Source organism: Streptomyces sp. NPDC093568 (assembly GCF_044764945.1).
In the GTDB taxonomy this organism is placed as follows: Bacteria; Actinomycetota; Actinomycetes; order Streptomycetales; family Streptomycetaceae; genus Streptomyces.
The window spans coordinates 126194-240994 of sequence record NZ_JBIWJD010000009.1; the positions used below are offsets into that span (position 1 = coordinate 126194).

Annotated in this window: 101 protein-coding genes, 1 tRNA gene and 1 pseudogene (1 of these 103 running past the window's edge); 60 read left to right on the forward strand and 43 right to left on the reverse strand. The window is 71.0% G+C overall.

Annotated elements, in window-relative coordinates:
• Positions 1-244, reverse strand: a pseudogene (locus ACIRD7_RS31900) (hypothetical protein); the annotation flags it as partial.
• Positions 245-718: 474 nt separating this feature from the next.
• Here ACIRD7_RS31900 and ACIRD7_RS31905 point away from each other — a divergent pair.
• The 11 genes from ACIRD7_RS31905 (at position 719) to ACIRD7_RS31955 (ending at position 14386) form a co-directional block, all read left to right on the forward strand.
• A complete protein-coding gene (locus ACIRD7_RS31905) occupies positions 719-1333 on the forward strand; it encodes a TetR family transcriptional regulator (protein WP_403459036.1) in 615 nt (204 codons plus the stop codon).
• Between the two features lie 129 nt (positions 1334-1462).
• Entirely contained in the window at positions 1463-3715 is a 2253-nt protein-coding gene (locus ACIRD7_RS31910; RefSeq protein ID WP_403459037.1) for a molybdopterin oxidoreductase family protein, read from the forward strand.
• 98 nt (positions 3716-3813) lie between these two features.
• Positions 3814-5265: a CitMHS family transporter gene (locus ACIRD7_RS31915; protein WP_403459379.1), complete on the forward strand. Its 1452-nt coding sequence runs from the start codon at positions 3814-3816 to the stop codon at positions 5263-5265.
• 49 nt (positions 5266-5314) lie between these two features.
• Complete coding sequence (locus ACIRD7_RS31920; protein WP_403459381.1) at positions 5315-6544, forward strand: MFS transporter; 1230 nt, start codon at positions 5315-5317, stop codon at positions 6542-6544.
• 99 nt (positions 6545-6643) lie between these two features.
• Entirely contained in the window at positions 6644-7255 is a 612-nt protein-coding gene (locus ACIRD7_RS31925; protein WP_403459038.1) for a hypothetical protein, read from the forward strand.
• Complete coding sequence (locus tag ACIRD7_RS31930; RefSeq protein ID WP_403459039.1) at positions 7245-8318, forward strand: class F sortase; 1074 nt, start codon at positions 7245-7247, stop codon at positions 8316-8318. Before ACIRD7_RS31925 ends, ACIRD7_RS31930 begins: the two co-directional genes overlap by 11 nt.
• A gap of 230 nt (positions 8319-8548) precedes the next feature.
• Positions 8549-9889, forward strand: a complete 1341-nt coding sequence (locus ACIRD7_RS31935) for an ABC transporter ATP-binding protein (RefSeq protein WP_403459040.1) — start codon at positions 8549-8551, stop codon at positions 9887-9889.
• Between the two features lie 30 nt (positions 9890-9919).
• A complete protein-coding gene (locus ACIRD7_RS31940) occupies positions 9920-10372 on the forward strand; it encodes a DUF3574 domain-containing protein (RefSeq protein ID WP_403459041.1) in 453 nt (150 codons plus the stop codon).
• 85 nt (positions 10373-10457) lie between these two features.
• Positions 10458-11846, forward strand: a complete 1389-nt coding sequence (locus ACIRD7_RS31945; RefSeq protein WP_403459042.1) for an aldehyde dehydrogenase family protein — start codon at positions 10458-10460, stop codon at positions 11844-11846.
• Positions 11847-11857: 11 nt separating this feature from the next.
• Entirely contained in the window at positions 11858-12937 is a 1080-nt protein-coding gene (locus ACIRD7_RS31950; RefSeq protein WP_403459043.1) for a Zn-dependent alcohol dehydrogenase, read from the forward strand.
• 126 nt (positions 12938-13063) lie between these two features.
• Positions 13064-14386 (forward strand): MFS transporter, encoded by a 1323-nt coding sequence (locus ACIRD7_RS31955; protein WP_403459044.1) that lies wholly within the window; start codon positions 13064-13066, stop codon positions 14384-14386.
• On the opposite strand, the gene ACIRD7_RS31960 is transcribed toward ACIRD7_RS31955, so the two are convergent.
• From ACIRD7_RS31960 to ACIRD7_RS31970, 3 genes are all read right to left on the reverse strand, one after another.
• On the reverse strand, positions 14378-15319 hold the full coding sequence (locus tag ACIRD7_RS31960) for a DMT family transporter (RefSeq protein WP_403459045.1): 942 nt from the start codon (positions 15317-15319) through the stop codon (positions 14378-14380). The genes ACIRD7_RS31955 and ACIRD7_RS31960 overlap by 9 nt on opposite strands.
• A gap of 181 nt (positions 15320-15500) precedes the next feature.
• Positions 15501-16211, reverse strand: a complete 711-nt coding sequence (locus ACIRD7_RS31965) for an ArsR/SmtB family transcription factor (protein ID WP_403459046.1) — start codon at positions 16209-16211, stop codon at positions 15501-15503.
• A gap of 46 nt (positions 16212-16257) precedes the next feature.
• Positions 16258-16896: a TetR/AcrR family transcriptional regulator gene (locus ACIRD7_RS31970; protein WP_403459047.1), complete on the reverse strand. Its 639-nt coding sequence runs from the start codon at positions 16894-16896 to the stop codon at positions 16258-16260.
• Between the two features lie 104 nt (positions 16897-17000).
• On the opposite strand from ACIRD7_RS31970, the gene ACIRD7_RS31975 reads away from it, so the two are divergent.
• The 3 genes from ACIRD7_RS31975 (at position 17001) to ACIRD7_RS31985 (ending at position 19186) form a co-directional block, all read left to right on the forward strand.
• Complete coding sequence (locus ACIRD7_RS31975) at positions 17001-18152, forward strand: acyl-CoA dehydrogenase family protein (protein ID WP_403459048.1); 1152 nt, start codon at positions 17001-17003, stop codon at positions 18150-18152.
• Between the two features lie 75 nt (positions 18153-18227).
• On the forward strand, positions 18228-18473 hold the full coding sequence (locus ACIRD7_RS31980) for a YiaA/YiaB family inner membrane protein (RefSeq protein WP_403459049.1): 246 nt from the start codon (positions 18228-18230) through the stop codon (positions 18471-18473).
• A gap of 89 nt (positions 18474-18562) precedes the next feature.
• Entirely contained in the window at positions 18563-19186 is a 624-nt protein-coding gene (locus tag ACIRD7_RS31985) for a TetR/AcrR family transcriptional regulator (RefSeq protein WP_403459050.1), read from the forward strand.
• 27 nt (positions 19187-19213) lie between these two features.
• Here ACIRD7_RS31985 and ACIRD7_RS31990 read toward each other — a convergent pair whose 3' ends face one another.
• Positions 19214-19675, reverse strand: coding sequence for a MaoC family dehydratase (locus ACIRD7_RS31990; RefSeq protein WP_403459052.1), 462 nt, complete (start codon positions 19673-19675; stop codon positions 19214-19216).
• 112 nt (positions 19676-19787) lie between these two features.
• Here ACIRD7_RS31990 and soxR point away from each other — a divergent pair, with 112 nt between their 5' ends.
• Positions 19788-20267 (forward strand): redox-sensitive transcriptional activator SoxR, encoded by a 480-nt coding sequence (gene soxR / locus ACIRD7_RS31995; protein ID WP_403459054.1) that lies wholly within the window; start codon positions 19788-19790, stop codon positions 20265-20267.
• 12 nt (positions 20268-20279) lie between these two features.
• On the opposite strand, the gene ACIRD7_RS32000 is transcribed toward soxR, so the two are convergent.
• The 3 genes from ACIRD7_RS32000 to ACIRD7_RS32010 all read right to left on the reverse strand — a co-directional run bounded on the left by ACIRD7_RS32000 (position 20280) and on the right by ACIRD7_RS32010 (position 22870).
• Positions 20280-21347: an RNA ligase (ATP) gene (locus tag ACIRD7_RS32000; protein ID WP_403459055.1), complete on the reverse strand. Its 1068-nt coding sequence runs from the start codon at positions 21345-21347 to the stop codon at positions 20280-20282.
• Positions 21348-21449: 102 nt separating this feature from the next.
• Positions 21450-22181 carry a 3-keto-5-aminohexanoate cleavage protein gene (locus ACIRD7_RS32005; protein WP_403459057.1) on the reverse strand — a complete coding sequence of 244 codons (732 nt, stop codon included), beginning with the start codon at positions 22179-22181 and terminating at the stop codon, positions 21450-21452.
• Between the two features lie 83 nt (positions 22182-22264).
• Complete coding sequence (locus tag ACIRD7_RS32010) at positions 22265-22870, reverse strand: hypothetical protein (RefSeq protein WP_403459059.1); 606 nt, start codon at positions 22868-22870, stop codon at positions 22265-22267.
• Positions 22871-23102: 232 nt separating this feature from the next.
• Here ACIRD7_RS32010 and ACIRD7_RS32015 point away from each other — a divergent pair, with 232 nt between their 5' ends.
• Positions 23103-25901 carry a penicillin acylase family protein gene (locus ACIRD7_RS32015; protein ID WP_403459060.1) on the forward strand — a complete coding sequence of 933 codons (2799 nt, stop codon included), beginning with the start codon at positions 23103-23105 and terminating at the stop codon, positions 25899-25901.
• 17 nt (positions 25902-25918) lie between these two features.
• Here the strand turns inward: ACIRD7_RS32015 and ACIRD7_RS32020 are convergent, their stop codons facing one another.
• A complete protein-coding gene (locus tag ACIRD7_RS32020) occupies positions 25919-27250 on the reverse strand; it encodes a serine-threonine protein kinase (protein ID WP_403459063.1) in 1332 nt (443 codons plus the stop codon).
• A gap of 96 nt (positions 27251-27346) precedes the next feature.
• A complete protein-coding gene (locus ACIRD7_RS32025; RefSeq protein ID WP_403459065.1) occupies positions 27347-28579 on the reverse strand; it encodes an exo-beta-N-acetylmuramidase NamZ domain-containing protein in 1233 nt (410 codons plus the stop codon).
• Between the two features lie 189 nt (positions 28580-28768).
• On the opposite strand from ACIRD7_RS32025, the gene ACIRD7_RS32030 reads away from it, so the two are divergent.
• From ACIRD7_RS32030 to ACIRD7_RS32040, 3 genes are read left to right on the forward strand one after another with little or no spacing between them, the layout of a single operon-like run.
• Entirely contained in the window at positions 28769-29542 is a 774-nt protein-coding gene (locus ACIRD7_RS32030) for an SDR family oxidoreductase (protein WP_403459068.1), read from the forward strand.
• Positions 29539-31203: a class I adenylate-forming enzyme family protein gene (locus tag ACIRD7_RS32035; protein WP_403459069.1), complete on the forward strand. Its 1665-nt coding sequence runs from the start codon at positions 29539-29541 to the stop codon at positions 31201-31203. The genes ACIRD7_RS32030 and ACIRD7_RS32035 overlap by 4 nt, the downstream gene beginning before the upstream one ends.
• A 55-nt stretch (positions 31204-31258) precedes the next feature.
• Positions 31259-31852 (forward strand): TetR/AcrR family transcriptional regulator, encoded by a 594-nt coding sequence (locus ACIRD7_RS32040; RefSeq protein WP_403459072.1) that lies wholly within the window; start codon positions 31259-31261, stop codon positions 31850-31852.
• A 160-nt stretch (positions 31853-32012) separates the two neighbouring features.
• On the opposite strand, the gene ACIRD7_RS32045 is transcribed toward ACIRD7_RS32040, so the two are convergent.
• From ACIRD7_RS32045 to ACIRD7_RS32055, 3 genes are all read right to left on the reverse strand, one after another.
• Positions 32013-33227, reverse strand: coding sequence for an acyl-CoA dehydrogenase (locus ACIRD7_RS32045; protein ID WP_403459074.1), 1215 nt, complete (start codon positions 33225-33227; stop codon positions 32013-32015).
• 6 nt (positions 33228-33233) lie between these two features.
• Positions 33234-34268, reverse strand: coding sequence for a phosphotransferase family protein (locus ACIRD7_RS32050; protein ID WP_403459076.1), 1035 nt, complete (start codon positions 34266-34268; stop codon positions 33234-33236).
• Positions 34269-34456: 188 nt separating this feature from the next.
• Positions 34457-34753: a hypothetical protein gene (locus tag ACIRD7_RS32055; protein ID WP_403459078.1), complete on the reverse strand. Its 297-nt coding sequence runs from the start codon at positions 34751-34753 to the stop codon at positions 34457-34459.
• A 112-nt stretch (positions 34754-34865) separates the two neighbouring features.
• Here ACIRD7_RS32055 and ACIRD7_RS32060 point away from each other — a divergent pair, with 112 nt between their 5' ends.
• Positions 34866-35843 (forward strand): NADP-dependent oxidoreductase, encoded by a 978-nt coding sequence (locus ACIRD7_RS32060; RefSeq protein ID WP_403459081.1) that lies wholly within the window; start codon positions 34866-34868, stop codon positions 35841-35843.
• 273 nt (positions 35844-36116) lie between these two features.
• Here the strand turns inward: ACIRD7_RS32060 and ACIRD7_RS32065 are convergent, their stop codons facing one another.
• The 4 genes from ACIRD7_RS32065 to ACIRD7_RS32080 are packed head-to-tail and all read right to left on the reverse strand — an operon-like array spanning position 36117 to position 38312.
• Entirely contained in the window at positions 36117-36446 is a 330-nt protein-coding gene (locus ACIRD7_RS32065; protein WP_403459084.1) for a DUF202 domain-containing protein, read from the reverse strand.
• Complete coding sequence (locus ACIRD7_RS32070; RefSeq protein WP_403459086.1) at positions 36443-36835, reverse strand: YidH family protein; 393 nt, start codon at positions 36833-36835, stop codon at positions 36443-36445. The genes ACIRD7_RS32065 and ACIRD7_RS32070 overlap by 4 nt, the downstream gene beginning before the upstream one ends.
• Positions 36836-36869: 34 nt before the next feature.
• A complete protein-coding gene (locus ACIRD7_RS32075) occupies positions 36870-37385 on the reverse strand; it encodes an NUDIX hydrolase (protein WP_403459088.1) in 516 nt (171 codons plus the stop codon).
• 30 nt (positions 37386-37415) lie between these two features.
• Positions 37416-38312 (reverse strand): DMT family transporter, encoded by an 897-nt coding sequence (locus ACIRD7_RS32080; protein WP_403459091.1) that lies wholly within the window; start codon positions 38310-38312, stop codon positions 37416-37418.
• A 304-nt stretch (positions 38313-38616) separates the two neighbouring features.
• On the opposite strand from ACIRD7_RS32080, the gene ACIRD7_RS32085 reads away from it, so the two are divergent.
• From ACIRD7_RS32085 to ACIRD7_RS32100, 4 genes are all read left to right on the forward strand, one after another.
• Positions 38617-39570, forward strand: coding sequence for a hypothetical protein (locus ACIRD7_RS32085; RefSeq protein WP_403459093.1), 954 nt, complete (start codon positions 38617-38619; stop codon positions 39568-39570).
• 67 nt (positions 39571-39637) lie between these two features.
• Positions 39638-41185, forward strand: coding sequence for an APC family permease (locus tag ACIRD7_RS32090; protein ID WP_403459095.1), 1548 nt, complete (start codon positions 39638-39640; stop codon positions 41183-41185).
• A 79-nt stretch (positions 41186-41264) separates the two neighbouring features.
• Positions 41265-42014 (forward strand): molybdopterin-dependent oxidoreductase, encoded by a 750-nt coding sequence (locus tag ACIRD7_RS32095; RefSeq protein ID WP_403459098.1) that lies wholly within the window; start codon positions 41265-41267, stop codon positions 42012-42014.
• On the forward strand, positions 41998-42621 hold the full coding sequence (locus tag ACIRD7_RS32100; protein WP_403459099.1) for a cytochrome b/b6 domain-containing protein: 624 nt from the start codon (positions 41998-42000) through the stop codon (positions 42619-42621). Before ACIRD7_RS32095 ends, ACIRD7_RS32100 begins: the two co-directional genes overlap by 17 nt.
• Here ACIRD7_RS32100 and ACIRD7_RS32105 read toward each other — a convergent pair.
• The 5 genes from ACIRD7_RS32105 to ACIRD7_RS32125 form a co-directional block, all read right to left on the reverse strand.
• Complete coding sequence (locus tag ACIRD7_RS32105; protein ID WP_403459100.1) at positions 42532-43728, reverse strand: hypothetical protein; 1197 nt, start codon at positions 43726-43728, stop codon at positions 42532-42534. The genes ACIRD7_RS32100 and ACIRD7_RS32105 overlap by 90 nt on opposite strands.
• A gap of 136 nt (positions 43729-43864) precedes the next feature.
• The gene (locus ACIRD7_RS32110; protein ID WP_403459101.1) at positions 43865-44890 is read right to left on the reverse strand and encodes an L-idonate 5-dehydrogenase; all 1026 of its coding nucleotides are present in this window, start codon (positions 44888-44890) and stop codon (positions 43865-43867) included.
• A 14-nt stretch (positions 44891-44904) separates the two neighbouring features.
• Positions 44905-45666, reverse strand: coding sequence for an SDR family oxidoreductase (locus ACIRD7_RS32115; RefSeq protein ID WP_403459104.1), 762 nt, complete (start codon positions 45664-45666; stop codon positions 44905-44907).
• Positions 45667-45703: 37 nt separating this feature from the next.
• Entirely contained in the window at positions 45704-47101 is a 1398-nt protein-coding gene (locus ACIRD7_RS32120) for a GntP family permease (RefSeq protein ID WP_403459105.1), read from the reverse strand.
• A gap of 87 nt (positions 47102-47188) precedes the next feature.
• Positions 47189-47707 (reverse strand): gluconokinase, encoded by a 519-nt coding sequence (locus ACIRD7_RS32125; RefSeq protein WP_403459107.1) that lies wholly within the window; start codon positions 47705-47707, stop codon positions 47189-47191.
• Between the two features lie 137 nt (positions 47708-47844).
• Between ACIRD7_RS32125 and ACIRD7_RS32130 the strand changes: the two genes are divergently transcribed.
• Positions 47845-48546: a FadR/GntR family transcriptional regulator gene (locus ACIRD7_RS32130; RefSeq protein ID WP_403459109.1), complete on the forward strand. Its 702-nt coding sequence runs from the start codon at positions 47845-47847 to the stop codon at positions 48544-48546.
• A gap of 7 nt (positions 48547-48553) precedes the next feature.
• On the opposite strand, the gene ACIRD7_RS32135 is transcribed toward ACIRD7_RS32130, so the two are convergent.
• From ACIRD7_RS32135 to ACIRD7_RS32150, 4 genes are all read right to left on the reverse strand, one after another.
• Complete coding sequence (locus ACIRD7_RS32135) at positions 48554-48961, reverse strand: YchJ family protein (protein WP_403459112.1); 408 nt, start codon at positions 48959-48961, stop codon at positions 48554-48556.
• Positions 48962-49231: 270 nt separating this feature from the next.
• Complete coding sequence (locus tag ACIRD7_RS32140) at positions 49232-50599, reverse strand: M1 family metallopeptidase (RefSeq protein ID WP_403459113.1); 1368 nt, start codon at positions 50597-50599, stop codon at positions 49232-49234.
• A gap of 77 nt (positions 50600-50676) precedes the next feature.
• Positions 50677-54531: a Pls/PosA family non-ribosomal peptide synthetase gene (locus ACIRD7_RS32145; protein WP_403459116.1), complete on the reverse strand. Its 3855-nt coding sequence runs from the start codon at positions 54529-54531 to the stop codon at positions 50677-50679.
• A 315-nt stretch (positions 54532-54846) separates the two neighbouring features.
• Positions 54847-54934, reverse strand: a tRNA-Leu gene (locus ACIRD7_RS32150).
• Between the two features lie 189 nt (positions 54935-55123).
• Here ACIRD7_RS32150 and ACIRD7_RS32155 point away from each other — a divergent pair.
• The 3 genes from ACIRD7_RS32155 (at position 55124) to ACIRD7_RS32165 (ending at position 57848) form a co-directional block, all read left to right on the forward strand.
• On the forward strand, positions 55124-56449 hold the full coding sequence (locus ACIRD7_RS32155; RefSeq protein ID WP_403459117.1) for a M20/M25/M40 family metallo-hydrolase: 1326 nt from the start codon (positions 55124-55126) through the stop codon (positions 56447-56449).
• Positions 56450-56606: 157 nt separating this feature from the next.
• Positions 56607-56840 carry a chaplin ChpH gene (chpH, locus tag ACIRD7_RS32160; RefSeq protein WP_030954008.1) on the forward strand — a complete coding sequence of 78 codons (234 nt, stop codon included), beginning with the start codon at positions 56607-56609 and terminating at the stop codon, positions 56838-56840.
• Between the two features lie 150 nt (positions 56841-56990).
• On the forward strand, positions 56991-57848 hold the full coding sequence (locus ACIRD7_RS32165) for a chaplin (RefSeq protein WP_403459120.1): 858 nt from the start codon (positions 56991-56993) through the stop codon (positions 57846-57848).
• Between the two features lie 109 nt (positions 57849-57957).
• Here ACIRD7_RS32165 and ACIRD7_RS32170 read toward each other — a convergent pair whose 3' ends face one another.
• Positions 57958-58146, reverse strand: a complete 189-nt coding sequence (locus ACIRD7_RS32170) for a DUF5703 family protein (RefSeq protein ID WP_005485166.1) — start codon at positions 58144-58146, stop codon at positions 57958-57960.
• Positions 58147-58193: 47 nt separating this feature from the next.
• On the opposite strand from ACIRD7_RS32170, the gene ACIRD7_RS32175 reads away from it, so the two are divergent.
• On the forward strand, positions 58194-58928 hold the full coding sequence (locus ACIRD7_RS32175) for a hypothetical protein (protein WP_403459123.1): 735 nt from the start codon (positions 58194-58196) through the stop codon (positions 58926-58928).
• Between the two features lie 134 nt (positions 58929-59062).
• Here ACIRD7_RS32175 and ACIRD7_RS32180 read toward each other — a convergent pair whose 3' ends face one another.
• Both ACIRD7_RS32180 and ACIRD7_RS32185 read right to left on the reverse strand, forming a co-directional pair.
• Positions 59063-61240: a helix-hairpin-helix domain-containing protein gene (locus tag ACIRD7_RS32180; protein WP_403459125.1), complete on the reverse strand. Its 2178-nt coding sequence runs from the start codon at positions 61238-61240 to the stop codon at positions 59063-59065.
• Positions 61237-62220, reverse strand: a complete 984-nt coding sequence (locus ACIRD7_RS32185; protein WP_403459126.1) for an aldo/keto reductase — start codon at positions 62218-62220, stop codon at positions 61237-61239. Before ACIRD7_RS32185 ends, ACIRD7_RS32180 begins: the two co-directional genes overlap by 4 nt.
• 185 nt (positions 62221-62405) lie before the next feature.
• On the opposite strand from ACIRD7_RS32185, the gene ACIRD7_RS32190 reads away from it, so the two are divergent.
• Together ACIRD7_RS32190 and ACIRD7_RS32195 are read left to right on the forward strand one after the other, a co-directional pair.
• Positions 62406-63461: an LLM class F420-dependent oxidoreductase gene (locus tag ACIRD7_RS32190; RefSeq protein ID WP_403459128.1), complete on the forward strand. Its 1056-nt coding sequence runs from the start codon at positions 62406-62408 to the stop codon at positions 63459-63461.
• Between the two features lie 237 nt (positions 63462-63698).
• Positions 63699-64487, forward strand: coding sequence for a ferritin-like domain-containing protein (locus ACIRD7_RS32195; RefSeq protein ID WP_403459129.1), 789 nt, complete (start codon positions 63699-63701; stop codon positions 64485-64487).
• 3 nt (positions 64488-64490) lie between these two features.
• Here ACIRD7_RS32195 and ACIRD7_RS32200 read toward each other — a convergent pair whose 3' ends face one another.
• Positions 64491-65489 carry a magnesium and cobalt transport protein CorA gene (locus ACIRD7_RS32200; RefSeq protein ID WP_403459131.1) on the reverse strand — a complete coding sequence of 333 codons (999 nt, stop codon included), beginning with the start codon at positions 65487-65489 and terminating at the stop codon, positions 64491-64493.
• 62 nt (positions 65490-65551) lie between these two features.
• On the opposite strand from ACIRD7_RS32200, the gene ACIRD7_RS32205 reads away from it, so the two are divergent.
• From ACIRD7_RS32205 to mshC, 4 genes are all read left to right on the forward strand, one after another.
• Entirely contained in the window at positions 65552-66238 is a 687-nt protein-coding gene (locus ACIRD7_RS32205; protein WP_403459132.1) for a histidine phosphatase family protein, read from the forward strand.
• 99 nt (positions 66239-66337) lie between these two features.
• Positions 66338-66928, forward strand: a complete 591-nt coding sequence (locus ACIRD7_RS32210; protein WP_403459133.1) for a DUF3090 domain-containing protein — start codon at positions 66338-66340, stop codon at positions 66926-66928.
• Positions 66892-67710 (forward strand): SCO1664 family protein, encoded by an 819-nt coding sequence (locus tag ACIRD7_RS32215; protein ID WP_403459134.1) that lies wholly within the window; start codon positions 66892-66894, stop codon positions 67708-67710. Before ACIRD7_RS32210 ends, ACIRD7_RS32215 begins: the two co-directional genes overlap by 37 nt.
• A gap of 95 nt (positions 67711-67805) precedes the next feature.
• Positions 67806-69035 carry a cysteine--1-D-myo-inosityl 2-amino-2-deoxy-alpha-D-glucopyranoside ligase gene (gene mshC / locus ACIRD7_RS32220; protein ID WP_403459135.1) on the forward strand — a complete coding sequence of 410 codons (1230 nt, stop codon included), beginning with the start codon at positions 67806-67808 and terminating at the stop codon, positions 69033-69035.
• Positions 69036-69093: 58 nt separating this feature from the next.
• On the opposite strand, the gene ACIRD7_RS32225 is transcribed toward mshC, so the two are convergent.
• Both ACIRD7_RS32225 and ACIRD7_RS32230 read right to left on the reverse strand, forming a co-directional pair.
• Positions 69094-69693, reverse strand: coding sequence for a hypothetical protein (locus ACIRD7_RS32225; protein WP_403459137.1), 600 nt, complete (start codon positions 69691-69693; stop codon positions 69094-69096).
• A gap of 35 nt (positions 69694-69728) precedes the next feature.
• Positions 69729-71453: a S8 family peptidase gene (locus ACIRD7_RS32230; RefSeq protein ID WP_403459138.1), complete on the reverse strand. Its 1725-nt coding sequence runs from the start codon at positions 71451-71453 to the stop codon at positions 69729-69731.
• A gap of 310 nt (positions 71454-71763) precedes the next feature.
• Between ACIRD7_RS32230 and ACIRD7_RS32235 the strand changes: the two genes are divergently transcribed.
• A complete protein-coding gene (locus tag ACIRD7_RS32235; RefSeq protein WP_403459140.1) occupies positions 71764-72738 on the forward strand; it encodes an SMP-30/gluconolactonase/LRE family protein in 975 nt (324 codons plus the stop codon).
• 74 nt (positions 72739-72812) lie between these two features.
• On the opposite strand, the gene ACIRD7_RS32240 is transcribed toward ACIRD7_RS32235, so the two are convergent.
• From ACIRD7_RS32240 to ACIRD7_RS32265, 6 genes are all read right to left on the reverse strand, one after another.
• Entirely contained in the window at positions 72813-73739 is a 927-nt protein-coding gene (locus tag ACIRD7_RS32240) for a PAC2 family protein (RefSeq protein WP_403459141.1), read from the reverse strand.
• 152 nt (positions 73740-73891) lie between these two features.
• Entirely contained in the window at positions 73892-74563 is a 672-nt protein-coding gene (locus ACIRD7_RS32245) for a FadR/GntR family transcriptional regulator (protein ID WP_403459143.1), read from the reverse strand.
• A 266-nt stretch (positions 74564-74829) separates the two neighbouring features.
• Positions 74830-76446, reverse strand: a complete 1617-nt coding sequence (locus ACIRD7_RS32250) for an FAD-dependent oxidoreductase (protein ID WP_403459144.1) — start codon at positions 76444-76446, stop codon at positions 74830-74832.
• A 48-nt stretch (positions 76447-76494) separates the two neighbouring features.
• Positions 76495-78036 carry a glycerol kinase GlpK gene (gene glpK, locus ACIRD7_RS32255; RefSeq protein ID WP_403459146.1) on the reverse strand — a complete coding sequence of 514 codons (1542 nt, stop codon included), beginning with the start codon at positions 78034-78036 and terminating at the stop codon, positions 76495-76497.
• Between the two features lie 97 nt (positions 78037-78133).
• Positions 78134-78928 carry an MIP/aquaporin family protein gene (locus tag ACIRD7_RS32260; RefSeq protein WP_403459148.1) on the reverse strand — a complete coding sequence of 265 codons (795 nt, stop codon included), beginning with the start codon at positions 78926-78928 and terminating at the stop codon, positions 78134-78136.
• Positions 78929-79271: 343 nt separating this feature from the next.
• Positions 79272-80036 (reverse strand): IclR family transcriptional regulator, encoded by a 765-nt coding sequence (locus ACIRD7_RS32265; protein ID WP_403459151.1) that lies wholly within the window; start codon positions 80034-80036, stop codon positions 79272-79274.
• Positions 80037-80330: 294 nt separating this feature from the next.
• Here ACIRD7_RS32265 and metH point away from each other — a divergent pair, with 294 nt between their 5' ends.
• From metH to ACIRD7_RS32285, 4 genes are all read left to right on the forward strand, one after another.
• Positions 80331-83849: a methionine synthase gene (gene metH, locus ACIRD7_RS32270; protein WP_403459153.1), complete on the forward strand. Its 3519-nt coding sequence runs from the start codon at positions 80331-80333 to the stop codon at positions 83847-83849.
• Positions 83850-83998: 149 nt separating this feature from the next.
• Entirely contained in the window at positions 83999-84694 is a 696-nt protein-coding gene (locus ACIRD7_RS32275; RefSeq protein ID WP_403459155.1) for an HAD family hydrolase, read from the forward strand.
• A 424-nt stretch (positions 84695-85118) separates the two neighbouring features.
• Positions 85119-86723: an ABC transporter substrate-binding protein gene (locus ACIRD7_RS32280; RefSeq protein WP_403459156.1), complete on the forward strand. Its 1605-nt coding sequence runs from the start codon at positions 85119-85121 to the stop codon at positions 86721-86723.
• 99 nt (positions 86724-86822) lie between these two features.
• A complete protein-coding gene (locus ACIRD7_RS32285; RefSeq protein ID WP_403459157.1) occupies positions 86823-88403 on the forward strand; it encodes an ABC transporter substrate-binding protein in 1581 nt (526 codons plus the stop codon).
• Positions 88404-88484: 81 nt separating this feature from the next.
• Here ACIRD7_RS32285 and ACIRD7_RS32290 read toward each other — a convergent pair whose 3' ends face one another.
• Together ACIRD7_RS32290 and ACIRD7_RS32295 are read right to left on the reverse strand one after the other, a co-directional pair.
• A complete protein-coding gene (locus ACIRD7_RS32290; protein ID WP_058926326.1) occupies positions 88485-89156 on the reverse strand; it encodes a response regulator transcription factor in 672 nt (223 codons plus the stop codon).
• Positions 89157-89170: 14 nt separating this feature from the next.
• Positions 89171-90268, reverse strand: coding sequence for a RecB family exonuclease (locus ACIRD7_RS32295; RefSeq protein WP_403459159.1), 1098 nt, complete (start codon positions 90266-90268; stop codon positions 89171-89173).
• A 176-nt stretch (positions 90269-90444) separates the two neighbouring features.
• Between ACIRD7_RS32295 and ACIRD7_RS32300 the strand changes: the two genes are divergently transcribed.
• The 3 genes from ACIRD7_RS32300 to ACIRD7_RS32310 all read left to right on the forward strand — a co-directional run bounded on the left by ACIRD7_RS32300 (position 90445) and on the right by ACIRD7_RS32310 (position 93819).
• Entirely contained in the window at positions 90445-91998 is a 1554-nt protein-coding gene (locus tag ACIRD7_RS32300; protein ID WP_403459160.1) for a site-2 protease family protein, read from the forward strand.
• Between the two features lie 64 nt (positions 91999-92062).
• Positions 92063-92965, forward strand: a complete 903-nt coding sequence (locus ACIRD7_RS32305; protein WP_403459161.1) for a tRNA (adenine-N1)-methyltransferase — start codon at positions 92063-92065, stop codon at positions 92963-92965.
• A gap of 275 nt (positions 92966-93240) precedes the next feature.
• Positions 93241-93819 carry a hypothetical protein gene (locus ACIRD7_RS32310; protein ID WP_403459162.1) on the forward strand — a complete coding sequence of 193 codons (579 nt, stop codon included), beginning with the start codon at positions 93241-93243 and terminating at the stop codon, positions 93817-93819.
• Between the two features lie 58 nt (positions 93820-93877).
• Here ACIRD7_RS32310 and ACIRD7_RS32315 read toward each other — a convergent pair whose 3' ends face one another.
• The gene (locus ACIRD7_RS32315) at positions 93878-94183 is read right to left on the reverse strand and encodes a ferredoxin (protein ID WP_403459163.1); all 306 of its coding nucleotides are present in this window, start codon (positions 94181-94183) and stop codon (positions 93878-93880) included.
• Between the two features lie 246 nt (positions 94184-94429).
• Between ACIRD7_RS32315 and arc the strand changes: the two genes are divergently transcribed.
• The 6 genes from arc to prcA all read left to right on the forward strand — a co-directional run bounded on the left by arc (position 94430) and on the right by prcA (position 100640).
• Entirely contained in the window at positions 94430-96196 is a 1767-nt protein-coding gene (arc, locus tag ACIRD7_RS32320; protein ID WP_403459164.1) for a proteasome ATPase, read from the forward strand.
• 235 nt (positions 96197-96431) lie between these two features.
• On the forward strand, positions 96432-97943 hold the full coding sequence (gene dop / locus ACIRD7_RS32325) for a depupylase/deamidase Dop (protein WP_403459165.1): 1512 nt from the start codon (positions 96432-96434) through the stop codon (positions 97941-97943).
• A gap of 198 nt (positions 97944-98141) precedes the next feature.
• Positions 98142-98360 carry a ubiquitin-like protein Pup gene (locus ACIRD7_RS32330; RefSeq protein WP_403459166.1) on the forward strand — a complete coding sequence of 73 codons (219 nt, stop codon included), beginning with the start codon at positions 98142-98144 and terminating at the stop codon, positions 98358-98360.
• A gap of 43 nt (positions 98361-98403) precedes the next feature.
• Positions 98404-99015, forward strand: a complete 612-nt coding sequence (locus ACIRD7_RS32335; RefSeq protein WP_403459167.1) for an endonuclease VII domain-containing protein — start codon at positions 98404-98406, stop codon at positions 99013-99015.
• Positions 98967-99812, forward strand: coding sequence for a proteasome subunit beta (prcB, locus tag ACIRD7_RS32340; protein ID WP_403459168.1), 846 nt, complete (start codon positions 98967-98969; stop codon positions 99810-99812). Before ACIRD7_RS32335 ends, prcB begins: the two co-directional genes overlap by 49 nt.
• 57 nt (positions 99813-99869) lie before the next feature.
• Positions 99870-100640 carry a proteasome subunit alpha gene (gene prcA, locus ACIRD7_RS32345; protein WP_403459170.1) on the forward strand — a complete coding sequence of 257 codons (771 nt, stop codon included), beginning with the start codon at positions 99870-99872 and terminating at the stop codon, positions 100638-100640.
• 75 nt (positions 100641-100715) lie between these two features.
• Here the strand turns inward: prcA and ACIRD7_RS32350 are convergent, their stop codons facing one another.
• Complete coding sequence (locus ACIRD7_RS32350) at positions 100716-101732, reverse strand: LacI family DNA-binding transcriptional regulator (protein WP_403459171.1); 1017 nt, start codon at positions 101730-101732, stop codon at positions 100716-100718.
• Positions 101733-101830: 98 nt separating this feature from the next.
• Here ACIRD7_RS32350 and ACIRD7_RS32355 point away from each other — a divergent pair, with 98 nt between their 5' ends.
• The 11 genes from ACIRD7_RS32355 to ACIRD7_RS32405 all read left to right on the forward strand — a co-directional run bounded on the left by ACIRD7_RS32355 (position 101831) and on the right by ACIRD7_RS32405 (position 113312).
• Entirely contained in the window at positions 101831-103090 is a 1260-nt protein-coding gene (locus ACIRD7_RS32355) for an MFS transporter (RefSeq protein WP_403459173.1), read from the forward strand.
• A gap of 9 nt (positions 103091-103099) precedes the next feature.
• Positions 103100-104461: a Pup--protein ligase gene (pafA, locus tag ACIRD7_RS32360; RefSeq protein ID WP_037859616.1), complete on the forward strand. Its 1362-nt coding sequence runs from the start codon at positions 103100-103102 to the stop codon at positions 104459-104461.
• A 156-nt stretch (positions 104462-104617) separates the two neighbouring features.
• Entirely contained in the window at positions 104618-105613 is a 996-nt protein-coding gene (locus ACIRD7_RS32365) for an FKBP-type peptidyl-prolyl cis-trans isomerase (RefSeq protein ID WP_403459176.1), read from the forward strand.
• Between the two features lie 64 nt (positions 105614-105677).
• Positions 105678-106049 (forward strand): FKBP-type peptidyl-prolyl cis-trans isomerase, encoded by a 372-nt coding sequence (locus ACIRD7_RS32370; protein WP_403459178.1) that lies wholly within the window; start codon positions 105678-105680, stop codon positions 106047-106049.
• A gap of 170 nt (positions 106050-106219) precedes the next feature.
• Complete coding sequence (locus tag ACIRD7_RS32375) at positions 106220-107173, forward strand: helix-turn-helix transcriptional regulator (RefSeq protein WP_403459180.1); 954 nt, start codon at positions 106220-106222, stop codon at positions 107171-107173.
• A 19-nt stretch (positions 107174-107192) separates the two neighbouring features.
• Positions 107193-108209, forward strand: coding sequence for a helix-turn-helix transcriptional regulator (locus tag ACIRD7_RS32380; RefSeq protein WP_403459182.1), 1017 nt, complete (start codon positions 107193-107195; stop codon positions 108207-108209).
• Between the two features lie 45 nt (positions 108210-108254).
• Entirely contained in the window at positions 108255-108545 is a 291-nt protein-coding gene (locus ACIRD7_RS32385; RefSeq protein ID WP_403459183.1) for a hypothetical protein, read from the forward strand.
• A 20-nt stretch (positions 108546-108565) separates the two neighbouring features.
• Positions 108566-108760, forward strand: a complete 195-nt coding sequence (locus tag ACIRD7_RS32390) for a hypothetical protein (RefSeq protein WP_128427945.1) — start codon at positions 108566-108568, stop codon at positions 108758-108760.
• A gap of 264 nt (positions 108761-109024) precedes the next feature.
• Positions 109025-109318 (forward strand): Sec-independent protein translocase subunit TatA, encoded by a 294-nt coding sequence (tatA, locus tag ACIRD7_RS32395; protein WP_403459184.1) that lies wholly within the window; start codon positions 109025-109027, stop codon positions 109316-109318.
• A 47-nt stretch (positions 109319-109365) separates the two neighbouring features.
• On the forward strand, positions 109366-110319 hold the full coding sequence (tatC, locus tag ACIRD7_RS32400; protein WP_403459185.1) for a twin-arginine translocase subunit TatC: 954 nt from the start codon (positions 109366-109368) through the stop codon (positions 110317-110319).
• 140 nt (positions 110320-110459) lie between these two features.
• A complete protein-coding gene (locus tag ACIRD7_RS32405) occupies positions 110460-113312 on the forward strand; it encodes a DEAD/DEAH box helicase (protein WP_403459382.1) in 2853 nt (950 codons plus the stop codon).
• Positions 113313-113382: 70 nt separating this feature from the next.
• Here the strand turns inward: ACIRD7_RS32405 and helR are convergent, their stop codons facing one another.
• On the reverse strand, positions 113383-114801 hold the 3' portion of the coding sequence (gene helR / locus ACIRD7_RS32410) for an RNA polymerase recycling motor ATPase HelR (RefSeq protein ID WP_403459186.1). 768 nt of this gene lie beyond the right edge of the window; the window shows 1419 of its 2187 coding nt (coding positions 769-2187); the start codon falls outside the window, past its right edge — the gene reads right to left on this strand; its stop codon occupies positions 113383-113385.

Consider the following 114801-nt stretch of genomic DNA (forward strand, 5'->3'; position numbering starts at 1 on the left):
TTGCTGCCGATGTCACGGCGTCGGGGGTGGAGACGGCGGCGGCCTCGACGGCGAGGGGGTCGGCTGGGGTGCTGGGTGCTGCGGGGGCCCGCGCCGGCGGGAGTGCTGCCGATGTCACGGCGTCGGGGGTGGAGACGGCGGCGGCCTCGACGGCGAGGGGGTCGGCTGGGGTGCTGGGTGCTGCGGGGGTCCGCGCCGCCGGGAGTGCTGCCGACGTCAGGGCGTCTAGTGCTGCCGACGTCAAGGCGTCTGGGGTGGAGGTGGCTGTCTCGACGCCACGGCGGTCGGCTGCGGCGCTGGGCGCTTCAGGGGTCCGCGCCGATGAGAGCCCTGCCGACGCCCCGGCTTCTGGGGCGGACTTGGCGGCGGCCTCGACGCCACGGCGGTCGGCTGCGGCGCTGACTGCTCCGGGTGCCCGCGCCGCCGACGTCACGGCGCCAGGAGCGGAGGCAGCCCCGGTGCGGACATCGGCACAATCGGCCGCGGCGCAGGCGACGGCACGACCGGCCGCGGCGCAGGCGACGGCACGACCGGCCGCGGCGCGGACAACGGCACGACCGGCCGCGGCGCAGACAACGGCACAATCGGCCCCCGCACAGACGACGGCACGACCGGCCGCGGCATCGACGCCGACACCGTCACCCGCCGCACTGAGCGCCCCGGTCACCCGCTCCCGTACAGAGGGCAAGGGTTCACCGGACCGAGCCGGAAAGGCATCATGAAGACCGTGCCCCATCCAGCAACGCTACGCAGGGCGCCCGTGCAGCGGCGCAGTGCCGAACGGCTCACCAGGATCCTCGACGCCTGTGCCGGCCTCCTCGACGAGGTCGGCTACGACGACCTGAGCACCCGGGCCGTCGCCCAGCGGGCCGGCGTGCCCATCGGGTCGGTCTACCGCTTCTTCGGCAACAAGCGGCAGATGGCCGACGCCCTCGCCCAGCGCAACCTCGAGCGCTACACCGCCCGCGTCACCGAGCGCCTCAAGGAGACCGGCGACGGGCGCTGGCCCGCGGCCATGGACGCCGTGCTCGACGAGTACATCGCGATGAAGCGCACCGCGCCGGGCTTCTCCCTCGTCGACTTCGGCAACCAGATCCCTGTCGGCACCCGCGGCGAGCCCAACCATCGCGTCGCCGACCGCCTGACCGACCTGCTCTCCGGCTACCTCGACCGCGAACCGGACGAGGACCTGCGCCGCACCTTCCTGGTCGCCGTCGAAACCGCCGACACCCTGGTCCACCTGGCCTTCCGGGTGGCACCCGAGGGTGACGAGCGGATCCTGGCGGAGGCGCGGGAGATGCTGCGGGCGTATCTGGCGCGGGTGCTGGACTGACCCGCTCCCGCCGCGGAGCGCCCGAATTCACGACTTCGTCCCCGAAGAGGGCTCCCCTCCATGCATACCGGTCGGTATGCTCGGGGCGGAATCAGCGCGCCGCCGTAGCCGCCATCCCTGGGAGGACCCGTGTCCCGCACCGCACTGCGCATCTGCCCCCTGTGCGAGGCCACCTGCGGCCTCACGCTCACCATCGAGGGGACCGAGGTCACCGGGGCCCGCGGGGACCGTGACGACGTCTTCAGCAAGGGGTTCATCTGCCCCAAGGGCGCCTCCTTCGGGGCCGTCGACGGGGACCCCGACCGGCTGCGTGCCCCGCTCGTACGCAAGGACGGCGAGCTGTGCGAGGCCACCTGGGAGGAGGCCTTCGACGCGGTCGCCGCCGGGATCCGCCCGGTCGTCGAGCGGTACGGACCGAACGCCGTGGGTCTCGTGCTGGGCAACCCCAACGTGCACACCGTGGCCGGCGCGCTCTATCCGCCGGTCCTGATCGCCGGCCTGCGCACCCGCAGCGTCTTCACCGCCTCCACGGTCGACCAGATGCCCAAGCACGTCTCCAGCGGACTGCTCTACGGCGACGCCCTCGCCATCCCCGTGCCCGACCTGGACCACACCGACCACCTCCTCCTCATCGGCGCCAACCCGCTGGAGTCCAACGGCAGCCTGTGCACCGCCCCCGACTTCCCCGGCAAGCTCAAGGCGCTCAAGGCCCGCGGCGGCACCCTCACCGTCATCGACCCCCGCCGCACCCGCACCGCCAAGCTCGCCGACCGGCACCTGGCGATCCGGCCCGGCACCGACGCGCTGCTGCTCGCCGCCATGGCGTCCGTGCTGTTCGAGGAAGACCTGGTCGCGCTCGGGGAGCTGACGCCACACGTCCAGGGCGTCGAGGAACTGCGCGCGGAGGTACGGGACTTCACCCCCGAGGCCGTGGCCGACGCCTGCGACATCGACGCCGGCACCATCCGTGCCCTGGCCCGCGAACTCGCCGCCGCACCCACCGCCGCCGTCTACGGCCGCATCGGCAGCTGCACCGTCCCGCACGGCACCCTGGCCAGCTGGCTCGTCGACATCCTGAACATCCTCACCGGCAACCTCGACCGCCCCGGCGGCGCCCTCTTCCCGCAGGCCGCCACCGACAAGACGCCCCGACCCGCAGGCCCCGGCCGCGGGTTCGCGCTGGGCCGCTGGCGCTCCCGGGTCAGCGGGCACCCCGAGGCCAAGGGCGAGCTGCCGCTGTCCGCGCTCGCCGAGGAGATCGACACCGCCACCGAGGAGGGCGAGCCGATCCGGGCTCTCGTCGCCATCGCCGCGAACCCCGTCCTGTCGGCACCCGACGGCGACCGGCTCGACAAGGCGCTCGGCTCGCTCGACTTCATGGTCAGCGTCGATCCGTACCTCAACGAGACCTCGCGCCACGCCGACGTCGTGCTGCCCCCGCCGCCGCCCTCGCAGAGCCCGCACCACGACTTCGCCTTCAACACCCTCGCCGTGCGCAACCAGGTCCGCTACAGCCGCGCCGCCGTCCCGCTGGAGCCCGGCCGCATGGCCGAGTCCGAGATCCTGGCCCGGCTGATCCTCGCCGCCACCGGCATGCACGGCGCCGACCCGGCCGCCGTCGACGCGATGATCATCGAACAGACCCTCGGCAAGGCCGTCACGGAGCCCCACTCGCCCGCGCACGGCCGCGACCCGAAGGAACTCGCCGCCCAGCTCACCGGCGAGAGCGGCCCCGAGCGACGGCTCGACATGATGCTGCGCCTCGGCCCCTACGGCGACGGCTTCGGCGTACGACCGGACGGGCTGACCCTGGAGAAGCTGCTGGCGCATCCGCACGGCATCGACCTCGGGCCGCTCGCCTCCCGCCTTCCCCAGCCGCTGAAGACGCCCAGCGGCAAGGTCGAGCTGCTGCCGGGGCCCATCGCCGGCGACCTGCCCCGACTGCGGGCGGCCCTGCGCGAGCGTCCCGACGGACTGGTCCTCGTCGGCCGGCGCCATCTGCGCTCCAACAACAGCTGGATGCACAACGTGCCCGCCCTCACCGGCGGTTCCAACCGCTGCACCGTGCACATCCACCCGCAGGACGCCGAGCGGCTCGGCGTACGGGACGGGGCCGTCGTACGCCTCAAGGGTGCCGGGGGAGAGGTGAGCGCCCCCGCGGAGGTCACCGACGCGGTGCGCCCGGGTGTGGTGAGCGTGCCGCACGGCTGGGGGCACGACCGCCCCGGCACCCGCCTCGGGCACGCCGCCACCGACCCGGGAGTCAACGTCAACCAGCTCCTCGACGGCAGCCTGCTCGACCCGCTGTCGGGCAACGCCGTCCTCAACGGAGTGCCCGTCGAAGTGACCCCGGTGTCCGAAAAGATCACGGCTCTGACCTGAGCAAAGCTCTGACCTGGAGTTTTGCGCTTATTGCTCGCATGTCAACGTCTTGTTAACGTCGCTTGACCGGACCTAACGTCGTCGCACCCCCGGCCCTCGTGGGATGTTCAAGGGCGAACGTTAGGTATCCACTCATGCTGACCATCCTCGGCTTCGCCATGATCGCGACCTTCCTGGTCCTGATCATGATGAAGAAGATGTCGCCGATCGCGGCGCTCGTACTGATTCCGGCACTGTTCTGCGTATTCGTCGGAAAGGGCGCCAAGCTCGGTGACTACGTCATCGAAGGCGTCACCAGCCTCGCCCCCACCGCGGCGATGCTCATGTTCGCGATCGTCTACTTCGGTGTGATGATCGATGTCGGCCTCTTCGACCCGATCGTTCGGGGAATCCTGAAGTTCTGCAAGGCCGACCCGATGAGGGTCGTCGTCGGCACGGCGATCCTCGCCGCGATCGTCTCCCTCGACGGTGACGGCTCGACCACCTTCATGATCACCGTCTCGGCGATGTACCCGCTGTACAAGCGCCTGAAGATGAGCCTGGTCGTGATGACCGGTGTCGCCGCGATGGCCAACGGCGTGATGAACACCCTGCCGTGGGGCGGCCCGACCGCCCGCGCCGCCACCGCGCTCAAGCTCGACGCCAGCGACATCTTCGTCCCGATGATCCCGGCCCTCGCCGTCGGCCTGCTGGCCGTCTTCGTCCTCTCGTACTTCCTCGGTCTGCGCGAGCGCAAGCGCCTCGGCGTGCTCACGCTGGACGAGGTCCTGGTCGAGGAGAAGGAGGCCGAGAGCGTCCTCGTGGGTGCCGCCGGCTCCGGTGGCTCCGGTACGGCCAAGTCCCCGGCGAGCACCGGCGGTTCGGGCTCCGGCACCGACGCGGAGGGCGACGCCGAGGACGACGAGCGCTTCCAGGCCCTCGACCCGAACCGGGCCACCCTGCGCCCCAAGCTGTACTGGTTCAACGCGCTGCTGACGGTCGCCCTGCTGACCGCCATGATCATGGAGTGGCTGCCGATCCCGGTGCTGTTCCTGCTGGGTGCCGCGCTCGTGCTGACCGTGAACTTCCCGCACATCCCCGACCAGAAGGCCCGGCTGGCCGCCCACGCCGACAACGTGCTCAACGTCTCCGGCATGGTCTTCGCCGCCGCCGTCTTCACCGGCGTCCTCCAGGGCACCGGCATGGTCGACCACATGGCCAAGTGGATGGTGGACGTCATCCCCGAGGGCATGGGCCCGCACATGGCCCTGGTCACCGGCCTGCTGAGCCTTCCGCTCACCTACTTCATGTCCAACGACGGTTTCTACTTCGGCGTCCTGCCGGTCCTCGCCGAAGCAGGCGCGGCGCACGGCGTCACCCCGCTGGAGATGGCCCGCGCCTCCTTGGTCGGACAGCCGCTGCACATGTCGAGCCCGCTCGTCCCCGCCGTGTACGTCCTCGTCGGCATGGCCAAGGTGGAGTTCGGCGACCACACCAGGTTCGTCGTGAAGTGGGCCGCGCTCACCTGCCTGGTCATTCTCGCGGCCGGAATGCTGTTCGGAATCATCTGACCGTCAAGCACCGCGAGCACCGCAAGTACCATTCCAGGAGGACCCGTTGATAGCGCCCGGTGGGAACCGCGGCTGGCTGCTCCGCCTCGTCATCGCCTTCAGCTTCGCGCAAGGGGCGGTGTCGATGGCCCGGCCCGCCGTCTCCTACCGGGCCCTCGCGCTGGGCGCGGACGAGCGGGCGATCGGTGTGATCGCGGGGGTGTACGCCCTGCTCCCGCTGTTCGTCGCCGTCCCGCTGGGCCGCCGTACCGACCACGGCCGCTGTGCGCCGCTGCTGCCCGCCGGTGTGGTCCTGATCTCCGGCGGCTGCGCGCTGAGCGGCATCGCGGACTCGCTGTGGACGATGGCGGTCTGGAGCGGGGTCATGGGCCTCGGTCACCTCTGCTTCGTCATCGGCGCCCAGTCGATCGTCGCCCGCCAGTCCGCGTCGCACGAACAGGACCGCAACTTCGGCCACTTCACCATCGGCGCCTCCCTCGGCCAGCTCGTCGGCCCGATCGCGGCGGGCGCGCTGATCGGCGGCCGGGACATGGCGGGCACCAGCGCGCTCGCCCTGCTGGTGGCGGGCGCGGGTGGCGCGGTCGCGCTCACCTCGCTGTGGCGCATAGAGAGCCGTACGACGGCCAAGTCCCGCAAGGAACAGGCCGGGCGGGTCCCCGTCCGGCGCATCCTGGGCGCCAGGGGCGTGCCCGCCGGCATCTTCATCAGCCTCGCCGTGCTGTCCGCGACCGACATCCTCACCGCTTATCTACCGGTGGTCGGCGAGCACCGGGGCATCGCGCCCTCGGTGATCGGCCTCCTGCTCAGCCTGCGCGCGGCGGCCACCATCGCGTGCCGGCTGGTGCTGACGCCCCTGTTGCGGATCCTCGGCCGCACCCTGCTGCTGACGGTGACCTGTCTGCTGGCCGCCCTGCTGTGCGCGGGCATCGCGCTGCCGGTGCCGGTGTGGGCCCTCGCCGTGATGCTGGCGGTGCTCGGCTTCTGCCTCGGCGTCGGCCAGCCGCTTTCCATGACGACCGTCGTGCAGGCGGCCCCCGAGGGCGCCCGCTCCACCGCCCTCGCCCTGCGGCTGACCGGCAACCGCCTCGGCCAGGTCGCCGCCCCGGCGTCGGCGGGCCTGATCGCGGGGCTCGCGGGGGTGGCGGCGCCGTTCGTGATGCTGGGCGCGCTGCTGCTCGTCTCGGCGGGGACGGCGCTGCGGGCACCGGGCGGACCGACGCGGGAAGTGGGCCGAAGGCGCGGGATGGCGGCGATCTTGCGTCGAAAGAGTGGTATCTGATGGGCCGTAAGGCCCTGCTTCCACGATTCGACGTGCATATGTGAAAGAGAGTCAGACGAAGAGCGATTTGTACGAAAATCGTCTGACTCGGAGGATCGCATGCCCACCACGTCTCTTCCTCGCCGCGCGGCACGCGTCGTCGCCGTCACGGCGCTGACCGCCGCGCTGACTCCGCTCTCCGGTATGCCGACGGCGGGGGCCGCTCCGATGGCCCCCGGCGACAACGGCACCCTCAAGATCCACACGGCGCCGTGGGACGGAGTGCGGCGCACGCCATACGGGGACGCGATCGACGAGCCGAGGGTCTGCCGGTTCTACCTCGACGCAGCCAACTTCGAGACCGTCGACGCGGTCACCTGGCGCATCGAGACCCAGCCGCCGGTGACGGGTGGTGCCACGCTCCGCGGGACCCTCAACCTCCTCAACGACACCGGCATCGGCCACACCGAGGACCTGAACCTGCCCGACGGCGAGTACCAGCTGTCCTGGTCGTTCGCGGGCATGACGGGCGCCGAGCGGCAGAAGCAGTTCACGGTCGACTGCCGGGCCTCGATGTCGACGCCCACCCCGCAGGGCGGTCCGCCCGCCGGTGGCGGCGGCATCGCGCGCGACGAGGCCTTCACCACCGTCGCCGGCGCCGGTGTCGTCGGTCTCGCCGCGGTGGGCGGGGTGATCTGGTTCCGGCTCCGTCGCCGTACGCATGGCGCGTAGAAGGCGCAGGCCCTGGTACCGCAGACGTGCCTTCCGGCTGGCGAGGACGGCCGTACTGACCGTCTCGCTGATCGTGGTCTGCGTCCGGTGCGACCACGACAGGCCCGGAGCCGGTACGACCGCTCCGGGTTCGGCCGAGGCCTCCGAGGTCCGAGCCGCCGACACCGGTTCCGGTGCCGGCGGGGAGGGCGCCATCCCCGGCGCCGACTCCCGCCCCGCCGCGGGCGGTTCGCCCGCCGACGCCGGTGCGGCATCACCCCAGCAGCCCGCCGGCAGCTCGGCCGCGGTACCTTCCGGCACCACGGCATATCCCGGTACCACGGCGTATCCCGGTACTACGGCGCCATCCGGTACCACTGCCTATCCCGGTACCACGGCGCCATCCGGCACCACGGCGTATCCCGGCACCACGGCATATCCCGGCACCACGGCGTATCCCGGTACCACGGCGCCATTCGGTACCCCGGCCCAGACCACGGTCCCGACGGGCGTCCCGACTCCGGCCCCGCCCCCGACCTCCTCCCCGCCCCTCCCCGCCCGCACCGCGACGGCCGGCAAGCGCCCCGGCGGCCCGCGCACCCTGCCCCGCTCCCGTGCCACCCGCCTCGTCATCCCCTACATCAGCGTCGACGCGCCGTTGATGGACCTGCACCTCGACAGCGAGCGGCGCCTGCCCGCGCCCCCGGCGTCCGAGCCCAACCTGGCCGGCTGGTACGCGGACGGACCCTCCCCGGGCGAGCAGGGCACGGCCATCGCGGTGGGCCACCTCGACACCGACACCGGCCCGGCCGTCTTCGGCGGGCTCGGCGAACTGAAGCGCGGCAAACGCGTCGAGATCCGGCGCGCGGACGGACGGACCGCCGTCTACGCGGTCGACAAGATCAAGACGTACGAGAAGGACAAGTTCCCCAACCGCGAGGTGTACGGCGCCCGGTCCCGCCCGGAGCTGCGGCTGATCACCTGCGGCGGCAACTACAACCGCAGGACCGGCTACACCGGCAACGTCGTCGTCTACGCCCATCTCGTCGCGACCAAGGAGCCGAAGCGCGTCGGCCGGCGCTGAATCCGATCGTCCGTTTGCCCGCATACCGGACCGTCGCGCCCGATCCCGCCCGTTCCCTTCCCCCGGCCGCACACATTCCGTTAACTTCCGTGACTCACACGCCCCGTACGACCCGCACGGAGCGTTCGACCGCGGAGCATCAGGGCCGTCCGGCACCAGCGCGAGCCGGAAGTGCGTACCGGCAGCCGGACGTGCCCTGGCGCCTGATTGAGCCCCCGGGGGCATCCGTCATGACACGCGCCATCTCCCTGCACGACGTCAGCAAGGCATACACGCGAGGCGTCCGCGTCGTGGACCGCTTCTCGCTGGACATCGAACCCGGCGAGTTCCTCGTCCTGCTCGGGCCGTCCGGCTGCGGCAAGTCCACCGTGCTCAGGATGATCGCCGGTCTGGAGGAGATCGACGAGGGCGAACTGCTGCTCGACGGGGAGGCGGCGGACGACATGCTGCCCGCCGATCGCCGGATGGCGATGGTCTTCCAGAACTTCGCCCTCTACCCGAGCATGACCAGCCGCGACAACATCGGCTTCCCGCTGCGCATCGAGTCCCCCGGCGCGGACCCGCGCCCGCGGGTGGACGCCACCGCCCGCATGCTCGGCATCGAGGACCTGCTCGACCGCTTTCCCGCGCAGCTGTCCGGCGGCGAACGCCAGCGCGTCGCCATGGGCCGGGCCATCGCCCGGCACCCCACCGCGTTCCTGATGGACGAGCCGCTGTCCAACCTCGACGCCAAACTCCGCAACCACCTGCGCGCCGAGATCAGCGGCCTCACCCGCAAGCTGGGCACCACCACGGTCTACGTCACCCATGACCAGGCCGAGGCGATGTCGCTCGGCGACCGGGTGGCCGTCATGCGCGGCGGCGTCCTCCAGCAGGTCGGCACCCCGCGCTCGGTCTACGCGCTGCCCCGCAACGTCTTCGTGGCCGCCTTCATCGGCATCCCGCGCATCAACCTGCTGCGCGGCGTCGTGCGCGCCCCGCTGGACGGCGCGATGACCATCAGCCTCGGCAAGCAGTACCTCCGGCTGCCCGAACCCCTGTGCCTGGACCACCAGTTGCTCCGGGTGCAGCAGGGGCGTGAGGTCATCGTGGGCCTGCGTTCGGAGGCCGTGCGCATCGCCAAGCCCGCCGAGGCGCGGCCCGGCGAGGCGCACATCACCGGGCTGGTCGAGCATGTGGAGTTCCAGGGTCACGAGGTCCTCGTCCACTTCAACACCGGCTCCCGGCCGGCCGTCGTACCGGACCTGGAGGCCCCGCGCCCGGTCCCCCCGGTCCGGCGCCGCCGCCGTGACACCGGCACGGTGCTGGACCGGCTCCGCGGCCGCGCGGCCGCCGCCCTGCGCGCCGGGCCCGTGCTGACGCTGGAGCACCCGGCCGACCCAGCTCCCGACGCCGCGCCGCCCGAGGGCCGCCTCCCCGGCGACCTCATCGTCCGCACCACGCCGGACATCGAACTCCGGCACGGCATGCAGGTCCCGCTCCTCGTCGACATCGCCCACCTGTTCGTCTTCGACCAGCACGGCGAACGCATGTGCCCGGCCCCGGCGCGGCTGCCCGACCTGGACGAATAAGGCCTGTCGGGAATAGGTAGCCATGCGGGCATGAATGTGCAACTCACCCGGACCAGGGTCGCTCTGTCGGTGGCCGGCCTGCTCCTCGCCGTCGGCGCGCCGACCGCGTACGCCACCCTCGAGGCCGGCCCCGGCCCGGCGTCGGCGCGCGGAGAGCCGTATGTCGAGACCCGGTTGCTCTTCGGCACCGCGCGCCCCGACGGCGGTCCGGCCGTCACCGACGAGCAGTTCATGGCGTTCGTCGACGAGGAGGTCACGCCGGACTTCCCGGACGGCCTGACCATCCAGGCCGGGCGCGGGCAGTGGCGGGACGCGAGCGGGGCGATCGAGAAGGAGCGGTCGTACGAGCTGATCCTGCTGTACCCCCCGGCCCGGGCGGGCGCCAGTGACCGCAGGATCGAGGGGATCCGCCGCGCCTACGAGAAGGCCTTCGGTCAGGAGGCGGTGGGGAGGGTGGACGACGGGGCGCGCGTCGACTTCTGATGTCATGGAGCGGTCTGGCGCCCTAAAACTAACGCCGCTAGTTTATGTGCCGGACGACCATGTGGCCCGCCCGGGAGGAAGCGTGATGAAGGCACACGACGGCTTGTACATCGACGGCGCCTGGCGCCCCGCCGACGGACGGGACGTCATCGAGGTGGTGAACCCGGCGGACGAGCAGGTCATCGGCCGGGTCCCGGCCGGCACCGCCGCCGATGTCGACACCGCCGTACGGGCCGCCCGCGCAGCCCTCCCCGGCTGGGCCGCGACCCCGCCCGCGGAACGGGCCGCGCGACTGGCCGCGCTGCGGGACGCCCTGGCGGCACGCAAGGACGAGATCGCCGAGACGGTCACCGCCGAGCTCGGCTCGCCGCCGAAGTTCTCCCAGTCGGTGCACGCGGGCGCGCCGATCGCGGTCGCGGGCACGTACGCCGAACTGGCGGCGACGTACGCCTTCGAGGAGAAGGTCGGCAACTCGACCGTGTACCTGGAGCCCATCGGCGTGGTGGGCGCGATCACGCCCTGGAACTACCCGCTCCACCAGATCGTCGCCAAGGTCGCCCCAGCGCTCGCGGCCGGCTGCACGGTGGTGCTGAAGCCCGCCGAGAACACCCCGCTGGTCGCCCAGCTCTTCGCCGAGGCGGTCGACGCGGCCGGTGTCCCCGCGGGCGTCTTCAACCTGGTCACCGGCCTCGGCCCGGTCGCCGGGCAGGCCCTCGCCGAACACCCGGGCGTCGACCTGGTCTCCTTCACCGGCTCCACCGCCGTCGGCCGGCGGATCGGCGCGGTGGCCGGCGCGGCGATCAAGAAGGTCGCGCTCGAGCTCGGCGGCAAGTCCGCCAACGTCATCCTGCCGAGCGCCGACCTGGCCACCGCGGTCAACGTCGGCGTCGCCAACGTCATGTCCAACTCCGGGCAGACGTGCAGCGCCTGGACCCGGATGCTGGTCCACCGCGACCAGTACGACGAGGCCGTGGAACTGGCCGCGGCCGCCGCCACGAAGTACGGCGAGCGGATCGGGCCGGTGGTGAGCGCCCAGCAGCAGGAGCGGGTGCTCGGCTACATCGAGAGGGGGGTGGCCGAAGGAGCGCGACTCGTCGCGGGCGGCACCGAGGCGCCGCGCGAGCGGGGCTACTTCGTCAGCCCGACCGTCTTCGCGGACGTGACCCCCGACATGGCCATCGCGCAGGAGGAGATCTTCGGCCCCGTCCTGTCCGTCCTCAGGTACGAGGACGAGGAGGACGCCCTGCGCATCGCCAACGGCACCGTCTACGGCCTCGCGGGCGCCGTCTGGGCCGGCGACGAGGCGGAGGCGGTCGCCTTCGCGCGCCGGATGGACACCGGGCAGGTCGACATCAACGGCGGCCGCTTCAACGTCAGCGCCCCCTTCGGGGGTTACAAGCAGTCGGGCGTCGGCCGCGAGCTCGGCACGCACGGCCTGGCCGAGTACCTCCAGACCAAGTCCCTGCAGTTCTGAGGAGCCCGCACATGGTTCGCGCCGCCGTCCTGCCCGCCATCGGTGCCCCCCTGGAGGTCACCGACATCGATCTGCCCGACCCCGGACCCGGCCGGGTCCGCGTCCGGCTCGCCGCCGCCGGCGTCTGCCACTCCGACCTGTCCCTGTCCAACGGCACCATGCGCGTCCCGGTTCCCGCGGTCCTGGGTCACGAGGGCGCGGGCACGGTGGTGGCCGTGGGGGAGGGGGTCACGCAGGTCGCGCCCGGCGACGGCGTGGTCCTCAACTGGGCGCCGTCCTGCGGAACTTGCCACGCCTGTGGGCTCGGCGAGGTGTGGCTGTGCGCCAACGCGCTGAACGGCGCCGCCGACGTCCACGCCCGTACCGCGGACGGCACCGACCTGCACCCCGGTCTGAACGTCGCCGCGTTCGCCGAGGAGACGGTCGTCCCGGTGGGCTGCCTGCTGCCGCTTCCGGCCGGCGTCCCGCTCACCGACGCCGCCCTGCTGGGCTGTGCCGTGCTCACCGGTTACGGCGCCGTGCACCACTCGGCACGGGTGCGGGAGGGGGAGAGCGTCGCCGTCTTCGGCGTCGGAGGCGTCGGCCTGGCCGCCCTCCAGTCGGCCCGGATCGCGGGCGCGGCGAAGATCGTCGCCGTCGACGTCTCCCCGGAGAAGGAGGAGCTCGCGCGCGCGGCGGGAGCCACCGACTACGTCGTCGCCTCCGAGAACACCGCCCGCGAGATCCGGGGCCTGACCGGCAAGCAGGGCGTGGACGTGTCCGTCGAGTGCGTCGGCCGGGCGACCACGATCCGCGCCGCCTGGGACGCCACCCGCCGCGGCGGCCGCACCACGGTCGTCGGCATCGGCGGCAAGGACCAGCAGGTCACCTTCAACGCCCTGGAGATCTTCCACTGGGGCCGCACCCTCTCCGGCTGCGTCTACGGCAACTCCGACCCGGCGCGGGACCTGCCGGTGCTGGCCGAGCACGTACGCGCCGGGCGCCTGGACCTGGGCGCTCTGGTGACGGAACGGATCGCGCTGGACGGAATCCCGGCGGCCTTCGAGAACATGATCGCGGGCAAGGGCGGCCGGGCCCTGGTGGTGTTCTGACCCCTCTGGTGTTGCCCGGGGCTCCCGATGCCCCGGGCAACCTTCGTGCACAACCGTTGACCCCATACCGGCCGGTCAGTATGTTCGCCGCCAACGTCCCCACCGCACCCATCGGAGCGTGCACGCATGGACATGGCCCCCTCCGCTCACCCCGCCACCACGACCGCCCTCCCCACGGTCAACCGGCGCCGCGTGGCCACAGCGGCGGCCCTCGCCTCGGCCGTCGAGTGGTACGACTACTTCGTCTTCGGCATCGCCGCCGCCCTGGTCCTCGGCGATCTGTACTTCCCGGCCGGCAGCCCCACCGCCGGAGTGCTCGCCGCCTTCGCCACCTTCGCCGTCGGATTCCTGGCCCGGCCCATCGGCGGCATCGTCGCGGGCCAGCTCGGCGACAAGCGGGGCCGCAAGCCCATGCTGGTCCTCGCGCTCACCCTCATGGGCATCGCCACCACCGGCATCGGCCTGCTCCCGACCTACGAGACGATCGGCGTCGCCGCCCCGATCCTGCTGGTCCTCTTCCGCGTGCTGCAGGGCATCGCGGTAGGCGCCCAGTGGGGCGGCGCGATGCTGATGGCCACCGAGTACGCCCCCGAGGGCAAGCGCGGCATCTACGGCAGCTTCGTCCAGCTCGGCGTCCCCATCGGCGTGGTGACCGCCAACACGGTGTTCCTGCTGGCCGGCGCGTTCACCACCGACTCCGAGTTCGCGGCCTGGGCCTGGCGGGTGCCGTTCCTGGTCGGCCTGTTCGTCCTCGTGCTCGCCTGGTACATCCACACCCGCGTCGAGGAGACCCCCGAATTCCGGGAGGCGGAGCGGAAGCTGGCCGAGAAGGAGAAGGGCGAGCAGTCCTCTCCGCTGCGCACGATCCTGCGCGACCACCTCGGCACGGTGCTCCTCGCCGGCGGCTCCTTCGCCGTGAACACGGCGACCTTCTACATCATCATCACCGGCGTGCTCGACTACACGACCCGCGAACTCGGCATGAAGAAGAGCGCCGTCCTCATGGTCTCGCTCTGCATCAGCCTCACCCAGCTGGTGCTGATCCCGGCCGCCGCCGCGCTCTCCGACAAGTTCGGCCGCATCCGGATCTACGCGATCGGCGCGGCCGGCATCGCGCTGTGGGCCGTACCGCTGTTCCTGCTGATCGACACCGGCTCGCTGCTGTGGCTGGCCGTCGGCACGTTCGTCGCCAGCTGCTTCCTGAGCATCATGTACGGCCCCCAGGCGGCCCTGTTCGCCGAGCTGTTCACGCCCGAGATGCGCTACACCGGCGCCTCCCTCGGCTACCAGATCGCGGCCGTGCTCGGCGGTGGCCTCGCGCCCTTCATCATGGTGCTGCTGCTTGAGGCCACGGGCACGTCGATGGCGGTCTCGGGCTACATCATCGGCCTGTCGGTGATCGCGCTGCTGTCCATCAAGGTCCTCGCGGACAGGGCGCGTTCACGCTGATTCGCGGGTCTGCTCGGGTTGTGGCACACCGGCCACGACCCGGGCGGCCCGGGCGCGGGACCGCGACACGGCGACCCCCGCCAGACACATCGCCCCGCCCACCAGCGTGAGCGGCCCCGGCACCTCGCCGAGCGCCAGCCAGGACATCAGTACGACCAGCGCGGGCACCGCGTAAGTGGTCGCGCCCATCCGGCTGGCCGTGGTACGGGCCAGGGCGTACGCCCAGGTCGTGAAGGCCAGTGCCAGTGAAAAGACGCCCAGGTAAGCCATGTTGAGCGTGGCCGAGAGCGAGGCGTCGGCCAGATCGCCGACCAGCTGCCCGGCGAACGGCAGACAGAGCACCGCGCCGACCAGGCAGCCGAACGTCGTCACCTGGAGCGCGCTCGCATGGCCGAGCGCCGGCTTCTGCGCCACGGCACCGCCCGCGTAGCCGATCGCGGCGAGCAGGCACAGCACCACGCCCAGCAGCGAGGAGCCACCCCCACCCGACATCGACAGCCCCACGGTCACCGCGCCCGCGAACGACACCGCCATCCCGGCCAGCAGCCGCGGCGGCATCGGATCGCCGAGCACCCGGGCGGCCAGCAGCGCCATCAGGATGGGCCCGATGTTCACCACGAGAGCCGCCGTACCGGCGTCCACCCGCTGCTCGCCCCAGTTCAGCACGACGCTGTAGAACCCGAACCAGAGCAGCCCCGATATCGCGATCCCGGGCCACGCCGCCCGCGGCGGCAGCCCTTCCCGCCGGACCAGACAGATGACCCCCAGCACCAGGGCACCGACGAGCAGCCGCCCCAGCGCCAGCGCGCCCGGCGAGTACTCGTCGCCCGCACTGCGGATCGACACAAAGGCGGAGGCCCACAGAACGACGGTGACGGTGGCGGCACCGGCGGCGAGCAGCTCCGTACGGCGGGCAGAGGAGACGTTCATCATGCTCCAGAGGCTAGAAAGGAAGACCGGCGAAGGCTGGCGGCTTTCGGACGAGGCGTGGATGCCGGTCCCGGTCAGGGCACCGCCGACCGCAACCCACCAGGGGCGCGGGGAACTGCGCGACAAACCCCCACACACCCGCACCCGGCACACAACACGGAGCACCACCCCCTCAGCCGCCGGGTCACCGCAACGCCCCTGCCTCGATGCCCAAGAGCTCCCCCAACGTCCGCGCCCCCGACGGAGTCACGCGTACGGCCCGCTCCGACCCGATCCGCACACACCACCCCGCCTCCAACGCATGCCGGCACAGAGCCGCGCCCGCGACGCCGGCGAGATGAGGGCGGCGTTCGGTCCAGTCGAGGCAGCCCCGGGCCAGCGGACGACGCGTCGAACGGTCGAGGGAGATGCCGGCGACATCGAACCAGCCGATCCCCGCGTCGGTCAGCGCGAACCCCGTGTCCTGCCGCAGCAGCCCGCGCGAGGTCAGCGCGTCGGTGAGCGCGATGCCGAGCCGCCCGGCGAGATGGTCGTAGCAGGTGCGGCCGCGGGCCATCGCCGAGCCCGCGCTGGACTCCCGTAGATTCCGGGGCCGTTGGGGCGCCGCCGGACCCACCTGGGCGGCCAGGTCCTCCACCAGCTGCGCGACCCGCGCGTCGGCGAGCCGTACGTACCGGTGGCGCCCCTGGCGCTCCTCGGTGAGCATCCCGCCCGCGACGAGCTTGCCGAGGTGCTCGCTCAGCGTCGACGCGGCCACCCCGGCGTGCCGCGCCAGCTCACCGGCGGTCCACGCCCGGCCGTCGAGCAGCGCCAGCAGACAGGCCGCCCGGGTCTCGTCGGCGACGAGCGCGGCGAGGCGGGCCAGTCGGCGTGCCTGCGGATTCCTGGTGGTCATGCGTCCAGGATGCGGCACGGACACTTCGGTGCCGGCCGAAGGATGACTACGCCCTGGTGGCCTGCTCGTACTGCCGCGCCAGCCCGTCCAGCAGCGCCGTCAGCCCGGTCTCGAAGGCCCGCTCGTCGATCTTCTCCTGCTGGTCGGCGAGGAGGTGGGCCTGCCCGAGGTGCGGATAGTCGGCCGGGTCGTACGCGCTCGCGTCGTCCACGAAGCCCCCGGCGAACGAGCCGAGCGCCGAGCCCATGATGAAGTACCGCATCAGCGCGCCGATGGACGTGGCCTGCGCCGGCGGCCAGCCCGCGGCGACCATCGCGCCGTAGACGGCGTCGGCGAGCCGCAGGGCCGCCGGCCGGCGGCCGGGGCCGCGCGCGAGGACGGGCACGATGTTCGGGTGGTCGCGCAGGGCCGCCCGGTAGGAGACGGCCCAGTCGTGCAGCGCCGTCCGCCAGTCCCGGCCGTCCTCGAACATCGACAGATCGACCTGGGCGCTCACCGAGTCGGCGACCGCCTCGAGGATCTCGTCCTTCGTGCGGAAGTGGTTGTAGAGGGACGGCCCGCTCACGCCCAGCTCGGCGGCGAGCCGGCGCGTGGAGACGGCCGACAGGCCCTCCGCGTCCACGAGTTCGCGCGCCGTCTCGACGATCCGGTCGTAGCTGAGGAGGGGCTTGCGCGGTCGGGCCATGGCGCACATATTAGGGCTGCCCAACGGAAACTAGCAGTGCTAATTTAAATGTACGGCTTTCAATGTCCGGCCGTACGTGTCCACCGTCAGTGGGGTGACTCTGCATGAACCTGGAGCTCAGCGAGGAGCAGACCGCCGTCCGGCGGCTCGCCCGGGACTTCGTGGAGCGCGAGATCGCCCCGAACGCGGTCGCGTGGGACCGCGCCGAGGAGGTCGACCGCTCCATCGTCAAGAAGCTCGGCGAGGTCGGCTTCCTGGGCCTGACGATCGACGAGGAGTACGGCGGCTCGGGCGGCGACCATCTCGCGTACTGCCTGGTCACGGAGGAACTGGGCCGGGGCGACTCCTCGGTGCGCGGGATCGTGTCGGTCTCCCTGGGGCTGGTCGCCAAGACGATCGCCGGCTGGGGGAGCGAGGAGCAGAGGCGGCGCTGGCTGCCCGGCCTCACCGCGGGCGAGCTGGTCGGCTGCTTCGGCCTGACCGAGCCGGGCACCGGCTCCGACGCGGGCAACCTCACCACCCGGGCGGTGCGCGACGGCGAGGACTACGTCATCAACGGCACCAAGATGTTCATCACGAACGGCACCTGGGCCGACGTCGTCCTGCTCTTCGCCCGCTCCACCGACGCGCCGGGCCACAAGGGCGTGAGCGCCTTCCTCGTCCCCACCGACACCCCCGGACTGACCCGCCGCACCATCCACGGCAAGCTGGGGCTGCGCGGCCAGGCCACCGCCGAGCTGGTCCTCCAGGACGTACGGGTGCCCGCGGCGGCCATGCTGGGGGAGGAGGGCAAGGGCTTCTCGGTCGCGATGTCGGCCCTGGCCAAGGGGCGGATGTCGGTCGCCGCGGGGTGCGTGGGCATAGCCCAGGCCGCCCTGGACGCGGCCGTCCGGTACGCCGGGGAGCGCGAGCAGTTCGGCGCGCCGATCGCCCGGCACCAGCTGGTCCAGGAACTGATCAGCGACATCGCCGTCGACGTGGACGCGGCACGGCTGCTGACCTGGCGGGTCGCCGACCTGATCGACCGCGGGCAGCCCTTCGCCGTGGAGTCCTCCAAGGCCAAGCTCTTCGCCTCCGAGGCGGCCGTGCGCGCCGCCAACAACGCCCTCCAGGTCTTCGGCGGCTACGGCTACATCGACGAGTACCCGGCGGGCAAGCTGCTGCGGGACGCCCGCGTGATGACCCTCTACGAGGGCACCAGTCAGATCCAGAAGCTGCTCATCGGGCGGGCGCTGACGGGGGTTTCGGCGTTCTGAGCGGGTGAGTACGTGAGTACCTCCTAGGTACTTCTGCGGATGTGGCGGCGACCACATCCGCCGATCCTTGTCCCCATGAGTGACGCATCGGGCAAGCAGCAGAACACGGCCGCCTTCTACGGCCAGGCCGTCGCCTCCTTCGCGGTGGCCATGGCCGCGACCGCCATCGGCATCTTCAAGCTGAACGCGGACGCCTGGGTGCGCGCCTTCCTCGGGATCGCCGTCCTGTACCTCGTGACCTCCGCGTTCACCCTCGCCAAGGTGATCCGGGACCGGCAGGAGGCGGCGGAGCGCGCGTACCACCCCTTCGAAAAGCTCTGAGGCGCGGGCCGGCGACCGGGCTCCACTAAGCGCCCGCTCACCTTGGGCGGTATGGTGGTGCCTCTGTCTGCGAGAGGGGCGAGTGAGCGATGAGTACGGCGGAGGAGACGGCCGGCGGCGAGACGTCGGCGTGGGCCGAGGTCACGCCCGACGCGGCCCGGCGGCTGCTGATCGCCGCCGTGGAGGCCTTCGCCGAGCGCGGCTACCACGCCACGACGACCCGTGACATCGCGGGCCGCGCCGGTATGAGCCCGGCCGCGCTGTACATCCACTACAAGACCAAGGAAGAGCTGCTCCACCGCATCAGCAGGATCGGCCACGAGAAGGCCCTCGACATCCTGCGTACGGCGGCCCGGCGCGAGGGCACCCCGGCCGAGCGGCTCTCCGACGCCGTGAGCTCCTTCGTGCGCTGGCACGCCGGGGGGCGGACCACCGCGCGGGTCGTGCAGTACGAGCTGGACTCGCTCGGCCCGGACGCCCGCGCCGAGATCCTCGCCCTGCGCCGGCAGTGCGACGCCGAGGTGCGCGGGATCATCGACGACGGCGTGGCGGCAGGTGACTTCGACGTCCTCGACGTGAAGGGCACGACCCTCGCGGTGCTCTCGCTGTGCATCGACGTGGCCCGCTGGTTCAACGTCGACGGTCCCTGGACGCCGGACGAGGTCGGCGCGCTGTACGCCGACCTCGTGCTGCGGATGGTGGGAGTGAAGTAGGGGCCGGCCGGGAGTCCGGCGGGCCCGCTACACGTAGTAGCGCGACACGGACTCGGCGACGCACACGGGCTTGTCCCCGCCCTCGCGCTCGACGGTGAACGCGACCGCGACCTGGATACCGCCCGTCACGTCCTCCACGCCGGTGATGGTGGCGGTGGCGCGCAGCCGCGAGCCGACCGGGACCGGGGCGGGGAAGCGCACCTTGTTGGTGCCGTAGTTGACGCCCATCTTCACGCCCTCGACCTTGATGAGCTGGGGGCCGAAGAGCGGGAGCAGCGACAGGGTGAGGTAGCCGTGGGCGATGGTGGTCCCGAAGGGCCCGGCGGCGGCCTTCTCCGGGTCGACATGGATCCACTGGTGATCACCGGTGGCCTCGGCGAACAGGTCGATCCGCTTCTGGTCGACCTCCAGCCAGTCGGTGTACCCCAGCTGCTCGCCCACCGCCGACTTCAGGTCGTCGGCGGAAGTGAAGATCCTCGGCTCTGCCATGTCCCGGCCTCCCGCGTCGCACGTGTCATATCTAAGCGACTGCTTAGCATGCTAGGTCGCGGAGACCCTGTCAACGGACCGGGGCCATCTGGGGATGGGTAGGGTCTGAGGGGTGCCCCAGATCCCCGAGAAGATCCACGAGCTCACGGTCGGCCAGCTCGCCGCCCGCAGCGGCGCCGCCGTCTCCGCCCTGCACTTCTACGAGTCCAAGGGCCTGATCAGCAGCCGCCGCACCGCCGGCAACCAACGCCGCTACTCCCGTGACACGCTGCGCCGGGTCGCCTTCGTCCGGGCCGCGCAGCGCGTCGGCATCCCCCTCGCCACGATCCGCGAGGCGCTCGCCGAACTCCCCGAGGAGCGCACGCCCACCCACGAGGACTGGGCGCGCCTGTCGGAGGCCTGGCGCTCGGAACTGGACGAACGCATCAAGCAACTGAACCGCCTCCGCGACCACTTGACCGACTGCATCGGCTGCGGCTGCCTGTCCCTGGACACCTGTGTCCTGTCCAACCCCGATGACGTCTTCGGCGAACGGCTGACGGGGTCGCGGCTGATGGCGGAGCGGGCACGGGAGCCGAAGGCGGGGGCCTAGGCTCCCCGGCGCTTACTCGTACTCGGTCCCGCCCTTCCGGGTCAGATACGCCGGGCTGACCGCCTTCGCGATCGCCCGCCCCCCGGTCACCGGGCTGTACCGCTCCACGGCGGGACGTATCACCACGCCCTCCCGCAGATGCAGCTCCCGACCGGAGACGGTCTCCCGTCCCGTCGCGACCTCCAGCACCCGCTCGATGTCGAAGGGGCCCTCGAACAGCCGTGGTACCAGAGGGAGTTCGCCCTCCAGGACCTGCGCCGCGTCCAGCCACCCCACCTGACCGTCGATCTCCGCGGACACGTCGAACGCGGCGTAGCCCAGCGACTCGCGCCGGCCGTCGGCCCCGTACGTCAGGTCCTGCACACCGGCGCCGAACACCTCACCGAAGATCCCGACCCGCCGCGCCCCGAGCCGCTCGGCCAGTCGCGCCGCGGCCTCGGCGACGCCGTGCCCGCGCACCGCCCGCCAGTACAGGTTCCGCGACTCCTCCCGCAGCGCCAGCGACTTGGCGCCGAAGCCCTTGGAGGAGACGTACACCCGCTCCTCGTCGGCGACATACGTCACCAGGCACGCCGAGCCGTGCAGCTTCTCGGTCAGCACCACCGGCTCGCCCGGGGCGAAGATGTCCGGATACCGCTGGATGTTCTCGATGTCGACCCACGGCAGCAGGTCCTGCGCCGGCTCGACGTCCCCGGACATCGTCGGCGGGATCGGCGGCACCCACTTCGAGATCCCCAGCCGCTCCGCGAAGTCCGTGCCCTGCGAGGCCGCCCGCGCCAGATCGACGTCGGCCAGCTCCTTCGGCCGGCACACGATCCCCTGCGACAGCTCACCGCGCAGCCGCACCGCCTTGACCCGGTCGGCGTTGCTTCCCGCCAGCCGCCCGGTCAGCCCCAGCTCCTCGATCAGCCCGCTCGGAAGCACGGACTGCTCGGGGATGTACACGGCGGCCTCACCGGTCCGGTACGCGCCCTTGGCGACGACGGCCCGGTACAGACCCACCTGGGCCAGCTCCAGCGCGTCGGCGTTGGGATGTTCGTGAACGGTCAGGACTTCGGCGGTGACGCGCAGCGTCGACATCGGGGGCTCCTCGGTGTGCCTCAGGTGTGTTTCATCGCCCCCAACTGTCCGTACGGGAAAGGGATGGTGCGAGCGGTTTAGCGGCTGCTACCGTCGCGATCTTCACGATGAGCAGCGCCGGTTCTCCGCGTACAGGCGCAACCCCTCGGTCACCAACCGGGCATTGGAGATCGCCCGGTTTCCGTCCGGCAGGACCAGCGTGTCCTCCAGGCCGATCCGGGTCGCCAGTCCGAGCCGTCCAGCCAGGCGCAGCACCGGCCACGCGCCCCCGTCCTCCCCGTGCAGCAGCACCGGGCGGCCGAACGCCGCGCCCAGGTCGGTCAGCAACGCGCGCGCGGTGTCCTCGGCCGTCTCCGCCGAAGTGTCGGTCACCTCCGCCAGCACGCGCAGCACCCGAGGAGCCAGCGGCGAGGCGGCGAAGCGTGCCGCCGCGTCCGTGCCGGACCAGATGCCCGCCTCCACGCCGACGCCGCGCTCCATGAGCGCCGCCGCCACCTCTTCGGCGCCCGGCTCGTGCCAGTTGACCGAGGCGTGGTCCGGGAGCACCCGCCAGCTGCGGACGCGCTCGAGCCGGGCCGCCGGATCAGGTTCCGCCCAGGCACCCGTGGTCACACCTACCGGCACCCGCACCCGCGCGCGGATCGCCGCCAGCGCCGGCGCGAGGACGCGCGGCGACAGGCTGTCCTGTCCGCAGGGGGTCTTGGGGTGGACATGGATGTCCGTGGCCCCGGCCGCGACCGCCTCGGCCGCGGATTCGGCCAGCGCCTCGGGAGAGAGCGGCACCACCGCGCCTTCGCCCGCCCCGCGGGAGCCGTTGAGACACACCTGGATCATGTGCCGATGGTGTCAGGCGCCACTGACAGTGGGGTCCGCGGCGGCAAAAGGGGGTGCGGCATCCCCGGCGCACCCCCGTCGTACTAGGCGGACACGAGCAGCCGCCGTCCGCGCCGCGACGCCGCCAGCGCTTCGGGCGTGAGCACCGGACGCGGCACGACGATGCCGCATTCCGTGCAGACCGGACCCGACGACGGTTCATGGGCCAGGTCGTACTTCCAGCTGAGCCGCTCCCCGCCGCACACCGGGCACTCCGAGCCAGGTTCGCGCTCCAGTGCGGCGATCAGCCGACGCAGCACCTCGGCCAGGGGTTCATGCGGGTGCACCCGGGGGTCATCGCACCAGGCGACACCGAAACCGCCCCAGGTCAGCCGGTGCCAGTCGTCCACGCTGCCCGGCCTGCGCAGCCCGTCGTGCTTCTCCTTCTTGCGCCGCTCGGCGAACTTGACCTCATAGGCCAGCCAGACCGAACGCGCCTCTTCCAGCTCCTCCAACGCGGCCACGAGCCGCGCCGGATCCGGGGACCGGTCCTCCGGACCGAATCCCGCCCGGGAGCACAAGTGGTCCCAGGTCGCCCTGTGCCCGTAAGGAGCGAACCGCTCAAGGCACTTACGCAGCGAATAGCGCCGCAGCGCGAGATCGCACCGCGGATCGCGCACCTGTCTCGCCAGACTCCGGAAACCGGCCATCGCCCTGCACCTCCGTCACACCTGCACCTGTACTTCGGTCACTTCGGCGTCGCCGCACGGACTTCGCGCGACGTTGACGAATAGACGTATCGACATGCGAATCGGCTCCATCCGATTTCAGATGACCTCCATAGCGAGCCCTGGTGGCTCCAAAAGTGACGCATGTTCACCTTCAATCCCGGGGATACCGGCGGTAACAGTCACGGGCCCACCCTCGTCGGTAGGAGCTGCCATGCCAAGGCGCACCCCACGCAACGCGCTAGACAGACTGAGAACTCCTGACAGATTCCCCGGGTTCCTGAAGGCCGCATCCGTATGCGCGCTCATTGCCGGTCTTTTGTCGCCATTTTCCCCGGCGGTCTCCGCGTCCCCGGCGGCCGCGGCCGAGGTCACCGCCGCGGGCGACCACTGCGGGAACCAGTGCTCCGACATCCTCCCGCCGGGCCAGAACGGCAACGCCACCCTGGCCCAGGTCCTGCTCAACCAGGCCTTCGGAACCATGCCGGAACACGCCTCCGACCAGCTCGGCCCCTACGCCAACCTGGCCACGGGCTACTCCGGCCTCACCAACGCGACCATCAGGAACTTCTTCAACGACGCCTCGTTCGGCGTCCCGTCCGACCAAGTCGCCTCCACCGTCAAACCCGCAGGGCGCGGCGACGTGACGATCGTCCGAGACAAGAAGACCGGTGTGCCGCACATCACCGGTACCACCAGATACGGCACGGAGTTCGGCGCGGGCTATGCGGCCGCCCAGGACCGGCTGTGGCTGATGGACGTCTTCAGACACGTCGGACGCGGGCAGCTGACCGCGTTCGCCGGCGGCGCACCCTCCAACCAGGGTCTTGAGCAGCAGTTCTGGCGCAACGCGCCCTACACCGAGGCCGATCTGCAGGCCCAGATCGACAACGCCGTCGCCTCCAACGGCGAACGCGGACAACTCGCGCTCGCCGACGCCAAGGCATACCTGGACGGCATCAACGCCTACATAGACGCCTCCGACAGCGGCCGCTACTTCCCCGGCGAGTACGTCCTGACCGGCCACAAGGACTCCATCACCAACGCCGGCACGATCCAGCACTTCAAGATCACCGACCTGGTGGCGCTCGGCTCGGTCATCGGCGCGCTCTTCGGCTCCGGGGGCGGCGGCGAGGTCAACAACGCGATCTCGCTGCTGGCCGCGCAGGAGAAGTACGGCGTGGCCGAGGGCACGAAGGTGTGGGAGTCGTTCCGTGAACGCAACGACCCCGAGGCCGTCGTCACCGTCCACGACAAGAGCTTCCCGTACGCCACCCGCCCCGCCGACCCGCAGGGCGAGGCCCTGCCCGACGCCGGGTCGGTGAACGAGGAACCGCTCGTGTACGACCGTACCGGCAGCGCGGCCGGCTCCGCCGCGGGCACCGCCTCCGCGAGCGCGGCCCGGACCGCCATGACCTCGGCCAAGCGGGGCATGTCCAACGCCCTCGTGGTCGGCGGCGAGCACACCGCCAGTGGCCACCCCGTCGCCGTCTTCGGCCCGCAGACCGGCTACTTCGCACCCCAGCTGCTCCTGCTCCAGGAGATCCAGGGCCCCGGCATCAGCGCCCGCGGCGCCTCCTTCGCCGGTCTGAGCATGTACGTCGAGCTCGGCCGCGGCCAGGACTACGCGTGGAGCGCCACCACCTCCGGCCAGGACATCATCGACACCTACGCCGTCGAGCTGTGCCAGGACGACTACCACTACCTCTACCGCGGCACCTGCACCGCGATGGAGAAGGTCGAGCAGAAGAACGCCTGGAAGCCCACCACCGCCGACAGCACCCCCGCCGGCTCGTACACGATGCGGGTCTGGCGCACGAAGTACGGTCCCGTCACCCACCGCGCGACCGTCGGCGGCAAGAAGGTCGCCTACACCACCCTGCGCTCCTCCTACCTGCACGAGGCCGACTCCATCATCGGCTTCCAGATGCTGAACGACCCGGACTTCGTCAAGGGCCCCCAGGACTTCCAGCAGGCGGTGCGGCACATCAACTACACCTTCAACTGGTTCTACGCCGACTCCGAGCACACCGCCTACTACAACAGCGGCGACAACCCCGTCCGGGCGGCCGGCGTCGACGCGGAGTTCCCGGTGTGGGCACAGCCGGCCTACGAGTGGCGTGGCTGGGACCCGGCGAAGAACACCGCGCGGTACACCCCGCCGTCCGAGCACCCCAACTCCATCGACCAGGACTACTACGTCTCCTGGAACAACAAGCAGGCCAAGGACTACACGACCGCCCCCTGGGGCGACGGCTCCGTCCACCGCGGCAACCTGCTGGAGGACCGGGTGCGCAAGCTGGTCGACGCGGGCGGTGTGACCAGGGCCTCGCTGGTGAAGGCGATGGCCGACGCGGGCCTGGCCGACCTGCGGGCCGAGGACGTAGTGCCGGATCTGCTCAAGGTCGTCAACAGCTCGGCCGTGACCGACTCCGCGGCCGCCGCGGCCGTGAGCAAGCTGCAGACGTGGCTGTCGGCGGGCGGCAGGCGCACCGAGACGTCGGCCGGTTCGAAGACCTATGCCCACGCCGACGCCGTCCGCATCCTGGACGCGTGGTGGCCGCTGCTGGTGAAGGCCGAGTTCGAGCCGGGGCTCGGCAGCGAGCTGTACGGCGCGATGACCGACAACCTGCCCATCGACGAGTCCCCGTCGGCAGCGCACGGCCCGACCGGCTCACACGCCGGAAGCTCCTTCCAGTACGGCTGGTGGTCCTACGTCGACAAGGACATCCGGGCCGTGCTCGGTGAGTCCGTGCAGGGCCCGCTCGCCCGCGAGTACTGCGGCGGCGGCAGCCTCACCGCCTGCCGGGACCTCCTGATCAGCACCCTGAAGGAGGCGGCGGGCAAGACCGCGGCCCAGGTCTACCCCGGCGACGACCAGTGCTCGGCGGGCGACCAGTGGTGCGCCGACTCGATCATCCAGCGCACGCTGGGCGGCATCAAGCACGGCAGGATCAGCTGGCAGAACCGTCCGACCTACCAGCAGGTCGTGGAGTTCACGTCACACCGGTGACGGGAGCCGGCGGCGGGTCACTTGATGCGGCCCGCCGCCAGCACCACCTGCGCCAGCTCCCGGTGCACGATGTCGCTGTGCGCCCCCGCGGGCGGCCCGCCCCGTCTGACGACCGCCGCCGCGTCGACGTTCACACAGCCCGACGCCGGCAGCGCCGCGCCCAGGGCGTCGGCGAGCTTCAACGACCTGGTCCCCGGCACCGCCTGCACCCCGTCGTGCCCCATGGCACCCCACTTGTCACCCAGCATCCGGCCGATGGCCGACGCCGCGATCCCGCGCGCGTCGCCCGCCATGCGGGACGCCAGCGGATACATCGTGGACAGGGCCGAGTCGTGCCGTGAGTGACAGCACACCAGCGGACCGTCGATCCGGTTGTGCTGGCCCTCCAGCACCCCGCCCGCACGGGCGTCGTGCGGCAGCCGGGAGGCGAACGCGTAGTGCGAGAAGGCGCCTTGGAGCAGCGTCACGGACTTCACCGTCCGCACCCCCTTCGGCAGCCCGCGCAGCGCGAACGACACCAGGCGGGCGCCGAAGCTGTGCCCCACGAGATGCACCCGCACCCCGGGCTCCCGCGCGGCCAACTGCCCGACGACCCGGCCGAGTCCGCGCTCACCGACCGTGCCCGCGCGCCGCTTCATCGCGTAGTACGTCGCCTGCCGCAGCAACTCGTGCGCGCCCTCCCACGGGTTGGGCAACGAGAAGGAGGCCGCGCCGGCCCCGGGCACCGCGTCCGGCGACTCGAGATGCGTCAGCGCCTGCGCGAACTCCTCGCACAGGGCCGCCGTGGAGCCCGCGAACATGTCCGGGGAGTCCTGCGGCACCCCCTCGCACAGCGTGTCCGCCGCGAACAGCGCCTGCGGCCCCGGCGGCACGACGTCCACCAGCAGCCGCACCAGCCGCCCGAACTCCTCCAACTCGGCGTCCTCACGCGGCTGCTGGTCCAGCAGCCGCGCGATCCGGTCGATCACGGTGGCCCGCCCCGGGAACGTCTCCAGCAGCGCGTGCCGTGTGTCCTTGTCGAGCACCGGCCGACGCGGCATCTCCGCCGCCACGGCCCGCGGGAAGTCGGGGATCGGCTCGTCCGAGAACCGCATCGACGGCCAGATCACGCCCACGTACCCGATCCTCGCCTTCGGCGCGAGCCGCGGGATCGGCTCGAAGAAGCCGTCGTAGAGCCGGGTCGCGCCCGAGCGGTCGTTGTTCCAGCCGTGCGCGAAGACGATCAGATCCCGGACGTCGTGCTGCGCCACCCCGGCCAGCAGCCGGTCCCGCCTGCCGGCGTCCGGATCACCGTCCGCGTCGAAGGTCAGCTCCCAGTAGGGAGTCACGCTCACTGCCGGTTTCGCCATGACAGGCCCCCTCGTCCCCCGAAGTGGTGCGATACGGGCGCATCGTCCTGCCGACGGGCGGGAATGGCCATACGTCGTCACCCATGAGTGGGCCGCTCATTTGTACAGCAGGTACTCCTTGCGCATCCGCCCGAACGCCGCCAGCTCCTGCTGCCAGCCCGCCACCACGTCGTCGGCGGCCGCGCCCGCGTCGATCATCGTGCGGACCTGGGTGGAACCGGTGAGCTTGTCGATCCAGTTGTCGGAGCGCCAGGCGAAGCCGCTCCAGACCTTCTTGGCGGTCACCAGCAGGGCGATCCCGGTGCGGACGGGGTCGAAGGCCGCGCGGTCGTGGACGTGGATCTGCACCCCGCCGACGGTCTTGCCCTGGAACTTGGAGAACGTCGGCGCGAAGTACGCCTCCCTGAAGTGCACGCCGGGGAGCCCGAGTTCGTTGGCCGCCTCGGCCCAGCGCCGGTCGATCCCCTCCGCGCCGAGCAGTTCGAAGGGGCGGGTGGTGCCGCGTCCCTCGGAGAGGTTCGTGCCCTCGAAGAGGCAGGTGCCCGAGTACACGAGAGCGGTGTCCGGCGTCGGCATGTTCGGGCTCGGCGGCACCCAGGGCAGGCCCCAGGCGTCGTAGAACGCGGACCGCTTCCAGCCCGTCATCCGTACGGTCTCCAGGGTGACCGGAGTGGTGAGGAACTCCCCGTTGAACAGTCCTGCCAGTTCGGCGACGGTCATGCCGTGCGCCTGCGAGATGGGCTGCCGTCCGACGAAGGTGGCGAACTCCTTGTGCAGTACGGGCCCTTGGGCCGAGCGGCCGGTCACCGGATTCGGCCGGTCGAGCACGACGAAGCGCTTGCCGGCGAGCTGGGCCGCCTCCATGCAGTCGTAGAGGGTCCAGATGTAGGTGTAGAAGCGGGCGCCCACGTCCTGGATGTCGAAGACGATCGTGTCGACACCGGAGGCGGTGAAGATGTCGGCCAGTGGCCGGCCGCTCTTGAGGTACGTGTCGTAGACGGGGAGACCGGTCGCCGGGTCGTCGTAGCGGCCTTCGGAGCCGCCGGCCTGCGCGGTGCCGCGGAAGCCGTGTTCCGGGCCGAAGACGGCCCGTAGGTTCACCCGTTCGTCGGTGTGCATGACGTCTACGATGTGGCGGACGTCGCGGGTTACGCCGGTGGGGTTGGTGACGATGCCGACGCTCTGGCCTCGCAGGGATGCGTAGCCGCTCGCGACGAGGTTCTCGAAGCCCGTGCGCAGGCGGTGGGGGGCCGCTGAGGCCGGGGGCGCGGCGGAGAGTGCGGTTGCTGCCGTGGTCGCTGCGAGGAGAGCTCGTCTGGATAGGCGCATGGGGTGCACGTTAAGTGCTCCCGCCGGTTGTGGGGAGGGTGCCGGTCGTGTGCGGCTTGTCGCGCCCGCGCGGCGGAGCCGCACGTGGATACGGCCCCGCGCCCCTGAGCGGCGTCGCAGCGCCCTTCCCTGGTACATACCGACCGGTTAGTCTGGCGCTCGTAAGGGAGCCGCAGTCGAAGGAGACCGATGGTGGAAGCCGTGCAGGGTGCCGGAGTCGTCGTTACCGGGGCTGGGGGTGGCATCGGCGCGGCGCTTGCCCGGCGGTTCGCCGCCGGAGGGGCGCGTGTCGTCGTCAATGACCTCGACGCCCGCAAGGCCGAGGCCGTCGCCGAAGAGATCGGCGGCATCGCGGTCCCCGGCGACGCCTCCGCGATCATCGCGGACGCCCGGGACGCGCTCGGCGGTGCCGTCGACGTCTACTGCGCCAACGCCGGTGTCGCCTTCGGCGGCGACGCTCCCGGGCAGCCGCTCGACGAGAAGGCCTGGTCGACGTCCTGGGACGTCAATGTGATGGCACATGTGCGTGCCGCGAACGCGCTGCTCCCGGCCTGGCTGGAGCGCGGCAGCGGACGCTTCGTCTCCACCGTCTCCGCCGCCGGCCTGCTCACCATGATCGGCGCGGCGCCCTACGCCGTCACCAAGCACGGCGCGTACGCCTTCGCCGAGTACCTGTCGCTGACGTACCGGCACCGGGGGATCAAGGTGCACGCCATCTGCCCGCAGGGCGTGCGCACCGACATGCTGGACGCCACCGGCAGCGCGGGTGACCTGGTGCTCAAGCCCACCGCCATCGCGCCGGAGGACGTGGCGGACGCCCTGTTCAAGGGGATGGAGGAGGACCGCTTCCTGATCCTGCCGCACCCCGAGGTCGCCGCGTACTACCAGGCGCGGGCCGCAGAGCCCGACCGCTGGCTGGCCGGCATGAACCACCTCCAGCAGAAGTGGGAGGAGGCCCGGTGACCGGCTCCCGTTACGCCGCCAAGCCCTGGCTGGCCCTGCTGAACGACGCCCAGCGTGCCCCGGTGGCCCCGGACGACTCCCTCGTGCACGCCCTGCGCCGGGTGGCCGCCGAGACCCCGGAGCGCGTCTTCCTCGCCTACTTCGACGGCCGGCTGACCTACCGCGAGGTCGACGAGCTCAGCGACTCCGTCGCCGGGCACCTCGCCGCGCGCGGCCTGGAGCGCGGCGACCGGGTCGCGGTCCTGCTACAGAACTCCCCGCACTTCGTACTCGCCGTGCTCGGCGCCTGGAAGGCGGGCGCGGTCGTCGTGCCCGTCAACCCGATGTACAAGGCGGGGGAGGTCGCGCACGTCCTGCGGGACGGCGACGTGGCCGCGCTGATCTGCTCCGACCGGGCCTGGGAGTCGTATCTGCGCGAGACGGCCGCCGACTCGCCGGTGCGGATCGTGCTCACCGGGTGCGAGCTGGACTTCCAGACCCGCGACGACGCGCGAGTGCTGACCTTCGAACGGCTCCCGCAGGCCGCGGACGCCGACGACCTCGCGGCGGTCGCGCGGGGCGGGCTCAAGGCGCCGGACGACCGTGCGCTCGGCCCGTCCGACATCGCGCTGATCAGCTACACGTCGGGCACCAGCGGCACGCCCAAGGGCGCCACCAACACGCACGGCAACATCATGTACAACGCCGAGCGGCAGCGCACCGGCCTCGCTCTCCCCGAGGCGCCCGTCTACTTCGCGTTGGCGCCGCTGTTCCACATCACCGGGATGGTCGCCCAGTTCGCCGCCTGCCTGAACAGCGCGGGGCTGCTCGTGCTGGCGTACCGCTTCGAGGCGGGCGTGGTGCTCGACGCGTTCGCCGAGCACGGGCCGCACTACACCGTCGGCCCCTCGACCGCCTTCATGGCCCTGGCCGCCCACCCGGACGTCAGCCGCGAGCACTTCGCGTCCTTCGTCAACATCTCCTCCGGCGGTGCCCCGCTGCCGCCCGCGCTGGTGGAGAAGTTCCGGGCCGGCTTCGGGCCGTACATCCGCAACGGCTACGGCCTCACCGAGTGCACCGCCCCCTGCGCCGCAGTACCGCCCGGCCTGGAGGCCCCCGTCGACCCGGTCTCCGGGACGCTCGCCGTGGGCGTGCCGGGGCCCGAGACGGTCGTACGGATCGTCGACGAGCAGGGTGCGGAGGTGCCGTTCGGCGAGCAGGGCGAGATCCTCGTCCGGGGGCCGCAGGTCGTCCCCGGCTACTGGCGCCGCCCCGACGCGACCGCCGAGACCTTCCCCGACGGCGAGCTGCGCACCGGCGACATCGGCTTCATGGACGCCGAGGGCTGGCTGTACGTCGTCGACCGCAAGAAGGACATGATCAACGCGTCCGGCTTCAAGGTGTGGCCGCGCGAGGTCGAGGACGTGCTCTACACCCACCCGGCGGTGCGCGAGGCCGCCGTCGTCGGCGTGCCCGACGGGTACCGCGGAGAGACCGTCAAGGCGTACATCAGCCTCCGTCCGGGTGCCGAAGCCGACCCCGACGCACTCGCCGCGTACTGCCGGGAGAGACTGGCCGCCTACAAGTACCCGCGGCAGGTGGAGGTCCTGCCCGACTTGCCCAAGACGGCGAGTGGGAAGATCCTCCGTCGGGAGCTCCGTTCCCGCGCGAACGACGGCTAGACCACACACGGCAACACGGCAAGCGGAACATCTCGGAAGGGCAGGTGGCGGCACAGTGGCCAGGACGACGGACGGTGACGGTACGCCCGTCCCGCAGCGGCTGCTCGCCGCCGCCACCCGGCTCTTCGCCGAGCGGGGTTACGACCGCACCTCGGTGCAGGAGATCGTCGAGGCGGCCGGCGTCACCAAGGGGGCGCTGTACCACTACTTCGGATCCAAGGACGACCTCCTGCACGAGGTGTACGCGCGTGTGCTGCGCGTCCAGCAGGAGCGGCTCGACGCGTTCGCGGACGCCGACGAGCCCATCGAGAAGCGGCTTCGGGGTGCGGCGGCGGACGTCGTGGTGACGACCATCGAGAACCTCGACGACGCGATGATCTTCTTCCGCTCGATGCACCACCTGAGCCCGGAGAAGAACAAGCAGGTGCGCGCGGAGCGCCGGCGCTACCACGAGCGCTTCCGCGCGCTTGTCGAGGAGGGCCAGGAGACGGGCGTCTTCTCCACGGCGACGCCGGCCGACCTGGTCGTCGACTACCACTTCGGTTCGGTCCATCACCTGTCGACCTGGTACCGCCCGGACGGCCCGATGAGCCCGCAGGAGGTCGCGGACCACTTGGCGGATCTGCTGCTGCGGGCGCTGCGTCCCTGAGACCCCTGCTTCGGCCCTGAACGGGCCTCGTCCTCAAACGCCGGACGGGCTGGAAATCCAGCCCCTCCGGCGTTTGAGGAGCGGGGTCTGGGGCGGAGCCCCAGAAGGATGGGACGGGTAGGGGCGGCGGGGGCGAAACCATCCCACCCCCGCCACCGACTCACAGATACTTCTTCAACTCCCGCCGCGCCAGCGACCGCTGATGCACCTCGTCCGGCCCGTCGGCGATCATCAGCGTCCGCGCCCCCGCGTACAGCTCGGCCAGCGGGAAGTCCTGACTCACCCCACCCGCACCGTGCAACTGAATCGCCCGGTCGATGATGTCGACCACGGCACGCGGCGTGGCGATCTTGATCGCCTGGATCTCGGTGTGCGCACCCCTGTTGCCGACGGTGTCCATCAGCCAGGCCGTCTTCAGCACCAGCAGCCGCAGCTGCTCGACGGTCACCCGCGCGTCCGCGATCCAGTTGTGCACCACACCCTGCTGGCCCAGCGCCTTGCCGAACGCCGTGCGGGACACGGCCCTGCGGCACATCAGCTCGATCGCCCGCTCGGCCATGCCGATCAGCCGCATGCAGTGGTGGATCCGGCCCGGACCGAGCCGGGCCTGCGCGATGGCGAAGCCGCCGCCCTCCTCGCCGATGAGGTTGGCCGCCGGCACCCGCGCCCCGTCGAAGATCACCTCGGCGTGGCCGCCGTGGGAGTGGTCCTCGTAACCGAACACCTGCATAGCGCGCTTCACCGTGACGCCCGGGGTGTCACGGGGGACCAGGATCATGGACTGCTGACGCCGGATGTCCTCGCCGTCCGGGTCCGTCTTGCCCATCACGATGAAGATCTTGCAGTCCGGGTTCATCGCCCCGGAGATGTACCACTTGCGGCCGGTGACGACGTACTCGTCGCCGTCCCGCTCGATGTAGGTGGTGATGTTCGTGGCGTCCGAGGAGGCCACGTCCGGCTCGGTCATCGCGAACGCCGAGCGGATCTCACCGGCCAGCAGCGGCTCCAGCCACTGCTTCTTCTGCTGCTCGTCGCCGAACTGGGAGAGCACCTCCATGTTCCCGGTGTCGGGCGCCGCGCAGTTCGTGGCGGTCGGTGCCAGGTGAGGGGAGCGGCCGGTGATCTCGGCCAGCGGGGCGTACTGGAGGTTGGTGAGGCCGGCGCCGTACTCGGCGTCGGGCAGGAAGAGGTTCCACAGGCCCTGCCTGCGGGCCTCGGCCTTGAGCTCCTCCACCACGGCCGGGGTGTCCCACGGGGAGGCCAGCGCGGCCCGCTGCTCCTCGGCGACCGCCTCGGCCGGATAGACGTGCTCGTCCATGAAGGCCAGCAGTTTGGCGCGCAGTTCCTCGGTGCGTGCGTCGAACGCGAAGTCCATGTCCCGTCAGCCTTCCTGGATGCCTTCTTGAAGAGTGGTCAGGCCGTGCTCGATGAAGACCGGGACCAGGTCGCCGATGCGGTCGAAGCCGCGGCCGACCGTCTGGCCCAGCGTGTAGCGGTAGTGGATGCCCTCCAGGATCACGGCGAGCTTGAACCAGGCGAACGCCGTGTACCAGGAGACCGCGGAGACGTCGCGCCCCGAGCGCGCGGCGTACCGCTCGACGAGCTCGGCCGGCTCCGGGTGCCCGGCGGCCTCGGCGGTCGTGGAGACCGGGGAGTCGGGCGTGCCCAGCGGCATGCTGTACATGACCAGCAGGCCCAGGTCGGTGAGCGGGTCGCCGAGCGTCGACATCTCCCAGTCGAGGATCGCCTTGATCCGGTCGTCCTCGCCGATCAGGACGTTGTCGAGGCGGTAGTCGCCGTGGATCACCGTCGCCGTGGGGGAGGTCGGCAGCCGCCGGCCGAGCGTGGCGTGCAACTCGTCGATGCCGACCAGGTCACGGTTGCGGGAGGCGTCCAACTGCTTGCCCCAGCGGCGCAGCTGGCGGTCGAGGAAGCCCTCGGGGCGGCCGAAGTCGGCCAGGCCCACCGACGCCGGTTCCACGGCGTGCAGCTCGACCAGCGTGTCCACCAGCGACAGCACCGCGCCGCGGGTGCGCTCCGGGCCGAGCGGGGCCAGCTGGTCGGCGGTGCGGTACGGGGTGCCCTCGACGAACTCCATGACGTAGAACGGCGCTCCGAGCACCTCCTCGTCCTCGCACAGCAGCACCGGCCGCGGCACCGGCACGTCCGTCGGGTGCAGCGCGCTGATGACGCGGTGCTCGCGCTTCATGTCGTGCGCCGTGGCGAGGACGTGGCCGAGCGGAGGCCGCCGTACCACCCACTTCGAGGTGCCGTCGGAGACCGCGTAGGTGAGGTTCGACCGTCCGCCCTCGATCAGCCGGCCGGTCAGCGGACCGTGCACCAGACCGGGGCGCTCGCGCTCGAGCAGGCCGTGCAGCCGATCGAGGTCGAGGCCGGGCGGATGGTCGGGGCTCATACAGGCTCCTCAAGGCAGGACAAGTAGACCTGACTCATGATGCCGACCAGTCGGTATGTCGTCCAGTGCGCGGGCCGAACGTGATCGGGGCCACCATAGGACGACAGCTCCCCGAGCGGATCGCCGGGGAGCTGTCGGTGGCGCCTTCGCGGCCGGTACGGCGGTACGGACCGGGTCGTCGGACGGCCTCAGTGGTCGTCCCAGTGGCCGTCGTGCGCGGCGTGCCGGTGGCCGTCGTGGAGGTAGTCGACGTGGTCGCCGTGCCGGACGCTCTCGTGCCCGCACTCGGCGCCGTGCTGGTGGGAGTGGCCCTCGTGTGCGACATGCCCGCCCGACTCGCACTCGTCCCAGTGGCCGGCGTGCTCGCGGTGGAGGTGACCGTCGTGCGCGTAGTCGGTGTGGTCGCCGTGCGGGACCGCGGTGTGTCCGCAGGCGGGGCCGTGGGCGTGCGTGTGGGCGGGGTGTTCCGTGTGAAGGGTGGTCATGCTGCTCACCTTCGAAGGGGCGGGTGGTGACGTCGGACAGGCTGCCACGCGAACGCCGCATATCGGGGCATTCGGGTTGCGTGGCGTCCGGTCGCCCACGAGGGTCGGACCCATGAAGGGCATCAGCTACTCACGCTACGGCGGGCCCGATGTGCTCGCATACGGAGACGTGCGCGACCCCCGGGTCGGCCCCGACTCCGTGCTGGTCAAGGTGCGGGCGGCGGCGGTCAACCCGGTCGACTGGAAGTGTCGCGAGGGCTACATGGACCGGCTGGTGGAGCCGCTCTTCCCGGTGGTCCCGGGCTGGGACGTCTCCGGTGTCGTCGTGCAACCGGGCATGTCCGTCACCGAGTTCGCGGTCGGCGACGAGGTCATCGGGTACGTACGCGAGGACGTCCTGTCGCACGGCACCTTCGCCGAGTACGTCGCCGCTCCCGTGCGCACGCTGGCACGCAAGCCGCGCAACCTCACCTGGGAGGCGGCGGCGGGCCTGCCGCTGGTGGGGCTGACGGCGTATCAGGTGCTGACCAGGGTGCTCGAGGTCAAGCGGGACGAGACGGTCCTCGTGCACGCCGCGGCGGGTGGGGTGGGCTCGATCGCCGTGCAGCTCGCCCGCCATCTGGGTGCCAGGGTGATCGGTACGGCGAGCGCGCCCAACCACGACTTCGTCCGCGACCTCGGCGGTGAGCCGGTTGAGTACGGCGACGGCCTCACCGAGCGGGTGCGGGGGCTGGCGCCCGAGGGCGTGAGCGCGGCCTTCGACACGGTCGGGGGAGAGGCGCTGAAGGCGTCGGCGAACCTGCTCGCCCCCGAGGGCCGCCTGGTGTCGATCGCCGATCCGGACGTCGTCGACTACGGCGGCCGCTACTACTTCGTCCGGCCCGACGCCGAGGACCTGGCGCGGCTGGCCGAACTGGCGGAGCGGGGGGTGGTGACCGTGCACGTCTCGGAGACGTTCCCGCTGGAGCGGACGGCCGACGCCCACCGCCTGAACCAGGAGGGCCGCACCCGGGGCAAGATCGTGGTGACCGTGGACTGGGACACGGAGGAGACACCGGCCCTCGAGGGGATGTGGCAGGGGACGGACTAGGGGGGAGGGGCCCGGCCGGCTTCGGAAGAGGGCCCGGCGGTGTCCCGGCGCGGGGAAGCGGTCGTGGCCGGCCGCCGTCAGAAGAGCAGCGCGGCCGCGCACACCGCCGGCCCGACTGTGAGCAGGGCGGTGGCGGTCGCGTGCCGGGGTGGGAGTGCCTGGGGTTCGGCGGGGGGTGGCCGGCGAGGGCGTCGGCCTGGTCTCCTGCGGGCTGTCCTGCCGCGACACCCTGCGCCTGTGGCGGCGTGGGGAAGCGGTCGTGGCCGGCCGCTGTCAGAAGAGCAGCGCGGCCGCGCACACCGCCAGCCCGACTGTGAGCAGGGCGGTGGCCGTCGCGTGCCGGGGTGGCAGTGCCCGGGGCTCGGCGGAGGTGGACAGGGCGTGGATGCGGCGGTGTGCCAGGGCCAGGAAGCCCAGCCACAGCCCGCAGCACAGGGCGCAGACGATGCCGCCCGCCACCGACACCCCGCCGTGCAGCGAGGTCCGCACGGCGAGTACCGCGGCCACGGTGCCGGACAGCGTCGTACGGCGCCACGCGAGGCGCGTCCGCTCGGGCTGCAGTCCTGGATCCCGTTCCGGTTCCGCTGCGGCGGGTGCGTTCATCCCTCCCACCCGACGAGCACGACGAGGACCATCGCGACGGCCACCACAGCCACCACCAGGCTCAGCACCGCCGGGAACCGCGACACCGGCAGGTCCTCGCCCCGCCGCATCGCCCGCTCGCAGCGCACCCAGTGATTGACCGCGCGCAGCGAGCACAGCACGCCCGCCGCGAGCAGTGCGAGGGCCAGTCCGACCCGCCAGCCCCAGCGCAGGTCCGGCAGGAACTGGTCGACCGCGAAGCCGCCGCCGATCAGCGCGAGCGCGGTGCGCAGCCAGGCGAGGAAGGTGCGCTCGTTCGCCAGCGAGAACCGGTAGTCGGGGGTGGTGCCCTCCCGGCGGGCCTCCTGCGGCGCGAACCACAGCCTGACGTTTCGCACGAACTCGCTCACCCGACCGACCCTATCCGGGCGCCGTGCCGCGGGCTCAGCGGGCCGCCCGGTGGGCCCGGAGCCGCTCGTACGCCGCCAGCCCGTCCGGCACCCACTCCCACTGCGGGAGCAGCCGCTCGACCTCGGTCTCGAGCAGGAAGTCGTGCCAGGCGACCTCCTCCACCTGCGGGCTGACCGGAAGCTCGCAGCGCACCTCGTACACCGCCGACCACCACGTCTGCCCGGCTCCGTCGTCGTACAGGAACTTGAACAGGTACGTCGGGCGGGGCAGCCCGCTCACCCCGAGTTCCTCCTCGGCCTCGCGCAGCGCGGCGTCGTCGTAGGACTCGCCCGCGCCGACCACTCCGCCGACGAACATGTCGTAGCGGGAGGGAAAGACCAGCTTGGTGGAGGTGCGGCGATGGACGAACAGGCGACCGCGCGCGTCCCGGGCCTCGATGAAGACGCAGCGGTGGCGCAGGCCCCTGGCGTAGGCCTCGCCGCGCGGGGACTGCCCGACGACCCGGTCCTGCTCGTCGACGATGTCGAGGATCTCGTCAGCGCTGCTCATGGGGCCATCCAAGCAGGAGGCCCGGACGGGTCACTGCGCGGGCTGGAGAACCGCCGCAGGCTCCGGCAGCTTCGCCCCGCTCGGCATCGCCTTGTGCGTGCCGAGGAGGATGATGCCCACCACGATGCTCGCGAGCCCGGCGGCCTCCCACGCCAGCGCGCCCGCGTCGGTGCGCAGCCGGTCGCCGAGGAAGCCGACGCCGCAGAGGATGCCGGCCAGCGGCTGGGCGGCGGTCAGGGCGGGCAGGGACATGCGCAGGGACGCCGTCTCGAAGGCGCTCTGGACGAGGATCAGACCGGTGAGGCCGAGCGCCACCACGGCGTAAGGCTGCCAGCCGGTCAGGACCTCCGCCATGCCGCCCTCGGCGAACCGCTCCCCGGTCACCCGCGTCAGGGCGTCCTGCACGCCGTAGAGCAGACCGGCCGCGGTCGCGAGCAGCGCCGGACCGGAGCTGAGCCGGGAGCGCTTGGCGTACGCCGTGAGCAGCAGGGCCGCTCCGACCATGACGCCGATGATCAGCCAGTGCCGCATCGGACTGTCGCTGGCCGTGCCGCCGGTCGGCTGTCCGGCCACGATGAACGCCGTCACACCGCCCGCGAGCAGGGCGAGGCCCGTCCAGCCCTGTCGGCCGAGGGGTTTCTTGGTCTGGCGGCGCGAGAGCATCAGCGCGAACAGCAGGTTCGTCGCGAGCAGGGGTTCCACCATGGAGATCTCGCCCTGACCCAGCGCCATCGCGCCCAGCGCCATGCCGACCACCATCAGGCCGATGCCGCCCAGCCAGCGCGGCACCTTCATCAGGTCCAGGAGGATCCGCGGCGAGAGGAAGTCGCTCAGCGGAGCCTTCTGGGCCGCGTTCTGCTGCAGGACGAAACCGAATCCCAGACAGCACGCGGCGGTGACGGCGAGTATCAAAATCTGGAGCGACACGCTGCGTACCTCGAATCCTGCCGGGCGGACGGGGTGCGGTAAGGGCCGACTGTAGCGGCCCGGAGCCCGGCGTGCGCGTTCCCTCATCGTGCGGGCTGGAAACGGGAGCCGCTATGACGTACGCCACACACTGGCAATAAAACCGACATTGCGGACATGGTGAACGCCTCAACTGCCTCAAGAGTCACACGAGTTGACGCGTGTAACGCCTCGACGGCCCTTGACGCGAGCCATTGGCTCCGGGTTTGCTGTGCGTGATCGCTCGATGACTGTCCACATTCTGCACACAACAGGACCCGGAACGGTGTCCCCACCTCCGCCACCCCTCGGCCGCGGCCGAAAGCGCGCAGCAGCCCACGCCTTCGACGCGGCCCTCGACGACGCCGAGCTCGCCGCGGCCCGTGCCGCACTGGCCCAAGGCCGGTGGCAGTCGGCTCGATCGCTGCTCGCCCGTACCGGCGACGACTGGGACCGCAGAGGGCACCGCGTCACCGTCCTCGCCCAGGAGCAGTACAGCGCCCCCTGGACCCGCGACTGGCTGCTCGCCGAGCCGGACTCCGCGGACGCCGCCGTCCTGCTCGCCCTCGCCCAGGTGTACCGAGCCCTGCGCGGCAAGGAGAAACCGGTCCGGGCGCGTGAGTCCTGCCAGGCGGCCGTGACGCTCGCGCCGGCCGACCCCACCCCCTGGCTCGGCCTGCTCATGCTGGAGAGCGCCCTGGGCGCCGAGGCGGAGGTGCGGCGGCTGTTCGCCGAGGTCCGCGCCCGGTACCCCGACCACCACCACGCCCACCACGTGATGGTCGCCCGGCTTGCGGAGCATCGGTCCGGCACCGGCGCCGACCCGCTCCACGAGGTCTACGACTTCGCCATCGAGGCCGCCGAACGGGCCCCGGCCGACTCCCCGCTCGCCATCCTCCCGGTCATCGCCCACGCCGAGCGCTACCGCGTCCTCGCGGCGGCGGGACACGAGCCGCGCGACGCGGCCGCCTCCGGGCACTGGACCGGCCGGCGGGCCCGGCAGGTGATGCGGTCCGCCTTCGACTGGTGGCTGGAGTGGGAGCAGGAAGGCCACCCGCGCCGCCTGGTCGACCTGAACTTCCTCGCCCACGCCAAGGTGTGCGAGGGCCGGGGCGCCGAGGCCGCCGCCCTGTTCCACCGCATCGGCGAACACGCCACCCCGTCGCCCTGGTCGTACCCGGACCGCGACCCGTACTCCGCCTTCCGGATCGCACGCGACACCGCGCTCGGCACCACGTAACCGCACCAGTCACGCCCCGACCCCGACCGCACACCAGCACCCCCGACCCGACTAAGGACGGTCATCGATGACGACGGGCAGTTCCAGCACGAGCAGAGCCACCGCCGACGGCGGCGGCATCAGTACGTTCAAGGGGCAGGACCGGGCCCTGCGCGCCGACCGGCTGGGTACCACGGGCCTGCTGCTGTCGGTGCTCGCGGCCACCGCGCCCCTCATGGTCGTCGCGGGTGTCATGCCCACGACCTTCGGGGTGATGGGCATCCTCGGCCAGCCGCTGCTCTTCGTGATCCTCGGCGTCGTCCTCGCCCTCTTCAGCGTCGGGTACGCCGAGATGAGCCGGCACGTCCACAACGCCGGCGCCTTCTACGCGTACATCGCCCGCGGCCTCGGCGGCACGGCCGGCGCCGGCGCCGCGATGGTCGCGCTCGTCGCCTACAACGCGCTCCAGGTCGGTATCTACGGCATCTTCGGCTTCGAGGTCTCCGGGCTGTTCGCCACGTACCTCGACACGGAGCTCGCGTGGTGGATACCGGCGCTGCTCGCCGTGCTCGTGGTCGGCGCGCTGGGCTGGCTGAAGATCGACCTCAACGCGCGCGTGCTCGGCGTCCTGCTGATCATCGAGGTGCTCCTGGTCGTCGTCTTCGACGTCGCCGCCCTCGCCGACCCCGGCAAGGAGGGACTGTCGCTGCACGCCTTCAACCCCGACACCCTCAGCGGCGCGGGCATCGGCACCGCCCTGTGCTTCTGCGTCGCCGCGTTCCTCGGCTTCGAGCAGGCCCCCGTCTACGCCGAGGAGACCAGCCGCCCGCACGTCCTCGTGCCCCGCGTGATGTTCCTCGCCATCGGCGGCATCGCCGTGTTCTACACGATCAGCTGCTGGGCCTACACCGTCGCCGCCGGACCCTCGGCCATCGTCGGCACCGCGCAGGAACAGAGCGCCGGGCTGCTGTTCTTCCTCACCGAGGACCTCGTCGGCGGCACCTTCACCGACGTCCTGCACGTGCTGTTCGTGACCGGCATGTTCGCGGCGATGCTCAGCTTCCACAACGTCGTCGCGCGTTACGCCTTCGCGATGGGCCGCGAGGGGCTCCTGCCGTCCGCCTTCGGCCGCACCAGCAGCACGAGCGGCGCCCCCGGAACGGGCTCGCTGCTGCAGACCGCGGTCTCCCTCGTGGTCGTCGCCGCGTTCGCGTTCAGCGACGACAAGCCCACCGGCGACCCGACCGCGCCGGTCCTTCAGCTGTTCACCTGGATGGGCAACCTGGGCGCGCTGGGCGTCGCCGTGCTGATGGCCGCCGCCTCGGTCTCGGTCATCGCCTTCTTCGTGCGCCGCGGGGCCGCCGCCGCCCAGTTCTGGCGGCTGACCGCCTCCGCGCTCGCGGTCGTCGCGCTGGCCTTCATCGTCGTCTACACCGTCAAGGACTTCGACGTCCTGATCGGCGCGGGCCCCGACTCGTCCCTGAGCTGGGCGCTGCCCGCCGTCATCGCCGTCGCCCTGGTCGCCGGCGTGGTCCAGGGCCTGCTCCTGCGCTCGCGCGCACCCGAGCGGCACGCCCGCATCGGACTCGGCAACGAGGCCTTCCAGCTGGAGAAGGCGGCGGCCGAGACGCCGTAGCGGGAGAAGTGGTTACGGAACTCTGACGAGCACCCGCGATTCCTGGCCCCGCCGGGGTCGCGGGTGTTCGAATGAGGAGGTGAACCCCGAACAGCCCGAACCGAAGGACGAGGAAGAGGGCGAGCGGACGGGCAAACCCATCGGCCGCCGTGTCCTGCTCGGCACCCTGGGGCTGGGCGCCCTCGGCCTGGTCGCCGCCCCGAACCTCCAGCGCGGCCTGGAATCCTTCCTCGCGAGCGCGTCCGACAAGGACCCCACCGGCCTGACGGGCCTGCTGCCCAACGGCGGAGGCTTCCGCTACTACTCGGTGACCTCCTCCGTACCCCGCAAGGACGCCACCACCTATCGCCTCAAGGTCGACGGCCTGGTCGACCGCCCCGGCACCTACACGCTGGCCGACCTGCGATCCCTGCCGCAGACCCGGATGGTGCGCGACGTCCAGTGCGTCACCGGCTGGCGGGTGCCCGGCACGCCCTTCGAGGGGGTGCGGCTGTCCCGGCTCCTCGACGCGGCCGGTGTCCGCGAAGGCGCGGGAGCGGTGCGCTTCACCTGCTTCGACGGCGCCTACAGCGAGAGCCTCACCCTCGACCAGGCCCGCCGCGCCGACGTCCTCGTCGCCCTGCGCATGCAGGACAAGGACCTGAGCCACGCCCACGGCGGCCCCGTCCGCCTCTACGTGGCCCCCATGTACTTCTACAAGTCCGCCAAGTGGCTCTCCGGCATCACCGTCACCAAGGACGTGCGCCCCGGCTACTGGGAGGAACGGGGCTACGACGTCGACGCCTGGGTCGGCCGCTCGAACGGACGCGACGATGAGCCTACGAGTTGACGCACCCGGCCGGGCCGCCGACGTCCGGCGCTTCGGCCCGGCCACCCGCTGGGTGCACCGGACGACCGCCGCGCTGATGGGCGTCTGCGTGGTGACGGCGGCCTGTCTGTACATCCCGCAGCTCGCCGAGCTCGTCGGCCGCCGCGAGCTGGTGGTCCGTATCCACGAGTGGGCCGGCCTCGCCCTGCCCGTGCCCGTCCTGGCCGGCCTCGCCTCCCGGCTGTTCCGCGCCGACCTGGGCTTCCTCAACCGCTTCGGCCCGCACGACCGGGTCTGGCTGCGGGCCGCCCTGCGACGCGACAAGCGGCGGTCGTCCAGGCCGGCGGGGAAGTTCAACGCCGGGCAGAAGATCTACGCGGCCTGGATCGCGGGTGCGACGCTGGTGATGCTCGGGACCGGGCTCCTCATGTGGTTCACGCACCTCACGCCCCTGGAGTGGCGTACGAGCGCGACGTTCGTGCACGACTGGCTGGCGCTCACGATCGGAATCGTCCTGGCCGGGCACGTCGGGATGGCGCTAGGGGATCCGGAGGCCCGCCGCGGCATGCGGACCGGGGTCGTGAGCCGGGAGTGGGCCGAACGGGAGCACACGCGTTGGCGGCCTTGACCAAGTGCCCCGCGGGGGTGCCGCGACCGGTTCTCCGGGGTCTGCGGTGCCGCCGTAGCTGGTCGCGCAGTTCCCCGCGCCCCCTTCGGGCGGGGTCGGACCGCAGCTGACTTCGGCAGGCACGTCCGCTGCGACGACCGTGAAGGCCGTCGGCATGCCGACCTCGATGCCGGCGTGCCGTACGGTCACGTCGGCCGGGCCCGGTTCCAGAGGCGGCACGACCGCGGAGAGCACCAGGCGGTCGGCCGACTCCGACTTCACGGCCGGTACCTGCCGGCCTCCGATGCTCACGACCGTGCCCGTCTCCAGCTCGGCAGGGTCGAAGAAGGCGTCCGCCACCTCGATCCCGACCACCTCACCGGGCTTCGCCTCCCCGTCGCCGCCCGTGTCCACGCCGCTGATCCGGTAGTCGCAGGCCGGTGCGCCGTCCGCCGAGGGCTTCAGCCGCACGGTCGCCCCGGGATGGCGCCGGTGGAAGTCGAGCAGCCCGCCCAGGACGGTCCGCACGGCCCGCCCCTTGCAGGAGCCGGCCCCGTCCGCCGACGCCGTGTGGTCCCGCAGCGCCTGCCCCCAGCTGCCGCCCTCACCCTGCACGGCGAGACAGGCGGTGGCCAGACCGCGCAGCAGCGTCCAGTCGGTGTCGGCCGGGGTCCGGGGGATCGTGTTCAGCGCGCCGCGGCACCGGGCGGGGTCGCCCAGCAGGTCGTAGACGCTCGCCGGGTCCGGGATGCCGTCGGTGTCCGGTGAGCCGGGGCCGGGCGGGAGCCAGGCCGGGATCTCCAGGACCTTCTTGCTGACCGAGGGACTGGGGGAGGGGCTCGGAGGCGCGCTCGGCGTGCCGCCGGTCCTCGGCTGGGCGGGCGTGCCGGTGGACGCGGGCGCGCCGACGTGCCCGTCGGGGCGCTGCCGCGGCGGCTCGGAGGAGTCGCCGGCCGGGTCGGTCGGCAGCCTGCCGGCACCGGCCGTCGGGCCGGCGGTGACGATCGGGCCCCCTCCGCCCCTGCCGTCCGCCGTGCCACCCCCGTCATCGGTGAAGGCGACGGTGGCCACCGCCACCGCCCCCGCGACGAGCAGCCCCGAGATACGCATCCCGAGGGAAACCGCCATGACGCCCCCCGAAGTCCACGCCCCCGACGGCTGAGACAGCGTCAGGGGTCACCTCATCATCGGGCCGAAGGCGCCCTCCGGGAAGCCACTCCAAGTGATCGTCAGTGCGATTTCCGACACTCGGCCGCGCGGAAGTTCAGCCCCCGAAGTCCAGCAGCACCTTGCAGGACCGGCTTCGGTCGGCCGCCAGCGCGAACGCCGACTCGGCCTCCCGCACCGGTACCACCGCGCTGACCAGGCCGTCGAACGACGCCTCGGCCGCGAGCAGTTCCAGCGCCGCGTCGAACTCGGTGTCGAAGCGGAACGCCCCGCGCAGCTCGATCTCCCGGCTCACCACGAGGTTCCCCGCGAACGGGCTCAGCCCCGGCGGCAGCATCCCCAGCTGCACCACGACACCGCCGCGCCGCACCAGCCGCAGACACGCGTCCAGCCCCGCGGCCACCCCGGACGCCTCGATCGCCACGTCCACCTCGCCAGGCCACCCGGCGTCGTCCGGATCGTCCGCCCGTACGACGGTGTCGGCGCCGGCGGTCCGCGCGAACTCGAGGGCCGCCGGGAGCAGATCGGTCACCGTCACGTGGGCGGCGCCGGCCGCCTTCGCCGCCGCGACGACCAGACAGCCGATGGGCCCGGCACCGGTGACCAGAACCGACCGCCCGGCCAACTCCCCGGCCCGGCCCACCGCGTGCAGCGCGACGGACAACGGCTCGGCGAGTGCCGCCCGCCGCAGGCCGAGGCCGGCCGGGAGCGGTCGCAACTGGCCGGCGGGGACGGCGATCCGGGCGGCGAAACCGCCCTGCACATGCGGGAAGCGGGCCGCGCTGCCGAGGTAGCGGGTGTCCCGGCAGACGTTGCGGCGGCCCTGCGCGCACTCCGGGCAGAGTGCGCAGGGGGTGGCGGGGTGCACGGCGACGGCCGTACCGGCGGGGAGACCCGAGGCGCCGTCGCCGTGTGCGAGGACCGTGCCGACCACCTCGTGCCCGAGCACCATCGGCTCGCGCAGCCGGAAGTCGCCGACCCCGCCGTGCCGCCAGTAGTGCAGGTCGGAGCCGCAGACGCCGCCGTAGCGCACGGCCACCAGCGCCTGCCCTGGACCCGGGACCGGCACCGGCAGTTCCTCGACCCGCAGATCGTCCTGACCGTGGATCACACAACCGAGCATTCCCCGGGCCTCCTTCACAGCACGCTGGTCATGCCGCCGTCGACGTACAGCACCTGTCCGCTGACGAAGTCGGCGGCCGGGGAGGCGAGGAACAGCACCCCGCCCACCAGGTCCTCGGTACGGCCCCAGCGGCCGGCCGGGGTGCGGCGGCGCACCCAGGCGCTGAACTCCTCGTCCTCGACGAGGGGTTGGGTCAGCTCGGTCTCGATGTACCCGGGGCCCAGGCCGTTGACCTGGACTCCGTGGGCGCCCCAGTCGGCGCACATGCCCTTGGTGAGCATCTTCAGCGCGCCCTTGGTGGCCGCGTAGGGCGCGATGCCGGGGCGGACCACCTCGCTCTGCAGCGAGCAGATGTTGACGATCTTTCCGCGCCCGCGCCGCGTCATCCGGCGGGCCGCCTCACGGCCCACCAGGAACGCGCTGGTCAGGTTGGTGTTCAGGATGCGGTGCCAGTCCGTGTCCGTGAACTCCAGCAGGGGCGCGCGCAGTTGCATCCCCGCGTTGTTGACCAGGATGTCGAGCGGGCCCACCCGCTCCTCGACGTCCGCGATCCCGGCGGCGACCGACGGGCCGTCGGTCACGTCGAACGCGGCCGTGTGGACGTCGCCGGGGAGTTCTCCGGCGGCCTCCGCGAGGCGTTTCGCGTCGCGTCCGTTGAGGACCACCGTGCAGCCGGCCTCGGCCAGTCCCCGGGCCAGCGCGAGGCCGATGCCCCGGCTGGAGCCGGTGACCAGGGCCGTGCGGCCGCTGATGTCGAAGAGGGGGTGAGCCGTCATCGTCGTGTCCCTGAAGGAGTCGTAGCGGGTCGTGGCGCTAAATGACCAGCGAGAGCAGCAGGACCAGACCGCCCGCGACCACCGAGATGATCGTCTCCATGACGGACCAGGTCTTGACGGTCTGGCCGACGCTCAGCCCGAAGTACTCCTTCACCAGCCAGAATCCGGCGTCGTTGACATGGCTGAAGAACAGCGAGCCGGCGCCGATGGCGAGGACCAGCAGAGCCGCGTGGGTCGTCGACATGTCGGCCGCGAGCGGGGCGACCAGACCGGCCGCGGAGACCGTGGCCACCGTCGCCGAGCCCGTCGCCAGCCGGATCGCCACGGCGATCAGCCAGGCCAGCAGCAGCGCGGGGATCGACCAGTCCTCGGAGATGTCCAGGACCATCTGGCCGACGCCCGTGTCGATCAGCGTCTGCTTGAAGCCGCCGCCGGCCCCCACGATGAGCAGGATGCCCGCGATGGGCGCGAGGCCCTTCTCGACCAGCGGCGAGAGCCGCTCCTTGCCGAAACCGGCCGGCCTGAGCAGGGTGAAGATGCCGACGAGCACCGAGGCGAGCAGCGCGATCAGCGGCGAGCCGATGACGTCGAAGACCCGCTGGACGGTGTTCTCGGGGTCGTCGACGACGATGTCGACCAGTGCCTTGGAGAGCATCAGGACGACGGGCAGCAGGATGGTCGCCAGCGTGGCGCCGAAGCCGGGACGCTTCTCCAGGTCCTCCGAGGCACGCTGCGGGATCATCCGGTCCGGAGCCGGGACGTCCACCCAGCGGGCGGCGTACTTCGAGAAGACCGGACCGGCGATGATCACCGTCGGTATGGCGACGAGGACGCCGAGCGCCAGCGTCACACCCAGGTTGGCGCCGACCGCGTCGATCGCGACCAGCGGGCCGGGGTGCGGCGGGACCAGGCCGTGCATCACGGACAGACCGGCGAGGGCGGGGATGCCGATGCGCATCAGCGAGTAGTTGCCGCGCTTGGCGACCATCAGCACGACGGGGATCAGCAGCACGACGCCGACCTCGAAGAACAGCGGCAGACCGATCACCGAGGCGATCAGCACCATTGCCCAGGGCATCGAACGCCCGCTCGCCTTGGCGAGGATGGTGTCGACGATCTGGTCGGCGCCGCCGGAGTCGGCGAGCATCTTGCCGAGGATCGCGCCGAGCGCGATCAGCACGCCCACGCCCGCCACCGTGGTGCCGAGGCCGGTGGTGAAGCTGGCGATGACCTTGTCGAGCGGCGCCCCGGCGAGCGCGCCGAGCGCCAGCGATCCGAGGGTGAGCGACAGGAACGCGTGGAGCTTGAACTTGGTGATGAGCAGCACGATGACGGCGATGCCCGCCAGTACGGCGATGCCCAGCTGAGCGTGGCCGGCCGAGGTGATGGGCTCGACGGTGTCCGCTGCCAGCATCTCGACGCTGAGTCTGGTCACGGGTGTTCCCTTGCAGGTACGGGGGTTGGGGAGGGGTACTGCCGTGGGGGGTGGCGGTGAAGGTGGTGCGGGTGGTGCGGGGAAGTGCTAAGCGGCTGACTCGGGGAGCCGGTTCAGCGCTTCGACGGCCCGTTCGGTGATCTCCTCGGGGCTGCCGGCGACATCCACGGCGACTCCGGCCTCGTCGGCCTGGAGCGGCTGGAGCGTGGCGAACTGGGAGTCCAGCAGCGCGGTCGGCATGAAGTGCCCCTGCCGGTGCGCCATCCGGTCCTCGATGAGGGGCCGGTCACCGGTGAGGTGCACGAACACGACCCCGGGCGCCTCGGCCCGCAGCCGGTCCCGGTACGACCGCTTCAGTGCCGAGCAGCTGACCACCCCGCCGAGCCCGGCCCGCCCGTGCGCCCAGGTGCCGATGGCGTCGAGCCAGGGCCACCTGTCGGTGTCGTCGAGCGGGGTGCCGGCCGACATCTTGGCGATGTTGGCCGGCGGGTGGAAGTCGTCGCCCTCGGCATAGGGCACGCCGAGCCGGGCCGCGAGCAGGGGACCGATGGTGGTCTTCCCGGTGCCCGCTACGCCCATGACCACGACGACATGGGGGGTACTCATCGCTGCCTCACTGTCTGCTGTCCTCGTCGACACGTGATGTCGACGCAACTGAAGCTCATTAGGTACGACGAATTCAAGAGTGTGTGACATATAAGTCTGACTTTTTGAGATAGTGATCCACCCCGTACGCTGAGTGCATGACCACTCCGGGCCGGGGTCTGCACGGCCATGTACTCGAAACCCTCGGCCCAGCGATCACCGCGGGCGAGTACCCGCCCGGCAGCGTGCTGCGCACCGACGAACTGGCGCAGCGCTTCGAGGTGTCCCGCTCGGTGATGCGCGAGGCGGTCCGGGTCCTGGAGTCGATGCACCTGGTCGAGTCCCGCCGCCGGGTGGGCGTGACGGTCCAGCCCAAGTCCGAGTGGAACCTCTACGACCCCCAGGTCATCCGGTGGCGCCTGGCCGGCGCGGACCGTCCCCGGCAGCTGCGCTCGCTCACGGTGCTGCGCTCGGCGATCGAGCCGGTGGCCGCCGGTCTGGCGGCGAAGCACGCCACCGCCGAGCAGTGCGCCGAACTCACCCAGTGCGCGCTGGGCATGGTCGCCCACTCACGCGGCCACCAGCTGGAGGGCTACCTCGTCCACGACATCGCCTTCCACCGCGTCATCCTCAGCGCCTCCGGCAACGAGATGTTCGCGCGCCTGGGCGACGTCGTCGCCGAGGTCCTCGCGGGCCGAACGCACCACGAGGTGATGTTCGAGGACCCCGACCCGGAGGCGGTCACCCTGCACGTCCAGGTCGCGGAGGCGGTCCGCGCGGGCGACGCGGTGCGCGCCGAACACCTCACCCGCGAGATCACGGTCGGGGCGCTTCAGGAGCTGGACATCCTGGCGCCCTAGCGGCGACCTAGCTCAGGAACTCCCCGTCGACGTACACCCAGGCCCCGTCGACCCGCTCGAACCGGCTCCGCTCATGCAGCGAACCGCCCCGGAACGAGGCCCGGAAGGTCACCGTTCCGGTGGCGTGGAACGCCGAACCCTCGGTCGTCCCCAGGATCTCCAGCCCGGTCCACCGCATCCCCGGGTCGAGCTCCAGCCCCGCCGGACGCGTCCGCGGATGCCAGGTCCGCGACAGGTACGCCGTATCGCCTTTGACGAACGCGCTGTACCGGGACCGCATCAAGGCCTCCGCGGTGGGGGCGGCGGCGTCACCGCAGTGGTAGCGGCCACAGCAGCCGGCGTACGGGGCCGGGAGTCCGCAAGGGCAGGCGGTGCTGGTGGGGTCGGGCTGAGGACGTGGGGCGCGGCGAGACATGAGCACCATTATTTCGCGCCCGCCCGGGTCGCCGTCGCCACCACCGCGGCCGCCGCCGGCGCACACGGCCTGGCCGCTGACTACGCCTGCCAGCAGGCCCGGTTCGCCGCCACCGCCGCAGGCCCGCAGGACGCCGTCGAGCAGTACCGCGCGGCCGGTCCCACGGCCGAGGACGCCTTCGTCGCCCGCTGCGAGCGGCTGATCTCCGCCCTCAACGACAGCTGGATGACGAAGTGGACCTCGGAGTGGCTCAGGAAGCCCGGCCGCGCCTCAGGCCCCCGGCGGAAACGCGGGCTGCTCAGGGACCCGCAACTCCTGTTCCGGCAACGGCGGCAGCGCCCCCTGCTCCAGCCACGCCCGCAGCAGGTCGTCCACCGGCTCGGACGCGAACCGCCCGACATGCGCGTTGAACGCCGCCGTGGTCACCGCGTGCCCGCGATGCTGCCCGGCCCAGCCGCGCAGCATCCGGAAGAAGGCCTCGTCGCCCAGGGCACACCGCACGGCGTGCACCACGAGCCCGCCGCGCTGGTAGAGCCGGTCGTCGAACATCAGCTTGCGCCCGGGATCGGCCAGCCTGAGATCCTGCGGCTGCCCGGCGAGCACCCGGTGCGCCACCGCCGCGTGCTGCTGCGCGGTCCGCCCGCCCGAGCGCTCCGACCACAGCCACTCCGCGTACTTGGCGAACCCCTCGTTCAGCCATATGTGCCGCCAGTCGGCGATCGACACACTGTTCCCGAACCACTGGTGCGCCAGCTCGTGCGCGACCAGCCGCTCCCAACCCCGCGCCCCGTCCACATGGTTGGCGCCGAACAGCGACAACCCCTGCGCCTCGACGGGCACATCGAGTTCTTCCTCCGTCACGACGACGGCGTACTCCTCGAACGGGTACGGCCCGAACAGCTCCTGGAACAGCTCCATCATCGCCGGCTGCCGCGCGAAGTCCCGTGAGAACTCGGGCAGCAGATGCGCCGGGATGTGCCCGTGCTGCGGCACTCCGCCGGGCCCCGGATCCCCGAGCAGCACGGTCTGGTACTTCCCGATGGCCAGCCCGACCAGATAGCTGGACGTCGGCGCCGACTGCTCGTACACCCAGGTGGTCGTGCTCGCCTTCGTCGTACGGGTCAGCAGACGCCCGCCCGCCACCACCGAGTACGCCGACGGCGTGGTGACGGAGATCTGGTACGACGCCTTGTCGGCCGGCCGGTCGTTGCACGGGTACCACGACGGCGCCCCGATCGGCTGGCTCGCCACCAGCGCCCCGTCCTCCAGCTCCTCCCAGCCGAGCCCGCCCCAGGGGCTGTTCACCGGCTTCGGGTTGCCCGACCAGTGCACCTCCACCGTGAAGGCCGCCCCGGCGCGGATCGGCTTGGCGGGGCGCACACGCAGCCTGCCGCCGCGATGCGTGTAGTGCGGCTGCCGCCCGTCGACCCGGACCCGCCCGATCTTGAAGTCGGCCAGGTTCAGCACGAACTCGGTGAGCGGCACCCGTCCGGCGATGGCGTTGATCCGGGCCGTCCCCGCCAGCCGGTTCGGGCCCGGACGGTAGTCCACCGCGATCTCGTACCGGTGCACCCGGTAGCGCGGATCGCCGTGCTCCGGGAAATACGGGTCGGCGCCCGCCGTCTGCTGAACTGCCACTGCCGTCTGTGCTCCCTGCGCCGTACTGCTGTCACTCCGTGCCGGCCCACCGCTCACCGCCCCGGAGCGGGCCGTGCTCAGGGACGCCATGATTCGATCGGATTGCCGAGCCAGCGGGTGTCGTCGGGGACCGACTCCGCCGCCATCACCAGCGACGCGGGACCCAGTGTCGTACGGGCCCCGATCGCGCTGCCGGGCAGGACGATCCCGCCAGGACCCAGCGTCGCGCCCTCACGGAGGATTACAGTATCCGTCCGCAAGATCCGGTCGTGGAAGAGGTGTGTCTGGAGCACACAGCCCCGGTTCACGGTGGCCGCGTCCTCCAGGGTCACCAGATCGGTCTCCGGCAGCCAGTAGCTCTCCACCCACACGCCCTTGCCGATCCGCGCGCCGAGCCCGCGCAGCCACGCCGTCATCACCGGCGTACCGGGCACCGAGCCCGCCAGCCACGGCACGGCGAGCACCTCGACGAAGGTGTCGGCCAGCTCGTTGCGCCACACGAAGGAGGACCACAGCGGGTGCTCACCGCTGTGATGGCGCCCCACCAGCAGCCACTTCGCGACGATCGACACCAGTCCGGCAGCGGCCCCCGCCGCGAGCAGCACCAGCCCCGACAGCAGCGGCGCCCAGCCCCCCAGCGCGCACAGCGCGGCGATCGTCAGCACCGCGAGCCCCGCCGAGCAGAACACCGGCACGATCCGGCACAGCTCCACCAGACCGCGCGCCCACAGCAGCCGGGCCGGCGGGTCGTACGTCCGGCTGTCGTCGCCGTCGGCCGCCGAGCGCGGCAGCTTGACCGGCGGCAGCCCCAGGTACGAGGTGTCCTTCTTCGCCTTCTTCGGCGTCGCCGACAGCACGCCGACCAGCCCGCCGTCCGGCACGGTCCGGCCGGGCGCGGTCATCCCCGAGTTCCCGAGGAAGGCCCGCCGCCCGATCTGCGCCCGCCCGATCCGCATCCAGCCACCACCGAGCTCGTACGGCGCGGTCAGCGTGTCGTCGGCCAGGAACGCGCCCTCGCCGACCGTCGTCAGGCTCGGCAGCGCGAGCACCGTGGACACCTCGGCACCGCGCCCGATGCGCATCCCGAGCAGCCGCAGCCACACCGGCGTGACCAGCCCGGCGTACAGCGGGAACAGGGTGTCGCGCGAGCGGTCCATCAGCTGCGTCACGGTCCAGGCCTGCCAGCCGACCCGGCTGTGCGTGGGGTGCGTGCCCTCGCGCAGACCGAGGCTCAGCACCCGCACGCCGACCAGGATCAGCAGCGCGTACGCCGCCCCGAAAGCCAGCGTCGCCGGCACGAGGGCCAGGGCGGCGCCCGTCGCGGGCGCGTCCGGCGTGAAGAAGACCCGCGCCACGAGGAACGCGGCGGCGCCCGCCAGCACCGGCATCGCACTGAGCGCGAAGCCCGTGATGCCGTACATCACCCGCCAGTACGTCCCCCGCCGCGGCCGCTCCTTGGGCCAGTTGCGCTTGGCCTTGCCGAGCTTGACCGCGGGCGCGCCCGCCCAGCGCTGGCCGGTCGGGACCTGCCCGTCGACCGCCGAGCCGGGCGCCACCTCGGCCCGCTTGCCGACCCGGGCCCCCGGGAAGAGCATGCTGCGGGTGCCGACGGTGGCGTGCGCGCCCACCTTGACCGCGCCGATCTCCAGCCGGTCACCGTCCAGCCAGTACCCGGACAGGTCCACCTCGGACTCGACCGCGGCGCCGCGCCCCAGCTTGAGCAGCCCGGTGACCGGCGGCAGCGAGTGCAGGTCCACCTCGGGCCCGATCTTGGCGCCCAGCGCCCGCGCGTACCGCTCCAGCCAGGCCCCGGTCAGCGAGGTCGCCCCGGTGAACTCGGCCAGCCGCTCGGCGGTCCACAGCCGCAGATGCACGCTGCCACCGCGCGGGTAGCGGCCGGGCTTCACGCCCCTGAGCAGCAGCCGCGCGCCACCGGCGGCCAGCGCGAGCCGCCCCGGCGGGCTGAACAGCACGAGGGCGCCGGCCGCGAGCAGCCACCAGGGCGCGGTGGGCAGCCACGCGTAGGCGGGCAGCAGATTGCCGAGCACGGCCAGCACGACCGTCCAGCGCAGACCGAGCAGGGTGAACAGCGGAACGAGCAGCAGCGACTGGATCAGCTGCGCGCTCCGGGGCACCGGCGCGACGATCCGCTCGGCGCCGTCGTCGTGCGCGGACTCCTCCAGCCGCCGGGCCAGCTTGCGCAGCACCGGCTGCTGGTAGATGTCGAGGACGGCGGCGCTCGGGTAGCGGGTGCGCAGCCGGGTGGTCAGCTGCGCGGCGGCCAGACTGCCGCCGCCGATCGCGAAGAAGTCGTCGGAGGCGCTGGTCACCGGGATGCCGAGGACCTCGGTCCACTGCTCCGCCAGCCACGCCTCGGTGCCGTAGAGCTGCTCCGCCGGACCGCCAGCCTCCAGGCCCTCCAGCGGCCACGGCAGCGCGTTGCGGTCCACCTTGCCCGAGGTACGGGTCGGCAGATCGTCGACCGGCGCGAGCAGCGGCACGAGTGCCGCGGGCAGCTCCGCCCGCAGCTTCTCCACCGCCGCCGCCTGGTCCCAGCCGTCCTGGGTGACGACGTACCCGACGAGCAGCTGATTGCCGCTGCGCGCGGTCCGCACGGCGGCGGCCGCACCGGCCACCCCGGGCAGCGCCTGCAACGCGGCGTCCACCTCACCGAGCTCGATCCGCCGCCCGCCGAGCTTGATCTGCTCGTCGGCCCGCCCGAGGAAGACCAGCCCCTCCGGCTCCGCCTTGACCAGGTCACCACTGCGGTACGCCCGCTCCCAGCCCAGGGACTTCAGCGGCGCGTACTTCTCCGCGTCCTTCTCGGCGTCGAGATACCGCGCGAGGCCCACCCCGCCGATGACCAGCTGCCCGCTGCCGCCCATCGGCACCGGCTCCCCGGCCTCGTCGACGACGGCAAGCTCCCAGCCGTTCAGCGGCAGCCCGATGCGGATCGGCTCCTCGCCGCTCATCAGGGACGCGCAGGCCACGACGGTCGCCTCGGTGGGCCCGTACGTGTTCCAGACCTCGCGCCCCTCGGTCACCAGCCGCTGCGCCAGCTCGGGCGGGCAGGCCTCACCGCCGAAGATCAGCAGGCGTACGTCGTTGAGGGTCTCCGGCTCCCAGAGCGCGGCCAGCGTGGGGACGGTCGACACGACCGTGATCTCCTGCTCCACGAGCCACGGCCCGAGATCCGCGCCGCTCCTGACCTGCGAACGCGGCACCGGCACCAGGCAGGCGCCGTACCGCCAGGCCAGCCACATCTCCTCGCAGGACGCGTCGAACGCGACGGAAAGGCCCGCCATCACCCGGTCTCCGGGCCCGATCGGCTCCTCGGTGAGGAACAGCGCGGCCTCGGCGTCCACGAACGCGGCCGCGCTGCGGTGGGAGACGGCGACGCCCTTCGGCTTCCCGGTGGAGCCGGACGTGAAGATGATCCACGCGTCGTGCTCGGCACCGGGGCGCGCGGCGGGGGCGTCACCGCGCGAGTGCGCGGTCAGCTCGTGACCGGCTCCGACGACAGCCCGTACGTCCGCCTCACCGAACACCAGCTCGGCCCGCTCGTCCGGGTCCTCGGCGTCCACGGGGACGTAGGCGGCACCGGCCGCGAGCACGGCGAGGATCGCGATGTAGAGATCGTTGGTGCCGGACGGCACGCGCACGCCGACCCGGTCGCCGCGGCCGACGCCGGCCGCGGCCAGCTCACGCCGCAGCCGCTCCACCTCGACGGCCAGCGCCCGGTAGGTCAGGCTGGTCGTGCCGTCGTCCAGTGCCGGCTCGTCCGGATACGACCGCACCGACGCGTCGAAGACGTCGACGAGCGTGCGCGGGGAGGCCGCCGGGCCCCCGGAGAAACGTGCCGTGTCGCCGAACTTCTCGCGGATCTCTTCGTCGAGCAGGCCGAGAGCATCGCTCTCGTGTATCGCTGCCATCCGGTCCTCGCGTCTCGATCCCGGATGCCTCCGGGGCGCTGGCGGGCCCGCAGGTTTGCCTGGGGTTGTCCGGCTCCAGCTCCGTAACAAGCCGGAAATTTTAGTACGACGCTAGGTTCGCGGCTGGTGAACGGCCACTCAGGGCGACCGTTCGGGGCGTCCGAGGGCCCGTCCCACGGCCGCTGACCTGGTGATCTTCAAGCGGAGGAGACTTCCCCCACACAGTGGGTGAGGGGTTGAGGACAGGGCGTCCGCACGACCGCGGCCCCAGGGTCCCGGAAAAGCAAGAAACCCCTGATCAACAGGGGTTTCAGCTGGTGTCCGAGGGGGGACTTGAACCCCCACGCCCGATAAAGGGCACTAGCACCTCAAGCTAGCGCGTCTGCCATTCCGCCACCCGGACAAGGTGTCTGTCGTGCGGGGTTTCCCTCGCGGCGACAGAGAAAACACTACCAGGCTTTCAGGGGGTCCCCGATCACCCCCCGTCGCGACGTGAACTGCGTGTGACGGGTCGCGGCCGGTCTTGGGCAGGGGCGCGGTGAGGGGGAGGATGAGGGGGACCACCAGCAGCGACCGCGCGGAGGGAAGCAGCGTGAGTGAGACGGGCACGACCAGGGGCGTCACCGGCGAGGACGAGGTCGTGGACCTCTGCCGCGAGCTGATCCGGATCGACACCAGCAACTACGGCGACCACTCCGGCCCCGGTGAGCGCAAGGCCGCCGAGTACGTCGCCGAGAAGCTCGCCGAGGTGGGCCTCGAACCACAGATCTTCGAGTCGCACCCGGGGCGTGCCTCCACGGTGGCCCGCATCGCCGGCGAGGACCCCTCCAGGCCCGCGCTGCTCATCCACGGCCACACCGACGTCGTACCGGCCAACGCCGACGACTGGACCCACCACCCCTTCTCGGGCGAGGTCACCGACGGGTGCGTGTGGGGGCGCGGGGCCGTCGACATGAAGGACATGGACGCGATGACCCTCGCGGTCGTCCGTGACCGGCTGCGCAGCGGCCGCAGGCCCCCGCGGGACATCGTCCTCGCCTTCCTCGCCGACGAGGAGGCCGGCGGCAAGTTCGGCGCCCGCTTCCTGGTCGACAAGCACCCGGACCTCTTCGAGGGCGTCACCGAGGCGATCAGCGAGGTGGGCGGCTTCTCGTTCACGGTGAGTGAGCAGCGCCGGCTCTATCTGATCCAGACGGCCGAGAAGGGCATGCACTGGATGAAGCTGACCGTGGCCGGCACCGCCGGTCACGGGTCGATGATCCACCGGGACAACGCCATCACCGAGCTGTCGGAGGCCGTCGCGCGGCTCGGCCGGCACAAGTTCCCGGTGCGGGTCACCAAGACCACCCGGGCGTTCCTCGACGAGCTCGGCGACGCCCTCGGCACCGAGCTGGACCCGGAGAACATGGACGGCACCCTCGCCAAGCTGGGCGGCATCGCCAAGCTCATCGGCGCGACCCTGTCCAACACGGCCAACCCCACGCAGCTCGGCGCCGGCTACAAGGTCAACGTCATCCCGGGCGAGGCCACCGCCCACGTCGACGGCCGTTTCCTGCCCGGCTTCGAGGAGGAGTTCCTCTCCGACCTCGACAAGATCCTCGGGCCGAACGTCCGGCGCGAGGACGTGCACTCCGACAAGGCCGTCGAGACGGGCTTCGACGGGGCGCTCGTGGACGCCATGCAGTCCGCGCTGGTCGCCGAGGACCCGGCCGCCAAGGCCATCCCCTACATGCTCTCCGGCGGCACCGACGCCAAGTCCTTCGACGACCTCGGCATCCGGGGCTTCGGCTTCGCGCCGCTGAAGCTGCCGCCGGAGCTGGACTTCGCGGGCATGTTCCACGGGGTCGACGAGCGGGTACCGGTGGATGGGCTGAAGTTCGGGGTCCGTGTACTCGACAGGTTCATCGACGCGTCCTGAAGGGCCCGCCGCGACAACCTTTCCAGAAATCGTCCAGACGTACTGGCCGTGACTGGCGAGAGTGAACGCGCTCATAGGGTCGTAGCCCTATTAGTTCCTCCTCGTTACAGGTGATGCGATCAGCTACTTGTGATCGCATTGCCAACAAGGAGGAATAATGATCAAGAAGGTCGTCGCCGCTGCGGCTGCCACCGGTGGGCTGGTTCTCGCGGGCGCGGGCCTGGCCGTCGCCGACTCCGGTGCCCAGGGTGCCGCGGTGCACTCCCCGGGTGTCCTGTCCGGCAACGTGGTTCAGGTTCCGGTTCACGTCCCCGTGAACGTCTGCGGCAACACGATCTCGGTGATCGGGCTGCTGAACCCCGCCTTCGGCAACACCTGCATCAACAAGTGACGTTGTGCCTCGCCCCGTGAACAGGGGCTGAGCCCGTCGGCCCCGGAGCGCGAGCCATGCGCTCCGGGGCCGACCGGCCTTTTTCGGGATGTCGGTGGAATTCCCCGACGTCTTTCTTTCGGAACAACGTCGAAGGCAGGTAATCAGTAAATGCGACAGGTCACCCGCAAGGGCCTGATGACCGTGGCGGCCGCGACCGGCGTCATCGCCGCCGCGGGCGGCGCGGCCCACGCGACCGGCGCCGGGGCGCACGGCTCCAGCTCGCACTCGCCCGGCGTGCTGTCGGGCAACACGGTCCAGGCGCCGGTGCACGCGCCGGTCAATGTGTGCGGCAACACCGTCAATGTCGTCGGGCTGCTCAACCCGTCGAGCGGCAACAGCTGTGCCAACCAGGGTGGTTCCGGCGGCGGCTCCGGGGCCTCGGCCGACGGGCACGCCAGTGACTCGCCGGGCGTCGGCTCCGGCAACCACGTCGAGGCGCCGGTGCATGTGCCGGTCAACGTGTGCGGCAACAGCGTCGACATCATCGGCATCGGCAACCCCAGCACGGGCAACGACTGCGGCAACGGAGGCGGGGGGCACAATCCGCCCGGGGGCGGTCACGAGAACCCGGGGAACCCCGGTAACCCGGGGAATCCGGGCAATCCCGGGAACCCTGGTAACCCGGGGGAGCCCGGCAATCCGGGGAACCCCGGGAACCCTGGCAATCCGGGGGAGCCCGGCAATCCGGGGAACCCTGGAAACCCCGGGAACCCCGGCAACCCCGGTAATCCGGGCGAGCCCAACCACCCCGGTACCCCGAGCACGCCGCCCGGGGGCGACGTGACGCCGGGCGGTGGCTCCTCGCACGGGAACCAGCCTGGCGCCCACTTCGTCACCCAGCCCCAGGGCGACGCACAGCTCGCCCAGACCGGCAGTGACCTGCCGATGGGCCTCGTCCTGCCGGTCGGCGCGGGTGCGCTGCTCGCGGGCGCGGTGCTGTACCGCAAGGCTCGGGCGGCGGAGTAGGCCGTAGCCGTCGGGCATGACGTCCCTCGGACACGGAGTGGGCCCCGCCGAGGCGGGGCCCACTCCGTGTCATCCCGTAATCTCCCTTGTCTCTCCCTGTCGCCTCAGCTCACCACGTCGCCCGCACCTGGCGGATGATCCGGCGGCGCAACCGCACCCTGCGGCTGCCGTCGCGCAGCAGGCTCAGGCGGTCCAACTCCCAGTGTCCGTACTCGGCATGGTCCGTCAGCAGGCGTGTGGCGTCCTTGCGGGAGACCCCGCGCGGTACGTACACGTCGACAAATTCGTATTCCGGCATCGCATCTATTGTGCGGGCTGGGGCCCGCTACGGATAGCGTCTGCACTATGTCTGATGCTGTGCAGCCCACCGCTGCCGAGGTACGCGCCGCCGCCGAGGCGGTCAAGACCGCGCTCGACCGCCACCTGGCCGCGGTCGAACGCCGGTCGGGTGAGGACGATCCGGCCGTCTACGAGGCGTTCAACCAGCTGGCCGCAGCCGCCGAGGCCTACGACGAGCTGCTCTACGACCGCTACGACGAGGTCACCCCCTTCGAGATCCCCGGTACGGAGGACGCGCTGCCGCCGTACACGGGCCCCGAGGAACCGAACGCGCTGAGTGTGCTGATCCGCCGCGACTACGCCGTGGTGGAGCCGCAGCGGCTGCTGGCGCAGGCCCAGCGGGTCGAGGCGGCGGACTACGACGAGGGCGCGGACGGGGACGGCTCCGGCACGGTGCACGGGGCGCTCGGCATCCTGTTCGGCGAGTTCGAGGCGGACGAGATCGCCTCCCGGCACAAGGAGTTCGGCCTGGAGGAGGGCGACTCCACGCTCTGGGTGACCGCGGCGGACGACCAGACCGACCCCGGCGAATGGCTGGAGGCGCCCTTCGAGGGGGTCGACCCGCAGCGGGTGGTCTGCCGCTTCGACGTCAGCACGGTGTTCGACGACGACCTCGACGACGAGCTGGACGACGCCGACGAGGAAAGCGCCACGGAATCCGACGACGACCTCGAGGACGAACTCGACACGGATCTGGACGAGGACGAGGACGACCTCGAACCGCTGGACGCGGATCGCTGACGCGGAGCGCGGCTGTTACGACGGCGGCGGTCACGGGTTGATGCCCGTGAGCGCCGCCGTCGTCATGAGCGGGGTGGGGCGGGCCGGCTTGTCGCGCAGTGCCCCGCGTCCCCGGCGCCGGATGTTCCGAGCGGTCAGTCGACCGACGGCACCTGCGGTCTGAGCAGGACGGGGAGGCGGGTCGTGCGCGGCTTCGGCTGGACCTCGGCGACCGCCCGGGGGAGGGCCTGCTCCACGCCGTGGACCACGGAGAGGTGACGGTCGGCGCGGCTGAAGGCCGTGTAGACCCAGGGGCGGCTGAGGGCCTGCGCCGCGTCACCGGGCAGCACCACGACCACCGCCGGCCACCGGCCGCCCGCCGCCTGGTGGGCGGTCAGGGCCCAGCCGTGCCGTACGGACTGCTCCACACGGTCCTTAGGTACGACCACGGCCGCGCCCGCGCAGTCGAGGTGCAGTCCCTCGGCGTCGGCCTTCACCACCTGGCCGGGTTCGGTACGGCCCGGCGCGGGGGAGTAGGCGACACGGTCCCCGGGGTCGAAGCCGCCGAAGCGGCCGGGACCGGGGTTGAGCCGCTCCTTCAGCGCGGCGTTGAGCGCGCGGGTGCCGGCCGCGCCGCCGTGGCCCGGCGTGATCACCTGGGTGTCCCGCGCCGGGACGCCGATCGCCCGCGGCACGGAGTCCGCGACGAGCTGCACGGTGCGGTGCACGGCCTCGCCCGCGTCGCGCACCGGCACGATCACGACCTCCTTGCCGGGCGCCTCGACCTGGTTCAGCTCACCGATGCCGATCCCGGACACCAGCTCGCCCAGCGGCCCGGGGTCCGGTCGCCGCGAGGCGACCTGCGGGCAGACCCGCGCCGCCAGCAGATCGGCGAACACCCGCCCCGGCCCCGCCGACCACATCACTCCGGGATCCCCGGCCAGCACCAGCCGGGCCCCGTCCGGCAGCGACTCCGCGACCAGGGCGGCCGTCTCGACGTCCAGCAGCGGCGCGTCGAGCACGACGAGCAGGTCGAGATCGAGTGCCCCGTCCATGTCCCGGCCGGGCCCCTCGGCGCCGGAGAGCAGTCCGGCCACGGTGGCGACGGGGGGCGCGGCTGCCGTCCCCGCCGGGCTGCCGGGGTCCGCGGTTCCCTGACCCTCGGTCCCGCTCAGCAGTGCCGAGAAGCGCTCGCGGCCCAGCGGGCTGTGCGCCGCGGCCCAGGCTCGCAGCCCGAGGGTCCGCGCCGCGTGCAGCACCGCCGCCGGTTCGGCGCGGGACGCCTCGCCGCCGGTGTGCAGCACCAGGCCGTGCGCCGCGACCGCGCGGACCAGGTCGGCGGCCGGGCCCGCGCCGCCCGCCGCCCGCTCCCACTCCTCCGCCGAACCGTCCTGCTTCGGCACCGAGTTGATCAGACGGGCCAGTCCGTCGGCGAGGCTCTCCTCCGCGAGGGCGTACCGCTCCAGACCGACGAGGACACGGACCGGCCGCTCCTCGCCCTCCTCCGCCTCCTCGTCCCGCACGGCCGGGGCGGCTGACTCCTCCAAGGCGTCCTGGAAGGCCAGGGCCTCACCCTCGGCCAGGGTGTTCTCCACGGCCGTGGCGGCGTCCGGCACGCCCTGCCTGGCCAGTGCGGTGGTGAGCGTCGGCATCTCCAGGGCCGTGTGCCCGGCCAGGGCCGCCTGCTCCAGGAGCCAGACGGTGACCGCCCGCCCGCGCCGCTCGTCGTCCGGAGCGCACTCCGCGCCGAGCAGCGCCCGCGCGAAACCGTCGGCCTGCTCGGGGCGTACGCCGGCCACCCGCAGCAACTGCCAGGGATCCGCCCGAAGTTGGTCCGCGGTGCCCTCGCCGAGAGCCGCGACGGCCTGCGCGGCGAGCGCCTCCGGGGCACCGCCTTCGGTCAGTACGGCCCGCACGGCGTCCACGGTCTCGGGCGCGGGGCCCGCAGGCGTGCCGGGCATCGGCGCGGGCTGCGGCCGGCGGACCGGCTCGGGGGCGGGGCGACGCGGGGCCTCCGGCTCGCTGAAGACGGTGGCCCTGGGCTTCGCGCCGCCCTCCACCGCCCTTACCGCCGCGAGCAGATCGGCGGCCGTGCCGCTGAGCTTGGATCCGCTCTCGACGGGCCCCGCCTTCTCGGCCTTCCGACGCGCGATCCGCTCCCGCTCGATCCGCTGGGCCGCCAGCTCCGCCTCGGCCTCCGACTGTTGAGCCGCTCCGTCGCCGGCCTCGGCGGCAGCGGTCTCGCTCGCGGCCGCGCCCTCGGCGGCGCCGTCCCCGGCCCCCGGTGTCCCCGGCTCCGTGTTCTCCGTGGTCTCGGGTGGCTCCGTGCTCACAGCGTGCTCCAGTCGTGATCGGGATAGCGGTGCACGGGCGCCGACACGTCGTCGAGCGCCCGGCAGATCTCGTCAGGAAGACTAAGGGCCTCCACTGACAACGCCGCCGTGAGCTGCTGTGCGTTGCGCGCGCCGATGACGGGCGCGGCCACGCCGGGCCGGTCGCGGACCCAGGCGAGCGCGACCTGGAGCGGGGAGACGGCCAGCCCGTCGGCCGCCGTCTGCACGGCGTCCACGATCCGGCTCGCCGTGTCGTCGAGGTAGGGCGCGACGAAGGGCGCCAGATGCTCCGAGGCGCCGCGCGAGTCCGGCGGCGTCGCGTTGCGGTACTTGCCCGTCAGCACGCCCCGGCCGAGCGGGGAGGAGGGCAGCAGGCCGATGCCCAGGTCGAGCGCGGCCGGCAGCACCTCGCGCTCCACACCGCGCTGGAGCAGGGAGTACTCCAGCTGGGTGCTCGCCAGCCGGGTCCGTATGCCGGGGGCCGCGAGCTGCCAGGTCGCCGCCTTGGCGAGCTGCCAGCCGCAGAAGTTGGAGACGCCCGCGTAGCGCGCGCGACCGCTGGTCACCGCGATGTCGAGCGCCTGGAGGGTCTCCTCCAACGGCGTGTACGGGTCGTAGGCGTGGATGTGCCAGACGTCGACGTACTCCGTGCCGAGCCGGGCCAGCGAGGCGTCCAGGGCGGAGAGCAGATGGCCGCGCGAGCCGTCGAAGCGCCGGTCGGGGTCGGGCACGCTGCCCGCCTTCGTGGAGATGACCAGGTCCCGCCGCGGCACCAGCCCTTCCATGAGCCGCCCGAGCAGGTACTCGGCCTCCCCGTCGCCGTACACGTCCGCCGTGTCGACGAGGGTGCCGCCCGCCTCCCAGAAGGTCTTCATGAGGTCCGCGGCGTCGTGCTCGTCGGTGTCCCTGCCCCAGGTGAGGGTGCCGAGCCCGATCCGGGACACGCGCAGGCCGGTGCGGCCGAGATGCCTCTGCTCCATGAACGCCGAGATTACTGGCCAGAACCTGCCATGTGGGGGCCTGTGGATAACCAGTTTTCCCGACGGTCACCGGGCGTCCGCGGGGCCCGTCGGGCGACGCCCGCCACATCGGCCTCCCCGCGAGAGGCCCCCCGCGCTAAGGTCTGGGCCACAAGGGACGTTACTGATCGGTAAGGGGATCGGCCATGCAGCTCGGGATCAACCTCGGCTACTGGGGTGCCGGAATGGACGCGGACAATCTCGCCGTCGCGCAGGAGGCCGACCGGCTGGGGTACGCCGTGTGCTGGGCCGCCGAGGCCTACGGATCGGACGCGGCCACGGTGCTCAGCTGGGTCGCCGCACAGACCGAGCGCATCGACGTCGGTTCGGCCATCTTCCAGATCCCGGCCCGCCAGCCGGCCATGACCGCGATGACCGCCGCCACCCTGGACTCCCTCTCCGGCGGCCGCTTCCGCCTCGGCCTCGGCGTCTCCGGGCCGCAGGTCTCCGAGGGCTGGTACGGCGTCAAGTTCGACAAGCCGCTGGCCCGCACGCGCGAGTACGTCGAGATCGTACGGAAGGCGATGACGCGCGAGCGGCTGTCGTACGAGGGGCAGCACTGGACGCTGCCGCTGCCCGGCGGCCCCGGCAAGCCGATCAAGCTGACCGTGCACCCGGAGCGCGAGCACATCCCGCTGTACATCGCCGCCATCGGCCCGAAGAACCTGGAGCAGACCGGCGAGATCGCCGACGGAGCCCTCGTGATCTTCCCCTCCGCCGAGCACCTGGAGGAGACCACGATCCGTCACCTGCGCGCGGGGCGCGAGAAGGCTGGCAAGACCCTCGACGGGTTCGACGTCTGCCCGACGCTCCCGCTGGCCGTGGGCGAGGACAAGGACGTCACCACGCTCGCCGACACCTTCCGCCCCTACACCGCGCTGTACGTCGGCGGCATGGGCAGCGCCAAGCAGAACTTCTACAACCAGCTCGCCCAGCGCATGGGATTCGAGGCCGCCGCCGCCGAGGTCCAGGAGAAGTACCTGTCCGGCGACAAGCAGGGCGCCGCGGCCGCCGTCCCGCACGAGCTGATCGACCAGACGACGCTGCTCGGTTCCGTCGACCGCATCGCGGACCGGATGAAGGAGTACGCGGCGGCCGGGGTCACCACCCTCAGCCTCGCGCCCGCCGGCTTCACGCTCGACGAGCGGCTCGCCTCGCTCCGCGCCGGCACCGAGGCCCTGGAGCGCGCCGGGCTCGCGTAGCCGCGCGGCGCGCTCGACAGAAGGTTTCAGCGGCCGTGGTGGGGGCTCGGGGGTCTTCCCCGCCACGGCCGTCACGCAGAACAACGCGCGCGTGCCCAGGCGGTTACGCCCCCGTTGTGACCCCGATGGTCATTCTTTTGGCGGAGTTGTCCGTCGTAGCTGTTGCAGCACCTCCCTCACCGCATTTGACTCGTTCTTTGCGGAATCCTGCGGCGTCCTGCAGAGAGGTGCCCCACGATGCTTTCGGCCAAGAGCCTGTTCCAGGAGATCCTCGACAACGACGATTCCTTCCGCCTGTTCTGCTCCATCGCGGCCAGCGGGGAGTCCCAGGGCGGCTGGGAGAACGCGCGCATCGCCGCTCTCGTGCCCGACGGCGAGCGCGCCATGGCCCCCAAGATCACCCGGCACGGCGCGGACGAGGACAAACACGGGCGGATCTTCAACGCCCTGCTGAAGAAGCGCGGCCTCGAACCCGTCCCCGTCCCGCCCGAGACCGACTACACGATGCTCCTGGAGCGGCACGGCATCGGTCTGGCCCACGAGAAACTCAAGGCCGACAAGCCGCTCACGGTCGACGACATCATCACCTACCTCTCCCACAGCCGGGTCACCGAGCAGCGCGCCGCCGAGCAGATGATCATGCTCCGCAAGTACTTCGCCGACCACCCCGTGATCGGCAAGGCGGTGCGGATGATCTCCAACGACGAGGACAACCACCTCGCCTACACGCACGAGGAACTGCTGCGCTTCGCGGCCGCCGGGCACGGCCGGCAGATCCAGCGCACCCTGCGCGAGTGCGCGCTCGCCGAGATCCGGGTCTACCGGGACGTCAGCCTCGCGGTCATGGACCACATGGGCCGCATCCTCGGCTGGCCCCGGCCGAAGGCCGCCGTGCTCGCCGCGGGCATCCACGCCGTGTACGCGTGGGAGCGCTTCGCGGGCTGGCGGCGCATGGTGTCCCTGACGATGCCGGAGCGCCGTGACGCCCTCGGCGGACCCGCCACCTCGGCACCCGAGTTCGCCTGACCGCTACAGCCAGCCCCGGCTCTTGAACAGCCGGTACAGCAGCACCTCGACGGCGGCCATGGCCAGGATCAGCACCGGGTACGAACCGGTCCAGTGCAGCTCCGGCATGTGCTCGAAGTTCATGCCGTAGATTCCCGCGATCATCGTGGGGACCGCGGCCATGGCCGCCCACGCGGAGATCTTCCGCATGTCGTCGTTCTGCCGGACGCTCATCTGCGCCAGATGCGCCGACAGGACGTCGGAGACCAGCCGGTCCAGGCCCTCCACGGCCTCGTTCACGCGCGTGAGGTGGTCGCTGACGTCGCGGAAGAAGGGCTGCGCCTTGTCGTGCACGAACGGCACGCGCGCGCCGATCAGGCCGGTGCCCGCGAGCCGGGACACGGGCTGCGCGAGCGGGCCGGTGGCCCGGCGGAACTCCATGATCTGCCGCTTGAAGGCGTAGATGCGCGAGGCCGTGTGCCGGGAGCCGCCGCCGGTCGGTGAGAACACCTCCGCCTCCAGCTCCGCCAGGTCCGTGCCCAACTCGCCCGCCACCTCCACGTAGTGGTCGACCACGGCGTCGGCGATCGTGTACAGCACCGCCGTGGGGCCGTGCCGCAGCATCTCCGGCTCGTGCTCCAGACGGCTGCGGACGACCCCGAGCGGTGCCTCCTCGCCGTGCCGGACGGTCACCACGAACGAGTCGCCGATGAAGACCATGACCTCACCGGAGGAGACGATGTCGCTCTTCGGCTCGTAGCCGACCGGCTTGAGCACCATGAACAGCGAGTCGTCGTACACCTCCAGCTTGGGCCGCTGATGGGCGTTCAGGGCGTCCTCCACGGCCAGCGGGTGCAGCCCGAACTCCTCGGTGACCTGGTCGAACTCCTTCTCCGTCGGTTCGTACAGGCCGATCCAGACGAACGCGTCGTCCTGCAGCCGGCACAGATCCAGGGCGTCGGAGAAGTCGGCGGGCCCCTCGGTGCGGCGCCCGTCACGGTAGATGGCGCAGTCGACGATCACGGAGCGTATTCTCCCGTCCTCAGCCCCCGGGCGCACCCCTTTGTACGCCTACCCTGGGCGGCATGCCCACGCTGATCCTGGTCCGGCACGGACGTTCCACCGCCAACACCGAGGGACTGCTCGCCGGCTGGACGCCCGGCGTCGCCCTCGACGAGCGCGGGGCCGCGCAGGCCGCCGCCCTGCCCGGACGGCTCGCCGAGCTGCCGATCTCCGAGATCGTCACCAGCCCGCTCCAACGCTGCCAGGAGACGATCCGGCCGCTCCTCGACGCCCGCCCCGGCCTCACCGCCCACACCGACGACCGGATCGGGGAGTGCCACTACGGCGACTGGTCCGGCCGCAAGCTCGCCGAACTCAAGGACGAGCCGCTGATGGAGGTCGTCCAGGCCCACCCGTCGGCGGCCGCGTTCCCCGGCGGGGAGTCGATGCGGGCCATGCAGACCCGGGCCGCGGAGGCCGTACGGGAGTGGAACGCGCGCGTGGAACGCGACCACGGCGCCGACGCCGTCTACCTGATGTGCTCCCACGGCGACATCATCAAGTCGCTCGTGGCGGACGCACTGGGTCTTCATCTCGACCTCTTCCAGAGGATTTCCGTTGAACCGTGTTCCATCACCGCGATCCGTTACACACGCCTGAGGCCGTTCCTCGTACGCCTCGGGGACACCGGTGACTTCGCCTCCCTCGCCCCGCGCGAGGAACCGCCGGCCGACGACGCGACGGTGGGCGGCGGCGCGGGCGCACCGTGATCGTCCGGCGCAGTAGGGTGAAGCGGTTGAAGCAGCGCCGTACCCACGATCTCGCCGACTCATCACTCGCCGTACTCACGATTCCCATGGAGACAGGACGTGTCCCGTCAGGTGTTCCTCTACGACCCCCCGGACCGCTTCGTGGCCGGCACGGTAGGACTGCCCGGACGCCGTACGTTCTTCCTCCAGGCCGTCGCCGGCTCCCGCGTGACCAGCGTGGCCCTGGAGAAGACCCAGGTCGCCGCCCTCGCCGAGCGCATGGACGAACTGCTCGACGAGGTCGTACGGCGTAGCGGCGGCAGCGCGGCGGTCCCCGCCATGGCGCCCTCGGAAGTCGCCGACACCGGCCCGCTGGACACCCCCATCGAGGAGGAGTTCCGCGTCGGCACCATGGCCCTCGCCTGGGACGGCGAGGAACAGCGCATGATCGTCGAGGCGCAGGCCCTCGTGGAGCTCGACGCCGACTCCGAGGAGGACCTCGCCGAGGCCGAGGAGCGGCTGCTCCAGGACGAGGAGAACGGGCCCCCGATGCTGCGGGTCCGCCTCACCGGCGCCCAGGCGAGGGCCTTCGCCAAGCGCGCCCTGGACGTCGTCAACGCCGGAAGGCCGCCGTGCCCGCTGTGCAGCCTCCCGCTCGACCCGGAAGGACACGTATGTCCGCGCCAGAACGGATACCGCCGCGGAGCGTGACCCCCGTGGACCTGCTCACCGAGGGTGAGCTGACTGTGCGCGGCCGCATCCGCGAGGCCTCCAACGCGGCACTGCTGTGCACGGTGGCGTACCAGGGGCAGGAGGCGTCCTGCGTGTACAAGCCGGTCGCCGGTGAGCGGCCGCTGTGGGACTTTCCCGACGGCACCCTCGCGCAGCGCGAGGTCGCCGCCTACGAGGTCTCCGAGGCGACCGGCTGGGGGCTCGTCCCGCCCACCGTGCTGCGCGACGGGCCGTACGGCGAGGGCATGGTCCAGCTGTGGATCGACGTGACGCCCGAGGCCGAGCTGCTCGCCCTGGTGGACGGGGAGGAGCCCGAGCCCGGCTGGAAGGCGATCGCTCTCGCCGAGGTCGGCGAGGGGAAGACCGCTCTGCTGGTGCACGCCGACGACGAGCGGCTCAGACGCCTTGCGGTCCTCGACGCCGTGATCAACAACGCCGACCGCAAGGGCGGGCACCTGCTGCCCACCGAGGACGGCCGGCTCCACGGCATCGACCACGGCGTCACGTTCAACGTCGAGAACAAGCTGCGCACGCTCCTGTGGGGCTGGGCGGGCGAGCCCCTGACCGGCGAGGCCGTCGAGGTGCTCGGCGGCCTGCGGGACGGGCTGAAGGAGGGCGGCGCGCTGGCCGTACGGCTCGCCGGGCTGATCACCGCCGCCGAGCTGGCGGCCACACGCGCGCGGGTCGAGGCGCTGCTGGCAGCCGGGAAACATCCGGAGCCGAGCGGGGAGTGGCCGGCCATTCCCTGGCCGCCCGTGTAGGAGCACACTGGCGGGGTATCGCGCAAGAGCGCCTCACCGGCCATCTGGCCTGGTCCGGTTCGTGTGCGGAACATCCGTCCGGTTAGGCTCATGACATGTATGCCTGGCCCGCTTCTGAGGTCCCCGCCCTGCCCGGTCAGGGCCGCGACCTGAGGATCCACGACACCGCGACCGGGGGCCCGATCACCCTCGACCCCGGTCCCGTCGCCCGTATCTACGTCTGCGGCATCACCCCGTACGACGCCACCCACCTGGGACACGCGGCGACCTACAACGCGTTCGACCTCGTGCAGCGCGTGTGGCTCGACACCAAGCGGCAGGTTCACTACGTCCAGAACGTCACCGACGTCGACGATCCGCTCCTGGAGCGGGCCCAGCGCGACGACATCGACTGGGTCGCCCTCGCCGAGAAGGAAACCGCCCTCTTCCGCGAGGACATGACCGCCCTGCGGATGCTGCCGCCCCGGCACTACATCGGCGCGGTGGAGGCGATACCCGGCATCGTCCCCCTGGTCGAGCGGCTGCGGGACGCCGGCGCCGCCTACGAACTCGACGGCGACATCTACTTCTCCGTCGAGTCCGACCCGCACTTCGGCAAGGTCTCCCACCTCGACGCCGCCGCCATGCGGCTGCTGTCCGCCGAGCGCGGCGGCGACCCCGAGCGGCCCGGCAAGAAGGACCCGCTCGACCCGATGCTGTGGATGGCCGCCCGCGAGGGCGAGCCCAGCTGGGACGGCGGTTCGCTCGGGCGCGGCCGGCCCGGCTGGCACATCGAGTGCGTCGCCATCGCCCTCGACCACCTCGGCATGGGCTTCGACGTCCAGGGCGGCGGCTCCGACCTCGCCTTCCCGCACCACGAGATGGGCGCCTCGCACGCCCAGGTGCTGACCGGCGAGTTCCCCATGGCCAAGGCCTATGTCCACGCGGGCATGGTCGCGCTGCACGGCGAGAAGATGTCCAAGTCCAAGGGCAACCTCGTCTTCGTCTCCCAGCTGCGCCGCGACGGCGTCGACCCCGCCGCCATCCGGCTCGCCCTGCTCGCCCACCACTACCGGGCCGACTGGGAGTGGACCGACCAGGTGCTCCAGGACGCCGTGGCCCGCCTCGGCTGCTGGCGTGCCGCGGTGTCCCGGCCCGACGGACCGGCCGCGGAGGCGCTGGTCGAGGAGATCCGCGAGGCCCTCGCGAACGACCTGGACGCCCCGGCCGCGCTCGCCGCGGTCGACCGCTGGGTCGCGCGGCAGGACGCCGAGGGCGGAACGGACATCGGCGCCCCCGGTGTCGTATCGCGGGCCGTGGACGCGCTGATGGGCGTGGCCCTGTAACAGCGAGAAGGCGCCCCCTCCTCACCGGAGGGGGCGCCCCTGTTCTCGCTCCTGCCGGTCAGATCCGCTGGATCCGGACGCTGCGCAGGACGCTCGGTGACTGGGTGTCCCAGATACCGATCACCTGGTGGCCGAACGCGAACGCCTGCTGGATCTGCTGGTGGATCTGCGGGTTCGGGTTGTTGAGGACCCGGAACTGGTTGTTGATCCGCAGGAAGATCTGGTGCGGCTGCCCCTGGAGCGGGTGGACGATGTCGACGAAGCCGTTCGCCACGCCGGAGGCCAGGGCCTGCGCCTGCACCTGCTGGACCACCTGTTGTACGGCGGCCAGCGCGACCTGCTGCAACTGCTGCTGCATCTGCTGCTCGGCCTGCTGAGCCCGCTGGTCCTGCTGGTCCTGCTGCGGGGCCAGTTGCTGGAGCAGTTGCTGGTACGGCTGCTGCCGGCCGAGCTGCTGGAGCTGCTCCAGCGAGCCGCCCATGCCCATGCCGAACGGCTGCTGCTGACCGTAGTCCTGCTGCTGGCCGTAACCCTGCTGCCCGAACTGCTGCTGTCCGTACGGCTGCTGCCCGAACGGCTGCTGCTGGTACGGCGAGGTGCTCGGGTACTGCTGACCTTGCTGTTGTCCCATGTGACTCATCTGCGGGGTGGTGCTCATTCGGGTGTCACCTTCCCTTGATGTGATGGGCTGCGTCAGCCGGTGATCACCAGGCCGACGATCTCGTCGTCCGAGAACCACACCCGGACGTCGGGGCGTCCCCCCGCGAAGGCGGTGTGGACCGCCTGGCGGATCTCGGGGGACGGACGGTTCAGGTTCCGCCAGTCGCCGGCCACGAACAGCCGGAGCCGGGGCGGAAGTTCACGGGGATACGGCAGCAACTCGTCCCAGTAGCGCTCGGCCTTGCCCGAGCCGACCGCGTGCGGGACCAGATCGGTGACCGCGGCCCTGATGTCGGGCCGGTTGCCGATCCGCTGCGAGGCGGGCCGGCCCGGCGCGTCCTGCTGCGGGGAGCCGGTCGCCCGCAGCACCGCGCGGGCCCGCTCGGGGGACATCGGCGGCTGGCCGGCCGCCTTGAGCATGCCCTGGAGCGCGGCCAGCGCGCCGACCACGACCGGCGAGGCGGACGACGTCCCCGAGAAGGTGTCCGTGTACCAGGCGATCTCCTCGGGGCCGCCCTGCAGGTCGCCGGGCCGGTCCCAGAAGCCACCGGTCGTCGTCACCTCGCGCCCCCAGCCCTGCGCGTCCACCCGGGCGCCGTAGTTGGAGAACGCGAGCCGTGAGCGGTCCGGGCCGTGGTCGCGCCCGTGCGTGCCGGGCGGCGGGGCGCCGGCGCCGACCAGGACCGCGCCGGAGGGCGGGTTGGACGGGTTGAACGGGTTGCGCCAGCTCTCGGGGAACTCGTCGGGGCGGCGCTCGTAGACCGCGTCGTCCAGCGACTCGGCGCCGTTGCCCGCTGCAGCCACCACGAGGACACCCTTGGCGGTGGCGTGGCGGATGGCGGCGAGGTCGTCCGGCCACCACTCAAGGGCGATGTACCCGCGCTGGTCGTCGCGTTCGGCGTACTCGAACCGGGGTCCCGGCCGGTGCAGTTCGATCAGCACGATGTCACCGGGGCCCAGCCGCTCGGCCGCCGCGTGGATCGCCGCGGCCGTGCCGACGTCCTGGAAGGACGCGGCCGCGGTCAGCGTCTCCGGCACGATGCCGGTGACGCCGAACTCGCCCCGGTCGCCGCCGATCACACCGATCACGGCGGTGCCGTGGTTGCGCCAGGCCAGGTCGGCCACCGGCGTGCCGATGACGACACCGGCCAGCTTGCCGGCCAGGTCCTCGTGCCCCAGCTGCCAGGAGCCCTCCACGTCGATCACGGTCACGCCCTGACCGGCGCCGCCGGGCCGCTGCCAGGCCCAGTGGGCGTCCACGCCCTCCGGCGCGGGCCGCAGATAGCCCTGCCGGCCGCTGAAGTCGGGCGTGACCGGTGTGCCCTCCTTCAGCCGGCCGCCGTTCTCACCGAGCGTCCCGAAGGAGGCGGGCACCGCGCCCGGTTTCACGTACGCCGTGTCGATCCCCGGCAACGCGGCGATACGGGACCGCAGTTCCTCGGCCCGGCTCTCCCCGCCGCGCACCCGGTAGAACAGCGCGAGGTCCGGTACGTCGTCCGTGCTCGTGGCCTGCTGGAGGCGCTCCTCGCTGCCGAACAGCGGCTCCAGAGTGAGCTGTTCGTCGCCGAGGAACATGTTGAGCGCCGAGACGTCCGCGCCCGCCACCGACCGGACGCCCTCGGTCCGCGCCCGCAGCCGGGCCTCGGGACGGGCGACGACGATCAGCTCCCGCTCGGCTCCTCGATAGGTGAATCCCGCTCCGTCGGGCCCCGGCCCGGACGCTCCCGGGCCCCGCGCCGGCTCTGCCTGGTCGGTCATCGTCTGCCGCTCCCTTCGGTCCTGGGTTGCCAAGTGCGGGTGGTGCGGCGCGCCTTCGGGCAACAACCAAGCACGCACGGCCCGGTCCGTCCAGACTGTTTTCGTCAACTTGGTTTGGAAACAAGTTGAATTGGGCAACGTGTGCAATCCGTCCGGAAAGAGATGTCACGCCATAATCCGGCCAGCTGCTGTCCAGTCCCTGTCGAGAGACGGTCCACGGCTGCGGAGACGACCGGTGTGTGGTGGGGTGGGGGAGTCAGTTGACCACTGGACCAGCTGTCGGCCGGTCCTGTCCGCGAAAGGACGCACCGTGGCCCCCGAACATGGCTCCTTCGCACCTCACCCCACCCGCCGCAGACTCCTGACGGCCGGCGTCGCCACCGCGGGCGCCGCACTCGTCGGGACCGCCGGCACCCCCGCCGCCGCGGCCGGAAAGAGCCGCCCCGCCGCGCTCCGCCTCCCGAACGGCTTCCGCCCCGAGGGCATCACCATCGGCGGCGGACCGTACGCCTACCTGGGCTCGCTCGGCGACGGCTCGATCTACCGCGCGGACCTGCGCACCGGCGAGGGCGCGATCGTCTCCGCCGGGCCCGGCACCCCGTCGGTCGGCCTCAAACTCGACCACCGAGGACGCCTGTTCGTCGCCGGACGCGGCGAGGGCGCCCGTGTGGTGGACGCCCGCACCGGCGAGATCCTGGCTTCCTACCGGCTCACCACGGCGAGCCCGACCTTCACCAACGACGTGTTCCTGACCTCGCGCACGGCCTGGTTCACCGACTCCTACCAGCCCGCGCTGTACGCCCTCCCGCTCGGCCGGCACGGCCGGCTGCCCGACGCGGACGAGGTCGTGACGATCCCCCTGAGCGGCGCCTGGAGCCAGGCCCCCGGCGAGGTCGTCAACGCCAACGGCATCACCACCACCCCCGACGGCTCCGCGCTGCTCGTCGTCCAGTCCGGCGCCGGCGGCCTGCACCGCGTCAACCCGCGCACCGGCGTCACCGAACTCGTCGACCTCGGCGACGCGGCACCGCTCACCAACGGCGACGGCCTGCTGCTGATCGGCCGCACGCTGTACGTCGTCCAGAACCGGCAGAACGGCATCGACGTGTTCCGGCTCGCCCCCGACGGCCGCAGCGGCGTCTTCCGGCGCCGTATCACCGACCCGCGCTTCGACGTACCGACCACGGTGGCCGCGTACCAGGGCCGCCTCTACCTGCCCAACGCGCGCTTCACCACGACGCCCACGCCGGAGACGACGTACGACGTGATCTCCGTACCCGCCTGACCCTGGTGCCCCGAGCTCACGGCTGAGGGCGGTGCGCGACACGGCGCACCGCCCTCAGCCAGGCCTGCACGGCCTCAGTCCTCCGACGAGTCCTCGTCGTCGTCCTTGCCGCCAGGCTTCGGGGGCATCGGCGGGCGCGTACGGTCGCCGGCCGACGGACCGCCGTCCCGGCGCCGCAGATACCGCTCGAACTCGCGGGCGATCGCCTCGCCCGACGCCTCCGGCAGCTCCGCGGTGTCCCGGGCCTCCTCCAGCGTCTGCACGTACTCCGCGACCTCGCTGTCCTCCGCGGCCAGCTGGTCCACGCCGACCTGCCAGGCGCGCGCGTCCTCGGGCAGCTCGCCCAGCGGGATGCGTACGTCGATCAGGTCCTCGAGCCGGTTCAGCAGCGCCAGCGTCGCCTTCGGGTTCGGCGGCTGGGAGACGTAGTGCGGTACCGCGGCCCACAGCGACACCGCCGGTACGCCCGCGTGCGTGCACGCCTCCTGGAGGATGCCGACGATGCCCGTCGGGCCCTCGTACTTGGTCTCCTCCAGGTCCATCCGGCGGGCCAGGTCCGCGTCGGACGTGGTGCCGCTGATCGGGACCGGACGTGTGTGCGGGGTGTCACCGAGCAGGGCGCCCAGGATGACGACCAGCTCCACGCCCAGCTCGTGCGCGAAGCCCAGGAGCTCGTTGCAGAACGAACGCCAGCGCATGGACGGTTCGATACCTCGGACGAGGACGAGATCACGCGGCTTCTCGCCGCCGACCCGGACCACCGAGAGCCGGGTCGTCGGCCAGGTGATCTTGCGGACGCCCGCGTCCATCCACACCGTGGGGCGGTTCACCTGGAAGTCGTAGTAGTCCTCGGCGTCCAGCGCCGCGAACACCTCGCCCTTCCACTCCTTGTCCAGATGCGCGACCGCGGTGGAGGCGGCGTCGCCGGCATCGTTCCAGCCCTCGAACGCGGCCACCATGACCGGGTCGATCAGCTCGGGAACCCCCTCGAGCTCGATCACCCAGTGCCTCCTTCCGACGTGCCCTCGCCTGACGAACCAACCTTACGGCGTGCCGCGGGGGCGACCGCAGCCCCCTTGCACGGGGGAGTGAACGGATCACTGCCCCGTTCGCCACCTCGGAACACCCCGCAGTCATCCGAGCTGTGTCCGGCTCACAGACTGGACCGCAACCACTGCTCCACGCTCGCGATGTGCACCGTCGCCCACGACCGCGCCGCCTCGGCGTCCCGGTCCCGCAGCGCCGCCAGGATCGCCCGGTGCTCGTGCAGGGTCCGGCTGACCGCGTCCTCCTGGGTCAGCCCCCGCCAGATGCGGGCCCGGGTCGTCGGCCCGGACAGCCCGTCGAGGAGCGAGCACAGGACCGAATTGCCGGAGCTCCGCACGATGCCCCGGTGGAACTCCAGGTCGCAGGCGACGAGTTCCTCCACCGACGGGGCGTCACCGAGCTTCTCCAGCTGGTTCGTCAGCGCGTCCAGTTGCTGCTCGCTGATCCGGGACGCGGCCATCGCCGTCGCCGCCGGCTCCAGGATCCGGCGCACGGCCAGGAACTCCAGCACGGTGTCGTCCCGGTGGAAGTCGACGACGAAGCTCAGCGCCTCCAGCAGCAGCTGCGGATCCAGGCTCGTGACATAGGTGCCGTCGCCCTGGCGCACGTCCAGGATCCGGATCAGCGACAGCGCTCGCACGGCCTCCCGCAGGGAATTGCGGGACAGCCCGAGTTCCGCGGCGAGCTCGCTCTCCTTGGGAAGCCGGTCGCCGGGGCGCAGCGCGCCGGAGACGATCATGCCCTTGATCCTCTCGATCGCCTCGTCGGTGACTGCCATGGCGCCCTCCCTGTCGTTCAGGACGTCGTGCGAGACATCCGATCACCCAGGTCATTATGCGGGGCGGGGTCGGTGACGGCGCGGTTCATGGGTGACGGGCATGCGAAAGGGGCGGCTCCATCGGCGCGGAACCGCCCCTTCCGGCGTGGCCGGCCCCGGTGCGGATGGGGCCGCCCTCGTGCGGTCCGGCCTGGTCAGGGGAGTGTGGCCGGACCCGGCACCGAGAGAGGCCCATCCGGCGGAAACCTCTCGCGGCGCCTGCGAGGTCACTTCTTGTCGAGCAGGTCCTGCACCTTCGCCCGGACGTCGTCCGTCGCCAGGCCCCGGATCGTCAGCGTCGTACGCCGGCGCAGCACGTCGTCCTGCGTCTCGGCCCACTCGTTGTCCCGGGCGTAGACGACCTGGGCCCAGATCTCCGGGGCGTCCGGGTGGACGCGCTCGCCCAGCTCCGGGTTCTCGTTGGCGATGCGGGCGATGTCGAAGGCCAGCGAACCGTAGTGCGTGGCCAGGTGCTTGGCGGTGTCGGCCGCCATGCGCGGACCCGGCGCCGGACGGTCGGTCAGCAGGCGGTGGGCGACCGCGCGCGGGTTGGCGATGCCCGGCAGCGGCAGCTTCTTCGGCAGCGAGGCGATCGGCTCGAAGTCGTCGCCCAGCGGAGCGCCCGGCAGGGACTCCAGCTTCTGCATGATCGTGCGGCCGATGTGCCGGAAGGTGGTCCACTTGCCGCCCGCGACGGACAGCATCCCGCCGGTTCCCTCGGTCACGACCGTCTCGCGCTTGGCCTTCGCCGTGTCACCGGGACCGCCCGGCAGCACCCGCAGACCCGCGAAGGCGTACGTGATCAGATCGCGGTCCAGCTGCTGGTCCCGGATCGAGAACGCGGCCTCGTCCAGGATCTGGGCTATGTCCTTGTCGTTGACCGCGACATCCGCCGGGTCGCCCTCGAACTCCTCGTCCGTGGTGCCGAGGAGCAGCATGTCCTCCCACGGCAGGGCGAACGTGATGCGGTACTTGTCGATCGGGGTCGCGAGCGCGGCCTTCCAGGGCGCGGTCCGCTTCAGGACCAGGTGCGCGCCCTTCGACAGCCGGATCGACGGGGCGGCGTTCGGGTCCTCCATCTTGCGCAGGTGGTCGACCCAGGGACCGGTCGCGTTCAGCACGAGACGGGCGTTGACGCCGAACTCGTCACCGGACAGACGGTCCTTGAGGTCCGCGCCGGTCACCCGGCCCTTGGTGAAGCGCAGGCCGGTGACCTCGGCGTGGTTGAGCACGACCGCGCCCGCCTCGACGGCCCCGCGGACCGTCATCAGCGCCATGCGCGCGTCGTTCATCTGGTCGTCGCCGTACACGGCCACGGCCTTGAGGTTGTCGGTGCGCAGCTCGGGCACGTCCTGCGCCGCCTTGGCGGGGGACAGGAGGTGGCCGACGCCGTCACCGAACGCGGAGAGCGCGGAGTAGGCGAAGACTCCCGCCCCGAGCTTCGCGGCGCCGTGCGGCCCGCCCTTGTACACGGGGAGGTAGAACGTGAGCGGGTTCGCCAGGTGGGGAGCCACCTGGCGGGAGACCGCACGGCGCTCGAAGTGGTTCTCCGCCACCAGCTTCACCGCGCCGGTCTGCAGGTAGCGCAGACCGCCGTGGAGCAGCTTGGAGGAGGCGGAGGAGGTGGCGCCGGCGAAGTCGCCGGCGTCGACCAGAGCCACCCTGAGGCCGGACTGCGCGGCGTGCCAGGCGGTGGAGATGCCCAGGATGCCGCCGCCGATCACGAGAAGGTCGTACGACGCCTTGGAGAGCTGCTCCCGGGTCTCGGCTCGGCTCGGGTTGAAGCCGGAGGCCGGGCGCGTACCGAGGGCAGGCACGGACTGCAGGGTGGTCTGACTGGTCATTTCGGGTTCTTACTCCTCATCAGAGTTCGAGAGCTGGGAGAGCTGTTGTCAGCTCTCGTCGTCCTCGATCCAGCCCATGGTCCGCTCGACGGCCTTGAGCCAGTTCTTGTACTCACGGTCGCGGGTGTCCGCGTCCATGTGGGGGGTCCACTCGGCGGCCCGGCGCCAGTTGGCGCGCAGTTCGTCGGTACCGGACCAGAAGCCGACGGCGAGACCGGCGGCGTAGGCGGCGCCGAGGCAGGTGGTCTCGGCGACCATCGGGCGCACCACGGGTGCGTCCAGGACGTCCGAGAGGGTCTGCATCAGCAGGTTGTTGGAGGTCATGCCGCCGTCGACCTTCAGGGCCACCAGCTCGTCGCCGGAGTCCTTGACCATGGCGTCGGCGATCTCCCGCGTCTGCCACGCGGTCGCCTCCAGGACGGCGCGCGCGAGGTGCGCCTTGGTGACGTACCGGGTCAGGCCGGCGATCACACCGCGGGCGTCGGAGCGCCAGTGCGGGGCGAACAGGCCGGAGAAGGCCGGTACGAAGTAGGCGCCGCCGTTGTCCTCGACCGAGAGCGCGAGCGTCTCGATCTCGGCGGCGGTTGAGATCAGGCCCATCTGGTCGCGCATCCACTGCACCAGCGAACCGGTGACGGCGATCGAGCCCTCCAGGGCGTACACCGTCGGCTGGTCGCCGATCTTGTAGCCGACCGTGGTCAGCAGGCCCGCGTACGAGTTGATGATCTTGTCACCGGTGTTCATCACCATGAAGGTGCCGGTGCCGTACGTCGACTTGACCTCGCCCTCGGAGAAACAGGTCTGGCCGAACAGGGCCGCCTGCTGGTCGCCGAGCGCGGAGGCGACCGGGATGCCGCCGAGCAGCTCGCCCAGCTTGCCGCCGGTGACCTCGCCGTAGACCTCGGCGGAGGACCGGATCTCCGGCAGGATCTGCAGCGGCACGCCGATCGACTCGGCGATCTTCTCGTCCCACTCCATGGTGTGCAGGTTCATCAGCATGGTGCGGGAGGCGTTCGTGACGTCGGTGACGTGCTTGCCGCCGTCGGCACCACCGGTCAGGTTCCAGATGACCCAGGTGTCCATGGTGCCGAAGAGGATGTCGCCGGCCTCGGCGCGCTCCTTCAGACCCTCGACGTTGTCCAGCAGCCAGCGGGCCTTGGGACCGGCGAAGTAGGAGGCGAGGGGCAGACCGGTCTCACGGCGGAAGCGGTCCTGCCCGACGTTGCGGCCGAGCTCCTTGCACAGGGCGTCGGTGCGGGTGTCCTGCCAGACGATGGCGTTGTGGACGGGCTCACCGGTGTTCTTGTCCCACAGCACGGTGGTCTCGCGCTGGTTGGTGATACCGATGGCCTTGATGTCGTCACGGGTGATGCCGGCCTTGGAGATGGCTCCGGCGACGACCTCCTGGACGTTGGTCCAGATCTCCGTGGCGTTGTGCTCGACCCAGCCCGGCTTCGGGAAGATCTGCTCGTGCTCCTTCTGGTCGACGGAGACGATACGTCCGTCGCGGTCGAAGACGATGCAGCGGGAAGAGGTGGTGCCTTGGTCGATGGCTGCGATGAAGGGGCCGGCGGTGTGCGCGTCGGTCACTGTGAGCTCCTGGAAGTTCCGTGGTTATGGGGCTTTACGTACGGCGCGTGCTGAGAGTTTCGGTGCTTCTCACTCGAACGGGTGAAGCTCGGTTCTCTTAAGCGAAAGCGACGTTGTAGATGCCTGCAGCGATCGCCGCGCCGATCAGCGGACCGACCACCGGGATCCAGGCGTAGCCCCAGTCGGAGCCGCCCTTGTTGGGCAGGGGCAGAAGGGCGTGCACGATACGCGGACCGAGGTCACGGGCCGGGTTGATCGCGTAGCCGGTCGGGCCGCCGAGGGACAGACCGATCGAGACGACGACGAGCGCGACGATCAGCGCACCGATCGGGCCGAGGCCGTCGCCGTTGTTGTTGAGACCCTGCGTGAGGATGGCGAGCACCAGCACGACGGTGCCGATGATCTCCGTGAGGAGGTTCTGCACCACGTTGCGGATCTCGGGACCGGTGGAGAAGACGCCCAGGACCGGGCCCGCGCCCTTCTCCTGGGCCTCGACGGCCTTGGCCGCCGTGGCCTGCGCGCCCGGACCGCCGACGATCTCCTTGTCGGTGAGGTGGGCGTGGAACTGGCCGTAGTAGGCGACCCAGACCAGGGCCGCGCCGATCGCCGCGCCGAGGAACTGTCCGGCGAGGTACGTCGGAACGTTGCTCCAGTCGTTGTCCTTGATCGCCAGGGCGACCGTCACGGCCGGGTTCAGGTGGGCGCCGGACAGCGGCGCCGAGGTGTAGACCGCCGTGAGCACTGCGAAGCCCCACCCGAAGGTGATGGCGAGCCAGCCGGCGTTGCGAGCCTTGGAGGCCTTCAGCGTGACGGCGGCGCAGACGCCACCGCCGAGCAGGATGAGTATGGCGGTACCGATGGTCTCGCCGATGAAGATGTCGGAGCTGGACACCCGCGACTCCTTTGTCCTTCGTCCAGGGGAAGCCGAACCCCGGGTCCCACCGGTGGTTCGCGTTGCCCTCGGGGGTGAGGGCGATGCCGGCCCTTGGCACTGTCACACTCTAGCGCGTATTGCCGGTAGGTGTTCGACAATGCCGACCGATGGACGGGAGTCTTGCCCCGGTGTGAGGGATGCGTCAAGGCCTCTGTCGTCGAATGCGCGATCGTTGTTGCTTGTGTTGCTTTATCGATATGACCACCGGCGGAGCGGCACATGACGAAGCCCGGGACGTCCTACGACGCCCCGGTGGCCGTTTCTCCCGCGCCCGAGCGCGTTCCCGTCGTCGCGGGGTCCCTCAGAACCGCCCGGCGCCCAGGTCCCGCGAGACCGCGCGGGCACAGTCCCGTACCGCCGCGATCAGCTCGGGACGCAGCTCGCCGTCCCGGCACAGCCGCTCCACGGCGCCGGTGATGCCCACGGCGCCGACCGGCATGCGGCGCCGGTCGTGGATGGGGGCGGCCATGGAGGCGACGCCCTCCCAGGTCTCCTCGACGTCGGCCGCGTAGCCACGCGCGCGTGTCATGTCGAGGATGTGCTCGAAGCCGTCCAGCTCGCAGACCGTGCGGTCCGTGAAGGCCTTGCGGTCGGCCTCGATCGCCTCGCTGTGCGCGACGGGGTCGTACGCCGACAGGACCTTGCCCAGTGCCGTGGAGTGCAGTGGCTGCATGGCGCCGATCTCCAGCACCTGCCGGCTGTCGTCCGGGCGGAAGACGTGGTGGACGATGAGCACGCCCTGCTGGTGCAGGACACCCAGGTAGACGCTCTCCCCGCTGGAGCGGGCCAGGTCGTCCGTCCACACCAGGGCCCGTGCCCGCAGCTCGTGGACGTCCAGATAGGTGGTGCCCAGGCGCAGCAGCTCGGCGCCCAGCTGGTAGCGGCCGGAGGCGTCGTCCTGCTCGACGAAGCCCTCCTGCTGGAGGGTGCGCAGGATCCCGTGGGCCGTGCCCTTGGCGAGGCCCAGCGACGAGGCGATGTCCGACAGGCCGAGGCGTCGCTCGCCGCCCGCGAGGAGCCGCAGCATCGCGGCCGCCCGTTCGAGCGACTGGATGTTCCGTGCCATCGCCGTACTGCCTCCGTCCCCTTCGACCGTCGACCTCGCGACGTCGCTGCCGCCGTTCGGCAATGTCGAACACTACCGGTCGATGCCGACCTCTCGCTAATGGTCGGTCGGCATCAACCGCTTGTGTCGCCTCACCCGTGGCCGAAGATCGACCCGGACGTCCTCGTCGTCCCGCCCCGTGGACTGCCTGACCACTTCCGCGCGGTCCCGGTTACGCTGGCGGCGTGCGCCCGTCGCGGACAGTTCCGTGATGGGTGCAAAGCCGACAGCCGTCGCACTCCAGGGAGCCCTTTCATGGCCTCGTTGCCACCGACCCCTTCCGCCGACAGCCGGACCCGCGTGTCCGCACTCCGTGAGGCGCTCGCCACCCGCGTGGTGGTCGCCGACGGAGCGATGGGCACCATGTTGCAGGCCCAGGACCCCACACTCGAGGACTTCGAGAACCTCGAGGGCTGCAACGAGATTCTCAACCTCACCCGCCCCGACATCGTCCGCTCCGTCCACGACGCGTACTTCGCAGTGGGCGTCGACTGCGTCGAGACCAACACCTTCGGGGCCAACCACACGGCGGCGGCCGAGTACGAGATCGCCGACCGCGTGCACGAACTGTCCGAGGCCGGTGCCCGCATCGCCCGCGAGGTGGCCGACGAGCACGCCGCCCGCGACGGCCGCCCGCGCTGGGTCCTGGGCTCGGTCGGCCCCGGCACCAAGCTGCCCACCCTCGGCCACGTCGGCTACACCACCATCCGCGACGGCTACCAGGCCAACGCCGAGGGCCTGCTCGCCGGCGGCTCCGACGCCCTGATCGTCGAGACCACCCAGGACCTGCTGCAGACCAAGGCGTCCGTCCTCGGCGCCCGCCGCGCCATGGAGGCGACCGGCACCGAGGTGCCCCTGCTGGTCTCGATGGCGTTCGAGACGACCGGCACGATGCTGCTCGGCTCCGAGATCGGCGCCGCGCTCACCGCCCTGGAGCCGCTCGGCATCGACATGATCGGCCTGAACTGCTCCACCGGCCCGGCCGAGATGAGCGAGCACCTGCGCTACCTCACCCGGCACTCCCGCATCCCGCTGCTGTGCATGCCGAACGCCGGTCTGCCGATCCTCACCAAGGACGGCGCGCACTTCCCGCTCGACGCCGAGGGCCTCGCCGACGCCCAGGAGAACTTCGTACTCGACTACGGGCTCTCCCTCATCGGCGGCTGCTGCGGCACCACCCCCGAGCACCTGCGCCAGGTCGTCGACCGCGTCCGCGACCTCACCCCCTCCGAGCGCAGCCCGCGCCCCGAGCCGGGCGCCGCCTCCCTCTACCAGACCGTTCCGTTCCGCCAGGACACCTCCTACCTGGCCATCGGCGAGCGCACCAACGCCAACGGCTCCAAGAAGTTCCGCGAGGCCATGCTGGAGGCCCGCTGGGACGACTGCGTGGAGATGGCCCGCGAGCAGATCCGCGAGGGCGCGCACATGCTCGACCTGTGCGTGGACTACGTCGGCCGCGACGGCGTCGCCGACATGGAGGAGCTCGCCGGCCGCTTCGCCACCGCCTCCACGCTGCCGATCGTCCTGGACTCCACCGAGGTCGACGTCATCCAGGCCGGCCTCGAGAAGCTGGGCGGCCGCGCGGTCATCAACTCCGTCAACTACGAGGACGGCGACGGCCCCGAGTCCCGCTTCGCGAAGGTCACCAAGCTCGCCCAGGAGCACGGCGCGGCCCTGATCGCGCTGACCATCGACGAGGAGGGCCAGGCCCGCACCCCGGAGAAGAAGGTCGAGATCGCCGAACGGCTGATCGACGACCTGACCGGCAACTGGGGCATCCACGAGTCGGACATCCTCATCGACACCCTGACCTTCACCATCTGTACCGGTCAGGAGGAGTCCCGCAAGGACGGCATCGCCACCATCGAGGCCATCCGCGAGCTCAAGCGGCTCCACCCGGACGTCCAGACCACCCTCGGCCTGTCGAACATCTCCTTCGGCCTCAACCCGGCCGCCCGCATCCTACTGAACTCCGTCTTCCTCGACGAGTGCGTCAAGGCGGGTCTGGACTCGGCGATCGTGCACGCCTCCAAGATCCTGCCGATCGCACGCTTCGACGAGGAGCAGGTCCAGACGGCCCTGGACCTGATCTACGACCGCCGTGCCGAGGGCTACGACCCGCTGCAGAAGCTGATGGCCCTGTTCGAGGGCGCCACCGCCAAGTCCCTGAAGGCCGGCAAGGCCGAGGAGCTGGCCGCGCTGCCGCTGGAGGAGCGCCTCAAGCGCCGCATCATCGACGGCGAGCGCAACGGTCTGGAGGCCGACCTCGACGAGGCCCTCCAGGACACGCCCGCCCTCGACATCGTCAACAACACCCTGCTGGACGGCATGAAGGTCGTCGGCGAGCTGTTCGGCTCCGGCCAGATGCAGCTGCCGTTCGTCCTCCAGTCCGCCGAGGTGATGAAGGCCGCCGTCGCCTACCTCGAACCGCACATGGAGAAGACGGACGCCGACGGCAAGGGCACCATCGTGCTGGCCACCGTGCGCGGCGACGTCCACGACATCGGCAAGAACCTCGTGGACATCATCCTGTCCAACAACGGCTACAACGTGGTGAACCTGGGCATCAAGCAGCCCGTCTCCGCGATCCTGGAGGCCGCCGAGGAGCACCGGGCCGACGTCATCGGCATGTCCGGCCTGCTGGTGAAGTCCACGGTGATCATGAAGGAGAACCTGGAGGAGCTCAACCAGCGCGGCCTCGCGGCGAACTACCCGGTGATCCTCGGCGGCGCCGCCCTCACCCGCGCCTACGTCGAGCAGGACCTGCACGAGCTGTACGAGGGCGAAGTCCGCTACGCCCGCGACGCGTTCGAGGGCCTGCGTCTGATGGACGCCCTCATCGGCGTCAAGCGCGGCGTGCCCGGCGCCAAGCTGCCCGAGCTCAAGCAGCGCCGCGTCAGGAGCGCCGCCACCGCCGCCGTACTGGACGAGCGCCCCGAGGAAGGGCACGTCCGCTCCGACGTCGCCACCGACAACCCGGTCCCCGAGCCGCCGTTCTGGGGCACCCGCGTCATCAAGGGCATCCAGCTCAAGGAGTACGCCTCCTGGCTCGACGAGGGCGCCCTCTTCAAGGGCCAGTGGGGCCTGAAGGAGACCCGCGCCGGCGACGGACCGTCGTACCAGGAACTCGTCGAGACCGAGGGCCGCCCGCGGCTGCGCGGACTGCTCGACCGGCTCCAGACGGACAACCTCCTGGAGGCGGCCGTGGTCTACGGCTACTTCCCCTGCGTCTCCAAGGACGACGACCTGATCCTGCTCGACGAGCACGGCAACGAGCGCACCCGCTTCACCTTCCCGCGCCAGCGCCGCGGCCGCCGGCTGTGCCTCGCGGACTTCTTCCGCCCGCAGGAGTCCGGCGAGACCGACGTCGTCGGACTCCAGGTGGTCACCGTGGGCTCGCGGATCGGCGAGGAGACGGCCCGGATGTTCGAGGCGAACGCCTACCGCGACTACCTCGAACTGCACGGCCTTTCCGTGCAGTTGGCCGAGGCGCTCGCCGAGTACTGGCACGCGCGCGTGCGTTCCGAGCTGGGCTTCGCCGGGGAGGACCCGGCCGACATCGAGGACATGTTCGCGCTGAAGTACCGCGGCGCCCGCTTCTCGCTGGGCTATGGCGCCTGTCCGAACCTGGAGGACCGGTCGAAGATCGCCGACCTGCTCCAGCCGGAGCGCATCGGCGTGCACCTGTCCGAGGAGTTCCAGTTGCACCCCGAGCAGTCCACGGACGCGATCGTCATCCACCACCCGGAGGCGAAGTACTTCAACGCACGCTGATGTGCCTCCCGGCCTGCGACAGCTGTGCCCCGAGGCACACCGATCAAATCAGGCGCTTCGCCGCCGCAGGTCGTACACTGGACGGTCCACCGCAGGCCGGTTCCCTTAGTGGGAGCCGGCCTGTCCGCCCCTCAAGGAGGTGCGCCAGGATGACCAGTACGGTCCCCGCGCCAGTAACCCGTACGGCCGACGGGTCGGCCCTTCAGGCCGTTCTCCTCGACATGGACGGCACGCTGGTGGACACCGAGGGCTTCTGGTGGGACGTCGAGGTCGAGATCTTCGCCGGCCTCGGTCACACCCTCGACGACTCCTGGCGCCATGTCGTGGTCGGCGGCCCGATGACCCGCAGCGCCGGCTTCCTGATCGAGGCCACCGGCGCCGACATCACGATCGCCGAGCTCACGCCGCTGCTCAACCAGGGCTTCGAGGACCGCATCGACCGCACCCTGCCGCTGATGCCGGGGGCGGCCCGGCTGCTGGCCGAACTGGCCGCGCACGAGATCCCCACCGCCCTGGTCTCCGCCTCGCACCGGCGCATCATCGACCGCGTGCTCACCTCCCTCGGGCCCCAGTACTTCGCGCTGACCGTCGCCGGTGACGAGGTGTCGCGCACCAAGCCGCACCCCGACCCGTATCTGCTCGCCGCCTCCGGCCTGGGCGCCGACCCCAGCAGATGCGCGGTCGTCGAGGACACCGCGACCGGCGTCGCCGCGGCCGAGGCAGCGGGCTGCCATGTGGTGGCCGTGCCGTCGATCGCGCCCATCGCGCCCGCGACCCGCCGCACCGTGGTGAGCTCCCTCGAAGAAGTCGATCTGGCATTTCTGCGTGGGCTCATGGCCGCCTGACAACACAAAAGCGCTCGTCGTTCACCCAGCGTGCAACATCGATAACGCGGGAATTCCGCGGGTAAATTCGAACCTGCCGGATGGCTGAATTCCGGTCCCCGCGAAGAACGTTCAGTTTGTGACGTTCGCCACTTCAACGGGCCTCGACAGGCGCCCTGCCCTGTGCCACGCACCCGCGAAACAGGGCCACGAGCGCACCCTTGTGTCCCGATTGATGGGATCGTGCACGAATCCTTCCGGGGTCAGCCTTTCGTTGTGTCCGCGCCCGGTTCCGCTCCGTGATGGAGCCTCAACTCCGGCCGCTTCGAACCCTCCTGCGGACGCGGACTAACCTCATCGCGAGAACATCGAACTTACCCCCGTGATCCGCTGCAACACCCCTGCATGTCGGGTACACGGAGTCGACAGCTGGAGAAACCCGAGCATGAACCGCAAGACTTTGGTGCTGCCGGCCGTCATCGGCCTGCTCGCGCCGGTTCTCGCCGCCTGCGGCGGAACCGACAGCGGTAGCGACAGTGGCGACGCGATCGTCGTCGGCACCACGGACGCGTTCACTGCCTCGAAGGACGCTCCGGCCCCGCTCGACCCGGCCTTCGCCTACGACGTCGGCACCTGGAACATCCTGCGCCAGACCGTGCAGACCCTCATGATCCAGCCGCGCGGCGAGGGCGAGCCGGTCCCCGAGGCCGCCCAGAGCTGCGGCTTCACCGACAGCGGCAACGAGCGCTACGCCTGCGAGCTGCGCAAGGACCTCAAGTTCTCCAACGGTGACCCCGTCACCGCCAAGGACGTGAAGTACTCCATCGACCGCGCCATGGCCATGAAGGCCGACAGCGGTGTCTTCGCCCTGCTGTCCACCATCGACACCGTCGAGACCCAGGGCGACCGCGAGGTCATCTTCCACCTCAAGACCGCCGACGCCACCTTCCCGTTCAAGCTGTCCACCCCGGTCGCCGGCATCGTCGACCCGGACATCTACGCGAAGGACAAGCTGCGCGACGGCTTCGACGTCGACGGCTCCGGCCCCTACACCCTCCAGGCCGAGGTCGAGGGCGACAAGCTGGTCTCCGCCGTGTTCACCAAGAACCCCCACTACAAGGGGAGCCTGACGGTGAACAACGACAAGGTCGAACTGCGCAACTTCGCGGACGCCGACGAGATGGGCACCGCCCTCGACAAGGGCGACATCGACCTGATGACCCGCACCATGTCGCCCGAGCAGATCCAGAAGCTCTCCGCGGACTCCGACGACAAGGTCGACCTCGTCGACATGGCCGGACTGGAAATCCGCTACCTGGCCTTCAACACCGACGCCCCGACCGTGAAGAGCAAGGCCGTCCGCCAGGCGATGGCCCAGGTCATCAACCGCGGCGAACTCGTCTCCAAGGTCTACGGCTCCCAGGCCGAGCCGCTCTACTCGCTGGTCCCCGCCAGCATCACCGGCCACTCCAACTCGTTCTTCAACACCTACGGTGACCCGAACCCGAGCAAGGCCCGGTCGCTGCTGGAGAAGGCCGGCATCACCACCCCGGTGAAGCTGACGCTGCACTACACCACCGACCACTACGGCTCGGCCACCGAGAAGGAGTTCGAGCTGCTGAAGAAGCAGCTCAACGACAGCGGCCTGTTCGACGTCGACATCAAGGGCACCCCCTGGGCGACGTTCCGTCCCGCCGAGCAGAAGGGCGAGTACGACGTCTACGGGATGGGCTGGTTCCCCGACTTCCCCGACGCCGACAACTACCTCGCGCCGTTCCTCGACAAGGACAACTTCCTCGGCTCGCCGTACGACAACAGCGCGATCCGCAACACCCTGATCCCGGAGTCCCGGCGCGCGGCCGACCGGCTGTCCGCCGCCGGCAGCCTGACGGAGATTCAGGACATCGTCGCCGGCGACGTGCCCGTGCTCCCGCTTTGGCAGGGCAAGCAGTACGTCGCGGCGGGCGACGACGTCACCGGTACGGCGTTCGTACTCAACTCCTCCTCGACCCTTCAGCTGTGGGAGCTCGGCCGTGGCGTGAGCGGCTGACGTCTCCCCTTGCCCGGCGCCCTCGACCGGGGCGCCGGGCCGGCCCGGGATCCGGGACGAGGCCCGGGTTCCTCACATTCGACGACAAGGCACTCGTACGTGAACATGCGCAACCAGTGGCCGGTCCTGCCCGTCGTGGCAGGGCTGGCCTCCGGCCTGTTGACCGGCTGCGGCACCGAGAACGGGGACACCGGCGGGGCCGGCACTTCGGTGGTCATGGGGATGTCCGACGACGTCCTGGCCACCGACCCCGCCTCCGGCTACGACCCGGGCTCCTGGCTGTTGTTCAACAACGTCTTCCAGTCGCTGCTCAGCTTCCCCAAGGGCGCCACCGAGCCGCAGCCCGAGGCCGCCGAGCAGTGTGTCTTCAACGACAGCAAGGCCATGGTCTACCAGTGCACGCTCAAGGACGGCCTGAAGTTCAGCAACGGTGACGAGCTCTCCTCGAAGGACGTCAAGTTCTCCTTCGACCGCATGCTGAAGATCAACGACCCCGACGGCCCCGCGGTCATGTTCCCCACGCTCGAGAAGGTCGAGACGCCGGACGACAAAACGGTCGTCTTCCGGCTCAACACCCCCGACGCGACCTTCCCGAGCAAGATCGCCTCCGGTGCCGGTTCCATCGTCGACGAGGACCAGTACGACGCCGACGGCCTGCGCGAGGACGGCGCCGCGGTCGGCTCCGGCCCGTACAAGCTGGAGAAGTTCGACGACAGCGAGGCCGTCTTCTCAGTCAACGAGAACTACAAGGGCACCGCCGAGGTCCAGAACACCGGCGTCACCATGAGGTTCTTCCACGGGGACCAGAAGGGCCTGAAGAAGGCACTCCTCGAGAAGGAGGTCGACATCGCCTACCGAGGCCTCGGTGCCGGCTCCATCGCCGACATCGAGAAGTCCGGCGGCGACTCGGGCGTCGAGGTCGTCGAGGGCAGCAGCGCCGAGGTCCAGCACCTGGTCTTCAACATGGACGACCCGGTCGCCGGAAAGCTCGGCGTGCGCAAGGCCATCGCCTACCTCATCGACCGTGACGCCCTGATCAAGGACGTCTACCAGGGCACGGCCACCCCGCTGTACTCGATCATCCCGGCCGGCATCGGCGGCCACAACACGGCCTTCTTCGACACCTACGGTGCCCGCCCCTCCAAGGCCAAGGCCGCGGCCGCGCTTCAGGACGAGGGCATCAGCGGCAAGGTCAAGCTGACCCTGTGGTCCACCCCGTCGCGCTACGGCCCCGCCACCGACGACGAGTTGAAGGCCATCGCCCAGCAGCTCAACGCCAGCGGCCTGTTCGACGCCGATGTGCAGTCCGTCGCCTTCGACCAGTACGAGAAGGACATCGCCGACGGCAAGTACGGCGTGTACGTGAAGGGCTGGATCCCGGACTACCCGGACGCCGACAACTTCACGGCCCCGTTCTTCGGCGAGGGCAACGTGCTGAGCAACAACTACAGCAACAAGGCCATCACCGGCTCGATCATCCCGCGCACCGCCGCCGAGAGCGACCGCTCCGCGACGGACGACGACTTCGGCCAGCTCCAGGACATCGTGGCCAGGGACCTGCCCGTCCTGCCGGTCTGGCAGGCCAAGCAGTACGCCGTGGTCCGCGACAACGTCTACGGCCTGGAGTACTGCCTCGACGCGTCGACCGTGTTCCGCTTCTGGGAGCTCAGCAAGGGCTGACACCCGGCCGCACCCGTTCACAAGCGCTGAGGGCGTCCCTTTCTCGGAAGGGGCGCCCTCTTCGTCGTACCGACCGACCGCCTACTGCGCCCCGGGACGCACCAGACCGCTCTCGTACGCGTACACCGCCGCCTGCACCCGGTCGCGCAGGCCCAGCTTGGTCAGCACATGCCCGACATGGGTCTTCACCGTGGTCTCGCTGACGAACAGGTCCGCCGCGATCTCGGCGTTGGACAGCCCCCGCGCCACCAGCTTCAGCACCTCCACCTCGCGCTCGGTGAGCGTGTGCAGGGTGTCCGGCACCGGCTCGTCGCCCGAGGGGAGATGCGTGGCGTACTTGTCGAGCAGGCGGCGCGTGATGCTCGGCGCGAGCATCGCCTCACCGGCGGCGACCACGCGGATCGCCTGCACCAGCTCGTTGGCCGGGGCGTCCTTCAGCAGGAAGCCGCTGGCCCCCGCCCTCAGCGCCTCCACCACGTACTCGTCGAGATCGAAGGTGGTCAGCACCAGCACCTTCGCCGGGCCGTCCCGCCCGGGGCCGGTGATCTGCCGCGTCGCCTCCACCCCGTCCATCCGGGGCATACGGATGTCCATCAGGACCACGTCGGGCTGCAGGGCCCGGACCTGGTCGAGGGCCTGCAGACCGTCACCGGCCTCGCCCACGACCGCGAGATCCTGCTCGGCCTCCAGGATCATCCGGAAGCCGGTGCGCAGCAGGGGCTGGTCGTCGACCAGTAGGACGCGGATGGCCACGTAAGTCTCCTTCGCTAGTCCGGCCCCATTCTGCCCTGCGGACCAGCGCCGGACTCGCCCGCCCTGACCGGGAGCGGATACGGCGGGGGAGTGCCCCCGAATTCCGGGCAGTGGGCCTGGTGGTCGCACCAGCCGCACAGCTTCGTCGGCCGGGGACGCCACTCGCCCGTCTCCGTCGCCAGCCGGATCGCGTCCCACAGCGCGAGCAGCTTGCGCTCGACCCGCTGCAGGTCGGCGAGGACCGGGTCGTACGTCAGCACGTCACCGCTGCCCAGATAGACGAGCTGAAGCCGCCTGGGCACGACGTTCTTCAGCCGCCAGACCACCAGGGCGTAGAACTTCATCTGGAACAGCGCGCCCTCGGCGTACTCGGGCCTGGGCGCCTTGCCCGTCTTGTAGTCGACGATCCGCACCTCACCCGTGGGCGCCACGTCGACCCGGTCGATGATCCCGCGCAGCTTGAGCCCCGAGTCCAGCTCGGCCTCGACGAACAGCTCCCGCTCGGCGGGCTCCAGACGGGTCGGGTCCTCAAGCCCGAACCAGCGCTCGACGAGCTGCTCCGCCTCACCCAGCCAGGCCGCCAGCCGCTCGCCCTCGGGATCGTCCGCGAACAGCTCCACGACCTCCGGCCGGCTCTCCCGCAGCCGGTCCCACTGACCGGGGATGAGCGACTTGGCACGCGGGGCGGTCCGCTCGGCGGCCGGCGCGTCGAAGAGCCGCTCCAGCACGGCGTGCACGAGCGTTCCCTTGGTCGCCGCGGCGCTCGGCTTCTCGGGCAGTCGGTCGATCACCCGGAACCGGTAGAGCAGGGGGCACTGCATGAAGTCGCCGGCGCGGGAAGGGGAGAGCGAGGTCGGAGGTATGACCGGGAGGAGCTTCCTGTCGGTGGGGGTGGATGTGGGTGTGGGAGCGGGCCCGGCGTCGGTCGCGGAGGTGTCCGTCGCCGCCTGCTCACCCGCCTCGGCCGGCACCGCGGTACCGCCCGCCCCTGCCGCGTTCTCGTCCGCCACCAGCCCTGTCACCGGTGCCGCCGCCGTCTGTGCCGCCGGTGCCTCCACCGGCGCGACGTCACCGCCGCCGTCCGGCGCGGCACCCTCCGTGCTCGTCTCCATGACCACAGACCTTACGGCCCGGCACTGACAGTGACCCCACTCCGGCCGTTACCTCCGGTACGCAAGGGGGAACTGAGGGGGGTGCCGGAGCGAAACGAGTCAGCACGGCCGCATACCATCGACCCGAGACCCTTCCGCCCGGCAGGCGCGGAAGACGCTTCGAACGAGGGGACACCGTGGACGAGAGCGGCGGGAGCGGGCAGCCGCGGTCCGGCACCGGCGAGTCGACCGAGCGCCGACCGGACCGGACGACCCCGGCCACCGATTCCACCCGCCCCGAGACCACCCCGTCCGACGAACAGCACGGGGAGAGCGGGCGGTTCGACGCGCCGGAGGACGCATCCGCGCGCGAGACCTCCCCGGCGGACGGTTCCGACTCCGAGGCGGGCGGCTCCGCCGCCGGCGACGAGCCCGGCGAGTACCCCACGAAGGACGCCGAAAGCACCCCCGCCCCCGGCGGCTCCGCCGAGCCCCGCACCCCCGACAGCCAGCCCGCCGGCGACGAGCCCTCCGGCCCAGGCGACCGCACCCTCGCCCAATCCGGCACCACCAAGGGCCGTCCGCCGCAGCGCCCCAAGGACCCCCGGGGCGGTCTGCTGATGGGACGGCCGTTCGGCGTCCCCGTCTACGTCGCGCCCAGCTGGTTTCTCGTCGCCGCGCTGATCACCTGGGTGTTCGGCGGACAGCTCGACCGCGTGCTGCCCGAGCTCGGAGCCGCCCGCTACCTGGTCTCCCTGTTCTTCGCCGTCGCCTTCTACGCCTCCGTCCTCGTCCACGAGCTCGCCCACACGGTCGCGGCCCTCCGCTTCAAGCTGCCCGTACGCCGGATCCAGCTCCAGTTCTTCGGCGGGGTCTCCGAGATCGAGAAGGAGGCCGAGACACCCGGCCGGGAGTTCGTCCTGGCCTTCGTCGGACCGCTGCTCTCCCTCGCCCTCGCCGGCGTCTTCTACGGCGCCATGCAGATCGTCGAACCAGGCACCGTGCCCGGCGTCCTGCTCGCGGGCCTCATGATCTCCAACCTGATCGTGGCCGCCTTCAACCTGCTGCCCGGCCTGCCCCTCGACGGCGGCCGCATGCTCCGCGCGGTCGTCTGGAAGATCACCGGCAGGCCCATGAGCGGCACCGTCGCCGCCGCCTGGGTCGGCCGCGCCCTCGCTGTCTCCGTCCTCGTCGGGCTCCCGCTGCTCACCCAGTCCGGCCTTCTCGGCTCCGACGCCGTCGACAACGTCGGCATGGACACTGTCCTGGACGCCCTGCTCGCGGCCATCCTCGCCGCGATCATCTGGACCGGCGCCGGCAACAGCCTGCGCATGGCCCGCCTGCGCGAACACCTCCCCGAGCTGCGCGCCCGCACCCTCACCCGCCGCGCCGTACCCGTCGAGAGCGACACCCCCCTCTCCGAGGCCCTGCGCCGCGCCAACGCCGCCGGCGCCCGCGCGCTGGTCGTCGTCGACGCCGACGGCAACCCCCACTCCCTCGTCCGCGAGGCCGCCATCGTCGGCGTACCCGAGCACCGCCGCCCCTGGGTCGCCGTCAGCGGCCTCGCCCAGGAGCTGACCGACGGCATGCGCGTCTCCGCCGAACTGGCGGGGGAGGACCTCCTCGACGCCCTGCGCGCCAGCCCGGCCACCGAGTACCTGGTCGTCGAGGAGACCGGCGAGATCTTCGGCGTCCTGTCCGCGGCCGACGTCGAGCGCGCCTTCGTCAAGGCCATGGCCCGCCCGAACTGAGCGGCCCGCTCCCAGGCGCCCGCCCGTGGTCCGCGGGCCCCCGAAACGCCGGTAGGCTGTTCACATGTCCGAACCGACCGGTGCCGCCCGCCGTCGCGGGCCCTTCAAGGTCGGGGACCAGGTTCAGCTGACCGACCCCAAGGGCCGCCACTACACGTTCACGCTCGAAGCCGGGAAGAACTTCCACACCCACAAGGGTTCCTTCCCGCACGACGAACTGATCGGCGCTCCCGAGGGCAGCGTTGTCCGCACCACCGGGAACGTCGCCTACCTCGCGCTGCGCCCCCTGCTCCCCGACTACGTCCTGTCCATGCCCCGCGGGGCGGCCGTCGTCTACCCGAAGGACGCGGGACAGATCCTCGCCTTCGCCGACATCTTCCCCGGCGCCCGCGTCGTCGAGGCCGGCGTCGGCTCCGGCTCGCTCAGCAGCTTCCTGCTGCGCGCCATCGGCGACCAGGGCATGCTGCACTCCTACGAGCGCCGCGAGGACTTCGCCGACATCGCCCGGCAGAACGTGGAGCGCTACTTCGGCGGCCCGCACCCCGCCTGGCAGCTCACCGTCGGCGACCTCCAGGACAACCTCAGCGACACCGAGGTCGACCGCGTCATCCTCGACATGCTCGCCCCCTGGGAGTGCCTGGAAGCCGTCTCCAAGGCGCTCGTCCCCGGCGGCATCGTGTGCTGCTACGTCGCCACCACCACCCAGCTCGCCCGGACCGTCGAGTCCATCCGCGAGATCGGCTGCTTCAACGAGCCGACCGCCTGGGAGACGATGATCCGCAACTGGCACATCGAGGGCCTGGCCGTCCGCCCCGATCACCGGATGATCGGCCACACCGGCTTCCTGCTCACCGCCCGCCGCCTCGCCGACGGGGTCGAGCCGCCCATGCGCCGCCGCCGCCCCGCCAAGGGCGCCTACGGCGAGGACTACGAAGGCCCCAACGCCGACGGCGGCTCCGCCCGCTGAGGCAGCCTCGTACCCATCCAACGTACAAGCGCTGCGGTCGAGTTCCCGGAACAGCCCCGGAACTCGACCGCGGCGCCTTTTCGTTGACCCCTCCGGTTGACGCGACACGCCCTGGACCGACCGCCTCGAGCGCGCCCTACGCCCCGCCCGCACCACCGCCCGCCGGACATTCGGCACGTGAACTCCACACCCCCGCCGTTCCCCCAGCATGTGACGTGTGGCACGATGCTGGCCACCCACCCCCACCGGCACAGCCCTCACAGGAGACGCTCCTAGTGCAGCAATCCGCCGTCCCGGAACTGGCACACACCCACACCCGCCCCATCCACTGGCTCGCCACCGCCACAGCGGTCGCCGGTGTCGTGGCGCTCTCCTCGGTCCTCCAGCCCCACGCGGCGACGGCGGCCCAGGCAGCCGGCCCGGAGACGAAGCACGCCCCCGCGGCGCTCACGCCCCCCGACCCGGCGCGCGTCGACTTCCCGCTCCAATGCGGCCCCGTGAAGGCGATCGTGGTCAAGAAGGCGAGCGGAGACCTCGACGGGGACGGCAGCCCCGAGACCGTGGCCGTCGTGCACTGCGACTCCCCGATGGGCACCCCGCCCGACGGTGTCTACGTCCTGACGCCCGCGAAGGACACCGCCACACCCCGCCTCGTCGCGACGCTCGTCGACCCGAAGGACAGCATCACCGTCAGTGACCTCGCGATCCGCGACGGAGCCGTCAACGCCGACCTGCTCGGCTACTCGTCGGACGACGTACCCCGTTGCTGCCCCGACGTGAAGGACAGCGCGAAGTGGCAGTGGAAGAATGGCTCGTTCGTCCGCTCGACACCGGCCGGTGCCCACAGCGTCTGACGCCCGCCACCGACGGTTGTGAGAAATCAGACAGTCGTAACAGCCCGTACAGACAAGGTCACTCGGCGTCCGGGCCGAACACCTCGACCCTGTCCGAAACCCGACGTACGTGGATGCACTCGCCCGGACACTCCTTCGCCGAGTCCACGACATCCGTGAGAAGCGGCAGCGGAACGGGCGTTGTGGCCCCCTTGGCCTGCAAAAGCTCGTCCTCGGAGCCCTTCACGTAGGCCAGACCGTCGATGTCCAGCTCGAACACCTCGGGCGCGTACTGGGCACAGATGCCGTCACCGGTACAGAGATCCTGGTCGATCCAGACCTCCAGCGCCTCACCCTCGACCCCGGCCGCCTGCTCCACGCTCATCTCTCCTGCCCTCTGCCTGCCCCGAGCCGGACGGGAATCCGGCCAGCTCTGACGGGTGTTGAACGGTTCGACCCTACCTGGAGCTGGGTTCCAATCATGTCCGGTGGGTATTCCCCTGGCGTGAGGGAGAGCGCAAGGGTGAAGATCGGACACACCCCGACCGTCTTTGTGATCTAGGGGTTTCAATCGACACCCACCCAGGTAGGGTCTGGAAGCGTCCAGCTCCCCTTGGAGGAGGTGAGGACCGTGGCAGCCCACGACGACGACATGAACCGCGGCATCCGCCCGGGACGAGGGTCCGACGACCCGGCCGGGCAGATTGCCTACCTTGAGCAGGAGATCGCCGTCCTGCGACGCAAGCTCGCCGACTCTCCGCGACACACGAGGATTCTCGAAGAGCGGATCGTCGAGTTGCAGACCAATCTGGCCGGCGTGTCCGCACAGAACGAGCGTCTCGCGAACACGCTCCGTGAGGCCCGCGACCAGATCGTGGCCCTCAAGGAAGAGGTCGACCGGCTCGCCCAGCCGCCGGCCGGCTTCGGTGTCTTCCTGCAAGCCAATGAGGACGGCACCGCCGACATCTTCACCGGAGGACGCAAACTCCGCGTGAATGTCAGCCCGAGCGTCGAACTCGACGACCTCCGGCGCGGCCAGGAGCTGATGCTCAACGAAGCCCTCAACGTGGTCGAGGCCATGGAATTCGAGAGCGTCGGGGACATCGTCACCCTCAAGGAGATCCTCGAGGACGGCGAACGGGCCCTGGTGCTCGGGCACACCGACGAGGAACGGGTGGTACGGCTCGCCGAGCCATTGCGCGGCGTGAACATCCGCCCCGGTGACGCCCTGCTGCTCGAACCCCGCTCCGGCTATGTTTACGAGATCGTTCCGAAGAGCGAGGTCGAGGAACTCGTCCTCGAAGAGGTTCCCGACATCGGCTACGAGCAGATCGGCGGCCTGGGCGGCCAGATCGAGGCCATCCGCGACGCCGTCGAGCTGCCGTACCTCTACCCGGACCTGTTCAAGGAGCACGAACTGCGCCCGCCCAAGGGCGTCCTGCTCTACGGGCCCCCTGGATGCGGCAAGACGCTCATCGCCAAGGCCGTCGCCAATTCGCTGGCGAAGAAGGTCGCCGAAGTCACCGGCGTGGCCGCGGGCAAGAGCTTCTTCCTCAACATCAAGGGCCCCGAGCTGCTGAACAAGTACGTCGGCGAGACCGAGCGGCAGATCCGCCTCGTCTTCCAGCGTGCGCGTGAGAAGGCCTCCGAGGGCACGCCCGTCATCGTCTTCTTCGACGAGATGGAGTCCCTGTTCCGCACCCGTGGCTCCGGAGTCAGCTCGGACGTGGAGAACACCATCGTCCCGCAGCTCCTCGCCGAGATCGACGGTGTGGAGGGCCTGCAGAACGTGGTCGTGATCGGTGCCTCCAACCGTGAGGACATGATCGACCCGGCCATCCTGCGCCCCGGCCGCCTGGACGTGAAGATCAAGATCGAGCGTCCCGACGCCGAGGCCGCCAAGGACATCTTCGGCAAGTACCTCACCGAACGCCTCCCGCTGCACTCGGAGGACCTCGGCGAGCACAGCGGCGACAAGTCGATGACGGTCCAGAGCATGATCCAGACCGCCGTCGAGCAGATGTACGCCGAATCCGAGGAGAACCGCTTCCTGGAGGTCACGTACGCCAATGGCGACAAGGAAGTCCTCTACTTCAAGGACTTCAACTCCGGCGCCATGATCGAGAACATCGTGGGCCGCGCCAAGAAGATGGCGATCAAGGACTTCCTCGAGCACAACCAGAAGGGCCTCCGCGTCTCCCACCTGCTCCAGGCCTGCGTGGACGAGTTCAAGGAGAACGAGGACCTGCCCAACACCACCAACCCGGACGACTGGGCCCGGATCTCCGGAAAGAAGGGCGAGCGGATCGTCTACATCCGCACCCTCATCACCGGAAAGCAGGGCGCGGACACCGGACGCTCCATCGACACGGTGGCGAACACCGGTCAGTACCTGTAAGAGACAGGGCGGCTGCGGGTGCCCTCACCGGGGTACCCGCAGCCCACTGTTTTTCCGGCGAACGCTCGGATCCAGCAATGACGCAAATGATCTCCCCACCAGGGCGAAGGCGCTCTAGGCTCTTCCGTACCGCCGAGTCGCGCAGTGCGGGGACGGGCACCGCACACGCAACCGAGCGCCAGCGGTATCTGCGCGGCGCCCACGACCGAGGGTGCCGCCGGGCAAGGAGGGCCGCATGACCGTACGGCGAGTAATGGGCATCGAGACGGAGTACGGGATCTCCGTCCCCGGCCACCCCAACGCCAATGCCATGCTCACCTCATCCCAGATCGTCAACGCCTACGCGGCGGCGATGCACCGGGCCCGGCGGGCCCGCTGGGACTTCGAGGAGGAGAACCCGCTGCGGGACGCGCGAGGCTTCGACCTCGCCCGCGAGGCCGCCGACGCCAGCCAGCTCACCGACGAGGACATCGGCCTGGCCAACGTCATCCTCACCAACGGAGCACGGCTCTACGTCGACCACGCGCACCCCGAGTACAGCGCGCCCGAGGTCACCAACCCCCGGGACGCCGTCCTCTGGGACAAGGCCGGCGAACGGATCATGGCCGAGGCCGCCGAGCGGGCCGCACAGCTCCCTGGTGCCCAGCCCATCCACCTGTACAAGAACAACACCGACAACAAGGGCGCGTCCTACGGCACGCACGAGAACTACCTGATGAAGCGGGAAACCCCCTTCTCGGACATCGTGCGCCACCTCACGCCCTTCTTCGTCTCCCGTCAGGTCTTCGCCGGAGCGGGCCGCGTCGGCATCGGTCAGGACGGCCACGAGCACGGCTTCCAGCTCAGCCAGCGAGCGGACTACTTCGAGGTCGAGGTCGGCCTGGAGACGACCCTCAAGCGCCCCATCATCAACACCCGGGACGAACCGCACGCGGACGCCGAGAAATACCGACGGCTGCACGTGATCATCGGCGACGCGAACCTGTCCGAGATCTCCACGTACCTCAAGCTGGGCACCACGGCCCTCGTCCTGTCGATGATCGAGGACGGCTTCATCGCCGTCGACCTGGCCGTCGACCAGCCCGTACGCACGCTGCACCAGGTCTCGCACGACCCGTCCCTCCAGCGCCTGGTCACGCTCCGCAGCGGCCGCACACTCACGGCCGTACAACTGCAGATGGAGTACTACGAGCTGTCCCGCAAATACGTGGAGGAGCGCTTCGGCGCCGACGCCGACGAGCAGACCAAGGACGTCCTCTCCCGCTGGGAGGACACCCTGAACCGCCTGGAGCGGGATCCGATGAGCCTCGCCGGCGAACTGGACTGGGTCGCCAAGCGCGAGCTCATGGAGGGCTACCGGCGCCGCGACGACCTCGACTGGGACGCAGCCCGGCTCCACCTGGTGGACCTCCAGTACGCCGACGTACGCCCCGAGAAGGGCCTCTACAACCGTCTGGCGGCCCGCGGCCGGATGAAGCGCCTGATGGACGAGGAGACCGTCGAGCGGGCGAAGGCGAAGCCGCCGGAGGACACGCGCGCGTACTTCCGCGGCCGCTGCCTGGAGCAGTACGCCGACGACGTCGCCGCGGCCTCCTGGGACTCGGTCATCTTCGATCTCCCCGGCCGGGACTCCCTCCAGCGGGTCCCAACCCTGGAACCGCTTCGCGGAACGCGAAATCACGTCAAGGAGCTCCTGGACCGCTGTCGCACGGCAGAAGACCTGGTCAGGGTCCTGTCGGGAGGCTGAGGGTACTCGGGCGGTGTCGGCCGGACGCCGGCTGGGCAGGGTGGAAAACCCGGCGTCCGGGAATCATCGAGATGGCCCCCGTACGTTGGAGAAACTGCGGGGCCGATGTCAGACCCGGCTTGTAGGGTCTGATCATCACCGATCGGCAGGAATGCCGACCTGTCGACCATGTCGGGCGAGATGAGCGGGGTGAGGGATATGGCAACCAAGGACACCGGCGGCGGACAGCAGAAGGCCACGCGCTCCACGGAGGAGGTCGAGGAGCAGTCGGCGGAAGCGCAGGCCTCCGAGGACGTCAAGGAGCGGCACGAGAAGCTGAGCGATGACGTCGACTCGGTTCTGGACGAGATTGACGACGTACTCGAGGAAAACGCCGAGGATTTCGTGCGCTCCTTCGTGCAAAAGGGTGGCCAGTAGAGGATTCGAGCCGCTTTCTCCTTCGGATCGAAGGTTGCGGGGGATGAGGGTGGCTGGGGATCCGAATGCCAAGCAATGCACGGGTTGCAAGCGAGACTTGCCTCCTCAGGCATTCGCACGGGACAAGAACCGGCGTGATGGCCTCCAGGTGCGATGCCGGGAGTGCGTGGCGGAGTACAGTGCCGCGCACTATCGGCGTCGCCGGGAGGCCATGGGGAAGTCGGTCCGGGAAAGCGTGGACGTCCCGGCCGGGCACAAGCTCTGCCGGACATGCAATGAAGTGAAGCCGCACAGCGAGTGGCACCGCAACGCAAGCGCGTCCGACGGCCTGTCGACGCGGTGCAGGGCGTGCCGGGCGATCCAGAGTCGGCGAGACCATCTGAAGCGCCAGTACGGCATCACCGAAGTCGAGCGCGAACAGCTGGTCGCCTCTCAAGGAGGCGTCTGCTGCATATGTTTGGCAGCCCTGCCCGAGCATGTGGATCACTGCCACGAGACGGGTAGGGTCCGTGGCGTACTGTGCTTCAGCTGCAACGCCGCACTGGGGCAGTTCAAGGATCGGCCCGACGTCATAAGGCGGGCTGCTGCTTACGTGGAAGGAATCGCGTGGAAGCCAACACTCGTAGCACCGGGCGTCTACCAGCTGCCTTCCTGACGCCTGGGTCGTCCTCCTTCATGGACTTCCTCTCCGAGCACCAGCCGGAGCTGCTGCCCGGCAAGCGTCAACTGCCGCCGACGCAGGGTGTGATCGAGGCGCCGCACGGCACGACCATCGTGTCCGTGACGTTCCCCGGGGGCGTCGTGCTCGCGGGTGACCGCCGCGCCACCATGGGCAACGTCATCGCGCAGCGCGACATCGAGAAGGTGTTCCCCGCCGACGAGTACTCGGCCGTCGGTATCGCCGGCACCGCCGGCCTGGCCGTCGAGATGGTCAAGCTCTTCCAGCTGGAGCTGGAGCACTTCGAGAAGGTCGAGGGCGCCCAGCTGTCGCTGGAGGGCAAGGCGAACCGGCTGTCGACGATGATCCGGTCGAACCTGGGCATGGCGATGCAGGGCCTGGCCGTCGTGCCGCTCTTCGCCGGGTACGACGTCGACCGGGAGAAGGGGCGGATCTTCTCGTACGACGTCACCGGCGGCCGCTCCGAGGAGCACGGCTTCGCCGCCACCGGCTCCGGTTCGATCTTCGCGCGGGGCGCCATGAAGAAGCTCTTCCGTGACGACCTGAGCGAGGCCGAGGCCACGACGCTCGTGGTGCAGGCCCTCTACGACGCGGCTGACGACGACTCGGCGACCGGTGGTCCCGATGTCGCCCGCCGGATCTACCCGATCGTCACCGTGATCACCGAGGACGGATTCCGTCGGCTGGGCGATGACGAGTCCTCCGAGATCGCCCGTTCCATCCTGGAGCGGCGTCTGGAGCAGCCCGACGGCCCGCGGGCCGCGCTGCTCTAGGCGGCCCGGTCTTATCAAGGTGATCCTGTGACTTCGACAGAAAGGGACGGATAACCGGTGTCGACGCCGTTCTATGTCTCACCCCAGCAGGCCATGGCCGACCGGGCGGAGTACGCGCGCAAGGGCATCGCCCGTGGCCGCAGCCTGGTCGTGCTCCAGTACGCCGACGGCATCGTGTTCGTCGGCGAGAACCCGTCCCGCGCGCTGCACAAGTTCAGCGAGATCTACGACCGGATCGGCTTCGCGGCCGCCGGCAAGTACAACGAGTACGAGAACTTGCGGATCGGTGGCGTCCGCTATGCCGATCTTCGTGGTTACACCTATGACCGTGACGATGTGACCGCCCGTGGCCTGGCCAACGTCTACGCCCAGACGCTGGGCACGATCTTCTCCTCCGCGGCTGAGAAGCCGTACGAGGTGGAGCTGGTCGTGGCCGAGGTGGGGGTCACGCCCGAGGGCGACCAGATCTACCGGCTGCCGCACGACGGGTCGATCGTGGACGAGCACGGCTCGGTCGCGGTCGGTGGCAACGCCGAGCTGATCAGCAACTATCTGGATCAGCGCCACCAGGACGGCATGAGCCTGGCTGAGGCCCTGAAGCTGGCCGTGCAGGCGCTGTCGCGCGAGTCGAACGGCTCTCAGCGGGAGATCCCCGCGGAGCGCCTTGAGGTCGCGGTGCTGGACCGTACGCGTCCGCAGTCGCGGAAGTTCAAGCGCATCGTGGGCCGGCAGCTGGCCCGGCTGCTGGAGGCCACGGGTGCGGCCACCGAGGCCGAGAGCGCCGACAACGGGGAGGATTCCGAGGAGTCCGGCACCTCCGAGGAGTAGTCCCGCCCGCTTCACCCCGCCTGTTCTGTGCCCCGGCCGACCGCTCGGCCGGGGCACAGGGCGTTCAGAGGGCTGTCACGGCGCGCTGGGCGGGGCTGTGGAGCCTCGTACGACGAGTTGGACGGGAATGTCGCCCTCCTCGGGTTCACGGCCTTCCAGGACCGCCAGGAGGGCTTGCATGCCGCGCTCGCCGAACAGCTCGGCGTCCAGTCGTACGGTCGTCAGCTCGGGGTCGATGGCGGTGGCGAGGGCGAGATCGTCCAGGCCGGTGACGGAGATGTCGTCGGGGATGCGCAGGCCGAGGCGTCGTACGGCCTTGTAGGCGCCGGCGGCGAGTTTGTCGTCGTCGCAGACGATGGCCGTGGGGCGCGGGCCCTTGGCGGCGAGGGCGTTCGCGGCGACGGCCAGGGCGGCGTCGATCGAGATGGGGGCGCGGACCGTGAGGAGCGAGGTGCCGGGCACCTCGCCGATCCGTGCGGCGAGCTCGCGCTCGCGTGCCTCGAAGGTCCAGGACGCGATGTCGGCGGCGAGGTGCAGGATGCGCCGGTGGCCGAGGCCCAGCAGGTGGTCGGCGACCTGGCGGACGCCGTCGGCGATGTCGAGGTTGACCGTCGCGGCGCCCAGGCTGCCCGCCGGGTCGCTGTCCAGCATGACCAGGGGGAGCTGGTCGCCGCGGATGGCGGTGAGGGCGTCGGCGGCCATGGAGGAGGCGATGACGCCGTCGAGGGCGGCCTGGGCGGAGGCGAACGGGTCGCGGGCCGGGCCGATGCCCTCGGGGGAGGGGTAGAGGACGACGCCGAAGCCGTGCTGTGCGGCGACGCGGGCGGCGCCGGTGTAGACGCCCGCGAAGAATTCGGTGGTGAGGGCGGGTACCACCAGCAGGACGGTGCGGGTGTGGCCGAGGCGGAGGTTGCGGGCGGCGAGATTGGGCCGGTAGCCGAGTTCGCGTGCGGCCTCGCGGACCCGTTCGGCCGTGGCCTCGGAGACCCGGCCGCGCCACTTGTCGCCGAGCACCAGGGAGACCGCGGCCTGGGAGACGCCCGCTGCCTGGGCCACGTCCCGGCTGGTGGGGCGGGCGCTGCCGTGTGCCACCGTGCACCTGCTTCGTCGTCTGGACTCGTGAACAGCGCACATGGTACGTATGACGGAGGACGTTATACGTAAAACTTCAGCGGAGGGCGGCGCGGCCGATGACCGGCGCATACGTGGAGATCCTCAGGGCGAGGCATGCCGCCCGGCTGCTCGTCGGCACGCTCATAGGCCGGCTGCCGAACGCCGTCGCCGCGCTCGCCATCCTGCTGTTCGTGCGCGCGGAGGGCGGCTCCTACAGCCTGGCCGGCGGCCTGGCGGCCGTGTACGGCGTCGCCAACGCGGTGGGCCAGCCGCTCCTGGGGCGTCTGGTGGACCTCCACGGGCAGCCGCGGGTGCAGCTGCCGGCCGCGGTCGCCTCGGCGCTCGCGATGGCCGTGTTCGCCTTCGTGGGCCTCGGGACGCTGCCGCTGGCCTACGCGGCCGTGGCCGCCGCCGGACTGTTCACGCCGCCCCTGGAGGGCGGCCTGCGGGCGCTGTGGGGATCGGTCCTGCACAAGGAGGGCCAGGTTCACACGGCGTACGCGATGGACGCGGTGGCGCAGGAAGTCATGTTCACCGTGGGACCGTTGCTGCTGACGCTGTGTGCGTCCCTGTGGTCGGCTCAGGCGGCGCTGCTCGTGCTGAACGTCATCGGGGTGCTCGGCGCCCTGTCGGTGGTCGTGTCGCCGCCCTCGCGCGCGTGGCGCTCGGCGCCGCGTGAGGCGCACTGGCTGGGCGCGCTGCGCTCGTCGGGTCTGCTGGCGCTGCTCTCCGCCTTCCTGTTCGTGGGCGTGGCGATGGGGTCCATCGCGGTGGCGGCCGTGTCGTACGCGGACGACCACGGCGGTGACGTGGTCTACGGCTGGCTGATGGCGGGCCTGGGCCTGGGCGCGCTGATCGGCGGCACGGTGTACGGGGCGCGGCAGTGGGGCGGCGAGCCGGCCCGGCGACTGCGGCTGCTGGTGGCGCTTCTGGCGGTGTGTTACCTGCCGCTGATGCTGATGCCGGGTGCGTTCGCCATGACTCTCCTGGCGGTGCTCGCCGGTGTGTTTCTGGCGCCGTGCATCGCCTGCGCCTTCGTGCTGGTCGACCGGCACGCGCCGCGCGGGACGGTCACCGAGGCGTTCTCCTGGCTCGTGACGACGTTCACGGTGGGTGCGTCGGTCGGAACGGGCCTGGCCGGTCCGGTCGTCGAGGCGGGCGGGGCCCTGTGGGGGTTCGCCGTGCCGGGTGCCGCGGGAGCGGTGTCCTTGCTGGTCCTGCTGGCCACGGGGCGGGTCCTCGCAGCTCCCGGCAGGGGTGCGGTGGTTGCGGCTTCATCGGAAAATGATCCAAACCGTGCTGTCGAACCCCGTTTCAGCTCAGGGGATCGGGCGTAATGTTCAGTCATGGACCGCCGCATTTTCGGGCTGGAGAACGAGTACGGCGTCACGTGCACGTTCAGGGGACAGCGCCGCCTGTCGCCTGACGAGGTGGCGCGGTACCTCTTCCGCCGTGTCGTGTCATGGGGCCGTAGCAGCAATGTCTTTCTGCGCAATGGCGCCCGCCTCTATCTCGACGTGGGATCGCATCCGGAATACGCGACACCGGAATGCGACAACGTGACCGAACTGGTCACCCACGACAAAGCGGGCGAGCGCATTCTCGAAGGACTCCTGGTAGACGCGGAACGACGCCTGCACGAGGAGGGAATCGCGGGCGACGTCTACCTCTTCAAGAACAACACCGACTCGGCGGGCAACTCCTACGGTTGCCACGAGAACTATCTCGTGGCGCGGCACGGGGAGTTCTCCCGGCTCGCGGACATCCTCATTCCGTTCCTGGTCACCAGGCAGCTTCTCTGCGGCGCCGGAAAGGTGCTGCAGACCCCGCGGGGCGCGGTGTACTGCGTCAGCCAGCGGGCGGAGCACATCTGGGAGGGCGTCTCCTCGGCGACGACCCGTTCCCGGCCGATCATCAACACGCGCGACGAGCCACACGCGGACGCGGAGCGCTACCGCCGCCTCCACGTCATCGTGGGCGACTCGAACATGTCCGAGACGACCATGCTGCTCAAGGTCGGCGCCACCGACCTGGTGCTGCGCATGATCGAGGCGGGCACCGTGATGCGCGACCTGACCCTGGAGAACCCGATCCGGGCGATCCGCGAGGTCAGCCACGACATCACCGGCCGGCGCAAGGTGCGCCTGGCCAGCGGCCGGGAGGCCTCCGCGCTGGAGGTGCAGCGCGAGTACTACGAGAAGGCCGTGGACTTCTGCGAGCGCCGCGGGATCCGCACCGGCACCGTCGAGCAGGTCCTGGAGCTGTGGGGCCGCACGCTGGACGCGATCGAGTCCGAGGACCTCGACCGCATCGGCACCGAGATCGACTGGGTGATGAAGTACAAGCTCATCGAGCGGTACCGGGCCAAGCACAACATGACCATGTCGCATCCGCGGGTCGCTCAGATAGACCTCGCCTACCACGACATCCACCGCCGTCGTGGGCTGTACTACCTGCTGGAGAAGAAGGGTCAAGCGACGCGTATCTGCAACGACTTGAAGATCTTCGAAGGCAAGTCCGTACCGCCGCAGACCACTCGGGCCCGGCTGCGCGGTGATTTCATTCGCAGGGCCCAGGAACAGCGCCGGGACTTCACGGTCGACTGGGTCCATCTGAAGCTGAACGACCAGGCGCAGCGCACGGTGTTGTGCAAGGACCCGTTCCGTTCGGTGGACGACCGGGTGGAGAAACTGATTGCCGGTATGTGAGTGACCGGTAGTGGGTGACCGGTAGGTGAGTGACGCGTTCCGGGCAGTGGGCCGGAACGCAACACGGGCGCCGTACGTTTACCGTGCGGCGCCCTTCTCACGCCGTAGAGTTGCGCGCACGCCATCCACAAGATCGACGATTACGAGGCCCCCACCGTGCGCCGACGCTCACTTCTCATCGCCGTACCCGCAGGACTGGTCACGCTCGCAGGATGCGGTGACGACAAGGCCGACTCCAGCAAGGCGAGCGACAGCCCGTCGCCGTCGGCCCCGGAGGCGGCGCCGTCACCCAAGATCGTGGACGGTCCGCTGCCGGCGATCACGGCGGGCACGAAGTTCGACGAGAAACCGACGGTCGCCAAGGGCAGCGGTGAGCCCTCGAAGGACCTCGCGGTGCGGACGGTGATCGCGGGCAACGGCACCACGGTCGCGGAGAACGACTTCATCCAGGCCAACTACCTCGGCCAGATCTGGGCCACCGCCAAGGTCTTCGACAACTCCTACGACCGTAAGACGCCCCTGCTCATCCAGCTCTCGCAGGGCCGCATCATCGACGGCTGGCGCTACGGCCTGGTGGGCAAGAAGACCGGCAGCCGTGTCGAGATGGCCGTGCCCCCGACCTGGGGCTACGGCAAGGAAGGCAACGCGCAGGCGGGGATCAAGGGCACCGACACGCTGGTGTTCGTGGTCGACATCCAGGAGACCTTCAACTCCAAGAGCTCCGCGAAGGGCAGCGAGGTCGCGCAGGACAACGTCGACCTGCCCAAGGTCGGCACCAACACCGACGGCAAGGCGCCCTCCGTCGAGATCCCCAAGACGGACCCGCCGAAGAAGCTGGTGGCGAACTACGTCCTCGAGGGCGACGGCGACGAGCTCGCCGCCGAGAGCACCGTGCTGGTGCAGTACCAGGGCTTGCAGTGGTCGGACGGCAAGGAGTTCGACGCGACGTACGCCAAGAAGCAGCTGGCGTCGTTCTCGCTGCAGCAGGTCGTCAAGGGCTGGTCGCAGGGGCTGACGGGCAAGAAGGTCGGCAGCCGCGTGCTGATCGTCATCCCGCCCGACCTGGGCTACGGCGACACCCCGCCGGAGGGCAGCGGCATCGCCAAGGGCGCCACGCTGGTGTTCACCGTGGACATCCTGGCCAAGATGTGACGTCGCCCTGGGTGATGAAAGACTGGTGCCGTTGCCTTTCCACAACAAGCTTGGAGCGTAGGACGTGAGCATCGACAAGCCCGAGATCGACTTCCCGGGCGGCGAGCCGCCGAAGGACCTGGAGATCAAGGACATCTGGGAGGGCGACGGCGCGGTTGCGCAGGCGGGCCAGACCGTCACCGTCCACTACGTGGGCGTGGCCTTCAGCACCGGCGAGGAATTCGACGCCAGCTGGAACCGCGGTACGCCGTTCCGCTTCCCGCTGGGTGGCGGCCGGGTCATCAAGGGCTGGGACCAGGGCGTGCAGGGCATGAAGGTCGGCGGCCGCCGCCAGCTGACCATCCCGGCGCACCTCGCCTACGGCAACCAGAGCCCGACGCCGGCGATCAAGCCCGGTGAGACGCTGATCTTCGTGGTCGACCTGCTCGGCGTCTGATCGTCGTATCCGAGTCGTCGTGATCCGATCCGGCTGTGATCGGCGCACGACCGGAGCCGACCACCTGGGGCCCATGCCTGTGCGGGCATGGGCCCTCGGCTTTTGCCGCGCCACTTCGGGGCGGTACGGTCATCGATCGTAAGCACCATAGGGGAAGGCGAAGGGCGTCGATGGCCATTGCCAAGGCCGAGCGGCTCATGAACCTGGCGCTGTGTCTGCTCGGGACGCGGCGGCCGCTGAGCAAGCGCGAGCTGCGTGAGTCCATCGAGGCCTATCTCGAAGCGGGCAGCGACGACTCCTTCAACCGGATGTTCGAGCGCGACAAGGACGACCTGCGCGAGCTCGGCCTGGTCATCGAGACGGTGGAGAACCTCGACGGCGAGGTCGGCTATCTGGCCCGCCGCGACAGCAACCGCCTCGCGCCCATCACCCTCGACGCCGAGGAGGCCGCCGCTCTGGGCCTGGCCGCCAAGGTGTGGCAGCAGGCCCGGCTCGCGGGCGCGGCCAGCGGCGCCCTGCAGAAGCTGCGCGCGGCCGGCCTGCCGGAGGACGTCGACCCGTACGAGGCGCACGGCGCGCTGGAGCCCCGCATCCCGGTGCACGAGGCCGCGTTCGAACCGCTGATGCTGGCCTGCCGCGACCGACGCCCGGTGGTCTTCGACTACCGCAAGGCCACCGCCGCCCGCCCCGAGCCCCGGCATGTGGAGCCGTGGGCGCTGGAGTGCTGGCGCGGCCACTGGTATCTGGCGGGCTGGGACCGTGACCGCGGCGCGGAGCGGGTGTTCCGGCTGTCCCGGATCACCGGCAAGGTCCGCAGCCGCAGCGGCCGCTTCACCGCCGAGATCCCCGACGTCGTCACCGTGCGCGAGACGGTCGCGAGCTGGGCGGGGGAGACCGCCGACCGCTCCGCGCTGATCCGGCTGCGCACGGACGCGGGGTACCCCCTTCGGGCGAAGGCCACCTCGGTGCGGGAACTCGGGGACGGCTGGGACGAGTTGGAGATTCCGTACGGCCACGGGCTGGACGCCTGGCTGGTGGAGTTCGGACCGGACGTGGTGGTCGTGGAGCCCGCCGAGCTGCGGGCCGAAGTGGTGGACCGGCTGCGTGCCGTGGCCAAGGGCTGAGGGGGAGCGGAGCGACACAGTGGCAGGCAAACCGGTCAGGCCAGCGAGCGCCATCGACCAGACCCGGCGAATGCTCTCCCTGGTGACCTATCTGAGGGAGCGCCCGGGCGCCCGCGTCGAGGACGTCGCGCGCGCCTTCGGCATCTCCGAGGACGAGCTGGTCTCCGACCTCGACGTGCTGCCCATGTGCGGCACCAGCTTCCGCGGTGGCGACCTGCTCGACATCGACACCGACGGCGAGCGCATCTGGTGGCACAACCCCGACGACGTCGCCGAGCCGCTGAGGATCGCCGCCGACGAGGCGACCGCGCTGCTGGTGGCCGCCCGTGCCGTCTCCACGCTGCCGGGGCTGCGCGAGAGCGACCGGCAGGCGCTGCTGCGGGCCACCGCCAAGGTGGAGGCCGCGGCGGGAGACGCGGCCGGGGCCAGCTCCCGGCTGTCGGTGACCTTCGAGTCCGAGGGCGGCGTCTTCGCCGACGTCGACCGGGCGATCTCCGAGCGCCGCCGGCTGTGGATCCGCTACTACTCGCCGGCCCGCGACGAGGTCACCGAGCGCGAGATCGACCCCATCCGGCTGGTCAGCGTCGGCCACACCTATGTCGAGGCCTGGTGCCGGCGCTCCGAGGCGCGCCGCACCTTCCGGCTCGACCGGGTCGCCGAGATCAAGATCCTCGACGAGCCGTCCGCGCCGCCCGAGATCGAGCTGCGGGACCTGTCCGAGGGGCTGGTGCAGCCCGCGGCGGAGGACCCGGAGGTCGTCGTCGAGGTGGGGCCGGGCGGACGCTGGGTCGCCGAGTACTACCCGCACGACAGCGCCGATGAGCTTGCGGACGGCGGGCTGCGTATCACCTTGCGCACCCCCGAGCCGGCGTCGCTGCGGCGCCTGGCACTGCGGCTCGGCCGTGACGGCCGTATCGTCTCGCCGCCCGAGCTGGCCGACAGCGCCCGCCAGGCCGCCCGCGAGGCGCTGGCGGCGTACGACGGGGCAGAGGAACAGGGCGCTCACGGAGCGCACGGGGTGGACGGCGGACAGTAGGACAGGCAGTTCGGCAGAGGCAGTGCGACAGGCGGGAGCAGGGGCTTGAGCGAGTCGGTGACGTCCGGTGCACGGAGTATGACGGTGGCTTCCGCCTTCGCCGGGATGAGAAGCGTGACCCCGGTGATGTTCCGGGCGGGCTGCCCGGACTGCCGGGGCAGCTTCGAACTCACCGCGAGCGCCCTGCGGCTCGCCATCGGCGCGACCAGCCGCACCACGTTCTACTCCTTCACCTGTCCCGACTGCGGGGCCTCGGTCCGCAAGCCGGCCGGCGAGCGGATCGTCGAGCTGCTGACGGGCGGCGGCGTCAGCACCCTGCGACTGCACACGCTGTAGGACGGTCTAGGCTCGGCGTCATGTTCTGGCCGATGTTCGCGGTAGCTGTGGGTTTCCTGGGTCTCGCCGTCCTCGGCGTACTCGCCGTGCGGGTGTTCCTGGAGGCCCAGCGTCTCGGCCGGCAGGTGACGGACTCCGCGCGCCGCATCAGCAGGGCGGCGGAGGACCTGGAGCGGGCGAGCATGAGCGCGGCGCGGGCTGTGGACTCGCTCTAGTACCCCCAAGGATTGGGTGTGAGTCCTGCGCCCGATGCGTTTTGGGCCACTTCGCCCTGTCAACTTGCCGTGGGGGACAGGTACGCTGCAGGTCGCGGGACGGAGAACGAGGCCCGGACCGCGGACAGGGAGTAGTACGCACGGGGATTGCCTCTCGTTTACCCCTGAGCGTTACGATCGCTGTCAACGCGATCGTTCGGACACATGTCCGACCGATCGGACAGCATCCCACCCCCAGCCGCCTCGGTGAGAAGGTAAAGACTTATGTTCGGAAGGCTCGGAGCCCCCGAGATCATTCTCATCCTCGTCGTCATCATCCTGCTGTTCGGCGCGAAGAAGCTTCCGGACATGGCGCGCTCGCTCGGCAAGTCCGCCCGCATCCTGAAGAGCGAGGCGAAGGCGATGAAGGACGACGGCAAGGCCGCCGCTCCCGCCGACCCGCCGAACAACACCGGCGACGACCAGCAGCCCCCGGCCCAGCGCATCATCCAGGCTTCCCCCGGCGACGTGAGCAGCTCGCGCCCGGTCAACGAGCCGACGGACACCACCAAGCGCTGACGCAGGGCCGGTGACCTCCGGCCCGCCGCACGAGATGGGAACGTGGGTTGCTCAAGTCTGCCCGCAAAGAGGAGAAGGATCCCGAGGGGCGGATGCCCCTCGCGGAACACCTCCGTGAGCTCCGCAACCGGCTCGCGAAGGCGTTGCTGGCCATCGTCATCGTGACGGTCGTCGCAGCCTTCTTCTACAACGACATCATCAACTTCCTGACGAAGCCGATCCTGGACTCGATCGGCTGCGATCAGACCTTCGAGCAGCTCGCCAACTCGTCCGAGACCTCCGAGAAGTGCGCCCGGATCACGATCAACGGTCTGCTCGCGCCCTTCACCCTGGCCCTCCAGGTCTCGTTGACAGCCGGCATCGTGCTCGCCTCGCCGGTCTGGCTGTACCAGCTCTGGGCGTTCATCGCCCCGGGGCTGCACAAGCACGAGAAGAAGTACGCCTACGCCTTCGTGTTCACGGGCGCCCCGCTGTTCATCGGCGGTGCCTACTTCGCGTACTCCGTGCTCCCCACCACCGCGAAGGTGCTGATCGACTTCACACCGAGCGGCAGCATCGACAACCTGCTGCCGCTGGACGATCTGCTCCAGCTCGTCACCCGCATGGTGATCGTCTTCGGCCTCTCCTTCGAGCTGCCGCTGCTGCTGGTCATGCTCAACCTCACCGGAATGATCACCGGTAGGCGGATGCTCGGATGGTGGCGGGCGATGATCATGGGGATCACCGTGTTCGCGGCCGTCGCGACGCCGAGCACGGACCCGCTGAGCATGCTCGCGCTGGCCGGTCCCATCTGGGTCCTGTACTTCGTCGCGACCGCCTTCTCCCTGATCAACGACATGCGCCGCAGTCGCCGGGAGGCCGAGGGCCCCGACGACGACGAGGCCTCGGACCTGGACCTCACCCCCGAGGACATCGGCGACGTGGAGACCGTCTCGGCGGCCCGGGCGCTGCCCGAGCAGGCGACCAGGGATCGGGTCAACGGATACGACGACGTGACCTGATTGACGTGGCCTGACAGACGTGACCTGACAGGCGGAACGCGGGATTCGCGGCCGGGGCGCCCACGGGGCGCGCCCGGCCGCTTGCGTCGCGCGGTCGTGAGCTGCGGGGATCCCGGGTTTGCCAAGTGCCGATCCGGATAATGATCGTCCTGTTGTCAGTGGGGCCCGGTACGCTCGAAAGCACGATGACAGAGGACCTCTCACCGGCCGAGCGGTACGCGGCGGCACGCATGCGCGCTGCGGAGCAGGCCACCGCGCTCGCCTCCTTCCGCGAGATGTACGACTTCGGCCTCGACCCCTTCCAGATCGAGGCGTGCCAGGCGCTCGAAGCGGGGAAGGGCGTGCTGGTGGCGGCGCCCACCGGCTCCGGCAAGACGATCGTGGGCGAGTTCGCCGTCCACCTCGCCCTGATGCAGGGCAAGAAGTGCTTCTACACGACACCCATCAAGGCGCTGTCGAACCAGAAGTACGCCGACCTGTGCCGCCGTTACGGCACCGGCATGGTCGGGCTGCTCACCGGCGACAACAGCGTCAACCCCGACGCCGCGGTGGTCGTGATGACCACCGAGGTACTGCGGAACATGCTGTACGCCGGGTCACAGACCCTCCTCGGCCTGGGTTACGTGGTCATGGACGAGGTGCACTACCTCTCCGACCGCTTCCGCGGCGCCGTATGGGAAGAGGTGATCATCCACCTCCCCGAGTCGGTCACCCTCGTCTCCCTGTCGGCGACCGTGTCCAACGCCGAGGAGTTCGGCGACTGGCTCGACACCGTCCGCGGCGACACCGAGGTGATCGTCTCCGAGCACCGGCCCGTGCCGCTCTTCCAGCACGTGCTCGCCGGACGGCGGATGTACGACCTGTTCGAGGAGGGCGAGGGCAGCAAGAAGGCCGTCAACCCCGACCTCATGCGGCTGGCGCGGATGGAGGCGACCAGGCCGTCGTACCAGGACCGCAGACGGGGCCGCGCGATGCGCGAGGCCGACCGGGAGCGCGAGCGCAGACAGCGCTCCCGTGTGTGGACGCCCGGGCGGCCCGAAGTCATCGAGCGGCTCGACGCCGAGGGGCTCCTGCCCGCCATCACCTTCATCTTCAGCCGCGCCGCCTGCGAGGCCGCCGTACAGCAGTGCCTGCACGCGGGACTGCGGCTCAACGACGACGAGGCGCGGGAGAAGGTGCGCGCCCTCGTCGAGGAGCGCACCGCGTCCATCCCGACCGAGGACCTGCACGTCCTCGGGTACTACGAGTGGCTGGAGGGCCTGGAACGCGGTATAGCCGCCCACCACGCGGGCATGCTGCCGACGTTCAAGGAGGTCGTCGAGGAGCTGTTCGTACGCGGGCTGGTGAAGGCCGTGTTCGCCACGGAGACCCTCGCGCTCGGCATCAACATGCCCGCACGCTCGGTGGTGTTGGAGAAGCTCGTCAAGTGGAACGGCGAGCAGCACGCCGACATCACCCCGGGTGAGTACACCCAGCTCACCGGTCGTGCGGGGCGGCGTGGCATCGACGTCGAGGGGCACGCCGTCGTGCTGTGGCAGCGCGGCATGAGCCCCGAGCACCTCGCGGGACTGGCGGGCACGCGGACCTATCCGCTGCGCTCCAGCTTCAAGCCGTCGTACAACATGGCGGTCAACCTCGTCGAGCAGTTCGGGCGGCACCGCTCGCGCGAGCTGCTGGAGACGTCCTTCGCGCAGTTCCAGGCCGACAAGTCGGTCGTCGGGATCTCGCGGCAGGTACAGCGCAACGAGGAAGGGCTCGAAGGCTACAAGGAGTCCATGACCTGCCACCTCGGGGACTTCGAGGAGTACGCGAGCCTGCGCCGCGAACTGAAGGACCGCGAGAACGAGTTGGCCCGGGAGGGCGTGGTGCAGCGGCGCGCCGAGGCCGCCGCCGCGCTGGAGAAGCTCAAGCCCGGTGACGTCATCCATGTGCCGACGGGCAAGTACGCCGGCCTGGCCCTGGTGCTGGACCCGGGGCTCTCCGCCGGGCGGTCCAACGGCCACCGCGGCTTCGAGCACCACGACGGGCCGCGCCCGCTGGTCCTGACCGCCGAGCGGCAGGTCAAGCGGCTGGCGTCGATGGACTTCCCGGTGCCCGTCGAGGCGCTGGAGCGGATGCGGATCCCGAAGTCCTTCAACCCGCGTTCCCCGCAGTCCCGTCGGGACCTGGCGTCCGCGCTGCGCACCAAGGCCGGGCACATCGCGCCCGACCGGCACCGCAAGCGCCGCTCCCAGGCGGTCGACGACCGTGAGATCGCCCGGCTGCGCAAGGCGATCCGGGCCCACCCCTGCCACGGTTGCGACGACCGTGAGGACCACGCCCGTTGGGCCGAGCGCTATCACCGGCTGATGCGGGACACCTCGCAGCTGGAGCGCCGTATCGAAGGCCGCACGAACACCATCGCGCGCACCTTCGACCGGATCGTCGCGCTGCTGACCGAGCTGGACTACCTGCGCGGCGACGAGGTCACCGAGCACGGCAAGCGGCTCGCGCGGCTCTACGGCGAACTGGACCTGCTGGCCAGCGAATGCCTGCGCGAGAAGGTGTGGGAGGGCCTCGCCCCGGCCGAACTGGCCGCGTGTGTCTCGGCGTTGGTGTACGAGGCGCGGGTCGGGGACGACGCGATGGCCCCGAAGCTGCCGTCCGGCAAGGCCAAGGCCGCGCTCGGTGAGATGGTCCGGATCTGGGGCCGGCTGGACGCACTGGAGGAGGACTTCCGGATCAGCCAGACCGAGGGGGTCGGCCAGCGTGAACCCGACCTCGGCTTCGCCTGGGCCGCGTACATGTGGGCCAGTGGCAAGGGGCTGGACGAGGTGCTGCGGGAGGCGGAGATGCCGGCCGGGGACTTCGTGCGCTGGTGCAAGCAGGTGATCGATGTGCTGGGGCAGATCGCCGCGGCCTCTCCCGTCGAGGGCTCTACCGTGGCCAAGAACGCGCGTAAGGCTGTGGATGGGCTGCTCCGGGGAGTTGTCGCCTACTCGTCGGTGGGGTGAGGGGCGTCGGCGGGCGCGGGCGCGTCATGGTTGGTCGCGCCCGCGCGGCCGAGGGGGCGCTCGGCGCTGATCAAGATGTGAGGATGACCAGTTGCCGAGTCGCTCGCGTCATGGCCACATAGCGGTCCACCGCTCCCGTGATGCCCTCCCCGAACCTCTCCGGGTCGATGAGGATCACCAGGTCGAACTCCAGGCCCTTCGACAGCTCCGGCGTCAGTGACCGCACCCGGTCCGTCGGGCGGACGGCGGGGTCGCCGATCACGCAGGCGGTGCCTTCGGCATGCCGGGCGAGCCAGTCGTCCAGGATCGGGGAGAGGTCCGAGACGAGTCCGTGCGCGACCGGGACCCCGCCGCTGCGGATCGACGTCGGCACGTTGGCGTCCGGCAGCGCGGCCCGGATGACCGGCTCGGCCTCCGTCATGATCTCTTCCGGTGTCCGGTAGTTGATGTTCAGGGAGGCCAGCTCGATCCGGTCGAAGCCGACCCGTTCGAGCCGCTCCCGCCAGGACTCCGTGAACCCGTGCCGGGCCTGGGCGCGGTCCCCGACGATCGTGAAGCTGCGCGACGGGCACCGCGCCAGCAGCATCTGCCACTCCGCGTCGGTCAGTTCCTGCGCCTCGTCCACGACGACGTGCGCGAACGGGCCGGCCAGCCGGTCCGGAGTGGCCGTCGGCAGTTCGGACTCGTCGACCAGACTGACCTGGGCATCCTGGCCGCGCAGCATGATCACCAGTCCCTCGCCGTCGTCGCCGTCGGCGCCGGAGTCGGACGCGGCCTGGATCAGGTTGTCGACGACCTGCGTCATGCGCTCCCGCTGGGCGGCGAGGATCCCCGCCTGGCGGTGCCTGCGCCGGGCCGCGTCCGGGTCGCCGAGCCGCTGCCGCATCGCGTCCAGGATCGGCAGGTCGGACACCGTCCAGGCCTGGCCGTCCGCGCGCTGCAGCCGCCGTACCTCCTCGCGGCTGAGCCAGGGAGCGCACATCCGCAGATAGGCCGGCACGGTCCACAGGTCGGAGACGAGGTCGGTCGCCTCCAGCAGCGGCCACGCGCGGTTGAAGGCCGTCAGCAGTTCCCTGTTCTGCGTCAGCGACCTGCGGACCAGCTCCGCCGAGACCTCGCCGTCGTCCCCCGAGGCGTCCTCCTCGTGCCGGTCCACGAGGATCGTCAGCAACTCCTCCCAGACCTGGTCGCGGGCCTCGTTGTGCGGGGTGCCGGGCTCGGCCGCCTCGAACGCCACCGCCCAGTCGGCGGGGCTCAGCCTTACGTCGGACCAGTGGGTGGAGACCGTCATGCCCTCGGCGGGCGGCTCCTCGTAGAACCTCACGGCCCGCTCCACCGCCCGCACCAGGTCCGCGGACGACTTCAGCCGGGCCACGTCCGGGTCGGCCTCGACCCCCGCCTCGGCCCCCTCGGGGACGAGGTCCCGCAGGACGCACGTCTGCACGCCCTCCTCGCCCAGGCTGGGCAGGACATCGGAGACGTACGCGAG

What these genes read in the sequence shown, in the direction of transcription:
- ACIRD7_RS32280 (WP_403459156.1), top strand. Translation starts at nt 85,119, where the DNA reads ATGAACCGCAAGACTTTGGTGCTGCCGGCCGTCATCGGCCTGCTCGCG.
- ACIRD7_RS32000 (WP_403459055.1), bottom strand. Translation starts at nt 21,347, where the DNA reads ATGTCGACGCTGCGCGTCACCGCCGAAGTCCTGACCGTTCACGAACAT.
- mshC (WP_403459135.1), top strand. Translation starts at nt 67,806, where the DNA reads ATGTATGCCTGGCCCGCTTCTGAGGTCCCCGCCCTGCCCGGTCAGGGC.
- ACIRD7_RS31975 (WP_403459048.1), top strand. Translation starts at nt 17,001, where the DNA reads ATGAACCTGGAGCTCAGCGAGGAGCAGACCGCCGTCCGGCGGCTCGCC.
- ACIRD7_RS32185 (WP_403459126.1), bottom strand. Translation starts at nt 62,220, where the DNA reads ATGGAGCAGAGGCATCTCGGCCGCACCGGCCTGCGCGTGTCCCGGATC.
- ACIRD7_RS32060 (WP_403459081.1), top strand. Translation starts at nt 34,866, where the DNA reads ATGAAGGGCATCAGCTACTCACGCTACGGCGGGCCCGATGTGCTCGCA.
- ACIRD7_RS32135 (WP_403459112.1), bottom strand. Translation starts at nt 48,961, where the DNA reads ATGTCTCGCCGCGCCCCACGTCCTCAGCCCGACCCCACCAGCACCGCC.
- ACIRD7_RS31925 (WP_403459038.1), top strand. Translation starts at nt 6,644, where the DNA reads ATGCCCACCACGTCTCTTCCTCGCCGCGCGGCACGCGTCGTCGCCGTC.
- ACIRD7_RS32245 (WP_403459143.1), bottom strand. Translation starts at nt 74,563, where the DNA reads ATGGCAGTCACCGACGAGGCGATCGAGAGGATCAAGGGCATGATCGTC.
- ACIRD7_RS31930 (WP_403459039.1), top strand. Translation starts at nt 7,245, where the DNA reads ATGGCGCGTAGAAGGCGCAGGCCCTGGTACCGCAGACGTGCCTTCCGG.
- ACIRD7_RS32330 (WP_403459166.1), top strand. Translation starts at nt 98,142, where the DNA reads ATGGCAACCAAGGACACCGGCGGCGGACAGCAGAAGGCCACGCGCTCC.
- ACIRD7_RS32075 (WP_403459088.1), bottom strand. Translation starts at nt 37,385, where the DNA reads ATGAGCAGCGCTGACGAGATCCTCGACATCGTCGACGAGCAGGACCGG.
- ACIRD7_RS32005 (WP_403459057.1), bottom strand. Translation starts at nt 22,181, where the DNA reads ATGATCCAGGTGTGTCTCAACGGCTCCCGCGGGGCGGGCGAAGGCGCG.
- ACIRD7_RS32025 (WP_403459065.1), bottom strand. Translation starts at nt 28,579, where the DNA reads ATGCGCCTATCCAGACGAGCTCTCCTCGCAGCGACCACGGCAGCAACC.
- ACIRD7_RS31905 (WP_403459036.1), top strand. Translation starts at nt 719, where the DNA reads ATGAAGACCGTGCCCCATCCAGCAACGCTACGCAGGGCGCCCGTGCAG.
- ACIRD7_RS32205 (WP_403459132.1), top strand. Translation starts at nt 65,552, where the DNA reads ATGCCCACGCTGATCCTGGTCCGGCACGGACGTTCCACCGCCAACACC.
- ACIRD7_RS32375 (WP_403459180.1), top strand. Translation starts at nt 106,220, where the DNA reads ATGGCCATTGCCAAGGCCGAGCGGCTCATGAACCTGGCGCTGTGTCTG.
- ACIRD7_RS31970 (WP_403459047.1), bottom strand. Translation starts at nt 16,896, where the DNA reads ATGGCCCGACCGCGCAAGCCCCTCCTCAGCTACGACCGGATCGTCGAG.
- ACIRD7_RS31950 (WP_403459043.1), top strand. Translation starts at nt 11,858, where the DNA reads ATGGTTCGCGCCGCCGTCCTGCCCGCCATCGGTGCCCCCCTGGAGGTC.
- ACIRD7_RS32190 (WP_403459128.1), top strand. Translation starts at nt 62,406, where the DNA reads ATGCAGCTCGGGATCAACCTCGGCTACTGGGGTGCCGGAATGGACGCG.
- ACIRD7_RS32405 (WP_403459382.1), top strand. Translation starts at nt 110,460, where the DNA reads ATGATCGTCCTGTTGTCAGTGGGGCCCGGTACGCTCGAAAGCACGATG.
- ACIRD7_RS32110 (WP_403459101.1), bottom strand. Translation starts at nt 44,890, where the DNA reads ATGCTCGGTTGTGTGATCCACGGTCAGGACGATCTGCGGGTCGAGGAA.
- ACIRD7_RS32170 (WP_005485166.1), bottom strand. Translation starts at nt 58,146, where the DNA reads ATGCCGGAATACGAATTTGTCGACGTGTACGTACCGCGCGGGGTCTCC.
- ACIRD7_RS32065 (WP_403459084.1), bottom strand. Translation starts at nt 36,446, where the DNA reads ATGAACGCACCCGCCGCAGCGGAACCGGAACGGGATCCAGGACTGCAG.
- ACIRD7_RS31980 (WP_403459049.1), top strand. Translation starts at nt 18,228, where the DNA reads ATGAGTGACGCATCGGGCAAGCAGCAGAACACGGCCGCCTTCTACGGC.
- ACIRD7_RS32130 (WP_403459109.1), top strand. Translation starts at nt 47,845, where the DNA reads ATGACCACTCCGGGCCGGGGTCTGCACGGCCATGTACTCGAAACCCTC.
- ACIRD7_RS32390 (WP_128427945.1), top strand. Translation starts at nt 108,566, where the DNA reads ATGTTCTGGCCGATGTTCGCGGTAGCTGTGGGTTTCCTGGGTCTCGCC.
- dop (WP_403459165.1), top strand. Translation starts at nt 96,432, where the DNA reads ATGACCGTACGGCGAGTAATGGGCATCGAGACGGAGTACGGGATCTCC.
- ACIRD7_RS32105 (WP_403459100.1), bottom strand. Translation starts at nt 43,728, where the DNA reads ATGGCGGTTTCCCTCGGGATGCGTATCTCGGGGCTGCTCGTCGCGGGG.
- ACIRD7_RS31955 (WP_403459044.1), top strand. Translation starts at nt 13,064, where the DNA reads ATGGACATGGCCCCCTCCGCTCACCCCGCCACCACGACCGCCCTCCCC.
- ACIRD7_RS32215 (WP_403459134.1), top strand. Translation starts at nt 66,892, where the DNA reads ATGTCCGCGCCAGAACGGATACCGCCGCGGAGCGTGACCCCCGTGGAC.
- ACIRD7_RS32090 (WP_403459095.1), top strand. Translation starts at nt 39,638, where the DNA reads ATGACGACGGGCAGTTCCAGCACGAGCAGAGCCACCGCCGACGGCGGC.
- ACIRD7_RS32315 (WP_403459163.1), bottom strand. Translation starts at nt 94,183, where the DNA reads ATGAGCGTGGAGCAGGCGGCCGGGGTCGAGGGTGAGGCGCTGGAGGTC.
- ACIRD7_RS32165 (WP_403459120.1), top strand. Translation starts at nt 56,991, where the DNA reads ATGCGACAGGTCACCCGCAAGGGCCTGATGACCGTGGCGGCCGCGACC.
- metH (WP_403459153.1), top strand. Translation starts at nt 80,331, where the DNA reads ATGGCCTCGTTGCCACCGACCCCTTCCGCCGACAGCCGGACCCGCGTG.
- ACIRD7_RS32275 (WP_403459155.1), top strand. Translation starts at nt 83,999, where the DNA reads ATGACCAGTACGGTCCCCGCGCCAGTAACCCGTACGGCCGACGGGTCG.
- ACIRD7_RS31945 (WP_403459042.1), top strand. Translation starts at nt 10,458, where the DNA reads ATGAAGGCACACGACGGCTTGTACATCGACGGCGCCTGGCGCCCCGCC.
- ACIRD7_RS32015 (WP_403459060.1), top strand. Translation starts at nt 23,103, where the DNA reads ATGCCAAGGCGCACCCCACGCAACGCGCTAGACAGACTGAGAACTCCT.
- ACIRD7_RS32230 (WP_403459138.1), bottom strand. Translation starts at nt 71,453, where the DNA reads ATGACCGACCAGGCAGAGCCGGCGCGGGGCCCGGGAGCGTCCGGGCCG.
- ACIRD7_RS32355 (WP_403459173.1), top strand. Translation starts at nt 101,831, where the DNA reads ATGACCGGCGCATACGTGGAGATCCTCAGGGCGAGGCATGCCGCCCGG.
- ACIRD7_RS32055 (WP_403459078.1), bottom strand. Translation starts at nt 34,753, where the DNA reads ATGACCACCCTTCACACGGAACACCCCGCCCACACGCACGCCCACGGC.
- ACIRD7_RS31965 (WP_403459046.1), bottom strand. Translation starts at nt 16,211, where the DNA reads ATGACCACCAGGAATCCGCAGGCACGCCGACTGGCCCGCCTCGCCGCG.
- ACIRD7_RS31990 (WP_403459052.1), bottom strand. Translation starts at nt 19,675, where the DNA reads ATGGCAGAGCCGAGGATCTTCACTTCCGCCGACGACCTGAAGTCGGCG.
- ACIRD7_RS31985 (WP_403459050.1), top strand. Translation starts at nt 18,563, where the DNA reads ATGAGTACGGCGGAGGAGACGGCCGGCGGCGAGACGTCGGCGTGGGCC.
- ACIRD7_RS32305 (WP_403459161.1), top strand. Translation starts at nt 92,063, where the DNA reads ATGTCCGAACCGACCGGTGCCGCCCGCCGTCGCGGGCCCTTCAAGGTC.
- ACIRD7_RS32100 (WP_403459099.1), top strand. Translation starts at nt 41,998, where the DNA reads ATGAGCCTACGAGTTGACGCACCCGGCCGGGCCGCCGACGTCCGGCGC.
- ACIRD7_RS32175 (WP_403459123.1), top strand. Translation starts at nt 58,194, where the DNA reads ATGTCTGATGCTGTGCAGCCCACCGCTGCCGAGGTACGCGCCGCCGCC.
- ACIRD7_RS32195 (WP_403459129.1), top strand. Translation starts at nt 63,699, where the DNA reads ATGCTTTCGGCCAAGAGCCTGTTCCAGGAGATCCTCGACAACGACGAT.
- ACIRD7_RS32145 (WP_403459116.1), bottom strand. Translation starts at nt 54,531, where the DNA reads ATGGCAGCGATACACGAGAGCGATGCTCTCGGCCTGCTCGACGAAGAG.
- ACIRD7_RS32225 (WP_403459137.1), bottom strand. Translation starts at nt 69,693, where the DNA reads ATGAGCACCACCCCGCAGATGAGTCACATGGGACAACAGCAAGGTCAG.
- ACIRD7_RS31940 (WP_403459041.1), top strand. Translation starts at nt 9,920, where the DNA reads ATGAATGTGCAACTCACCCGGACCAGGGTCGCTCTGTCGGTGGCCGGC.
- ACIRD7_RS32010 (WP_403459059.1), bottom strand. Translation starts at nt 22,870, where the DNA reads ATGGCCGGTTTCCGGAGTCTGGCGAGACAGGTGCGCGATCCGCGGTGC.
- chpH (WP_030954008.1), top strand. Translation starts at nt 56,607, where the DNA reads ATGATCAAGAAGGTCGTCGCCGCTGCGGCTGCCACCGGTGGGCTGGTT.
- ACIRD7_RS31935 (WP_403459040.1), top strand. Translation starts at nt 8,549, where the DNA reads ATGACACGCGCCATCTCCCTGCACGACGTCAGCAAGGCATACACGCGA.
- ACIRD7_RS32125 (WP_403459107.1), bottom strand. Translation starts at nt 47,707, where the DNA reads ATGAGTACCCCCCATGTCGTCGTGGTCATGGGCGTAGCGGGCACCGGG.
- ACIRD7_RS32250 (WP_403459144.1), bottom strand. Translation starts at nt 76,446, where the DNA reads ATGACCAGTCAGACCACCCTGCAGTCCGTGCCTGCCCTCGGTACGCGC.
- ACIRD7_RS32335 (WP_403459167.1), top strand. Translation starts at nt 98,404, where the DNA reads ATGAGGGTGGCTGGGGATCCGAATGCCAAGCAATGCACGGGTTGCAAG.
- ACIRD7_RS32045 (WP_403459074.1), bottom strand. Translation starts at nt 33,227, where the DNA reads ATGGACTTCGCGTTCGACGCACGCACCGAGGAACTGCGCGCCAAACTG.
- ACIRD7_RS32030 (WP_403459068.1), top strand. Translation starts at nt 28,769, where the DNA reads ATGGTGGAAGCCGTGCAGGGTGCCGGAGTCGTCGTTACCGGGGCTGGG.
- tatA (WP_403459184.1), top strand. Translation starts at nt 109,025, where the DNA reads ATGTTCGGAAGGCTCGGAGCCCCCGAGATCATTCTCATCCTCGTCGTC.
- pafA (WP_037859616.1), top strand. Translation starts at nt 103,100, where the DNA reads ATGGACCGCCGCATTTTCGGGCTGGAGAACGAGTACGGCGTCACGTGC.
- ACIRD7_RS32295 (WP_403459159.1), bottom strand. Translation starts at nt 90,268, where the DNA reads ATGGAGACGAGCACGGAGGGTGCCGCGCCGGACGGCGGCGGTGACGTC.
- ACIRD7_RS32265 (WP_403459151.1), bottom strand. Translation starts at nt 80,036, where the DNA reads ATGGCACGGAACATCCAGTCGCTCGAACGGGCGGCCGCGATGCTGCGG.
- ACIRD7_RS32020 (WP_403459063.1), bottom strand. Translation starts at nt 27,250, where the DNA reads ATGGCGAAACCGGCAGTGAGCGTGACTCCCTACTGGGAGCTGACCTTC.
- ACIRD7_RS31960 (WP_403459045.1), bottom strand. Translation starts at nt 15,319, where the DNA reads ATGATGAACGTCTCCTCTGCCCGCCGTACGGAGCTGCTCGCCGCCGGT.
- ACIRD7_RS32050 (WP_403459076.1), bottom strand. Translation starts at nt 34,268, where the DNA reads ATGAGCCCCGACCATCCGCCCGGCCTCGACCTCGATCGGCTGCACGGC.
- ACIRD7_RS32115 (WP_403459104.1), bottom strand. Translation starts at nt 45,666, where the DNA reads ATGACGGCTCACCCCCTCTTCGACATCAGCGGCCGCACGGCCCTGGTC.